Here is a 112,181-nt window from a genome sequence, read left to right as displayed (position 1 = left end):
TCATACGAGGTCAGGGAGCGAGGGGCGGACGTGCCGGAACCGACCATGGTCGCGGGGACCGGGACCGTCGTCGCGGCGGACTACTTCCAGTCCTACTCGGTCGTCGGACTGCTCGCAGTGGTCGGCGTGCTGTTCGTCGCCGTAGCCTTCGGAGCGGGACGTCTGCTGCGGCCTGTCGTCCCGACCCCCGAGAAACTGCTGACATACGAGTGCGGAGTCGACCCCGTAGGCGAGGGCTGGGCGCACACCCAGGTCCGGTACTACGTCTACGCCTTCCTCTACGTGATCTTCGCCGTCGACTCGATCTTCCTCTTCCCCTGGGCGACGGTCTTCGCCGCGCCGGGATACGGCGCGACAACGCTCGTGGAGATGTTCATCTTCCTGGGCTTCCTGGCCGTGGGCCTGCTCTACGCATACAAGAAGGGCGTCCTCACATGGACGTGAACCAGCCCGAGACCGTGTCCGAGCCGGTGCCCGTGCTGCTTCCCGAGCCGAAGAGGCTGGGCGCGCTCGCCCGTCTCGCCCCCGAGCCGATGAAGGTGGTCCTGAACTGGGGCCGCCGCTACAGCCTGTGGGTCTTCAACTTCGGTCTCGCCTGTTGCGCGATCGAGTTCATCGCCGCCTCCATGGCCCGGCACGACTTCATCCGCCTCGGAGTCATCCCCTTCGCACCGGGACCGCGCCAGGCCGACCTCATGGTCGTGTCGGGCACGGTCACGGACAAGATGGCCCCCGCGGTGAAGCGGCTCTACGAGCAGATGCCCGAGCCGAAGTACGTCATCTCCTTCGGCGCCTGCTCCAACTGCGGCGGGCCCTACTGGGACTCGTACTCCGTGACCAAGGGCGTCGACCAGATCATCCCGGTGGATGTCTACGTACCCGGGTGCCCGCCGCGCCCCGAAGCGCTGCTCCAGGGCATCCTCAAGCTCCAGGAGAAGATCGCCCGGGAGTCGCTGGGGGAGCGGTACGGATCCGCGGGCACCACCCGGCCGTCCGCGTCCGCGCTGCGGAGCGGCTTGGTGAAGCCGCCCGTTCCGGCCGCGGGGGAGGGTGAGCGGTGACCATGACCGGCTGGCTGCCCGCCCCTGTGGAGGAGCTCTTCGGTACGGAGGCCACGGCCGAGGAGTCGTACGAGCTCCTGACGGTCGACGTGCCGCCCGCCGCCTGGATCTCCGCGCTGGAGACCGCACGCGGCGAGCTGGGCTGCACGTATTTCGACTGGCTGAGTGCCGTCGACGAGCCCGGCACGGGTTTCCGCGTCTCGGCGCATGTGGTCGCGCTCGCTCCGGTACGCCGTCTCCTCGTCCGTACGACGGTCCCGCACGACGCCCCCGTACTGCCCTCCGCCGTCGGTGTCTACGCGGGCGCCGCCTGGCACGAGCGGGAAACCCACGAGATGTTCGGCGTCGCCTTCGAAGGCCACCCGGGACTGGCGCCGCTGCTCCTTCCCGACGGCTTCGAGGGCCACCCGCTGCGCAAGGACTTCGTCCTGGCCGCCCGCGTCGCCAAAGCCTGGCCCGGCGCGAAGGAGCCCGGGGAGTCCGAGCACGGCGGCCCGAAGCGCCGCCAGATGCTGCCACCGGGCGTCCCCGACCCGAACGAGTGGGGCCCCCTGAAGGGCCAGCTCCCGCCTGCCCCGGCCCGCCCGGCACGAGGAGGCGCAGCCCGAGGCGCGGGCCGAGCGGCCGGTGAACGTCCCGCACGCCGCGCCCGCACGGCGGCCGAGGGCTCGGCGAGCCAGGCCTCGGCGAGCCAGGCCTCGGCGGCGGAGGGCGCGCCCACTGCGGGTGCACCCGCAGCCGGTACGGGTGCCGGGGGTGGCGCTGCCGCTGGTACGGGTGCCGCGGGCACCGCAAACACGCCGGCCCCGAGTGAAGGCTCGGCGTCGCAGCGCGACCCGTCCTCCACTACACCGGCCGGCAGCGAGAAGTCCGGTGGCGAGCAGTCTGGCAGCGAGAAGTCCGGCGGGCAGCAGCCCGGCGGCCAGCAGTCCGGTGGCGACCGGCCCACCCGCCCGGCGCGCAGCGACCGCAGCACGGACGCTCCCTGGCATCACGCGCGCCCCGCCTTCAACGATGCCGAGCAGAAGGACGAACCCAAGGATCCTCCGGCGCCGGAACCCCCCTCGGAAGCTTCCGAGACCTCCGAACCTTCCGAGACGCCCGAACCTTCCGAGACGCCCGAAGCTCGCACCACCGACGACACCACCCCGGCCACGGACGAGAACCCCCCAGGAGGCCCGCAGTGAACGACGTGCTCGACGTCACCCTGCGACTTCTGATCGTCTTCGTCGTGTTCCTCACGTTCCCGCTGATCATCGGTCAGACCGAGCACAAGGTGATGGCCCACATGCAGGGCCGCCTCGGCCCCATGTACGCCGGCGGCTTCCACGGCTGGGCCCAACTCGTCGCGGACGGCGTGAAGTTCGCCCAGAAGGAAGACATCGTCCCGGCGGGCGCGGACCGCCGTATCTTCCAGCTGGCCCCCGCCGTCGCCCTCCTCCCGTACCTCCTCGTCCTCCTCGCCATCCCCATCGGCCCGGGCGAGGGCGCCGTCGGCGAGGTCATAGACGCGGGCGTCTTCTTCGTCCTCGCCGTGATGGGCGTGGGCGTCCTCGGCTCGCTCATGGCGGGCTGGGCCTCGGCCAACAAGTTCTCCCTCCTCGGCGGCCTCCGCACCGCCGCCCAGCTCCTCGCGTACGAGCTGCCCATGCTGCTCACCGCCGCTTCGGTGGCGATGGCGGCGGGCACGGTCTCGCTCCCCGGCATCGTCGACGCCTTCGAGTGGTGGTGGCTGCCCTGGCAGATCGTCGGCGCGATCGTCTTCTTCGTGGCAGGTCTCGCCGAACTCCAGCGCCCTCCCTTCGACATGCCCGTCGCCGACTCGGAGATCATCTTCGGCGCGTACACCGAGTACACCGGCCTGCGCTTCGCCCTCTTCCTCCTCGCCGAGTACGCCGGAATCATCGTCCTGTGCGGCCTGACCACCGTCCTCTTCCTGGGCGGCTGGCACGGCCCGTGGGGTGCCGACGGCCTGGGCTGGGTCTGGACCCTGCTGAAGACCGCGATCCTCGCCTTCGTCGTCATCTGGCTCCGCGTCACCTATCCCCGGCTCCGCGAGGACCAGCTCCAGAAGTTCTCCTGGACCCTCCTCGTGCCCCTGTCCCTCGCCCAGATCGCCCTCACCGGCGTCGTCAAGGTGGTGATCCAGTAGCCATGGCTGAGTCCCTCCCGCCCACTCGGTCCCGTATCCCCGGCAGCGGCCTCGCCAAGGGCCTGGCCGTCACCCTGCGCACGATGACGAAGCGCGCGCACACCGCGCAGTACCCGGACGCCCAGCCCGAACTCCCGCCCCGCAGCCGCGGCGTCATCGGCCTCTTCGAGGAGAACTGCACGGTCTGCATGCTGTGCGCCCGCGAGTGCCCGGACTGGTGCATCTACATCGACTCCCACAAGGAGACGGTCCCGCCCGCCGCGCCCGGCGGCCGCGAGCGCAGCCGCAACGTCCTCGACCGCTTCGCAATCGACTTCGCCCTGTGCATGTACTGCGGTATCTGCATCGAGGTGTGTCCTTTCGACGCGCTGTTCTGGTCCCCGGAGTTCGAGTACGCGGAGACCGACATCCACGAACTCACCCACGAACGCGACAGGCTCCGCGAGTGGATGTGGACCGTCCCGGCCCCACCCGCCCTCGACCCCGGCGCCGAGGAGCCCAAGGAGGTCGCCGCCGCCCGCAAGGCCGCCGACAAACTCGCCGCCGAGCAGGCAGCCCAGGCCCAGGCCCAGGCCTCCGCCGAGGCCGAGTCCTCCGCCGAGGCCGAGTCCTCCGCCGAGGCCGACACCGAGGCTTCCGCTTCCGGCGGGTCCGAGCCCGAAGGCTCCGGCCCGACGCAGCCCGAGGGAGGCGCAACGTGAGCCTCGCGGTAGCCACGGCCACCCTCACCGGCAGAGCCGCAGCCACAGCGGCCCAGGCGACGACCACCGCCGCTGACACCCGGGGCTTCCTCTCCCCGACCGGCGTCGAGATCGCCTTCCTCCTCGTCGGCCTCGTCACCCTCGGCGCGGCCGTCGTCACCGTCACGACCAGGCAACTGGTGCACGCCGCCCTGTGGCTGGTCGTGGCGCTCGGCGGCCTCGCCGTCGAATACCTCCTGCTCACCGCCGAGTTCATCGCCTGGGTGCAGGTCCTCATCTACGTCGGTTCCGTCGTCGTACTCCTCCTCTTCGGTCTGATGCTCACCAAGGCCCCCATCGGCCGCTCCCCGGACGCCGACTCCGGCAACCGCTGGGCCGCCCTGACCGTCGCGGTCGCAGCGGCCGCCGCCCTCGTATGGGTGGTCGTCGACGCCTTCCGGACGACGTGGATCGACCTGGACGGCGCCGCCGCCGGCTCCACCGCGGTCACCGGCGCGAGCCTCTTCCAGAGCTGGGTGCTCCCCTTCGAAGCACTCTCGGTCCTGCTGCTCGCCGCCCTGGTCGGCGCGATCGTCCTCTCCCGCAAGGCGGCCGCCGACGAGCAGCCCACGCAGCCCCCGCGCAAGGAACGCAAGGAAGGCGCCCGCTGATGCATCTCGCCTATCCCGCCGTGCTCTCCGCCCTTCTCTTCTGCACGGGCCTGTACGGGGTCCTCGCGCGCCGCAACGCGATCCTGGTCCTGATGTCCGTCGAGCTGATGCTCAACGCCGTCAACCTCAACCTGGTCGCCTTCGACGTCTGGCTCAGCAAGACCGCCCAGGACACCCTGCACTCCGGCCAGGCGCTGACCCTGTTCACCATCGCCATCGCCGCAGCCGAGATCGGCATCGGCCTGGCGATCGTCCTCGCCGTCTACCGCAACCGCGGCACCTCGGACATCGACAAGCTCCGCGACACCGCCGAGACCGACGACGGCCCCGAATCCGCCGCGCCCGCGCAGGCCGAGAAGGCTGAGGCCACCGCGTGACCACCACGACCCTCGCCGTCCTCGTTCCTCTCCTTCCGTTCCTCGGCGCCGCCGCCGGCCTGCTCCTGGGCCGCACGGCCCCCGGGTTCGTACGTCCCCTCGCGGTCCTGCCCTCGGTGACCGCCCTGGCGCTCGCCGTCCTCGTCGCCGTACGCCAGGGCGGCGACCAGGCCGTCGACGCCGCCACCGAGCTCACTCCCACCGGCTCGGTCCCCATCGAACTCGCCCTGCACATCGACGGCTTCGCCGCTCTCGTCGCCGTCCTGGTCGGCGTGGTCGCGTCCTGCGTGCAGATCTACTCGACGGGCTATCTGCGCGACGACCCGCGCTACCCCTCGTACGCCGCTCTCGTCTCCCTCTTCACCTCCGCGATGCTGCTCGTCGTCTACTCCGGCGACCTGATGCTGCTGCTGGTCGGCTGGGAGATCATGGGCATCTGCTCGTACTTCCTCGTCGGCCACTACTGGGAGACCCCCGAGGCCCGTGCCGCCTCCATCAAGGCCTTCCTGGTCACCAAGCTCGGCGACATCCCCTTCCTCATCGGCCTGTTCGCCCTCGCCACCGACGCCGGCTCCTTCCGCATCACGAAGGTCCTGGGCGCGGTCGCGAGCGGCTCACTCGACCACCCGACGCTGATCGCCCTGCTGCTCCTGGCCGGTGTGGCGGGCAAGTCGGCGCAGTTCCCGCTCCACACCTGGCTGCCCGACGCGATGGCCGGCCCCACACCCGTCTCCGCGCTGATCCACGCCGCGACGATGGTCGCCGCCGGTGTCTACTTCATCGCCCGGCTCCTCCCGGTCTTCGCCGCCTCCGCGGCAGCGCTGGTCGTCCTCGCCGTCATGGCCGCGGTCACGATGGCCGGCTCGGGGCTCGCCGCGCTCGCCCAGGACGACATCAAGCGCGTCCTCGCGTACTCGACGATCGGGCAGCTCGGCTACATGACCGGCGCCCTCGCCGTCGGCGACCGCGGCGCCGCCGTCTTCCACCTCCTTGCGCACGGCGCCTTCAAGGCGCTGCTGTTCCTCGCGGCGGGCGTGATCATCCACGCCGCCGGCACCAACTCACTGGCCGCCATGTCCCGCATGAAGGACCTGCGCGCCCGCGTCCCCGACGCCTACTGGACGATGACCGTGGCGCTCCTCGCCCTCGCCGCGATCCCGCCCTTCAGCGGCTTCTTCTCCAAGGAAGCCGTGCTGGGAGTCGCCGAACACGCCGCCACCGGTCACGCCGAGAACGTGCCCAGCTCGGCAGGCTGGATCGTCCTCGTCGCCGGCCTGGTCACCGCCCTGCTCACCGCCGCGTACGCGATGCGCCTGTGGCTGCTCGCCTTCCGCGGCCACGGAGCCGAGGCACCCGACCACGGCAGGCAGCCCCTCGCCATGAACGCCGTGCTGTGGGTGCTCGCCGTCCCGTCGCTCGCCTTCGGGCTCACCACCGGCCTGTTGCCCGACTGGTTCGACGGACACGACCTGACCCCGACGCTCACCACTTCCATGCTCGGCACGGGCATCGCCCTGGTCGGCGGCATCGTCACCTACGGCGCCTGGCGGCACACCACCGCGATGGCCGCCCGCGTACCGCTGGGTGCGGTCGCGGCCCACCCCGAGGGCGACGCGGCACTCGTCGAAGCCGAGGCCATCGCCAGCCACGCACCCGCGTACGGAGACGTGGCGTCCGCGCCCGACCCTTCGGACCCCGGGCGCCTGCTGCTGGGCCCGCTGCACCGCCACGCCGCTGTCGGCTTCCACCTCGACGCCGTCTACGCGGCGCTCTTCGTCCGCCCGGTCCAGGCCGGAGCCACACTCGTCCGGTTCCTCGACCGCGAGGTCGTCGACACCTACGTACGCGGCGCGGGTGAGCTGCCCCGCCTGCTCGGCGCGGCGGTCAGGCGCGCCCAGACCGGCAATGTGCAGACCTATGTGAGCGCACTGCTCGCAGGCACCGTCGTCCTGGCGGTCGCCGCCCTCCTAGTCGCCACGGGAGCGTGAGCGGGCGTGATCGATATCAGCGAGTCCGTGATGCAGTTCCTTCTGGCGTTCGTCGTCGTCGGCCCGCTCCTCGGCGCGGCCGCCGCTCTCCTGCCCGCCCCGCCGGGACTGAAGGGGAAGTCGCCCGAACAAGCAGTGCTGCGGCACGGCGTGACCGTCACCGGCGCCGTGCTCATCGCCGCGATCGTCCTGGCGCTCGGCTTCGACCACGACCAGCCGTCGAGGATGCAGGCCACGACGGACATCAGCTGGATCCCCGCGCTGGACGTGCGGATCCACCTCGGCACCGACGGCATTTCCCTCCCCCTTCTGGTCCTGACCGCGCTGCTGACCTTCCTCTGCGCGCTGTACTCCTACTTCAAAACGCCTGCGGGCCCGACCCCGAAGGCCTTCGTCGCACTGCTGCTTGTCCTCGAGTCCGGCACCCTCGCGACCTTCGCCGTCCTCGACCTTCTGCTCTTCTTCCTCGCGTTCGAGATGGTGCTCATCCCGATGTACTTCCTCATCGCCCGCTGGGGCGGTGAGGAACGGACCCAAGCCGCTTGGAAGTTCATCCTCTACACACTGCTCGGCTCCGTCGTCATGCTGCTGGGCCTGCTCCTCGTCGGGCTCAAGTCCGGCACATTCGACATGGTGGCACTCGCCACTGACAACGGCCGGTCGCTGACCACATCCGTGCAGGTCATCGCTGTTTTGGCGATCGGAATCGGGCTCGCGGTCAAGACGCCGATGTGGCCGTTGCACAGCTGGCTGCCGGACGCGCACACCGCCGCTCCGACCGTCGGTTCCGTCCTGCTGGCCGGTGTTCTGCTGAAGATGGGCACGTACGGGTTCGTGCGCATCCTGCTGCCTGTCGCGCCGGACGGCATGCGGACCTTCGCGCCCTACCTCGCCGCCTTCGCCGTCGTCGGGATCATCTACGGATCCCTCGCCTGTCTGACCCTCGCCAAGCAGGGCGCGAAGGGCGATCTCAAGCGCCTCATCGCCTACTCCTCCGTCGGCCACATGGGCTTCGTACTCCTCGGCATCGCCACGATGACCCCGACCGGCGTGAACGGCGCACTCTTCGCGAACATCGCCCACGGCCTCATCACCGGCCTGCTGTTCTTCCTGGTCGGCGCGCTCAAGGACCGTACGGGCACAACGGACCTCGACACGCTCGCGGAGAAGACCGGCGCCGCCCTCTACGGCAAGGCACCGCGCCTCGGCGGCCTGCTCGCCTTCGGCGCCGTCGCCTCGCTCGGCCTGCCGGGCCTCGCCGGATTCTGGGGCGAAATGCTGGCCCTGTTCGGCGCGTTCGATCCCGCCGACGACCTCAGCCGCCCCACGTTCCTGACCTTCATGGCGATCGCCGCGTTCGGCACCCTGCTCACCGCCGCGTACATGCTCATCGTGGTACGCCGCGTCTGCATGGGCGCGGCCCCGCAGGAGGGTCCGAAGCTCGCGGACGTCCAGATGTACGAGTTCGCCGCCTGGACCCCGCTCGTCGTCCTCACCGTCGTCGCCGGACTCTGGCCCAAGGCCCTCCTCGGGCTGACCGACCCGGCCGTGCAGCAGCTCCTCGCAGGAGGCACCCGATGAGCCCCCTGGCCCAGTCCCTGGTCCAGTCCGTCGACTGGCTCGCGATCGCTCCACCCACCATCGCGGCGGTCGTCGGCCTCGTGGTGCTCGTCGCCGACCTCTTCGTGGGCGATGCCAAGAAGGCCCTGCTCGGCTGGGTCTCCGTCGCGGGACTCGCCGCGTCCACTCTGATGCTGCTGCCGATCCTGGACGGCGACCGCTCCACCTTCTGCCTGCAGGGCGGCGGGGACGTCTGCAGCTACACGGCCGACCGGTTCACGCTCGTCATCCAGTTCCTGGTCCTCGGCGGAGCCCTCCTGGCGGCCCTCCTCTCCGTCACCGCACTCAAGGACGCCAAAAGGGACCTCCCCGAAGGGGAGTTCTGGTTCCTGCTGCTCTCTTCGGCAGCCGGCGCCGCCCTGCTGCCCGCCTCACGCGACCTGGCGACCCTCATCGTCGCCCTGGAAGTCGCCTCACTGCCCGCCTTCGCCCTCGTCGGCATAAAACACGGCGACAGGAAGTCCTCCGAAGCGGCCCTGAAGTTCTTCCTGTCCTCGGTCACCGCGACCGCTGTGAGCCTCATGGGCGTCAGCTTCGTCTACGCGTCCACCGGCACCCTGTACCTCACCGAGATCGCCACCAAGATCCAGGACGTCGACGGACAACTGCACACGCTCGCCCAGGCGGGCGTCGTCCTCACCCTGGTCGGCTTCGCCTTCAAAACGGCCGCCGTGCCCTTCCACTTCTGGGTGCCCGACACCTACGTAGGGGCGCCCCTGCCGGTCGCCGCCTACTTGTCGGTCGTCGGCAAGGCGGTCGGCTTCACCGGGCTGATCCTCGTCACCGTGATCGCCCTCCCGTCGTACGCGGACGTCTGGGGCCCGGCACTCGCCGTCCTCGCCGCGCTCACCATGACGATCGGCAACGCCGCCGCCCTGCGACAGCAGGCCACGCGCGCGTACAGCGCGGTCCGCCTGCTCGCCTGGTCCTCCGTCGGCCAGGCCGGCTACCTCCTGGTGCCGATCGCCGCCGCCGCGTACTCCCAGGACGCCGAGAAAGCCATCGGCTCCACCGTCGCGTACGCCCTGATGTACGCCGCCGTGAACCTCGGTGCCTTCGCCGTGGCCGCCCTGGTGGCCCGCACCAAACCGCTGAACCGCATCAGCGACTACCGCGGCCTGTACGCCTCGCGTCCTCTCTCCGCGCTCGCCCTGGGCTTCTTCCTGCTCTGCCTCGCGGGACTGCCGCCGGGCATCATCGGCCTCTTCGCGAAGGTCACCGTATTCTCGGCGGCCGTGGACGCGGGCCTCGGCTGGCTCGCCGTGGTCATGGCCGTCAACGTCGTGATCGCGCTCTTCTACTACCTCCAATGGACGACGCTCCTGTTCCGCGCTCCCGAAGGCGAGCCCGAGACGCACCGCGTCCCGGCCCCGCTGACCGCCGCGATCGCGCTGACCGCGGTCCTTGGAGTCGCCCTCTCCGGCGCGCCCCAGCTGGTCCTGCGCTTCTCGGACACCGGCCTGTTCTGAGCCGCTGACCGCATCCCGCACGCGCGCGTGGGCACCCGACCCGCACGCGAACCGCACGCGACCCGCACGCGCGTGTACCGGACGATGTCCGGCCTCACCCGGACGGCCCACGCTCGCCGCCGTGCGCACAAGGGAACTGGAGCTCCCCGCCTGGCGTTGACCAGTGAGGGAGGGTCCACTGGACACGTGGAATCACGGGTCAGTGGCAGACATCAGCAAGCGAAGGGTTCCCCTGCCGCACGACTTGGAGGGCGTACCGTGCACCGCCGGCACAACGGGCTCAGGACCGCCGTACTCCTCGGGGGACTGTCCGCACTCATCATCGCCATCGGCAGCTTCTTCGGGCGTACCGGCCTCGTCGTCGCGCTGGTCATCGCGATCGGCACCAACGCTTACGCGTACTGGAACAGCGACAAGCTGGCGCTACGCGCGATGCGCGCCCGCCCGGTGAGCGAGTTCGAGGCCCCGGCTCTGTACAGGATGGTCCGCGAACTCTCCACCCAGGCCCGCCAGCCCATGCCGCGCCTGTACATCTCCCCGACCGAGGCCCCCAACGCGTTCGCGACGGGCCGCAACCCGCGCAACGCGGCCGTGTGCTGCACCGAGGGCATCCTGCGCATCCTGGACGAGCGTGAGCTGCGCGGCGTCATCAGCCACGAGCTGAGCCATGTCTACAACCGCGACATCCTGATCTCGTCGGTCGCCGGAGCCCTCGCTTCCGTGATCATGTTCCTGGTCAACTTCGCCTGGCTCATCCCGATCGGCCGCTCCGACGACGACGACGGCCCCGGCATCCTCGGCATGCTGATGATCATGATCCTGGGTCCGCTCGCCGCATCCCTGATCCAGCTGGCCATCAGCCGCTCCAGGGAGTACGAGGCCGATGCGTCCGGCGCCCAGCTGACCGGCGACCCGCTGGCGCTCGCGAGCGCCCTGCGCAAGCTCGAGGCGGGCACGAAGCAGCTTCCGCTGCCCCCCGAGCCGCGCCTCGAGACCGCAAGCCACATGATGATCGCCAACCCCTTCCGTCCGGGCCAGGGGATGTCCAGGATGTTCTCCACGCATCCACCGATGGCGGAGCGTATTGCCCGGCTCGAACAGATGGCAGGTCGACACCAGTGAAGACAATCCTGAATGTCATATGGCTCTTCCTGAGCGGATTCTGGCTGTTCCTCGGCTACTTGTTCGCGGGCGTGCTGCTCTGCATCACCATCATCGGAATTCCGTTCGGCATCGCGGCGTTCCGTATCGGCGTCTACGCCCTGTGGCCGTTCGGCTATATGACGGTCGAGCGCTCCGATGCGGGCGCGCCCTCCTTCATCGGAAACATCCTGTGGGTGGTCCTCGCGGGCTGGTGGCTCGCTCTCGCCCACATCGTCACCGGCTTCCTCCAGTGCATCACGATCATCGGCATCCCCCTGGGGATCGCCAACTTCAAACTGATCCCGGTCTCGCTGTTCCCCTTGGGGCGCGAAATCGTGCGTACGGACCAGCCGTTCGCGTCACGCTGGTAGAGCGGCGCCGGGGGTGCGGCAGCCGAAGTACGCGTTGGCGGCGTATGACATCGACGCCGAGGAGGACGACGTCTGGGCCCTCTGCGCGGACGCCGAGAACCTCTTCGGCGATCCGCGGCCCCCAACGCGCGGGACGTACGAGCTGCTCGGCTGCGCGCCCGAAGGCGGGTTGAGTACCGCCGTCACACGCGCGCGTGCCGCGGGTTCGGCGCCCCTCGGCTTCCTCGCCCTGGAGATCCTCGACAAGAAGGGCGAGCGCGTCGAAGAGTGGTACCTGGAGGACGTACGCGTCCTCGGGGACCGCCCGTGCGCGCGTGATCTGTCGCTGCGCGACATCACGATCGAAGCCCGCGAGTCCCCGCACAACGCGTTCGACTATCCGCAGTGCCCGCCGCTCTCCCCGGGCTACCGGCTGCTGGGCGCGCGGAACGAGCCGAGCGGCAGCTGCCGGGACTTGGCGTTCGTCCAGGACCAGCCGGACCTCGTCGAACCGTCCGTACGGCTGCTCGGCTGTTCCCCGCGCGGAGCCCTGCGCACGGCGCTGGAAGCGGGGGAGGAGGACCTCGGCCACGCCAAGCTGGTACGCCTCGACGCGACCGGCCGCACCGTTCAGTCCGCCGTCGAGGGCGAGCTCATCGCATGGATCCCGTCCGGCCGTGGCCGCGGCCTGGTGGACCTCACGCTGGAACCCTGGTCCGAGCGGCCACCGGCCGCGGCCCAGGAAGTCTGGGAGCTGTGGGACGAGGGGCGCCCGTCCGAGCCCAACCTGTGGGCGCGGTGCGGCGAGGCGGGCCGCGCCTTCTGGCTCGACACCGCTCGGGAGAACCGGGACGCCTCCGCACCCGATGCGCCGCCCGGCACCACGTACCACCTCGACGGGCGGCACATCACCGACCAGGCCGGCTTCTTCTGTGCGCTCGGCGAAGCCGTCAACGGCCCCGGTGGGTACTTCGGCTGGGGCCTCAGCGCCCTCGACGACTGCCTCCGCGGCCGCTGGGGTGCCAGGCGGCCCTTCAGCCTGCTCTGGCACGAGGCGCAGGTCGCCCGCCTCTGCCTCGGCCTCATTCCGCGCACCGACGACCGTCCGGCGACCTTCGAGGAGTTGCTCGCATTCCTTGCGGGCGGCGGCATCGACGTCCGGCTCGCCTGAGCGCCGGCGCGGTGTCCACGCCACTGATCAGTGCAACCGGCCGACGCCGCCACGGCGTCCTTCCCAACGACAGCAAGTACGAACAGGCAAGAACCGCGGCACAGACACAGCCACGCAGCGGCACCAGAGCGGCAAGAACAAAGCCTGACGAGAGCAAGATCACAGCACGGGCACAGCACAGAGGGGCAGGTTTACGGCATGGGCATCATCAGCTGGATCATTCTGGGGCTGCTGGCCGGAGCCATCGCCAAGTTCCTGCTGCCGGGCCGTGACCCCGGCGGCTTCATCGGCACGACCCTCATCGGCATCGCGGGCGCGTTCATCGGCGGCTGGATATCCGCCCGCTGGCTGGACCACCCGATCACCAAGGAGTTCTACGACGGCGCGACCTGGGCCGCCGCGATCGGCGGCTCGCTCGCCCTCCTGATCGTCTACCGCCTCCTGTTCGGCAACTCGCGCAACTGAGCGCACCCCTGGGACCGCAGCCAGCAGGCAGGAAGGGTGGGCACCGTCGGGTGCCCACCCTTCCTGGTACGCGCAAACAAGCGCGAGATCACCGGTAGTTGACGAACTGCAGGGCGAAGTCGAAGTCCTTGCCCTTCAGCAGGGAGATCACGGTCTGCAGGTCGTCGCGGCTCTTCGAGCTGACCCGCAGCTCCTCGCCCTGCACCTGGGCCTTCACGCCCTTCGGGCCCTCGTCGCGAATGATCTTCGCGACCTTCTTCGCGTTCTCCTGGGAGATTCCCTCCTCGATCGAGGCGAAGATCTTGTACTCCTTGCCGGAGAGCTGCGGCTCGCCCGCGTCCAGCGCCTTGAGGGAGATGCCGCGCTTGATCAGCTTGGACTGGAAGACGTCGAGGATGGCCTTGACCCGATCCTCCGAGTTCGCCTCCATCAGGATCTTCTCGCCGGACCAGGAGATGGAGGCGCCCACGTTCTTGAAGTCGTAGCGCTGCGAGATCTCCTTGGCGGCCTGGTTGAGGGCGTTGTCGACCTCCTGCCGCTCGACCTTCGAGACGATGTCGAAACTGGAGTCGGCCATGTCCTGTGGCTCCTTGTATCGGGGTGCGTATCGGGTGCGTGTCGGCGTGCGTGGGGTGGCCGCCGAGCCCGGCGCAATGCCCGGGCCGCATCCGCATAAGCCTAGCCACCCAGCACCCCCCGAGCGCCGATCAACCGGGTGGCGAAGCACCCCGGGGCATCGGGTATCGTTTACGTCGTTGCCACGGAGCACCGCCGCAAGGCGGTTCGACGGGCAGCGACCCCGGCGGTGTGCCCGAGCGGCCAAAGGGAGCAGACTGTAAATCTGCCGGCTCAGCCTTCCCAGGTTCGAATCCTGGCGCCGCCACGCTGAGAGAGACCCTCTCTGATCTGCGAGAACGCAGACCGGAGGGGGTTTCTTCGTATGCGCGTGGATTCCGTTCGTGTGGGGACGGCGATCGGGACGGCCGGCGGTACGGGACGCGGTGCGCGGGAGCGTGGACGTGCTGCGGACCGAGCGGACCGCGAAGGCGAAGGCGAGGGAGCCGAGTCGTGCGCTCGCTGCCGTCCTGGCTTCGTACGCTGAGGTGTATGTCGTCACGTCGCAGGAACTGCCCCGAGTGCCGTCGCGAGATCGCCGTCGTCGCCGGGCGGTTCGCGCGGCACGATCCGCCTGGCACGCGTGAGAGCGGGGAGCTCGTGTCATGTCCGGGATCGCGCAGGCAGGCGCCGCTCGGGGCGGCCCAGCCCGCGCTGGACGGGTACGCCGTACCGGAGTTCCCCGGCCAGCTCCCCCTCTTCTGATCACGAGGACACGAGGTCACGTGGTCACGTGGTCACGTGGTCACGAGGGCGGGCGTACGTCCATCCGGCTCACCAAACCGTCCGCGCCGAACCGGTACACATGCTCGACCGGCTCCTCCGCCCAGTGATCGCCCGCCTCGTCCCGCAGCCCCGGACGTACCGTGGCGATCACGCGGTGCCCGTCCTCGTCCAGGCGCAGCCCCTCCAGCCGTACGAGAGGGTGCATGGTCTCGAACTGCGCCGCCCAGTAGGCGCGTACCTCGGCGTGGCCGTGCAACCGCACCCCGTCGGCGACGTTCGGCCAGTCCACGTCCGGGGCCAGGCAGTACGGGACGAACGCGTCGCGTTCATCGGTGCTGAAGATCTCGTACATCTTCAGCAGCAGGGACTCCTGCGCGGCGGGAACCTCGACGGACACGACAACAACTCCTCGGCTCGGGCCGGCGGCCGTCTCCTCAGTTTCCCGCCACCGATTTCACCGCCACGGAAACCGGCACCGACCCGCTGATCAGCTCCAGTGTCAGCCCGGCCGTCGCGGATGTGTCCACCAGCTCGGCGAGGACGGCCGCGACGTCGTCGCGCGGGATGGGGCCGCGCCCCGTGGAGGCCTCCAGGCGTACGAGACCGGTGCCGGCGTCGTTCGTCAGCATTCCGGGGCGCAGGATCGTCCAGTCCAGGCTCTTGAACCCGCGGATGTACGCATCGGCCTGGCCCTTGGCGCGCAAGTACACGTCGAAGACGTCGTCCCCGGGGTGCGAGGGGTCCGCGCCCATCGACGACACCACCACATACCGGCGCACCCCGGTCCGCACCGCGGCATCCGCGAAGAGGACCGCGGCACCCCGGTCCACGGTGTCCTTGCGGGCCGCGCCGCTGCCCGGGCCCGCGCCCGCCGCGAAGACCGCGGCGTCCGCGCCCTGCAGATGCGCGGCGACCTCCTCGACCGAGGCCGACTCCAGATCGCACAGGATCGGCTCGGCTCCGGCCGCCCGCAGATCGTCGCCCTGCTCGGGCCGGCGGATGATTCCCGCTACCTCGTCACCGCGCGCGGCGAGCAGTCGCTCCAGCCGCAGCGCGATCTGACCATGACCTCCAGCGATAACAATGCGCATGTTTCCGACCGTACGCCCGGACGCCCACACGTGCCGCACAACCCTGTGGATAACTCATGAGTCTCCTGATCGATCGATGAGGTACCAGAACGATCACTCAGTCACGAGGGCGACGCCGCGCTGCGTCCGAAGGAGACCGTCATCACCGCCATGACCCCTGCCATGACCGCCCTACGCAAGCCACTCACCGCGGTCGGCTGCACCGCTGTCCTGTTCGCCGGAGCGGCCGCCTGCGGCACGGTCGAGAACCTCACCGCCGGGCAGAAGGTCGACCACGCCGTCGAGGCACTCGGCGAAAAGAAGTCGCTCTCCTTCGAGTTGGCGCTCGACGCCGAACCATCCGCGCTCACGAAGCTGGCCGGGGAGGCTGATCCGGGTGAGGAACTGCCGCCCGAGCTCGCGAAGTTCCTCACGGGGATGCGGGTCACGGTGTCCGTCGAGTCGAAGAAGCCGCTCGCCGACTCGGGCGAGAAGGACCTCGTGGGTACGGGCATGCGGATCTCCGGGGCCGACGGCGTCCTGGTCGAGTACCGGGCTGTCGGCGACTTCACGTACTACCGCGCCGACATGAAGGCGCTCAGCGACGTGATGGGCTTCCCGTTCCCCACGGCCGATGAACTCCCCGAGGGCGAGAAGGAGTTCAAGAGGATTCTCGAGGGCAAGTGGGTCAAGGTCGACAACAACGAGCTCGAGACGTCGGGGAAGGGCGCCTCGGGATCCGGCGAGATCGACACCAAGACCCAGCAGAAGATCCTGAAGGCCGTACGCGGTGTCTTCGCGCGTGAGGTCACCTTCAGCAGCAAGGAAGGCAGCGACGGCACCGAACGGATCATCGCCAAGGCCTCGTTCCGCCACCTGCTCACGGGTGTCTTCGACAAGCTCCGGCCGCTGGCCGACGACCTCCCGGCGGGCACCGAACTGCCCACCGGCAAGGACCTCAAGGACGCCCCGGACAAGAAGATAGCCGTCGACTTCTCCTTGAAGAACGGCGACCTGACCCGCGTCTCCGTCGACCTCGCCGCCCTCGCGGAGGACGCGAAGGGCGCAAGGCTCCCGCTGGTGCTCACGTTCGGCGAGGCCGCCGACGTCAGCGCCCCCTCCGACGCCACCGAGGTGCCCGCGGGGGAGTTCGCGGGCCCCGGCAACCCGTTCACGGGCGGGATGCTGCCCGGCGGTTTCTGACGGCAGGAAACACAGGAAACAGTCACCGTCGGTGACAGCTGAAAGCCCCGGCGCGCGCGCGTGGATGCCTAAAACCCCCGAAGGCCTCCACGCGCGCGTGGGCCCTGAAAACCCCCACACGCGCGCGTGCCCCGGCCCAAAGCCCCCAGGACGGCCCTTCAAGATGGCCTTCAGGACGGCCCCTCAAGATGGTCCCCGGCCCGCCCCTGCCGAGGCAGGTCCAACGCCACAGCCGCAGCCGACCCGCAGTACTCGCGCACCGCGCTCGTCCGCGCCACCACCCGACCCCGGTGCACCACGATCCGGCTGTACGCCAGTGCCAGCGCCCCCGAGAGCCGGTCGCCGCGTACGGCGAGCAGCTCGGCCGGGAAACCCGCCTCCACACGCACCTCGGGCAGCCCCAGCAACGCCCGTGCCGACGAGCTGACCGCGGTGTAGGCGTGCTCGGGGCGCAGCCCGTAGCGCGAGGCCAGCAGGTACGCCGCTTCCAGCGGATCTCCGCGCCCCACAGGATTCGACAGGTCCCTCATCGCCCCGCTGCCCGCCGCGACACGCACCCCGGCCGCCTGCAGCAGTCGTACGGGAGCCGTCCCGCGCCGGTCGACTCCCGAGCAGCCGCCCTGCGGCAGGCAGACCACGGTCACTCCGGCCGCGGCGAGCTGATCCGCCGCCCGCGTCACCGTCTCGAAGGGCAGCCGGCCGAGAGCGCCGCACGGACCGAGCGTCACCCCCGGTCGCAGCCCGCCCGCCATGGCCGCGAACCGCGTGAGCCGCGCCGGATCGTCACCGTCCGTATGCAGATCGACCGGGCAGCCGTGCTCCGACGCGACCTCCAGGACCGCCTCCACGTACCCCGTCGGGTCGGGGTCGAGATCCGGACAGCCGCCCACCACGGAGGCGCCCATTTTCATCGCGTCCCGCAGTATCGCCAGCCCTTCGGCCCCGGCGAGCCCGGTCAGTACCCGCGGCATCGCCACCGCCGTCAGCTCGACGAGGCCCCGCAGCGCCCGCCGCGCCCGGAGCACCGCCGTCAGCGCGCCGAGCCCCTGCACATCGCCCACGTGCACATGTGAGCGCAACGCCGTGGCCCCGTGTCCGAGTTGCAGCAGCGCGGCCTCGGTCGTACGGCGCTGGACGTCCTGACCGTCGTACGAGACCGGACCGTCGCCGTCGGCCGACAGGGCCGTGTCGCTGTGGGCGTGCGCCTCCGCGGGGGCCGGAAGGAGCAGATAGCCGGCGAGGTCCACGCGCGCGGCGTGCGCGTGGAGGCTGCCGGCGGTACCGACCGCCTCGATGCGCCCGCCGCCCAGCCGCACGTCCACGGTCCGGCCGTCGGTCAGCCGCGCACCGCACAGCAGCAGTGCGGAGCCCTCGCCTGGGCCCGGCGAGGGGGACGAGGGAGGGGGCTGCGGCGGCTGACTGTCGGGCATCGCGCTCCTGGGGCTCGGCGGCTGCGGAGAGGGACACCTGATCACGCAGCGTGAGTCGAGCCTAGGATGGCGATCGGCGCGCTTCGAGGAGGAGCGGAATAGTAGTACCGGTGTGGTCCGCTGGGTGTGAGGAGCGGATGGAACTCCTGGGAAGCGCAGGGGAACGTCCTGGAACGGGGTGGGGCAGGTGCCGCGAAACGGATTTGGGCGATCGGTGGCCGAGCGTGTAATGTCTTCATCGCTCGCCCCAATAGCTCAGTCGGCAGAGCGTCTCCATGGTAAGGAGAAGGTCTACGGTTCGATTCCGTATTGGGGCTCTGGTGCGAGAGGTTCCCGCCGCGAGGCGGGGCCCGATCGCATCGCAGCGGTGTAGCTCAGTCGGTAGAGCAAGCGGCTCATAATCGCTGTGTCACCGGTTCAAGTCCGGTCACCGCTACTGACAGTAGCCGATTGTGGGGTCGGTCCTTCGATCGGCTACTCTTTTATGTCTGTGCGTTAAACCCTGTCCCATCCGTTCGTCAAGGAGCACTCACGTGGCTGCCACCGACGTCCGCCCGAAGATCACGCTGGCCTGCGTGGAGTGCAAGGAGCGGAACTACATCACCAAGAAGAACCGGCGTAACAACCCGGACCGTCTTGAGATGAAGAAGCACTGCCCGCGTTGCAACGCGCACACCGCGCACCGCGAAACGCGATAAATCAGGCTCGTACGCGAGGCCGTCCCCAGCAGAATGGGGGCGGCCTCGCGTCGTTGTCGGCCGACCGGGCCGGCCAGAACGAACGCTCAGTTCGGGCAATCACAGCGAACACAGGAGGTACCGAGCCCATGGCGCTCGACCAGTCCTTCGTGGGGCGGTCCTACCCGCCCACCGACCCCTATGAGGTCGGCCGGGAGAAGATCCGCGAGTTCGCGGAAGCGGTGGGAGACCCCAACCCCGCGTACACGGACGCCGAAGCCGCCAAGGCGTTCGGCCACTCCGACGTGATCGCCCCGCCCACGTTTGTGTTCACGATCACCTTCAAGGCCGCGGGGCAGGTCATCCAGGACCCTCAACTGGGCCTCGACTACAGCCGCGTGGTGCACGGCGACCAGAAGTTCGCCTATACGCGCCCGGTGCGCGCGGGCGACCGGCTCACGGTCACCTCGACCATTGAGGCGATCAAGTCCCTCGCGGGCAACGACATCCTGGACATCCGCGGCGAGGTCCACGACGAGGCGGGCGAGCATGTGGTGACCGCCTGGACCAAGCTCGTGGCCCGCGCGGCAGAGGAGGGCTGACACGTATGACGGCGAAGATCGCGTACGAGGATGTGGAGGTCGGCACCGAACTGCCGGCCCAGGCCTTTCCGGTGACCCGAGCCACGCTCGTGCAGTACGCGGGTGCCTCCGGGGACTTCAATCCGATCCACTGGAACGAGAAGTTCGCGGTGGAGGTCGGCCTCCCCGATGTCATCGCGCACGGCATGTTCACGATGGCCGAGGCGATCCGGGTGGTCACCGACTGGGTGGGCGATCCGGGTGCCGTCGTCGAGTACGGCGTGCGCTTCACCAAGCCCGTCGTCGTCCCGAACGACGACACGGGAGCCACGATCGACGTCAGCGCCAAGGTCGGGGCCAAGCTGGACGACAACACCGTGCGCGTCGACCTCACGGCGATGAGCGCGGGCCAGAAGGTCCTGGGGATGTCGCGGGCGGTCGTACGACTGGCCTGAGGGTAGCGCTTGGGCCGTCGGAGCCCGCAAGCTCTTGAGTAAGGGGCACCCTCTATGGAGGCGTGCCCCTTACTTCAAGAGACCTCCTCAGCCGGGAGACCTCCCACCGATGAGCTCTCGCCACTCATGACCGATGATTTCTCCCCGTCCATGAGCTCTGTACGGGCCCACGCCATCCATCGGCTCTGTAGGGGCCGCGCCACCACTTGACTTAGGTAGTGATTGGCCACTAACTTAGTCCCATGGTCAGGATGAGCGCGGAAGAGAGGCGTGAGAGCGTCATTCGCGCGGCGATGAGCGAGTTCGCCCGGGGTGGCTACTACGGCACGTCCACCGAGGCGATCGCCAAGCGTGTGGGCGTCTCGCAGCCGTATCTCTTCCGCCTCTTCCCGGGCAAGAAGGCGATCTTCCTCGCGGCGGCGGAGCGCTGCACGGAGGATATTCGCCGAACCTTCGAGGAGGCGGCCAAGGGCCTGGAGGGCGAAGAGGCCCTGCATGCCATGGCGGACGCGTACACCAAAGTCATCGCGGAGCAGCCGGAGCGGCTGCTGATGCAGATGCAGGTGTACGTCGCGGTGGGCGCCGCCGAGGAGGCCGGTGACCATGAGCTCGGCGAGGCGGCGCGGGCGGGCTGGATGCGCCTGTGGGACACCGTCCATCTGTCGCTCGGCGCCGACCTCGGCGAGACCACGACCTTCATGGCTCACGGGATGCTCATCAACTCCCTGGTGTCCATGGGCTTTCCGCCCGAACACCGGGTGTGGGAAGGGCTCTATCCCTCGGCTGGGGCCAAGGGCCGGCTCGAGAAAGGCTGAAGCGGGGACGGTGCGGATCGGTGCATTTTCACGATCATGAAAGTTAGTCATCAATAACTAATCAACCTTCTGGGGGAGCGATGTCACAGGAGACAGCACGTCGCGGGGGCACAGCCTGGGCACTCGTCATCACCAGCGTCGCCGGGTTCATGGCGGCGCTCGACAACCTCGTCGTCACCACCGCACTGCCCTCGATCCGAGAGGACCTCGGGGGAGGGCTCGACGACCTGGAATGGACCGTGAGCGCGTACACGCTCACCTTCGCCGTCCTGCTGATGTTCGGCGCGGCCCTGGGCGACCGGTACGGCCGCCGTCGGCTCTTCCTCGCCGGAATCGCGATCTTCACCGGGGCCTCGGCCGCCGCTGCCATGGCGCCCGGCATCGACTCGCTGATCGCCGCCCGCGCGGTGCAGGGCGTCGGTGCGGCGATCATGATGCCGCTGACGCTGACCCTGCTGACGGCAGCCGTTCCCGCCGCCAAGCGCGGTATGGCCTACGGGATCTGGGGTGCCGTCAACGGTCTCGCGGTCGCTTCCGGGCCACTCATCGGCGGCAGCCTCACCGAACACGTCTCCTGGGGCTGGATCTTCTGGCTGAACGTGCCGCTCGGCCTGGCCCTGCTGCCGCTCGCCCGGCTCCGCCTCTCGGAGTCGTACGGCTCGGGCGCTCCGCTCGACATCCGCGGCACCCTGCTGGCCAGCGGCGGGCTGTTCGGCATCGTGTACGGCCTGGTCCGCGCGCCCATCGTCGGCTGGACCGACGAACTGGTGATCCTGGGCCTGTTCGCGGGCACGGCTCTGCTTGTCGGCTTCGTGCTGCACGGCAGCCGTGCCCGGCACGCGATGCTGCCGATGCGGCTGTTCCGCAGCCGCGCCTTCGCCGGGATCAACGCGGCCAGCCTGCTGATGTTCCTCGGCATGTTCGGCTCGATCTTCCTGCTCAGCCAGTACATGCAGGGCGTTCTCGGCTACTCGCCCACCGAGGCGGGACTGCGGATGCTGCCCTGGACCGGCATGCCGATGATCGTCGCGCCCATCGCCGGCTATCTGTCCGACCGGATCGGCGGCCGCCCGGTCGTCGCCGTGGGCCTGTTCCTGCAGGCCGTCGGACTGGGCTGGTTCGCCTCCATCGTCGCGACCGACACCTCGTTCGCCGCGCAACTGCCCGCCCTGATCATCAGCGGCATCGGAATGTCCCTCTTCTTCGCCCCGGCCTCCAGCCTGGTCATGTCCAGCGTCAAGGGGCATGAGCAGGGAATCGCGTCCGGCGCCAACAACGCGCTGCGCGAGGTCGGTGGCGCGCTCGGTATCGCGGTGATGGCCTCGATCTTCTCCGCCCAGGGCGGCTACGAGAGCGGCCAGACCTTCGTGGACGGCATCCGGCCGGCGCTGTGGGTCGGCGCCTCCGCGGTGGCCCTGGCGGGCGTCGCGGCCCTGTTCATCCCGGCCCGGCGCCGCACTGCCGAGGCCAGGACGCGGGACGCCGCCGAGGCAGACACCGGGGCCGAGACGGCGCCCGCGCCGGTGCTGGAGACCGCCTCGCGCTGAGTCCGGAAAACGAACCTTCTGTTTTCACAGTGGATCCAGAAACCAAACCTGGAAGGAGCACGGCCATGCCCACCCTCCCCTGGACCATGCCGAACATCCCGCCGGACCACGCCGAGGTCCATGTCTTCGCCTCCCGCTTCGAAACCCGCACTCTCTGGGGAGCGCTCAGGTTCCTCGCCAGGACCCCGGGTGTCTGGCGGCAGGTGAGCAGGGCGCCCGGCGCGTACGGTGCCACGCTGAAGGCCGCGCCGCTGCGGCGCACCTTCTGGACCCTGTCCGCCTGGGAGTCGCCCGCGGCGCTCAAGGCCTTCGCGCACGGCGGCGTTCACGCGCCGACCGCCCGGGGCCTCGCTCCTCAGATGCGGGACGCGAAGTTCGCCACCTGGACGGTGACGACGGACGACCTCCCGCTGGACTGGGCGGACGCGCTCCGACGCCTGTGACCGAGCCCCGCGGAGAACGGCCCCGCCCTGCCCGGCGGGGCCGTTCTCGTACCCTTGTGCACGTGCAGGAACTCCACGACGCCCCACTGGCCCCACTGACCACATTCCGGCTCGGCGGCCCCGCCAAGCGCCTGATCACCGCGACGACCGACGCCGAGGTGATCGCCGCCGTCCGCGAGGCCGATGACACGGGTACTCCGCTGCTGCTCATCGGTGGCGGATCCAACCTGGTCATCGGTGACAAGGGCTTCGCGGGAACCGCCCTGCGCATCGCCACGCGCGGCTTCGAACTCGACGGTACGGCGCTGGAGCTGGCCGCCGGCGAGGTGTGGACCGACGCGGTCGCCCGCACCGTCGAGGCCGGCCTCGCGGGCGTCGAGTGTCTCGCCGGCATCCCCGGCTCGGCGGGTGCGACGCCGATCCAGAACGTAGGCGCGTACGGCCAGGAAGTGTCGTCGACGATCACCGAGGTGATCGCCTACGACCGGAAGACCCGCGAGACGGTCACCGTTGCGAACGCCGAGTGCGCCTTCTCGTACCGCCACAGCCGGTTCAAGGCCGACCCCGAGCGCTTCGTCGTCCTGCGGGTCCGCTTCGCGCTGGAGGACGCGGCCGGGCTCTCCGCGCCGATCAAGTACGCCGAGACGGCCCGCGCCCTCGGTGTCGAGCCCGGCGACCGCGTGCCCCTCGCGGCCGCTCGCGAGACCGTTCTGAAGCTGCGCTCCGGCAAGGGCATGGTCCTCGATCCCGAGGACCACGACACGTGGTCGGCGGGGTCGTTCTTCACCAACCCGATCCTCACGGACGAGGAGTTCGCCGCGTTCCACGCGCGCGTGGAGGCGCGTTTGGGTGCCGGCGTCACCCCGCCCGCGTACTCGGCGGGGGACGGGCACACCAAGACCTCCGCGGCCTGGCTGATCGACAAGTCGGGCTTCACCAAGGGCTACGGCACCGGCCCGGCGCGCATCTCCACCAAGCACACCCTTGCCCTCACCAACCGGGGCGGGGCCACCACGGAGGACCTGCTCGCACTGGCCCGCGAGGTCGTCGCCGGAGTCCACGACGCCTTCGGGATCACGCTGGTCAACGAACCCGTGACGGTGGGCGTCAGCCTGTGACCGCGGCTCATGCGAGCCAGTCGTCGACCCCGGACAGCAGCTTCTCCTTGACGTCCTCCGGCGCCGCCGACCCCCGGATCGACTGCCGTGCCAGCTCGGCCAGTTCGGCGTCAGTGAAGCCGTGATGGCGTCGCGCGATCTCGTACTGGGCGGCCAGCCGCGACCCGAAGAGCAGCGGGTCGTCCGCGCCGAGCGCCAAAGGGACCCCGGCCTCGAAGAGCGTGCGCAGGGGGACGTCCTCCGGCTTTTCGTACACCCCTAGGGCGACGTTCGACGCCGGGCACACCTCGCAGGTCACCCCACGGTCCGCGAGCCGCTTCAGCAGACGCGGGTCCTCGGCGGCCCGCACCCCGTGCCCGATCCGCGTGGCGTCCAGGTCGTCCAGGCAGTCGCGCACCGACGAGGGACCCGTCAGCTCGCCGCCGTGCGGGGCCGACAGCAGCCCGCCCTCGCGCGCGATGGCGAAGGCCCGGTCGAAGTCCCGTGCCATACCGCGTCGTTCGTCGTTGGAGAGGCCGAAGCCGACGATGCCCCGGTCCGCGTACCGCACGGCGAGGCGGGCCAGCGTGCGGGCGTCCAGCGGGTGCTTCATACGGTTCGCGGCCACGAGGACCCGCATCCCGAGTCCGGTCTCGCGCACGGCCGAGTCCACCGCGTCCAGGATGACCTCCAGGGCCGGAATCAGCCCGCCCAGACGAGGCGCGTACGACGTCGGGTCGACCTGGATCTCCAACCAGCCGGAGCCGTCCTTGACGTCCTCTTCGGCGGCCTCGCGCACCAGCCGCTGAATGTCCTCGGGCTCTCTGAGGCACGACCGTGCCGCGTCGTACAGCCGCTGGAAACGGAACCAGCCACGCTCGTCCGTGGCCCGCAGCTTCGGCGGCTCCCCGCTGGTCAGCGCGTCGGGCAGCCGTACGCCGTACTTGTCGGCCAGCTCCAGCAGGGTGGAGGACCGCATGGACCCGGTGAAGTGCAGGTGCAGATGAGCTTTCGGTAGTTCAGAGACATCACGTACGTGCTCCATCCCAAGATCCTGCCGCACGTCCTTGTCGTGCCGGTACCGCTTTCCCCGATAGTGGTCTTGCTCGCACTGAAAAGCGGGCCGCCGACCTACTCACCGTGAGTAGGTCGGCGGCCCGCACGCGCGCGCAGAGCACGAAAAACGTCAGTCCCGCGCCTCTGCCAGCAGCTTCTGGATCCGCGAGACACCCTCGACGAGATCCTCGTCACCCAGGGCGTACGACAGCCGCAGGTAGCCCGGCGTGCCGAAGGCCTCGCCCGGGACGACCGCGACCTCGGCCTCCTCCAGGATCAGGGCGGCCAGCTCGACCGTGTCCTTCGGGCGCTTGCCGCGGATCTCCTTGCCGATGAGGGCCTTCACGGAGGGGTACGCGTAGAAGGCGCCCTCGGGCTCGGGGCAGACCACGCCGTCGATCTCGCTGAGCATGCGCACGATGGTCTTGCGGCGGCGGTCGAAGGCCTCACGCATCTTGGCGACGGCGTCCAGCTCGCCCGAGACGGCGGCGAGCGCGGCGACCTGCGCCACGTTCGACACATTGGACGTGGCGTGCGACTGGAGGTTCGTCGCTGCCTTCACCACGTCCTTCGGGCCGATGATCCAGCCCACGCGCCAGCCCGTCATCGCGTAGGTCTTGGCCACGCCGTTGACCACGACGCACTTGTCGCGCAGCTCGGGCAGGAGGGCCGGCAGCGACACGGAGGCCGCGTCCCCGTAGACGAGGTGCTCGTAGATCTCGTCCGTCATCACCCACAGGCCGTGCTCGACGGCCCACTGGCCGATGGCCCTGGTGTCGGCCTCGCTGTAGACCGCGCCGGTCGGATTGGAGGGGGACACGAAGAGGACGACCTTGGTCTTCTCCGTGCGGGCCGCCTCCAGCTGCTCGACCGAGACCCGGTAGCCGGTGGTCTCGTCGGCGACGACCTCGACCGGGACACCGCCGGCGAGACGGATCGACTCGGGGTACGTCGTCCAGTACGGAGCCGGAACGATCACCTCGTCACCGGGGTCGAGGATCGCGGCGAACGCCTCGTAGATCGCCTGCTTGCCACCGTTGGTCACCAGGATCTGCGAGACGTCGGGCTCGTAGCCGGAGTCGCGCAGGGTCTTCGCGGCGATCGCGGCCTTCAGCTCGGGCAGGCCGCCGGCCGGCGTGTAGCGGTGGTACTTCGGGTTCTTGCACGCCTCTACGGCGGCCTCGACGATGTAGTCCGGCGTCGGGAAGTCGGGCTCGCCGGCGCCGAAGCCGATCACCGGTCGCCCGGCGGCCTTGAGGGCCTTGGCCTTGGCGTCCACGGCGAGGGTGGCGGACTCGGAGATCGCGCCGACTCGGGCGGAGACCCGGCGCTCGGTGGGAGGGGTTGCTGGGCTCATGGGCCCCATCGTTCCAGACCCGAAACGTCCGTGGCACATGGGTTTCACAGACTGAACAGGCCCTGCCAAAGCCCGTACGGACGCTTCCTGTTCGACGACCGGCCGCCGACCACGTACACTCTCACCTCGTTGGCCTTCACCGGCCCGCACTCACCCGGTGCACACCGAGCACTCGGGCCGATGCGGTACGTTGATGGGGAAACAAAGGGTCGTAGCTCAATTGGTAGAGCACTGGTCTCCAAAACCAGCGGTTGGGGGTTCAAGTCCCTCCGGCCCTGCTACACACTCCTTCGCCAGGAAGTGTGCGCATGTACGTACTGCAATGCACCCGCCGTGCGGCTCAACCGGGCGCGGCACGGCCACGACCCGGAATCAGGTGAGGACGAGTGACGGACGCCGTGGGCTCCATCGACATGCCTGATGCCCAGGATGAGGCGCCGGAGTCCAAGAAGAAGGGCCGCAAGGGCGGCAAACGTGCCAAGAAGGGTCCGTTGAAGCGCCTCGCCCTCTTCTACCGCCAGATCATCGCGGAACTCCGCAAGGTCGTCTGGCCGACTCGCAGTCAGCTGACGACATACACCACTGTGGTGATTGTCTTCGTTGTCATCATGATCGGTCTGGTGACTGTGATTGACTTTGGACTCGACAAGGCAGCCAAGTACGTCTTCGGCTGAGCAAAGCGCGAAGGGCGCCGTACTCGGCGCCCCATTTCGCGTGTTCCACCCCCATGATCCAGGAAGAAGCAGCCACCGTGTCTGACCCGAACCTGAACGACGCCGGCGAGTCGGTCGAGTCCGTTGACGACGAGCTCGACATCGTCGAGGGCGCGGACGCCAAGGACGAGTTCGAGGCTGCCGACGCCGAAGCCGGCGAGGCCGCCGAAGAGGCTGCCCTGAACCTCGAGGACGAGTCCGGCGAGGACCGCGAGGGCGACGTGGACGCCGCGGACCTGGCCGTCTCCGACGAGACCGAGGAAGCCGAGGAAGAGGCCGAGCCGGTCGACCCGATCGCCGCCCTTCGCGAGGAACTCCGCACGCTGCCCGGCGAGTGGTACGTCATCCACACCTACGCCGGTTACGAGAACCGCGTGAAGACCAACCTCGAGCAGCGAGCCGTCTCGCTGAACGTCGAGGACTTCATCTTCCAGGCCGAGGTGCCGCAGGAAGAGGTCGCGCAGATCAAGAACGGCGAGCGCAAGACCGTCCGCCAGAACAAGCTCCCCGGCTATGTGCTGGTGCGCATGGACCTGACGAACGAGTCCTGGGGCGTCGTCCGTAACACGCCCGGTGTCACCGGCTTCGTGGGCAACGCCTACGACCCGTACCCGCTGACGCTGGACGAGATCGTCAAGATGCTCGCCCCGGAGGCCGAGGAGAAGGCCGCCCGCGAGGCCGCCGAAGCCGAGGGCAAGCCGGCTCCGGCCCGCAAGGTCGAGGTCCAGGTGCTCGACTTCGAGGTCGGCGACTCGGTCACCGTCACCGACGGCCCGTTCGCGACGCTGCAGGCGACCATCAACGAGATCAACGCCGACTCGAAGAAGGTCAAGGGCCTTGTCGAGATCTTCGGCCGCGAGACCCCGGTCGAGCTGTCCTTCGACCAGATCCAGAAGAACTAGCAACCGCTGGAACAGCCGCTTCCGACCAGGTCAGGCGATCGCTCGAGCGTCCGCCTGACCTGCTCGGTTTTTGGCCGCACATGGATACCCGTTATCGTTGTGCGGTATGCCTCCATCCGGATGATCCGGTTCGGACGGCTGGAAACTCTCACTAGGACCCGGAGAGAGCAATGCCTCCCAAGAAGAAGAAGGTCACGGGGCTCATCAAGCTCCAGATCCAGGCCGGCGCCGCCAACCCGGCTCCGCCGGTCGGCCCCGCGCTGGGCCAGCACGGCGTCAACATCATGGAGTTCTGCAAGGCGTACAACGCCGCGACCGAGTCGCAGCGTGGCTGGGTGATCCCGGTGGAGATCACGGTCTACGAGGACCGCTCCTTCACCTTCATCACCAAGACGCCGCCGGCCGCCAAGATGATCCTCAAGGCCGCGGGCGTGGAGAAGGGCTCCGGCGAGCCGCACAAGACCAAGGTCGCCAAGATCACCGAGGCGCAGGTCCGCGAGATCGCCACCACCAAGATGCCCGACCTCAACGCGAACGACCTGGACGCCGCGTCGAAGATCATCGCCGGTACCGCCCGCTCCATGGGCATCACCGTCGAGGGCTGATCACACCCCGTAGACCTCTGTGGTAGGGCCAGCGCTGGTCCGCACCACGAACTCCATACCTGAACTCAGGAGTAGAAGTGAAGCGCAGCAAGTCTCTCCGCGCTGCGGACGCCAAGATCGACCGGGAGAAGCAGTACGCCCCGCTCGAGGCCGTGCGTCTCGCCAAGGAGACCTCCACGACGAAGTTCGACGGCACCGTCGAGGTCGCCTTCCGCCTGGGCGTTGACCCGCGCAAGGCCGACCAGATGGTCCGTGGCACCGTGAACCTCCCGCACGGCACCGGTAAGACCGCCCGGGTCCTGGTCTTCGCGACCGGTGACCGTGCCGAGGCCGCGCTCGCCGCGGGCGCCGACATCGTCGGCTCCGACGAGCTCATCGACGAGGTGTCGAAGGGCCGTCTCGACTTCGACGCCGTCGTCGCCACCCCGGACCTCATGGGCAAGGTCGGCCGCCTCGGCCGTGTCCTCGGCCCGCGTGGTCTGATGCCGAACCCGAAGACCGGCACCGTGACCCCGGACGTGGCCAAGGCCGTGACCGAGATCAAGGGCGGCAAGATCGAGTTCCGCGTCGACAAGCACTCGAACCTGCACTTCATCATCGGCAAGGTGTCCTTCGACGACACCAAGCTGGTGGAGAACTACGGCGCCGCGCTGGAGGAGATCCTCCGTCTGAAGCCGTCGGCCGCCAAGGGTCGCTACATCAAGAAGGCCGCCATCACCACCACGATGGGCCCCGGCATTCCGATCGACCCGAACCGCACGCGCAACCTCCTCGTCGAGGAGGACCCGGCCGCCGTCTGATCCGACGGCAGCCGCGAGCCGCAGGCCGGCACGCGTAGGTGTTCTCAGCGGGCCCCGCAACCTTTCGAGGTGCGGGGCCCGTCCCTTTTTGGTGAATGCGGATTTTTCGGATCCGTGTCAGTGGCCTGCGCTAGCGTGCGGGGCACAGGTATCGCATAGGGGTGGGACAAATGAAGAGCACGACCGTGCGTCGCGTGGCCCTGTCGATCGCGGTGACCGCCGCGCTGACGGGGGTGGCGGCCTGCAGCGGCTCGGACTCCCCCAAGGGCTCCAGGGGAGGCGACAAGGCGGCCGATGACAAGGCCGGTGACGGTACGAACAAGGCCGGCCCGATAGCGGCCCTGCGCTCCGTGGAGAAGAACACCGACAACGCCGACTCCGCCAAGGTCGAGTCCACGACGACCATGGGCACGATGATGTCCATGAAGGCGGACGGCGCCCTTGGCTGGGACGACGGCATCACCGGCACCGTGACGATCACCTACACGGGCGGCACGATGTCGGACACGATGCGCCAGCTGGGCTCCACGTCGATGGAGGCCCGCTATCTGCCCGACGCCTACTACGCGAAGATGGGCGACAAGTTCGCCGAGCAGTCGGGCGGCAAGCACTGGATCAGGTACGCGTACGACGACCTGACGGACCTCGCCGGGGGCTCGGGCGCGTATCTGAGGGACCAGATGCAGAACACCACCCCGAACCAGTCGGTGAAGCTCCTGCTGGCGTCTGGCGACGTGAAGAAGGTCGGCGAGGAGAAGGTGCGCGGCCAGAACACCACGCACTACTCGGGCACGGTGGACGTCGCGGATCTCGCCGGGCGGAACTCGAACCTCACCAAGGACCAACTGGCCGACATGAAGCGCCAGTTGGAGCACGCCGGAGTGACGACCGAGACGGTCGACATCTGGGTCAACGACGACGACCTGCTGGTCAAGAAGACCGAGAAGGGCGAGCTGGCGACCGGCTCGATGTCCTCGACGGCGTACTACAGCGACTACGGGGTGGAAGTCTCCGCCGAGGAGCCGCCGGCGAGCGACACCGCCGACTTCAAGGACCTGATGCGGAATCAGCCCGCAGCGTGAGGCCGCGAGTTGCTGGGACTCGTAAACCGGGCCGCCGAAATGGTGCGACTGGGATAAAGTCGCGCTCTGCTCACTGATCGGTCAGATGTTCCTGGGGGGACTCATGATGTTTTCCGTACGCGGCTCCGTACGGCACAGAGCGGCCGGTGCCGTTCTTGCCGCCGCGTTCCTGTCTGTCGGCGCGACCGCATGCGGGTCCTCGGGGAAGGGGAGCTCGGAGGGGGACTCTCCGCGTATGACGCCCGCCGCGGCCGTGGCCAAGGCGGCGAAGAACACGGAGGACATCACCTCCTTCCGGTACCGGATGACCGGGCGGACCCCGGAGGAAGGCCGCATCAAGGCCGAGGCCGGCATGCGGACGAAGCCCACGGTGGCCATGAGCATGAAGGTGACGGCGCTCGACCAGGGGGCGGACGGGACGGCCGAGATCCGTCTCGTCGACAAGGTGATGTACATCGGGGGCGGCGCCGCGGCCGCCGAAATGCTGGACGGCAAGAGCTGGATGAAGATCGACATGTCCTCGCTGGGCGCCGAGAAGGGGATCGGCAACAGCCCGCTGGGCGGCCAGGCCAAGAAGAACCCCGCCGACCAGTCCACGTTCCTGACTGGCTCCAAGGACGTGAAGGAGATCGGCACCGAGACCGTCGACGGTGTGGAGACGACCCATTACAAGGGGACGGTCACGATGATGGAGCTCCGGAAGTCACTGCAGGACGAGGACGACGCCACCTTGGAGCGGCGCTTCGACCAGTTCATGGACCTGGGCGTCGACAAGCTCACGATGGACATGTGGATCGACGGCGAGGACCACACGAAGCAGTTCCGCATGCGGGGCGACGCCGACAAGGGGCCGCTCGACATGACCATCACCTTCCTCGACTACAACAAGCCGGTGACGGTCGAGGCGCCGCCCGCCAAGGACACCGTCGACCTGGCCGAGATGATGGCCGACGCCCAGAGCTGACGGCCGGGAAAAAGAGCTGAGCATCCGCCCGGACGGTCCCCGTCCGGGCGGATTTGCTTGGTACTCGACCGGTCGCGTATTCTTCCCGGGAAGCCAAAGACCGCTGGTCGTTGCTGTGTGCTCGTACGAGGGCACAGCGGCCGAAGGATCCGCTGAACTGCGGACGACCCGCGTAGGTGACTGTGGAAGTGCTCCCGCCTCCCGTAAGGGATGTCCGGTCGAGTTCACGCCCCGTGCGCCTGCGCCGGGGCGTTTCGTTTTGAAGTCGAGCCCCTTCCTCGCGTGCCTGATTCAGGCGGTCCGGCTACGTGCGGCTGATCGAGAGGTCAGTCGAGGATCATCACCCCGGAAGGAGGCCGAGGCTCATGGCGACGTCCGACAAGGTCGCAGCCGTCGAAGAGATCACCAGGAAGCTGCGTGACTCCAACGCCGCTGTTGTCACTTCTTACACCGGACTGACCGTGGCGCAGCTCAAGGAGCTCCGCCGTTCTCTCGGCGAGAACGCTCAGTACCGAGTGGTGAAGAACACGCTGACCCAGATCGCGGCCAAGGAGGCCGGGGTCCAGCTGGACGAGCACCTCAAGGGCTCGACCGCTGTTGCCTTCGTGACCGGTGACCCGGTCGTGGCGGCGAAGGGTCTGCGTGACTTCGCCAAGGACAACCCCGCTCTCGTCATCAAGGGCGGTGTCCTTGACGGCAAGGCGCTGTCCGCCGACGAGATCAAGAAGCTTGCGGACCTCGAGTCCCGCGAGGTTCTGCTCGCCAAGCTGGCGGGCGCCATGAAGGGCAAGCAGTCCCAGGCTGCCGCGCTCTTCCAGGCGCTTCCCTCGAAGTTCGTCCGCACCGCGGAAGCGCTTCGTGCCAAGAAGGCCGAGCAGGGCGGTGCCGAGTAATTCGGCTCGCACATTGACCGCGGCCTGAGGCAGCGCGCCTGAGGCGGACGGTCGAAGCGGGCCCAACGTACGCCCGCCGACATGTACATCCGGCACCAGCCGAATTAGTGGAAGGATCGCCCATCATGGCGAAGCTCAGCCAGGAAGACCTGCTCGCGCAGTTCGAGGAGATGACCCTCATCGAGCTCTCCGAGTTCGTGAAGGCGTTCGAGGACAAGTTCGACGTCACCGCTGCCGCTCCGGCCGCCGTTGCCGTCCAGGGCGGCCCCGTCGCCCCGGCCGAGGCCGAGGCCGAGCAGGACGAGTTCGACGTCATCCTCACCGGCGCCGGCGACAAGAAGATCCAGGTCATCAAGGTCGTGCGTGAGCTGACCTCCCTGGGTCTGAAGGAGGCCAAGGACCTCGTGGACGGCGCTCCGAAGCCGGTCCTCGAGAAGGTCGCCAAGGACGCCGCCGAGAAGGCCGCCGAGTCCCTCAAGGGCGCCGGCGCCTCCGTCGAGGTCAAGTAAGTCTCCCTGTGCGGCCCACGGGCCCACAGCGACTGCCGTGACCACGGCTCTCCCGTAGGGCTGTAACGCGGACGCACTGAAGAGCGATCACCCATCTGGGTGGTCGCTCTTCGCGTTCGAGGGGGCGCGGTGGCGGCTCCCTTGCACTGTCGGTCGCGACGAGTATGGTGATCTTCGTTGTGCCCGACTCTCCCCGTGACGGGCAGCAAGACGGGTAGCAAGACGGGTTGCAAGTGACGATGGCAGCACCCGGTTAGGGCTTGGGGGCCTTGACGAACCGCACGCAGCGCGCAATTCTCAGGACGCGTCGTCACAACGATCCGGATCCGAGGCATGGATCGGCGGCGAAGAGGGCAGTATCGATGTGCATCGAGGGCGTGGCTTGCAGCAGGTGTTGAGAACAACGAGGGTCTCCAAAAACCCGCACTGGACATCAGTGGGCCGAGTGGCTACACTGACCCTTTGCGCTGCCTGTTAGCTGCCTCCTGCCCGTCACCAGGGGCATGCCCTCGCTTGAGCATGGTGAAAAGAAATAGCCCTGACTTGGGATTTCTTTCTCTGTGCCCGGCTAGGGACCGGTACGCGCGTAGTGAGTCCGAGCCCTCGGAAGGACCCCCTCTTGGCCGCCTCGCGCACTGCCTCGACCGCGAATACGAACAACGGCGCCAGCACCGCCCCGCTGCGCATCTCCTTTGCAAAGATCAAGGAGCCCCTCGAGGTTCCGAACCTTCTTGCGCTGCAAACCGAGAGCTTCGACTGGCTGCTCGGTAATGACGCGTGGAAGGCTCGTGTCGAGGCGGCTCTGGACAGTGGACAGGACGTCCCCACCAAGTCCGGCCTGGAGGAGATCTTCGAGGAGATCTCCCCGATCGAGGACTTCTCCGGGTCGATGTCGCTGACCTTCCGCGACCACCGTTTCGAGCCCCCGAAGAACTCCATCGACGAGTGCAAGGAGCGCGACTTCACGTACGCCGCCCCGCTCTTCGTCACGGCCGAGTTCACGAACAACGAGACCGGCGAGATCAAGTCCCAGACCGTCTTCATGGGCGACTTCCCGCTCATGACGAACAAGGGCACCTTCGTCATCAACGGCACCGAGCGTGTCGTGGTGTCCCAGCTGGTCCGTTCGCCGGGTGTCTACTTCGACTCCTCCATCGACAAGACGTCCGACAAGGACATCTTCTCCGCGAAGGTCATCCCGTCCCGGGGTGCCTGGCTGGAGATGGAGATCGACAAGCGCGACATGGTCGGTGTGCGCATCGACCGCAAGCGCAAGCAGTCCGTCACCGTCCTGCTCAAGGCGCTCGGCTGGACGACCGAGCAGATCCTCGAGGAGTTCGGCGAGTACGAGTCCATGCGCGCCACCCTGGAGAAGGACCACACCCAGGGCCAGGACGACGCGCTGCTCGACATCTACCGCAAGCTGCGTCCGGGCGAGCCTCCGACCCGCGAGGCCGCGCAGACGCTGCTCGAGAACCTCTACTTCAACCCGAAGCGCTACGACCTCGCGAAGGTCGGCCGCTACAAGGTCAACAAGAAGCTGGGCGGCGACGCCCCGCTGGACGCCGGGATCCTGACCGTCGAGGACATCATCTCGACGATCAAGTACCTGGTGAAGCTGCATGCCGGTGAGACCGAGACCGTCATGGGCGACGCCGGCACCTCGATCGTCGTCGAGACCGACGACATCGACCACTTCGGCAACCGTCGTCTGCGCAACGTCGGCGAGCTCATCCAGAACCAGGTCCGTACGGGTCTGGCTCGTATGGAGCGCGTCGTGCGTGAGCGCATGACGACTCAGGACGTCGAGGCGATCACGCCGCAGACCCTGATCAACATCCGGCCGGTCGTCGCCTCCATCAAGGAGTTCTTCGGCACCAGCCAGCTGTCCCAGTTCATGGACCAGAACAACCCGCTGTCCGGTCTCACCCACAAGCGCCGTCTGTCGGCTCTTGGCCCGGGTGGTCTCTCCCGTGAGCGGGCCGGCTTCGAGGTCCGTGACGTGCACCCCTCGCACTACGGCCGCATGTGCCCGATCGAGACCCCTGAAGGCCCGAACATCGGCCTGATCGGCTCGCTCGCCTCGTACGGCCGGGTCAACGCGTTCGGCTTCGTCGAGACGCCCTACCGCCGGGTCACCGACGGTTTCGTCACCGACGAGGTCGACTACCTGACCGCCGACGAGGAAGACCGCTTCGTCATCGCCCAGGCCAACGCGCCGCTGTCGGACGACATGCGGTTCGAAGAGGCGCGCGTGCTCGTCCGCCGCCGTGGCGGCGAGGTCGACTACGTCGCCGGTGACGACGTGGACTACATGGACGTCTCCCCGCGCCAGATGGTGTCGGTCGCGACCGCCATGATCCCGTTCCTCGAGCACGACGACGCCAACCGTGCCCTCATGGGCGCGAACATGATGCGTCAGGCCGTGCCGCTGATCACCGCCGAGGCCCCCCTCGTCGGTACGGGCATGGAGTACCGCTGCGCCGTCGACGCCGGTGACGTCATCAAGGCCGAGAAGGCGGGTGTGGTCCAGGAGGTCTCCGCGGACTACATCACCGTGGCCAACGACGACGGCACGTACACCACGTACCGCGTGGCCAAGTTCTCCCGCTCCAACCAGGGCACCTCGGTCAACCAGAAGGTTGTCGTCAACGAGGGCGACCGGGTCGTCGAGAGCCAGGTTCTGGCCGACGGTCCGGCCACCCAGGAAGGCGAGATGGCGCTGGGCAAGAACCTGCTCGTCGCCTTCATGCCGTGGGAGGGCCACAACTACGAGGACGCGATCATCCTGTCGCAGCGCCTCGTGCAGGACGACGTCCTCTCCTCGATCCACATCGAGGAGCACGAGGTCGACGCCCGTGACACCAAGCTCGGCCCCGAGGAGATCACCCGGGACATCCCGAACGTCTCCGAGGAGGTCCTCGCCGACCTCGACGAGCGCGGCATCATCCGCATCGGTGCCGAGGTCATCGCCGGCGACATCCTCGTCGGCAAGGTGACCCCCAAGGGTGAGACCGAGCTGACGCCGGAGGAGCGCCTGCTGCGCGCGATCTTCGGTGAGAAGGCCCGTGAGGTCCGCGACACCTCGCTGAAGGTGCCGCACGGCGAGACCGGCAAGGTCATCGGCGTGCGCGTCTTCGACCGCGAGGAGGGCGACGAGCTTCCCCCCGGTGTGAACCAGCTGGTGCGCGTGTACGTGGCGCAGAAGCGCAAGATCACCGACGGTGACAAGCTCGCCGGCCGTCACGGCAACAAGGGCGTCATCTCCAAGATCCTGCCGATCGAGGACATGCCGTTCCTGGAGGACGGCACCCCGGTCGACATCATCCTCAACCCGCTGGGTGTCCCGTCCCGAATGAACCCGGGACAGGTCCTGGAGATCCACCTCGGCTGGCTCGCCAGCCGCGGCTGGGACGTCTCCGGCCTCGCGGACGAGTGGGCGCAGCGCCTGCAGGTCATCGGCGCCGACCAGGTCGACCCGGGCACCAACGTCGCCACCCCCGTCTTCGACGGTGCGCGTGAGGACGAGCTCGCCGGTCTGCTGCAGCACACCATCCCGAACCGCGACGGAGAGCGCATGGTGCTCCCGACCGGTAAGGCGCGTCTGTTCGACGGCCGCTCCGGCGAGCCGTTCCCGGACCCGATCTCCGTCGGGTTCATGTACATCCTCAAGCTCCACCACCTGGTCGACGACAAGCTGCACGCTCGCTCGACCGGGCCGTACTCCATGATCACCCAGCAGCCGCTGGGTGGTAAGGCCCAGTTCGGTGGTCAGCGCTTCGGTGAGATGGAGGTGTGGGCGCTGGAGGCTTATGGCGCCGCGTACGCCCTCCAGGAGCTGCTGACCATCAAGTCCGACGACGTGACCGGCCGCGTGAAGGTCTACGAGGCCATCGTCAAGGGCGAGAACATTCCCGAGCCCGGCATCCCCGAGTCCTTCAAGGTGCTCATCAAGGAGATGCAGTCCCTGTGCCTGAACGTGGAGGTGCTGTCCTCGGACGGTATGTCCATCGAGATGCGCGACACGGATGAGGACGTCTTCCGCGCCGCGGAGGAGCTCGGTATCGACCTGTCCCGGCGCGAGCCGAGCAGCGTCGAAGAGGTCTGACGGGTCTGGCGGAGGGCTTCCACAGAAGTCCCGGAAGCTCTCCGCCGGCCCCCCGACCCGTACAGACCATGATTGAGACACGACCCCGAAAGAGGGATTGACGACAAGTGCTCGACGTCAACTTCTTCGACGAGCTGCGGATCGGCCTGGCGACCGCGGACGACATCCGACAGTGGTCCCACGGCGAGGTCAAGAAGCCGGAGACCATCAACTACCGCACGCTCAAGCCCGAAAAGGACGGACTCTTCTGCGAGAAGATCTTCGGTCCGACCCGGGACTGGGAGTGCTACTGCGGCAAGTACAAGCGTGTCCGCTTCAAGGGCATCATCTGCGAGCGCTGCGGCGTCGAGGTCACTCGCGCCAAGGTGCGTCGTGAGCGGATGGGCCACATTGAGCTGGCCGCTCCCGTCACCCACATCTGGTACTTCAAGGGCGTTCCGTCGCGGCTGGGCTACCTGCTCGACCTCGCCCCGAAGGACCTCGAGAAGGTCATCTACTTCGCCGCGTACATGATCACGTACGTGGACGAGGAGCGCCGTACGCGCGACCTGCCCTCGCTGGAGGCGCACGTCTCCGTCGAGCGTCAGCAGATCGAGAACCGTCGCGACGCCGACCTCGAGGCCCGCGCCAAGAAGCTCGAGACCGACCTGGCCGAGCTCGAGGCCGAGGGCGCCAAGGCCGACGTGCGCCGCAAGGTGCGCGAAGGTGCCGAGCGGGAGATGAAGCAGCTGCGTGACCGCGCGCAGCGCGAGATCGACCGTCTCGACGAGGTGTGGACCCGTTTCAAGAACCTCAAGGTCCAGGACCTGGAGGGCGACGAGCTCCTCTACCGCGAGCTGCGTGACCGCTTCGGCACGTACTTCGACGGTTCGATGGGTGCCGCGGCGCTGCAGAAGCGCCTGGAGTCCTTCGACCTCGACGAGGAGGCCGAGCGCCTCCGCGAGATCATCCGTACCGGCAAGGGGCAGAAGAAGACCCGTGCGCTCAAGCGCCTCAAGGTCGTCTCCGCGTTCCTGCAGACCAGCAACAGCCCCAAGGGCATGGTGCTCGACTGCGTGCCGGTGATCCCGCCGGACCTGCGTCCGATGGTGCAGCTGGACGGTGGCCGCTTCGCGACCTCCGACCTGAACGACCTGTACCGCCGTGTGATCAACCGCAACAACCGTCTGAAGCGGCTTCTCGACCTCGGCGCGCCCGAGATCATCGTGAACAACGAGAAGCGCATGCTCCAGGAGGCCGTCGACGCGCTCTTCGACAACGGCCGTCGTGGTCGCCCGGTCACGGGCCCCGGCAACCGTCCGCTGAAGTCGCTGTCCGACATGCTCAAGGGCAAGCAGGGTCGCTTCCGTCAGAACCTGCTCGGTAAGCGAGTCGACTACTCGGCGCGTTCCGTGATCGTCGTCGGCCCGCAGCTGAAGCTGCACCAGTGCGGTCTGCCGAAGGCGATGGCGCTGGAGCTCTTCAAGCCGTTCGTGATGAAGCGGCTCGTGGACCTCAACCACGCGCAGAACATCAAGAGCGCCAAGCGCATGGTGGAGCGCGGCCGCACCGTCGTGTACGACGTCCTCGAAGAGGTCATCGCCGAGCACCCGGTGCTGCTGAACCGTGCGCCCACCCTGCACCGCCTCGGCATCCAGGCCTTCGAGCCGCAGCTGGTCGAGGGCAAGGCCATTCAGATCCACCCGCTCGTCTGCACCGCGTTCAACGCGGACTTCGACGGTGACCAGATGGCCGTGCACCTGCCGCTGTCCGCGGAGGCGCAGGCCGAGGCCCGCATCCTGATGCTGTCCTCGAACAACATCCTCAAGCCCGCTGACGGCCGTCCGGTGACGATGCCGACCCAGGACATGGTCCTCGGTCTGTTCTTCCTCACCACCGACGGCGAGATGCGGGACGTCAAGGGCGAGGGCCGGTCCTTCGGTTCCGCCGCCGAGGCGATCATGGCCTTCGACGCGGGCGAGCTCTCGCTCCAGTCGAAGATCGACATCCGCTTCCCCGTCGGCACCATCCCGCCGCGTGGCTGGACCCCGCCGGCACGGGAAGAGGGCGAGCCGGAGTGGCAGCAGGGTGACAGCTTCCGGCTGAACACCACGCTGGGCCGTGCGCTCTTCAACGAGCTGCTGCCCGAGGACTACCCGTTCGTCGACTACGAGGTCGGCAAGAAGCAGCTCTCCGAGATCGTCAACGACCTCGCCGAGCGCTACCCCAAGGTCATCGTGGCGGCGACGCTCGACAACCTGAAGGCGGCCGGCTTCTACTGGGCGACCCGTTCCGGCGTCACCGTCGCCATCTCCGACGTCGTCGTTCCCGAGGCGAAGAAGGAGATCGTCAAGGGCTACGAGGCGCAGGACGAGAAGGTCCAGAAGCAGTACGAGCGCGGTCTGATCACCAAGGACGAGCGCACGCAGGAGCTCATCGCGATCTGGACCAAGGCGACCAACGAGGTCGCCGAGGCGATGAACGACAACTTCCCGAAGACCAACCCGATCTTCATGATGGTGAACTCGGGCGCCCGAGGGAACATGATGCAGATGCGTCAGATCGCCGGTATGCGTGGTCTGGTGTCGAACGCCAAGAACGAGACCATCCCGCGGCCCATCAAGGCGTCGTTCCGTGAGGGTCTCTCCGTGCTGGAGTACTTCATCTCCACGCACGGTGCCCGTAAGGGTCTGGCGGACACCGCTCTGCGTACGGCCGACTCGGGTTACCTGACCCGTCGTCTGGTCGACGTCTCCCAGGACGTCATCATCCGCGAGGAGGACTGCGGCACCGACCGTGGCCTCAGGCTGCAGATCGCGGAGCGGGACGCGGCGGGCAACCTGCTCAAGGCGGACAACGTCGAGACCAGCGTGTACGCACGTGCGCTGGCCGAGGACATCGTCGCCGACGGCAAGGTGCTGGCCCCGGCCAACACCGACCTGGGCGACGTGCTCATCGACGAACTGGTCCGCCACGGCGTCGCGGAGGTCAAGACCCGCTCGGTCCTGACCTGTGAGTCCGCCGTCGGTACCTGCGCCATGTGCTACGGCCGTTCGCTGGCCACCGGCAAGCTGGTCGACATCGGTGAGGCGGTCGGCATCATCGCCGCCCAGTCCATCGGTGAGCCCGGCACGCAGCTGACGATGCGTACCTTCCACACCGGTGGTGTGGCCGGTGACGACATCACCCAGGGTCTGCCCCGTGTCGTCGAGCTCTTCGAGGCTCGTACGCCTAAGGGTGTCGCCCCGATCTCCGAGGCCTCCGGCCGCGTCCGGATCGAGGAGACCGAGAAGACCAAGAAGATCGTCGTCACCCCGGACGACGGCAGCGACGAGACGGCGTTCCCGATCTCGAAGCGTGCCCGTCTGCTCGTGGGCGAGGGCGACCACGTCGAGGTGGGCCAGAAGCTCACCGTGGGTGCCACCAACCCGCACGACGTGCTGCGCATCCTCGGTCAGCGGGCCGTTCAGGTCCACCTGGTCGGCGAGGTGCAGAAGGTCTACAACTCGCAGGGTGTGTCGATCCACGACAAGCACATCGAGATCATCATCCGGCAGATGCTCCGCCGCGTGACGATCATCGAGTCCGGCGACGCCGAGCTGCTGCCCGGCGAGCTCGTGGAGCGCTCGAAGTTCGAGACCGAGAACCGTCGTGTGGTCCAGGAAGGCGGCCACCCGGCCTCCGGCCGTCCGCAGCTGATGGGTATCACCAAGGCCTCGCTGGCCACCGAGTCGTGGCTGTCGGCGGCGTCCTTCCAGGAGACGACCAGGGTCCTCACGGACGCGGCGATCAATGCCAAGTCCGACTCCCTGATCGGCCTCAAGGAGAACGTCATCATCGGTAAGCTCATCCCGGCCGGTACGGGCCTGTCCCGCTACCGCAACATCCGGGTCGAGCCGACCGAGGAGGCCAAGGCCGCGATGTACTCGGCCGTCGGCTACGACGACATCGACTACTCGCCGTTCGGCACGGGCTCCGGCCAGGCCGTTCCGCTGGAGGACTACGACTACGGTCCGTACAACCAGTAAGCGAGCGTCTGCTTGAGTTGAAGGGCGGTCACCCCTCGGGGTGGCCGCCCTTCGGCGTTGCCGCTACCGGCGCGGCTGCAGGTACGGCCTCAGACGATGCAGCCGGGTCGGGTAGTCGGGATGCGTCGAGAGCAGCCGGGCGAACAGCCCGGGTTCGGCGGGCCGTGCCCCGGCGGCGGCCAGAGCCTGCCGCTTGGCCTCGGTCTCGGTCGCATGCATGGTCTGCAGCACCTGCGCGAGCATCGGGCCGAAGCCCAGCGCGGCGGCGTGCCGGTCCGCGCGCAGCTCGGCCCGGCGTCCCACGGCCGCGATCAGATACGGGGTCACCAGCAGCACGAGGGGGAGACCGTAGAGCTGTGTGATCGTGGAGTACGTGACGATGCCGATCACGAACACCAGTACCGCGGTCGCCAGCCAGGAGAAGTAGCTGGTGAGCGCCACGGCGAACACGACGACCAGCCGGATGACGTACCACGCGGCGCGACCCGGCAGCGCGTACCAGTAGCCCAGCAGCGAGGTCCACACGTGGCCGCCGGTGTGGTGCCCCAGTTCGTGCGCGAGGACCGCGGCGAGCTGGGAGCTCGACAGGTGGTCCAGGGCGAACCGGGTGACACCCACGATGTGCCCGGCGGCCGCGTACGCGTTGAGGTCCTGGCTGTCCTCGACCCACAGCTCGTACGTCCGGCCGTCGACGCCGGCGCGTGCGGTCACCTCGCGCCAGACGGGATCGAGGCGTGCGTACTCCTCGGGCATGGGGCGTTGCAGCCGCAGGAGGTAGCGGGCGAGGAAGTCCTCGGTGGGGCGGTGGAAGACCAAGGCCCCGGAGGCCAGCCAGATCAGCGGCGGTATCCACAGCGGGACCCCCAGCCAGGCGTCGAGGCCGCCGGATATCAGGAGGAGCACCAGCAGGCTCATCACCGTGCCGGGGAGGTGGAGGACGAGCTGGCCGAAGGCCGTGGCATCGACGCCGCGCTGGTGGGCGGCGAAGTGGAGCCGGCCGCTCTTGTGGCGGTAGTCGAGGTCGTCTCGCGCCTCGTCGGTGTCTTGGGGTTCCGGGTGCGGGGGATCGGTCGGGTACGGCATGGTCAGCCTCCGAGAGGGGGACGTCACTTCGCGGTACGGGGACGTCAGCCGATGAGCAGGGAGCCGGGGAGCAGCACAACGGCGGCGCCGAAGGCGATCAGCCCGGTGCGTATCCACTGGTGTTTGCGCGCGGCGATACGGCTGTTCTCGGTCAGGGCCGCGATCGCGCCGGCCGCCGGGACACTCTCGGTCTCGGCCAGTGCTTGCGCCAAGTGGCCGCTGAGCGCGGCCTGTTGGATGTCACCGAAGTACGACAACGGGGTGCCCGGTGCCCACCTGCGGCTGCCGTAGCGCGGCAGTACGGCCATGAGCAGCGCGAGAAGTGCCAGGGCCAGCGCGAACACGCCTGACCACCACGCCGAACCGCCGAGCGCGGAGAGGTCGGCCGGTGTCCACTCTCGCGTGGCCAGCAGTCCGCTGAAGACGCCCGCGGCCACGCCGAGGGCAGCCACCAGTACGGCTGCTTTGGCGTCCGCGCGGGCGATCTCGGAGCGCAGGTCGGCGAGCAGGTGTTCCGCTGTGCCGAAGCCCGGCGCGGGCACGGCCACGGGGACCGGCGGGGGAACCGGCGCGGGAACGCGAATCCGGGAGTCCGCGCCGGTCATGAGGGGGAGTCCTCTCGCGGCGCCACCTCTGATGACGGTGAGAGGGTACCCGGCGGGGGAGCCGGCGACTGGCCTTGAGGTATCCCCGGAAGGCGCTGGTTGAAGATCTCGTACAAGGCCTCCAGGGCCATCTGCTTGGGTGCTTCCAGCTCGTAGTCCTCGGCGCCGTCGCCGCCCAGCAGCTGTTTCACCAGCTCCATCTTGGATTCGATCAGCCGGAGTTGATCGTCGCGCATGCTGTTGATGACGAGCTTCGAGTCCTCGGGATGCGCGTTGAGATGCATGGCCCAGGCCCGGACGCCGCCTTCTTCCAGGTACTTCTGGTAGTGCTCGATCTTCTCGGCCTCCTCCCGCTGGAGCTCTGTCTGATGACGGATCCGCAGCAGGTCCTGCTCCTGCTGCCACCTCTGTCGCTGGAGCGTGAGCTCCTGGTCCAGCCGGCCGTGATCCATGGCCCGCCCGACCTGGAGTTCGTCCTGGTGGCGGGTGCGCCGGTCGAGCGCGATGTCGTACTCGATACCGCTCTGCTCGGTGCGTATCTGCTCGGCGGAGGCATGCTCGATGGACTGCAGGCGTTGCTGGTGGTCGATCTCCTGCTGATCACGGCGGAGCCGCAGCGTCCAGATCACAGTCAGACCGGCGGTCGCACCGGGCGAGGCCTGCCCGGCAAGGACGCTGAGCAACTCCGCCTCGGCTCTGGCGCTGTCATGAATGGCGAAGCGGCGGGTGAGGGGGCGAGCGGCCTGCTGCAGTTCGCCGAGAAGCAGGACCGGCACGTCCCGGTGGCCGCTCCGCACGAAGGCGGCAGGATCGACCACCTGCCAGGACAGATCGACGGCGGCCGTGAACTCGAAGGCGTCGTTGTCGCTGGGCAGGCAGAGTTCGGCCTGGTGGGGGTGGACGCCCATGTCCACCTCGTACACCGCGGTGTAGCGCTTCGTGGCCACCTCTCCGCGGCTCGGCCGCAGGGGCGGCGGATAGGCCTCGTATCCGCCCTTGGAGGTGGAGAAGACCAGGGCGTGATCGATTCGGGTCAGGGACCGGCGGGAGAACCCGAACCGCGAGAGCTGCCGCACGGTGATGACGGGATCGACCAGGGGTGAGTGCCGGCCGGCGGGTTGCTGCCAGTCCGGCGGCTGGCGGAAGTCAGCCATGACGCTTGCCTCCTTGGCGGGTTCGTACGTCGACGGGGTGGGGCGTGCGGTTCGATGGCTCAACGGCCGTTCAGTGGCGGGCCGAAAGAGTGGTGAGCAGACGGGCCGCGACGTCCGGCGGGGGCGGACTGTCCTCGCCGCGCATGGTGCGCAGCAGATGACTCAGGCGCTGGTGTTCGGCAGCGGTGCCGGCCAGGCTCGGCAGCAGGCGGGCGAGCGCCCTTTCCGCCTCGGGGTCCCGGTCGGCGGTATGGATCCACGCGGTCAGCTCCTCGAGCGCGTCCCGCGTGTGCCGGCGGTCGTCGAGCGCCGCGCGCCAGAGCCGTGCGATGCCCCCGGCCGCGCGGCCGCCGTCCGCCGCCGAGGTGGCGTACCAGTCGAGAACCAGCGGCTGCCCGTGCCGCTCGTCGTCCTTTCGCCGCCGACACGCGCTGAGGAAGCCGCTCAGGGCGAGGTCGTGGACGGCCCGGTCGTCGTCGAGCGTGCGCAGCAGTTCAGTGAGGACCTGGTCACCGGCGGGCGAGAGCAGCAGCAACTCCACCGACTGCGCGAGCTGTTTCACCATGAGATCGTCAACGCCGTCCCCGTCCCCGTCACCGTCCCTGTTGCTGTCGCCGTCGTGCCCCGGTCGTTCGTACTGCTTGCGGATGGCGTTCCGGAGCGCGGCGAGTGTCTGTTCCGGCCGCTCCGCGCCGATCAGCCCGTACGCGCGGATCGCCACCCAGCACATGCCTTCGTCGTCGCTCTCGCACCAGGCGTCGAGGATGCGCGGGATGTTGGGTGCGTCGAGCAGATGCGCGAGTGTCAACGCGTTGACGGCGACGAGGCGTCGGCGGAACAGGCGGGACGTGGCCCATGGTTCGATGACCAGGGCCATGGTGGAGGGCAGGTCCGTGTACGCGAGGACGGCGACGGTCGACGCCGCGCGGGTGCGGACCAGGGGCCTTCCGTCGTCGGCGAGCCGCTGGAGCCAGTGGACCAGGGCGGGCCGGGCCGAGGGGTGGCCGGTCCACACCTCGCGCAGCAGGACGAGCGAGACGCGGTCGTCGCGGAAGGCGGCCTTGGACTGGATGACCGGGCCCCACTCCGTACTCTCCTCCTCCTTGAAGCGCTCGGCGCGCGCGAGTTGCAGGCGCTTGCCGATATGTGTCCCGAAGACGGGGACCCGCGGGCGGACAGCGGAGTTCTCGGTGCCCTGGAGGAAGGCGTAGAGCAGGTCGCTCAGCTCGGCCGTGAGGGCGTACGGGCCTCCGTCGAAGGCGGCCAGCGCGACGAGGAACGCCTTGTCCCGCAAGGGGACCTGCTCCTCGTCCTCCTCGAACCACTCCTGGACCTGGTTTTCGAGGCTGAACAGCGAGAAGTTCCTGACGGCTGCCTCGTCGACCTCCCCGTCCGCGTACCGCTTGAGGGTCTTCGCGAACTCCGCGACTTCGCGCAACTGGTGGTCGCGTCCGAGGAATTCCGCGACAGCGGGCAGCGTCAGCAGCCGGTGTGCCGTGGCCTCGTCGGTCAGCACACGCAGGTGCGCCGTCAGCACGTCGCCGGGGCTCGGCGGCTTCCAGCGGACGGGGGAAATGTCCTCCAGGGCCGCCGTGGGGCCGACGGTGATGACCAAGTAGCCGTCGTCCTTGGACAGTTGATCGCGAGCGGCGAGGAGATGCGGTTCCCGCAGCGGCTGGTCGCGGCGGGTGGTCAGATCGCACAGCACATATCCGCGCGCCGGGTGCTTGTCGTCGCTGAGCTGCTGGACGAGCTGCTCCGGAGTGGTGTCGCGGACCAGGGTGCGGACCGGGGACACACCGAGGCGGTGGAGCAGCATCAGGGCGGCGGTACGCCGGCCGGTGAAGTGGGGGCCGGAGAGTACGACGACACGTTCCGTACGAAGCCGTGTCACAAGGCCCTCGAAGACGCTCTCTTCGGCGACGAAGTACGGGGCGAGACGGTCCAGCGTCGCTGGTGGCACCTCGCCGGAGCCATGGCCGCCCGCGGCGGAGACCCCGAAGTGATAGATCTCCGTCTTGCCGCCCATGATCACGTCTCCGGCGACCAGGCCGCCGGACACGCCGTGCTGGTCTCCGGCGACCAGGCTGCCGCCGAAGCGCGAGTTGGCGCCGACGTGCATGGACTTCGGGCTGTGGTCCACCAGGTCCCGTCGGGCGGACCACGCGTCCTGCGGTCGATCCTGTTCTTCCTCCTTGTTCTCGGCGTGTTCGGTGTTCTTGGTGGTCTCGGCGTTGTCGGCGTGCTCGGTGCTCTCGGAATCCGGGGCTTCGGTCGTCATTCCCGCTCACCCCGTCCGCCGGAGCCGCTGCCTCCGAGGTGCACATCTCCGTGCACGGTTCCGCCGGACACACCGTGCTGGTCGCCGTTCACGAAGCTGCCGCCGAAGGAAGGGGAGCCGCCGAAGAAGTTGACGGAGGCGGGGGCGGAGGCGGGGCTGGAAGACGCGGCCGGTTGGCTCGGCGCGGCGGGTTGATCCTCGGCGCCCTCGGCGACATCGGGAACGTCGGCGACCTCGGCGGCTTTCGCGTCCTCAGGCACCGGCCCGTGCAGCCACGCCCGCAGGGGCCCGTTCTTGCTGGACATCGTGACCGCGTGGAAGTCGTCCCTGGGGATGCCCGGATAGTCGTGCTGGACGATTCCGTGGTGCACGCTCTCCGAGACGCACAGGGCGAAGTCGTCCGGGCGCTCCCTCAGCGCCGTGCGCAGGACGGCGCCGTCGAGCAGCCGGCAGGCGTGGTTGAGGTCGGATCCGACCCAGCCGTCGAGCTCGTCGATCGCGACGTACCCGGTGGCGAGCACGGCTCGCAGCCTGATCTGCGCGGACTTCGACGCCGTGCGGTTCACCGCACGCAGTTCCACAGGCGCCTCGGTCAGCAGGGCGCGGAGCAGCGCGGTCATCGAGGCACCGGCGTCGATCAGCTCCATGACCGAGTCGCCGCGGTCGGCGCGCAGGCGCCGGGTCTCATCGATGCCGGCGCTTTCCAGAACGCGGTCCGTGATGCCGTAGAGCATGCGGCGCAGATACGCCTGCTCCACATCGTCCCGGTCGCTGTACTTCTCAATGTCGAGCAGAAGGATCGTCCTGCTCACGGGGTCGGTCATGGTCACCTCTCGGCCGGGGAAGCTGTGCCGTGCAGCAGCTTGGCGACGAACGGCCCGGAGCCGTGAGGGAGGATGACGCACTCGAACTGTGACCGTGTGCACTGAAGCGCCCGGGCTGAAGCGCCCGGGCTGAAGCGCCCGGGCTGAAGTCCCTGGGCTGAGAGCTCAGAAATCCGGATGCTCGGAGCGGGCGATGCGGCGCAGGATGTCCGGACGGGCGATGAGCAGCGTGCGTCGGCCGGTGGTCACCACCTGGCGCGTGCGCAGCTCTTTCAGCAAGCGCTGGACCATCTCGCGGGACGCGCCGACGGATCCGGCCAGCTCCTGCTTGCTCAGGGGCACGGAGAGCTCGATGCCCTCGGCGGTACGACGGCCATGGGCGCGGGCCAGGTCCAGCAGCAGGACGGCGAATCGTTCCCGCACGCTCATGGACGCGAACTCCAGCCGCCGTCGGTCGGCCGCGCGTGTGCGGTCGGACGTGAGGCCGAGCAGAGCGAACGACACCGCGGGCGAGTGGGTGAGGAAGTCGGTGAAGCGCTCGCGTTCCACTGCGACCGCGCGCACCTGTTCCAGCGCGGTCACCGTCGCCGAGCGCGGTCGCCCGGTCAGCGCGGCGGACTCGCCGATGATGTCGCCGGGACCACGCAGCGCGAGCAGCGCCTCATAACCGTTGGGTGCGGCCGCGGTCACCTTGGACCAGCCCTCGACGACGAGGAGGACATGCGACGACGGTTCGCGCTCATGCAGGATCACGACACGGGGCGAGAAACCCAGCTCGTGTCCCAGTGCCAGCAGCGCCGTGCGCTCCTCGCGCTCCAGCCGGGCCAGAAAGGGCACCTGGTCGTCCAGGCCCCCGCCCGGTAAGTACGCCTCCGTCATACGGCCCCCGATCGTCACGCAGCGGACCGATCAAGGTACTGAATGTGCGTATGGCATGAACACCCAATGCGTGTGCAGGGGCTCACAAACGGAAACACGAGGGGGCGCTTCGGGCGCACTTCGGGTGCATTGGGAGGGCACTCGGGTCGTGATTCGCCGCCGAGAAGTCCGGCGTGTCGCGCTGGACTGCATTTGTTTTGACCGAAGTCCCTGAGGTAGGTACGCTCAGACCTTGTGCCTGGGGTGTGCCCTGGCTCCCGTGCGTGCCTTCAGACCGCAGAGGGAGCCGTCACTGGCCACCGTAATTTTGCGCCCTTTTCGCCTTGCGGCGGGAGTCTGCAGGATTCGACACACCCGACCGCGTGGGTCGGCGACGTTCCAGGTTAGCTTTACGATTCGGCACACAGAAACCGGAGAAGTAGTGCCTACGATCCAGCAGCTGGTCCGGAAGGGCCGGCAGGACAAGGTCGAGAAGAACAAGACGCCCGCACTTGAGGGTTCCCCTCAGCGCCGTGGCGTCTGCACGCGTGTGTTCACGACCACCCCGAAGAAGCCGAACTCGGCCCTGCGTAAGGTCGCGCGTGTGCGTCTGACCAGCGGGATCGAGGTCACCGCTTACATTCCGGGTGAGGGACACAACCTGCAGGAGCACTCCATCGTGCTCGTGCGCGGCGGCCGTGTGAAGGACCTGCCGGGTGTTCGCTACAAGATCATCCGTGGCTCCCTCGACACCCAGGGTGTCAAGAACCGCAAGCAGGCCCGTTCCCGCTACGGCGCCAAGAAGGAGAAGTAAGAATGCCTCGTAAGGGCCCCGCCCCGAAGCGCCCGGTCATCATCGACCCGGTCTACGGTTCTCCTCTTGTCACGTCGCTCATCAACAAGGTGCTGCTGAACGGCAAGCGCTCCACCGCCGAGCGCATCGTCTACGGCGCCATGGAGGGCCTGCGCGAGAAGACCGGCAACGACCCGGTCATCACGCTGAAGCGCGCTCTCGAGAACATCAAGCCGACCCTCGAGGTCAAGTCCCGCCGTGTCGGTGGCGCCACCTACCAGGTGCCGGTCGAGGTCAAGCCCGGCCGCGCCAACACCCTGGCGCTGCGCTGGCTGGTCGGTTACTCCCGCGCCCGTCGCGAGAAGACCATGACCGAGCGTCTGCTCAACGAACTTCTCGACGCCTCGAACGGCCTCGGCGCGGCCGTCAAGAAGCGCGAGGACACCCACAAGATGGCCGAGTCCAACAAGGCCTTCGCGCACTACCGCTGGTAGTCGCTACCCACATCGAGACCGAGAGAAGACTGAAGCCTTATGGCTACCACTTCACTTGACCTGGCCAAGGTCCGCAACATCGGGATCATGGCCCACATCGACGCGGGCAAGACGACCACCACCGAGCGGATCCTGTTCTACACCGGCGTTTCTTACAAGATCGGTGAGGTCCACGACGGCGCTGCCACCATGGACTGGATGGAGCAGGAGCAGGAGCGTGGTATCACCATCACGTCTGCTGCGACCACCTGCCACTGGCCGCTCGAGGACAACGACTACACCATCAACATCATCGACACCCCGGGTCACGTCGACTTCACCGTCGAGGTGGAGCGCTCGCTGCGCGTGCTCGACGGTGCCGTGACGGTGTTCGACGGTGTCGCTGGTGTCGAGCCCCAGTCCGAGACGGTGTGGCGTCAGGCCGACCGTTACGGCGTGCCCCGTATCTGCTTCGTCAACAAGCTGGACCGTACCGGCGCCGAGTTCCACCGCTGCGTGGACATGATCTCGGACCGTCTGGGCGCCCAGCCGCTCGTCATGCAGCTGCCGATCGGTGCCGAGGCCGACTTCAAGGGCGTTGTGGACCTGGTCCGCATGAAGGCGCTCGTGTGGTCCGCCGAGGCGGCGAAGGGCGAGATGTACGACACCGTCGACATCCCGGCCACGCACGCCGAGGCCGCCGAGGAGTGGCGCGGCAAGCTGCTCGAGGCCGTGGCGGAGAACGACGAAGAGATCATGGAGCTGTACCTGGAGGGCGAGGAGCCCACCGAGGAGCAGCTGTACGCCGCGATCCGTCGCATCACCATCGCGTCCGGCAAGTCCAGCGACACCACGGTCACCCCGGTGTTCTGTGGCACCGCGTTCAAGAACAAGGGCGTCCAGCCCCTGCTCGACGCGGTTGTGCGCTACCTGCCCACTCCGCTGGACGTCGAGGCCATCGAGGGCCACGACGTCAAGGACCCGGAGCTGGTCGTCAAGCGCAAGCCGTCCGACGAGGAGCCGCTGTCCGCGCTTGCGTTCAAGATCATGAGCGACCCGCACCTCGGCAAGCTCACCTTCGTCCGGGTCTACTCGGGCCGCCTCCAGTCCGGCACCGCGGTGCTGAACTCGGTCAAGGGCAAGAAGGAGCGCATCGGCAAGATCTACCGCATGCACGCGAACAAGCGTGAGGAGATCGAGTCGGTGGGCGCCGGCGACATCGTCGCCGTCATGGGCCTGAAGCAGACCACCACCGGTGAGACGCTGAGCGACGACAAGAACCCGGTCATCCTGGAGTCCATGGACTTCCCGGCGCCGGTGATCCAGGTCGCGATCGAGCCCAAGTCCAAGGGTGACCAGGAGAAGCTGGGTGTCGCCATCCAGCGTCTCGCGGAGGAGGACCCCTCCTTCCAGGTCCACTCGGACGAGGAGACCGGCCAGACCATCATCGGCGGTATGGGCGAGCTGCACCTCGAGGTGCTGGTCGACCGTATGCGCCGTGAGTTCAAGGTCGAGGCCAACGTCGGCAAGCCGCAGGTCGCCTACCGCGAGACGATCCGCAAGGCCGTCGAGCGCGTCGACTACACGCACAAGAAGCAGACCGGTGGTACCGGTCAGTTCGCCAAGGTGCAGATCGCGATCGAGCCGATCGAGGGCGGCGACGCCTCGTACGAGTTCGTGAACAAGGTGACCGGTGGCCGTATCCCGAAGGAGTACATCCCTTCGGTCGACGCCGGTGCGCAGGAGGCCATGCAGTTCGGCATCCTGGCGGGCTACGAGATGACGGGCGTCCGCGTCACGCTCATCGACGGTGCCTACCACGAGGTCGACTCCTCCGAGCTCGCGTTCAAGATCGCCGGTTCGCAGGCCTTCAAGGAGGCCGCGCGCAAGGCCAGCCCCGTGCTGCTCGAGCCGATGATGGCCGTCGAGGTCACCACGCCCGAGGACTACATGGGCGACGTCATCGGTGACATCAACTCCCGCCGTGGTCAGATTCAGGCCATGGAGGAGCGTGCCGGTGCCCGCGTCGTGAAGGGCCTGGTTCCGCTGTCGGAGATGTTCGGCTACGTCGGCGACCTCCGCAGCAAGACGTCGGGTCGCGCGAGCTACTCGATGCAGTTCGACTCCTACGCCGAGGTTCCGCGGAACGTCGCCGAGGAGATCATCGCGAAGGCCAAGGGCGAGTAACTCACCGAGTCAGACTCAACCGAGTTCACACCTTAGGCTTGACTCCGGAGCCTGCTGGGGCATTCCGCCAGAACCGCGGCGGAATGCCCTGGGCCCCGGCTTTCCAGCAAAGATCACCTGGCGCCGATGAGTAAGGCGTACAGAACCACTCCACAGGAGGACCCCAGTGGCGAAGGCGAAGTTCGAGCGGACTAAGCCGCACGTCAACATCGGCACCATCGGTCACATCGACCACGGTAAGACGACCCTCACGGCCGCCATTACCAAGGTGCTGCACGACGCGTACCCGGACCTGAACGAGGCCTCGGCCTTCGACCAGATCGACAAGGCTCCTGAAGAGCGCCAGCGCGGTATCACCATCTCCATCGCGCACGTCGAGTACCAGACCGAGACGCGTCACTACGCCCACGTCGACTGCCCCGGTCACGCGGACTACATCAAGAACATGATCACGGGTGCGGCGCAGATGGACGGCGCCATCCTCGTTGTCGCCGCCACGGACGGCCCGATGCCGCAGACCAAGGAGCACGTGCTCCTGGCCCGCCAGGTCGGCGTTCCGTACATCGTCGTCGCCCTGAACAAGGCCGACATGGTGGACGACGAGGAGATCCTGGAGCTCGTCGAGCTCGAGGTCCGTGAGCTGCTGTCCGAGTACGAGTTCCCGGGCGACGACCTGCCGGTCATCAAGGTCTCGGCGCTCAAGGCTCTCGAGGGCGACAAGGAGTGGGGCAACTCCGTCCTCGAGCTCATGAACGCCGTCGACACCGCGATCCCGGAGCCGGAGCGCGACGTCGACAAGCCGTTCCTGATGCCGATCGAGGACGTCTTCACGATCACCGGTCGCGGTACGGTCGTCACCGGCCGTATCGAGCGTGGTGTCCTCAAGGTCAACGAGACCGTCGACATCATCGGCATCAAGACCGAGAAGACCACCACCACGGTCACCGGCATCGAGATGTTCCGCAAGCTGCTCGACGAGGGCCAGGCCGGTGAGAACGTCGGTCTGCTGCTCCGTGGCATCAAGCGCGAGGACGTCGAGCGCGGCCAGGTCATCATCAAGCCGGGCTCGGTCACCCCGCACACCGAGTTCGAGGCGCAGGCCTACATCCTGTCCAAGGACGAGGGTGGCCGCCACACGCCGTTCTTCAACAACTACCGTCCGCAGTTCTACTTCCGTACGACTGACGTGACCGGTGTTGTGACCCTCCCCGAGGGCACGGAGATGGTCATGCCGGGCGACAACACTGAGATGAAGGTCGAGCTCATCCAGCCCGTCGCCATGGAGGAGGGCCTGAAGTTCGCCATCCGTGAGGGTGGCCGGACCGTGGGCGCCGGCCAGGTCACCAAGATCAACAAGTAAGTCCGCTTACTTGAAGGTCGCCTGACCTGGTAGCTCCTCGCGAGCTCCTTGAAGGGGCCCGCACGACTTCGGTCGTGCGGGCCCCTTTGCTGTTACGAAACTATTCGACGGTTACGACCCATTCCCCCCAGGCGTCCCTCGCTCCACTATTTGTCATGCCGCTGAGCAAATTGACGTGGAGGGTGTGGTCGTGGAAGGGCGTCTCAGTCGTAGATCCGTGTTAGGGGCAGCCGGCGCCGGGCTCGCCGGTGCCGGCCTCGTCGGCGTGCCCGCGCTGTCAGGGGTCGCGTGGGCGAAGGGGGATGGTGGGACCGGGGGTAGTGCAGAGCGTGGTGCCGAGGTTGGTGCTCCCCGTCCTACGGATCCGGGGGCGTACATCTCCTTCGTTCCGAGGGCGGGCGCCTTTCCTCTCGTAGGAGGCGGGCGTGCTGTTCCGGTCCTGGTCAGCGGTGAGGACCACCCGGGAGTCGTGCGCGTCGCGAAGGACCTGCGGGAGGACATCGAGCGTGTCACGGGCGTACGTCCGGGCGACTCGGCCGCGCGCGAGGTCGTGCTCGTGGGCACCATCGGCCGCAGTCCGCTGGTCGACGGGCTGATCGCCGCCGGAAAGCTCGATGTCACGGGTGTGCGGGGCAGGTGGGAGACCTCCCTGCAGGCCGTCGTCGAACGGCCGATGCCCGGGGTGGAGCGGGCGTTCGTCGTCGCGGGCAGCGATCCGCGGGGGACGATCTTCGGGGCGTACGACGTCTCGTACGGGATCGGGGTCTCGCCCTGGTACTGGTGGGACGACGTGCGGCCGGTGCGTCGCGACGAGGTGTACGCGCTGCCGGGGCGGCACACGCAGGGCACGCCCGCCGTGAAGTACCGGGGCGTCTTCATCAATGACGAGAATCCGGCCCTCGGTACCTGGGCGCCCGCGTACTTCGGGCCCGGCAAGGCGCCGGGCCACGCAGGAGGCTTCAACGCGGACTTCTACGCGAAGGTCTTCGAGGGGCTGCTGCGGCTGAAGGCGAACTACCTGTGGCCGGCGGTGTGGGGGCGGGCCTTCGCCGAGGACGATCCGGAGAACCACGCGCGCGCCAAGGAATATGGGATTGTCATGGGCACGTCTCATGAGGCGCCCATGATGCGGGGCATCGAGGAGTGGAACCGGCATGCGGTGCCCGCGGTGCGCGACAGCTCCGGTGATGTGATCACCCCGGGCCGCGACCCCTACGGCGGCACGGGGGAGTGGTCGTACCGGCGCAACGCCGCTGCCATCAAGGCGTACTGGCGCGACGGCATCCGGCGCATGGTGGACCAGGACTTCGAAGGCGTGGTCACCCTCGGGATGCGCGGCAACGGCGACACCAGCCTGCCGGACGGCGACGGCATCGAGCTCATGCAGGAGATCATCGCGACACAGCGGGAGATCATCGCGGAGGTCACCGGGAAGCCGCTCTCCGAGGTGCCGCAGGTGTGGACGCTCTACAAGGAGGTCCAGCGCTACTGGGACCGAGGGCTCCGGGCGCCGGACGACGTGACGGTCGTCCTGACGGACGACAACTGGGGCAACATCCGCAAGCACCCTGATCCGGCGGAGCCCGCGCGCGGCGGCGGCTACGGGCTCTACTACCACTTCGACTACGTGGGCGTGGGCCGCAACTACAAGTGGGTCGACACCACGTCCTTGCCGAACATGTGGGACCAGCTCCACCAGGCCGTCGAGTACGGCAATCACGGGCTGTGGGTCACGAACGTCGGAGACCTCAAGGGGAACGAACTGCCGACGGAGTTCTTTCTCAACTACGCCTGGGATCCAAAGCGTTGGCCGCTGGAAAGCCTGGGTGAGTGGGAACGGCGGTACGCGCGGCAGAACTTCGGCGCGGCAGAGGCGGCGGAGATGGCGTCGGTGTTGGCCACGTACGCGCAACTCCAGTCGCGCCGCAAGCCCGAGCTGCTCAACCGCCGTATCACGCTGGACGGTTCGGACGGTTCGAAGGTCGTGTACGACGACAAGGCCACGCCTTTCTACTTCGGGCATCGTGAGCTGGAGCGGGTCACCGAGGAGTGGCGGCGGCTGGCGAAGGAGGCGGAACGGATCGGCCGTCGGCTGCCGGCCGAGGATCAGGACGCCTGGTACGAACTCGTCGGGTACGAGGTACGGGCGACGGCCAACGTGTACGAGCTGCGCGAGGCGGAGTTCATGAATCTGCTGTACGCGGCGCAGGGCCGGGCGGCGACGAACGACCTGGCGGCTGCGGCGGAGGCCGGGCTGGAGCGGGACTTCGCGTTCGCGGAACGCTTCAACTCCCAAGTGGCGAACGGGAAATGGCGCGGCTTCCAGACACAGCCGCACATCGGATACGGGGACATCGAGCGCTACGGCCCGAACGCGCCCTGGCAGCAGCCGGAGCGGAACCATGTGGCGCTGCCCGATGAGATCTTTCCGGCGGTGAAGCGGATCGACGTACCGGCGGCGGCGGAGATGGGGGTGGCGGTCGACGGTTCGGAGTCGGGGGAGTGGTGGCCGCAGACCTCGGAGGAGGCTGTACTGCCGGTCTTCAGCCCGTACCAGACCCGGCCGGCTCAGTACATCGAGGTCTTCAACCGGGGCAGGACCGCCTTCGACTACCGGATCACGCCGTCCGTGCCCTGGCTGCGGGTGGACCGTCCGCGCGGCCGGGTGGACAAGCAGGTACGGGTGAGTTTGACCGTGGACTGGGCGAAGGCTCCCCGTGGCCGCACGGAGGCGTCGGTGACCGTGGAGGGAGCGGGCGCCGAGGTGACGGTCAAGGTGGTCGCCGAGCATCCGTCCCCGCGCGGGCTGCGCGGTTTCGTGGAGGCGGGCGGATATGTGGCCGTCGACGCCGACCACTACACGCGCGCGGTCGGCTCCCGGGCCCGGGGCATCCGCTGGCAGCGCATCGACCGGATCGGCCGTACGGGCGCGGGCATGACGCCGTTCCCGGTGACGGCTCCCCGGCAGAGGCCGGGTGGGGGCTCGCCCAGGCTGGAGTACGAGGTGAGCGTGTTCGCCTCCGGCCCGGTGACGGTCTGGGCGTACCTCTCCCCACGGAACCCTGCCCTGCCGACGGGAGGGCTGAGGTACGCGGTCTCGTTCGACGAGGACACCCCGCAGACCGTCGACATCCACGCGGCCACGGGGGCGGACGACGGCCTGATGAACATGCAGTGGGCCCGCAACACGTCGGACAACGTCAACGTGACGTCGACCCGGCACACGATCGGGGCTGCCGGTGTGCACCGGCTGAAGTTCTGGATGGTCGATCCGACGGTGGTGCTGCAGCGCCTGGTGATCGATACGGGTGGGCTGACGCCGACGTATCTCGGGCCGCTGGAGAGCCACCGCGTCCGCTGACCCGTACTCCGTAGTCCGCACTCATCGCCGTACTCACTGGAAGGACCGCACATGAAGCACTTCCGCATGCCCTTTGTGGGCCTGCTCAGCGCGACGCTGCTGTTCACGGGCGTCTCGGGCGTACAGACGGCCTCAGCGCACGAGGCCCCGCTCAGAACGCTCGCCGACCGCGCGGACCTGCGCATCGGCACGGCCGTGGACATGGCCGCGCTGGCCGACGACAGCACGTATCGCAGAAGAACGGCCCGGGAGTTCAACTCCGTCACCGCCGAGAACGTCATGAAGTGGGAGGTCGTCGAGCCCACGCGCGGTACGTACGACTGGTCGGGCGCCGACGCCTTGGTCCGCTTCGCCCGCGATCGGGGCCAGGCGGTCCGCGGCCACACGCTGGTCTGGCACAGCCAGCTGCCCGGCTGGCTGACGTCGGGAGTGGCGGACGGCACGATCGACGCGGCGGAACTGCGAGGGATCCTGCGGAAGCACATCTCCACGGAGGTCAAGCGGTACAAGGGCAAGATCTACCAGTGGGATGTGGTGAACGAGGTCTTCGAGGAGGACGGTTCGCTGCGGAACTCCATCTGGCTGCAGAAGCTCGGCCCGTCCTACATCGCCGACGCCTTCCGCTGGGCCCACGCGGCCGACCCTAAGGCGAAGCTCTTCCTGAACGACTACAACGTGGAAGGGATCAACGCGAAGTCCACCGCGTACTACGACCTGGCGAAGCGGCTGCGGGCGGAGGGCGTTCCGGTGCAGGGCTTCGGTGTCCAGGGGCATCTGGCGATCCAGTACGGCTTCCCGGGCAATGTCGAGGGGAACCTCGCGCGCTTCGCCGCCCTGGGCATGCAGACGGCCTTCACTGAGGTGGACGTCCGCATGATCCTGCCGTCCGATCCGGAGAAGTCGGCGAAGCAGGCGACATACTTCCGAGGCCTGCTGGACGCCTGCCTGGGCACGCGCAGCTGCAAGTCCTTCACCGTCTGGGGCTACACGGACAAGTACTCGTGGGTGCCGGGGGTCTTCGCGGGGCAGGGAGCGGCGACGCTGCTGGACGAGGAGTTCGGGGCGAAGCCGGCGTATGCGGCGGTTCGGGAAGGGCTGGCGGCGGGCCGCTGAACCGATGAGCAGGCGGGCGGTGCCCGTCCCGCCCCTGTCGGCGAATCCGCCGGCGGCGCGCGATCCAGGCATGCAGTCCGCGAAAGCGTGAACACTTTCCCGGAAAGTGTTCACGCTTTTCTCAGTTGGTGCCTTGGCAGGGAGGGAATGGCCGACATCCGGAAAACCCAGCCCAGTTGGCGATGGTCACCTTTGTGGGCGACGCAACCTGGCAGCCCGGAGTCGCGTGCGACGCTGCGGTTCAGAAAGCTTCGGCAGCCCTGACCAACTCGTCCGCTCTTCTCTCAACATCGGCGAGGAAGACAGCGGGAGCGGTGCGGGCGGCTTCCTCCGCGCCGAAGGCGTACTCCCACTTCCAACTCACGCGCGGACGGCTTTCATGGCCTCGTCCAGGACGGCGCTCATCTCCCGCAGGGCTTCCTGCGCGGTGGCCGGGTCCTCATGCTCCAGGTTGCTCTTCGCATCGGTGTAGCGGGCAGACAAGTCGGGGCGGCGGGCTATCTCGATCTCCCTGGCCCAGATCAGGACCCAGCTCTGCACCGGAGTCAGGGACTGCCACTCGACCGCCTTGGCGAAGGCTTCGTCCTTCTCGGCCTGCATCTCCTCCAGACGACTGGGGGCGACGATGGCGAGGGCCGCGCGCAGCGCGTCAGGAGTCTGTTCGGGGCGAGGGATCAGCTCGTGTCCGTCTGGTACTGGTGGTGAGCGCTCATGCTAGGCGGCCTCCAGGAGGTCTGAACGGCAGTCGCGACAGCGGCGGCCGGGTTCGGGGGGCGCGGAAGGCGCGGTCGCAGCCGTCGCAGTTCTGGAGCGGGACCGGGCGTACAGCCACCGGAGCGGCGGGCAGGGGCGGTGGGAGGAGTTCGGTGAGGCGGTGGGCGACGAGGGCGGCCGGGTGGCGCAGGGGCTCCTCGGGGAGGCTCGCCGTCAGGGTGCGGCGTACGGCTTCGGGGGCGGCGCCGCGTTCCAGCCAGGCGGTGACGGCTGGGGCGAGGCGGCATACGTCGCGCTCCGCGAGCAGCAGGCGCGGGTCGTCGCGGTGCAGGCCGGCGAGGAGCGCCATGGCCGTGTGATGGCCGTTCATGTCGTGGGTGCGCGGTTCGGGCAGTGGGTTTCTGGGGCGGTCTGTGGCGGGCGCCGGCGAAACCTCGGGGACAGGCCGTACGGGGGCGGGGGCCGGAACGGGAACGGGAGCTGGCTGGGGAGTAGGCCGGGGCTCCGGGAAGCCGAGCCCTCTCGGCTGGTTGTAGGACACGGTGTGCGTGACGACGCGGCCGCTCGGCAGGCGCTCGCGGGTGCGGGACAGGTAGCCATGTGCCTCCAACTCCCGCAGGGCCGCTGCGATCCTCGTCTCGCCTTCCGGGAAACGGGCGGCGAGCGTCTTGATGTCGACGCGGGCTCCGGCAGGCAGCGACTGGATGTGGGCGGCCAGACCGATCGCGGTGAGGGACAGCTCGCGGTGCTGGGCGAGGTGGTTGCCGATCACCGTGTAGCGGCTGGTGTGGCGGGTGTTGATGTGGGTGATACCCCTCGGATTCGGGGGCTGGGCGCACGGGGGCGCGCTAGGGTTCTGCTTACCCATCGGGAAGGGTCCTGCTTCCTCGGTGGTCAGGCCCTCGATCGGGATGCCAGTCCCGGCCGGGGGCCGTCGCATGTTCTGGAGTTGGCTCTCTGTCGCGGCGAGCATATGCCCGCCAACCGGATGGAAAGCCAGCTGAGTTGGCGATCGTCACCCTTGCGGGTGATGGGCAGCCGCGGGAGGCTGGTGGGGTTGGGTGGGGTTTTTCTCCCGGGGGATCTAAAGACTTGATGTCGTGCCAGGCCGCGTCGCCGTCCACCGGGACGTGACGGGTCGCGTTCCGGTGAACGTGAAGGTCAGCTCGGCCCCGGAATGTTTTCCGCTCACGCGTCACTCGTGCCGACGGTCGCCGGCCGATTCGTCCAAGCCTGACGCAGCGCGCTGCTCAGACGCGTTCCCACGCCTTGGTCGCACGGGCCGGATACCGTGAGCGCTTCCGCCTGGGCAAGAGCGCGGCGGACGACACGCTGGTGCCGACGGTTGGCCCGCAGAACCTCGATCAGTCGCGTGAGGCTGACATCGCTGGTACCGAGGAGGCCACACAGTTGAGTACGAGAACCCCTTCGCCTGGCGACGCCGGCGGCCAGGTCCGCTTCCAGTCGTCCCGCACCTTCCGGATGTGGCGCTACGGAGTAGGCCACTCGTAGCTGTTGCTCCGTGCCACCTCCGACAGCGACGAGCCCCGCTGCATCGACCTGCACTTCGAAGGCGTCGCCGCGGCCCAACTCGGCACCCGGTACGTGGCTCCCGAGGTATGCCTCGGCACCGACGAGGAGCGCGCGGTACTGGAGGCCCTGGCTCAGCCGGGCGCAGGACCGCGCCACATTGCCCTTGCCCTCCGGACCGAGACGGGCACCGGCCTGGTGCTCTGCAGAAGGGTGCGTGTCCTGCGGGGCGGTACGGATCCCTTCGGCGAGCTCGAGGACAGCGATGTGCTGTGGAGCCATCGCGCGTGATGGCACCCTCGTTCCGAGAGGAGGGCCATGGTGAGACCCGCGGTCGGGGCGGCTTTGCGCCGCTGTGCGGAATGCGGCGGGTACGAGTACAGCGGTGCACCTGCCTGTACCTCTTGTCGCGAACTGGTGGACGGCATCGTGGAAGAGGAATGGTCTGCCTTTCTGCGCGACTGGGACGCCGGCGGCGACCAGGAAGTCGCGCTCGCCGAGATGGTGACGGCCGAACCGGACCGTCACGACTGGCGGGTGGTCGACGCCGCGCTCGACAGACTGGTCTGCTCCGCATGTGGTGACCGGCTCAGCCGCGGCCCCGTCGGCTGCTCCGCCTGCGACCTGGCCCACGGCTTCCGCTATGCCGCGATCGAGACGGACCGGCCGGGTGTCCCACCGGGCAATGAACACGCCGTCCGGGTCAACGTCTCGGTCGTGCGCCGGCCGCAGGGCAACTCCGAGAACGAAGTCCTCGTCCGGCGCCTGGTGCTACCGGTGCTCCTGGTGGGTCTCCTGCCGACCACCGAAGAGGCCCAGCGGGTGAGCGCCCTGATCAAGAGAAGCTCCCCGGCACAGAAGCCCGTCCTTATCGAGCAGGCCATCGAGGAAATGCTCCGAGGGTGAGTTCGGCCCAGACCGTCTTGCGCGGCGCCGGCCCGGACGTCACGCCCCAGCGGTCGGCGAGCGCCTCGACGAGCACGAGCCCGCGCCCCGACTCGGCCTCAGGTGAAGGGGGTTGGGGGCGGGGGACCGATCGGTCGCCGCGTGTGTCGGTCACCTCGATACGGAGGGTTCCACCGGTCACGTAGAGCGTGAGCCGGAAGTCACGGCCGAGGACGCGCCCGTGGGCCACCGCGTTGGCCGCCAGCTCGGCCACGATGTGGCTCGCCGCCTCCAACGGGAGTTCCCAGGCACGGAGTTGCTCGGTCGCGAGCAGCCGGGCCAGACGGGCGCCGCGTGGTGTGGGGGACAGCAGCACGCTGAAGTTACGGGCGGCGTGGTCGAGTTGGGACGAGGGCTGGGCGGTTCCTTGATTCATGTCACTCAGCGTGGCGGATGCTGCCTGCTCTGAGCTGCGATGACGCCTGTGCGTACAGGGACTGTCCTGCCGTTGTCCTGATCTGTCTTGGCTGTCCCGGGTGTCGTACGGGTACGGGTGGGCGTTGGAGGTGGGTGGGCATGAGTAGCGAGGGTGTGGACGAGCCCGGGTGGGACGTGAGCCCGGAGGACGAGATCGCGCCGGTGGTAGAGGCGACCGGTCGTCAGGTCAGGCTCTGGCGGGAGGCCGCCGGGATGCGCGTGATCGAGTTCGGGCAGGCCATCGGTTACGGCGAGGACCTGATCCGGAAGGTGGAGCGCGGGGCGCGCATTCCTCGGGCAGAGTTCTTGGACAGGGCTGACGAGGTCCTGAACGCGGGCGGGCACCTCAAGGCGTTCAAGGAGGACATGGAGAAGGCGCGGTACCCGAAGAAGGTGCGCGAGCTGAAGATGCTGGAGGAGCGCGCGGTCGAGCTGGGGGTGTACGAAAGCCACTCCGTCAACGGCCTCTTGCAGACCGAGGGGCACTCGCGAGCCGTGTTCGAAGCGCGGCAACCACCCTATTCGCAGGAAGAGGTGGAACGGGCGGTGGCTGCACGCATGGCCCGGAAGTCCATCTTCGAGCGGTCACCGGCCCCAGCGCTGAGCTTTGTACAGGAGGAGGTGGCGATCCGGCGCCCGATCGGCGGCACAATGGAGTGGCGTCGGCAACTCGAACACCTCCTGGAGATGGCCCAGTTGCGGAACGTCACGCTCCAGGTGATGCCGACCAATCGTGAGGCCCACCCTGGGCTGGACGGCAGGATCCACGTATTGAGGTTCGGGGACGGTACGGCGGTGGGACGCTCCCCCGGAGCGTTCAGCGGGCGTCCGGTCTCCGATCCCCGGCAGCTCCGGATCCTCGAACTGCGGTATGGAATGATCCGGGCCCAGGCCCTCACGCCGGGGGAGTCGCTGGCCTTCATCGAGCAGGTGCTGGGAGAGACATGATCCGCAATACCTCGGCCGTCGACGATTCCAGGCTGACGTGGTTCAAGAGCAGCTACAGCGACAGCGACAGCGGCAACGAGTGCGTTGAGATGGCCATGGAGTGGTTCAAGAGCAGCTACAGCGACAGCAGCAATGGCAATGACTGCGTCGAGATAGCCCCCACCCCCACCACCATCCACATCCGCGACTCCAAGAACACCCAGGGCCCCCACCTGACCTTCGCCCCGACCGCGTGGGTCGACTTCGTGACGTACGCCTCGCACAGCTGATTCAGTTCCGCCCCTCCTGTAAATTCGCTGCTGCGTACGGTTGTTGCCGACGAGGCTGGCGTGACGGGGGTTGCGGGGATGGCGGGGTATCGGCCGACGGACTGGCATGTCCTGGATCTGGAGAAGGATCCGACGCCGGGGGATCCGGACCGGGTGCGGTCGCTGGCGAAGAGTCTGCATGACTTCGCCGACGACGTGCAGGACGCGCTGCGGCTGGTGAAGGGGATGGCGGAGGAGGAGGCCGTCCTGACGTGGGTGGGCAAGACCGCCGAGGTGTTCCAGGACGAGTTCTCCGGGGTTCCGAAGAACCTGAAGAAGCTCAAGAAGTCCTACGACTTGGCCGGTGACGCGCTGGCGGCGTACTGGCCGAAGCTGGAGCGCGCCCAGGCGCTGGCCGACAAGGCGCTGGCCAAGGGCCGTGAGGCGCAGGCCGATCTCTCCTCCGCCAAGTCCCGCCTGTCCACGGCCGATTCATGGGTGAGTCGGGCGACCAAGGAGGCGGACAAGTACGAGGACGACAAGAACGCGGGCAAGGATGTCCCGAAGCCGGACGAGGACAAGGTCCGCGCCGCAACGAGGGACGCGCAGAACGCGGAGTCCGCGCAGAGTTCTGCCCAGTCGGACGTCAACTCGGCCCAAAGCGCTCTGGACGCGGCGAAGAAGATGGCCGCCGACGCCCGCCAGATGCGCGAGGACGCCGCCGGCGAGGCCAAGCGGAAACTCGACGAGGCCTCCGACGCGGGTATTCAGAACCGCAAGTGGTACGAGGAGGTCGGGGACTGGTTCGAGGACAACTGGGACACGATCGTCGCGGTCTGCAAGGTCGTCGTCGCCGTCCTCGGGATCATCGCGCTGATCATCGGCGGTCCGATCCTCGGCGCCATCGTCCTCATCGCCGCGCTCGTCGTGCTCGCCGACACCCTCAACAAATACGCCAAAGGCCAAGCCTCTTTGTGGGATGTGGCGTTCGCCGCGCTGGACTGCATCCCCGGCATGAAGGGCCTGACCAGCCTCCGTGGACTCGCCAAGGGACTGAAATCCCTCGGCAAAATGGGCCTCAAGGGCATGGCCATGGGCCTCAAGGGGCTCGGGCCACGCATGCAGGGTCTCGGGCGCCAGATGAAGAACCTCTTCACCTGCGGCGACCCTATCGACATGGCCACCGGCCAAATGGTGATGTCGATACCGGACGTCTCATTGCCCGGCGTCCTGCCCCTCGTCGTCGAACGCAGCCATCGCACCGGGGTGAAGGCCGGGCGCTGGTTCGGTGCCGGATGGATATCCACCCTGGACCAGCGGCTCCTGATCGACGGCGAGGGCATCCGGCTCATCGCCGACGACGGCACCGTGCTCTACTACGCCATTCCGGAAGCCGACGAGCCGATGCAGCCGATAGTCGGCCCTAGCTGGCCGTTGAGCTGGGACGGCACCCCCGACGGCGAGATCACGGTGTGGCAGCCGGACAACAGCACAACACTGCGGTTCAAGCGGGTACTGAGCGGAGGGACAGCCGAGCTGCCTCTGGTCGGGATCGAAGACCGCAACGGCAACACGATCGACATCCGGTACGCCCGCGACGGCTCCCCAGAAGAGCTGATACACCACTCCGGTTACCGCGTCGGCATCACCACGGCGTCGGACCGCGTCACCGCCCTCACCTTGCTCAGCGCTCCCGACCAGCCCCGTCTCATGGCCTACGAGTACGACGGGCAGGGCCGGCTCACCGGAGTCAGGGACTCGTCCTCGGTACCTCAGCGCTACAGCTACGACGATCGGCAGCGGATCACGGGCTGGCAGAGCAGGGACGGCGACTGGTATCGCTACGCGTACGACGACATCGACCGGTGTGTCCACACAGGCGGTGTCGACGGAGTCCTCGCCTATTCCTACGCGTACGACGACGAGACGCGCACCACGGTCGCGACCGACTCCCTCGGACATTCCATCGCGTACAGCTTCGACGAGGCGTACCGGCCTGTCAGCGAGACCGACCCCCTCGGCCACACCACGACGCGCACCTGGGACGACCGCGGCCGACTGGTCGCCCTCACCGACCCGCTCGGGCGTACGACGCGCTACAGCCATGACGCTGCGGGCAATGTCACGGAAGTCGTCCGCCCTGACGGTGGAGTCGTCTCCACCGAATACAACGAACTCAATCTGATCACCAAGGTGACGCAGCCGGACGGCAGTTCATGGGAGTCGGTTTACGACGAGTGCGGCAACCGCGTGGCCGTCGTCGACCCTATCGGCGCCACGACATCGTTCACGTACGACGAGCGCGGCGGCCTCACCGGCATCACGGACGCGCTCGGCAGCAGGCAGCAGACCATCGTCAACGACGCCGCCGGTCTGGTCGTTGGCACCACAAACGCGTTGGGCGCGAGCAGCTCGTTCGTACGGGACGCCTTCGGCCGGATCACCGAACTCACCGACCCTCTAGGAGCAGTCACCCGCTGCGGATGGACGGTGGAGGGCCAGATCTCCTGGCGGGTGCTGCCGAACGGGACCACCGAGCACTGGACGTACGACGCCGACTGCAATCCCCTCGAATACTCGTCGTCGACGGGCCGCCACACCACGTACCAGAACACTCATTTCGATCTCTGCTCCGTGCGAGAGAACGAGGACGGGACACTCGAGCGCTTCGAGTACGACACCGAACTGCGGCTGCGAAGCGTCACCAACGGATCCGGACAGGTCTGGAGCTACGAGTATGACCCAGTAGGACGATTGACCTCCGAGACGGACTTCAATGGCCGCACACTGACCTACCGCTACGACGCGGTGGGCCAGCTGGTGGAGCGGATCAACGGAGCGGGACAGGCCACGGCGTTCCGCCACGACTCGCTCGGCAACATCGTGGCCATGGACGCCGACGGCGCCACCACGACGTATGCGTACGACCCCCTGGGCAGGCTCGTCCAGGCGCGGAACAGCGACGTCGAGCTCGGCATCGAGCGCAGCGCCACGGGGCGGGTCCTGGCGGAGCGGTGGAACGGGCAGGAGGTCCGCACTGAGTACGACATCACCGGGCGTCGCACTCTTCGTAGGACACCGAGCGGTGCGGTCACGCGCTGGATGTACGCGCCGGCGCGGCGTTCGCTGGTGCAGGGAATCGGGCGGCACGACATCGCCTTCCAGTACGACCTCGCTGGACGCGAGATCGAGCGGGTGCTCGGCGATGCCGCACGTCTGACCCACGATTGGGACTCGGACCGCCTGCGGACGACGCAGCAACTGCGATCGACGGCCTCGGACGAAGTGATGCGGCGCACCTACCAGCACGCCGCCGATGGTGGCCTCATCGGTGTGTCCGACCCTCGCCACGGCGAGCGCTCCTTCGAACTCGACCGGGCCGGGAGGGTGACCGCCGCTCGGGGCGGCTCCGGCTGGGACGAGACATATCGGTACGACGACCTCGGCAATCTCATAGGCTTCGACACGTCGGCGCCACTGCACGGTGAGGAGACAGATCCGGGGGCCCGGACGTATTCAGGCACCCTGATCGATCGGGCGGGCCGTACCTTCTACCGCCACGACGGTCAGGGCCGGGTGGTTCGCCGGGTCACGAAGCTGCTGTCCGGCGGCAGGCGTGAGTGGCGCTATACGTGGAATGCCGAGGACCAACTCACAGACGTCCATACGCCCGACGGCAGCCACTGGCACTACGTCTACGATCCGCTCGGTAGACGTGTGGCGAAGCAACTGCTCGGGGACGACGATGCGACCGTTGTCGAGCAAGTCACTTTCTACTGGGACGGCGACCAACTCGCGGAGCAGACGGACGGCGTTGTCAGCACGGCGTGGGACTGGGCGAGCGGTACGACACCGGTCGGCCAACGGATTCGCAGCAGTGGGCCGGTGGGGCCGGACTCACCACAGGAAGAGATCGACGAGCGCTTCTACGCGATCGTCACCGACCTGATCGGGACACCGACGGAGCTGGTCGACGCGGACGGAGACGTCGTCTGGACGCAGTCGTCGACGCTGTGGGGCGTTCCGGCCGGACCGGTTGGTGGCAACCGCGTCGACTGTCCGCTGCGCTTCCCGGGCCAGTACTTCGACGCGGAAACCGGGCTGCACTACAACCACCACCGCTACTACGAGCCTGGCACGGCCCGTTACTTGAGCCCCGACCCCTTGGGCCGGACACCGGCACCGAATCACCACGCGTATGTGAAGAATCCCCTGCAGTGGTTGGACCCTCTGGGGCTCAAGGCACCGTGCATGGTGGATCTCTATCATGGGACCTTCGGGGGTGCTGCGGACAGCATCGTCAATGACGGAATCAATCTCGCGGTGAGTGATCGTGCGATGGACTTCGGCAGGGGTGGTTTCTACGTGACGAATGATCCCAGGCAGGCGATAACATGGGCCAAGAGGCTGGCCAAGGATAAGGGAGATATCCCTGCTGTATTGCACTTCCGAGTTCCGAAGAGTGAATTGGACAACTTGAACAGCAAGATATTTGATGGTCCGAGTGATGAACTTGCTTCCTTCATGAAGCACCACCGAAACGGGGGTGCTATGCACAACTATGAACTCGTGGAAGGGCCAATGCTGAGAAACCCCGGAAGCTTTAAGCGTGGTAAGGCTGATCCTATATTCTTCGGCCATCAGGTGGCGATCTATTCGGACCGGGCGGCGGAACTCTTCAATAATTCATTCCATCGGAGGCTTGGGCCGGCATCATGAGAACCGAAGAATTTCTTACTCGCCTCGACGATGAGATGCTCGACTATTTCCGGGAAATGGTCGATGTGTTGATGGAGCGTTTCGGCGTATCGCGGGCGGAGGCCGTCGCCAGAATTAACGAGAGGTACGCAGACGAGGATATCAGCGGCATGAATCAGGACCTCATGTGCCACGAGATGCCGGAATTCTGGGCCTACCACCTCTACTTCAAGCCCACGCAGGACGCACGGCCGCTTCCCTCAGGTGACCCGAACGTGGACGGCGACCTCTCGGAGTGGGAGGTCCGCCCGCTGCCGCCCAAGGACTCGCCGGTGTGGACCCTCCAGGACGAGTCGGACGGTTGATGGTGCTGACCTGACAGGGGAGGGCAGGGTGAAGGCACCGTTCCGCTTGCAGTACGAATTCGCCCGTAGGCAGGAGAAGTGATGCGTATCAGCAGCGGAGCTGTTCGGGTCTCTCCCTGGGCGTGCATTCCATAAAATGCCGCGTTCGGACATTGCGATGCAGTTCACCATCACGTCACGGAACGCGGCAACCCTCGACGCCTGGCATGGCGTGTTCGTAGAACACGCAGAGGCGTCTTCCCAGATTGCCCCGTGCCCCGAAAGCACAGTCGACGCCGCTCCGCGTACCTGAATCCTGGACTGGCTGCGGCTCGCGGCTGGCTCCGAAGCATCGATGACCTCGACGAGCGGGATGCTGCATTCGAGCAAGGCGTGCCGCGTCTCGGCGCACCAGCTATCGGACTGCAGGTGATTGCACCATGAGAGACACGATGGTGGTTTTTGTCGGCGTTTCGGACTGAGGTGTGGAGCGGTCGCGGGTCTTGCCGGAGCTGCGGGAGAAAGTCACGGCACCGGCGCCGTAGGGGAAGAGACACATGTCAGGTGTGGCTGCGACGGAGAGCCGGGCGATGGAGTAAGTGGACTCCGCCGTCGTCGGCCAGGGGTACGTACGGCAGGGAGAGAGCTGTCGAAGTGGCGGCCGCCGTTCCCGATGTACCAGTCCCTGGAGCCAGCCGCGAGCACTGCGATATTACGGCGGTGACCTAGAGATGAGTGGCGAACTCCGACCGGTTTGGTCCACCTTGACGGACCAGGTCATGCGGAAGTCCGGGTGGTACCCCGGCCGTTCAGTGCCGACTGTCACGTGGGAAAGCATTCTGCGGGAACACGGTGGATTCGAAATCCATGAGTCGGGGCGGCAGTTCCTCGCTGAATTCGGGGGCCTGGATAACGAGGGGTGGCCGCCGGGACCGATCACGGCGCAGTCGCCGTTCCGGCTCGACCCCCTCACCGCCGAGTGGGACGAGGAGACCTTCGCCAGGCTCAGCGAGGAAGCCGGAGCCGATCTCTACCCCGTCGGCCAGGCAAACCGCCGTACGAGCTATCTGGGCGTGGCAGCGGATGGCGCGGTCTACATCGGCAAGGACAGGGCCCGACTGCTGGCGAGAACCCCCGCTGAAGCACTGGAGCAGCTCGTCGAGACACGATGCACCGACGCTCCCCTGCCGCTCGTGCCGGTGGAACCTCCCCCGGTTCGAAATCTCAGAGGTCATCAGGAATTGAGCACCGACACAGGGCAGCGGTGGTCCGCGGAGACCGGACAGGTGTTGCAGGCGGCTGGGTGGTACCCCGGCCGTTCAGTCCCTACCGCAACATGGGAAAGCATTTTGCGCGAGCACGACGGCTTCGAGATCCACGAGGCTGCGCAGCAGTTTCTGGCTGAGTTTGGGGCGCTGGCGGTCGAACGGGGGCAGAACTGGCCAAAAGCCTGGAGGGAATTCCGGCTCGATCCTCTTTTGGCCAAGTGGGATCACGAGATCTTCGAAGTGCTCAGCGAGGAGGTCGGAGCCGATCTCTACCCACTTGGTATGGCCGACCGCCGTAACCAGTACCTGGGCATGGCTCCCCATGGCAAGGTTTATGTCGGCATGGACTACGTCAGCCTGTTGGCGGACACCGGTGACAAGGCCATCGAGAAGCTCATCGAGGGGAACAAGTAAGCGGGAGGGCGCCGAGGTTGGGGACTGGGCCGGCGGCTGGCCCGGCGTGAGAGTGCGGCACAGAAGATGACTGAAGAATCTTGGCAAGAGGCGAAGCGAAGGTATCCGGTGGGGTCCACTGCTCGGGGAAGGGTCAAGGACCGGTTCGGCTTCGGAGTTTTCCTGGAACTTGAGGGCGCTCCCGAGGTCCATGGCTTCATTGATCTCCTTTCGTACAACCCGGACGGCACGATCAACGATCCTGATGCCGCCCCCGTCCCGCTGCCCCAGGTCGGGGAGTTTGTCGAGGGGGTAGTCGCGATGCATGTCGACCGTGACAGGCAGATCCGGATCCGAGTCGGTCTTCCGTACTGGGAGTTGTGGCCCCGCGAGCCGGAGCAGACGGACTAGGAACCCTCATGGATCTGACCGGTCACGCGACCGACTTCGTCGCGGACTCGACATTCCCCGCGGCCATGCGGCGTTTCGTCCGACGGCGGCACGAGCTGTGGCCGGGACTGTTCCTCCAGGGAGAACTGCTCGTTTCCGGCGCTCTGGCCGCCGACTGGTGTCTGACAGAAGTGGAGGACGGCGACTACTCGGGCGTCGTCACCTTCTCCTCCGGCCAGGAGATGGAGGACTTCTGGGAGGAGAACGGTTACGCGCTCGACGCATCGGGGGAAGGGCCGTACGCGGTCTTCTATCGACTCCAACTGGAGCCGCTGCATGCGAAGACGGTGACCGGAGTCCGCTCCGCGTCCCCGGAGGCCGCAACGGCCGTCGAGGGAACGGGGCTTCTCCTGTCCGAGTACTTCGCGGTCAGTGTGGTCACGCCTGAGGACCCGGCGTCCGATCCGTTCTCCGAGAGTGTCGTGAACGATTTCGTGGCATCGTTCGGTGCCTCGGATCGCCCTGATCGTGGTTGAGGTCGGTTATGTCGTCCGAGTGGGACTGGGAGAGCGGCGAGGGTCTGCTGGGTATCGACGACCCCGGCGAGTGGGATGCTGCGTTCGAGCGTGGCGAGCCGCGTCTCGGTACAGCAGCTATCGGGTTGGCGTTCCAGTGCTCGCTGGAGGAGGCGTCGCCTCGGATTGTCAGGGCGATGCAGTTGCCGAACCGCCATCAGCGGGGGTTCGCGTTCACCGCGGCGGGCACCGCGGCGCGGCTCAACGGTGAGCTGACCCCGGAGCTGTACGGCGCACTGCGTGCGGAAGGTCGTCGTGGCTTCGCCGAGAACGCCATCGACGACACGTTGACGTTCGTGCCGTTCCGGCAGCTGCCGCCGTGGTTCAAGTGGCAGAAGGTCGCGTCAAGGGTGCGGGACAAACTGGAGACCTGGCGGCTGGAGTCCGCGTACGCGGTCAGTGACGCTTGGCAGGCCCTGCGCCGACGCCGCTGACGGAAGGGGATTCGGCTGTGGCGTCCAAGTGGGACTGGAAGTCCGGCGAAGGGGTGTCGCAGGTCGACGACCCTGCCGAGGTGGACGCCGCATTCGAGCGGGGTGAGTGGCCTCTCGGTTCGGCGGTGATCGGGTTGGCCTTCAACTGTTCGCTGGCCGAGGCGTCGCCCCGGATTGTCAGGGCGATGCAGTTGCCGGACCGTGATCAGCGGGGGTTCGCGTTCACCGCGGCGGGTGCCGCGGCGCGGCTCAATGGGGAGTTGACCCCGGAGCTGTATGCGGCCCTGCGTGCCGAAGGGCCCGGCGGTGTCGCCGAGCACCCCATCAGAGACACACTGACGTTCGTGCCATTCCGGAAGCTGCCGCCGTGGTTCAAGCGACGGTGGGTGTTTGTGACTGTGCGGAACAAGCTGGAGGGCTGGTGGCTGCGGTCCGAGGACGCGGTCGCGGATGCCTGGCGGGTCCTGCGCGGACGCCGCTCCTGAGCGGGTCTCACGCCAACAGGCCCGAAGAGGCACAACCATGGCCCGGGGCTGTCTCGCCTCGGTGTGGCCTTCACTCCGAACGTCCGTACCTAGTAACTTCACTTGTGCGTATGTGTGGTTGACAGGGTTTGGCGTGACGGGGGTTGCGTGATGGCGGGGTATCGGCCGACGGATTGGCATGTCCTGGACTTGGAGAAGGATCCGACGCCGGGGGATCCGGACCGGGTGCGGTCTTTGGCGAAGAGTCTGCATGACTTCGCCGATGACGTGCAGGACGCGCTGCGGCTGGTGAAGGGGATGGCGGAGGAGGAGGCCGTCCTGACGTGGGTGGGCAAGACCGCCGAGGTGTTCCAGGACGAGTTCTCCGGGGTTCCGAAGAACCTGAAGAAGCTCAAGAAGTCCTACGACTTGGCCGGTGACGCGCTGGCGGCGTACTGGCCCAAGCTGGAGCGCGCCCAGGCGCTGGCCGACAAGGCGCTGGCCAAGGGCCGTGAGGCGCAGGCCGATCTCTCCTCCGCCAAGTCCCGCCTGTCCACGGCCGATTCATGGGTGAGTCGGGCGACCAAGGAGGCGGACAAGTACGAGGAGGACAAGAAGGCGGGCAAGGATGTCCCGAAGCCGGACGAGGACAAGGTCCGCGCCGCCACTCGGGATGCGCAGAACGCGGAGTCCGCGCAGACGTCCGCGCAGTCGGATGTCAACTCGGCCCAAAGCGCTCTGGACGCGGCGAAGAAGATGGCCGCCGACGCGCGGCAGATGCGCGAGGACGCCGCCGGCGAGGCGAAACGCAAACTCGACGAGGCCTCCGACGCGGGTATTCAGAACCGTAAGTGGTACGAGGAGGTCGGGGACTGGTTCGAGGACAACTGGGACACCATCGTCGCGGTCTGCAAGGTCGTCGTCGCCGTCCTCGGGGTCATCGCGCTGATCATCGGCGGGCCGATCCTCGGCGCGATCGTCCTGGTCGCCGCGCTGGTCGTGCTGGCCGACACCCTCAACAAGTACGCGAAAGGCCAAGCTTCCCTGTGGGATGTGGCGTTCGCCGCGCTGGACTGCATCCCCGGCATGAAGGGTTTGACCAGCCTCCGCGGACTTGCCAAGGGTCTCAAAGGCCTCAAGGGCGGCCTCAAGGGCATGGCGGCCGGCGTACGCGGTCTCGGCAAGGGCGCCCGGAGCATGCTCGCCCGCGGTCAGGACGCTTTCGCACGCAACGCGAAGGCGATCATGGCGAAGCTGACCGACCCGATCGACCTGGCGACCGGGAAGATGTACCTGCCGCAGACGGACATCGAACTGCCGGGCCTGCTGCCGCTGGTGCTCTCCCGCAGGGTGGAATCCGGATACGGCGTCGGCTGGTGGTTCGGCCCCTGCTGGGCCTCAACTCTCGACGAGCATCTGGAGATCGACGCCCAGGGTGTCGTCTACGTCACCGAGGCCGGACAACTCCTGCCGTATCCGCACCCCGAGGGCCCCGACGCACCGATACTGCCGGAGGCGGGCCAGCGCTGGCCACTGCGTCGGCTCGACGACGGTGGCTACGCCGTGTTCCAGACGGACACCGGTCACACCCGATTCTTCACCGCTCCTGAGGGCGGGGTGGCCCGGCTGCGGCAGATCACCGACCGCAACGGGCACTCCATCACGTTCGACCACGACGAGTACGGAGCCCCGACCGCGGTACGGCACTCCGCCGGCTACCACGTCAAGGTCGACACGGAGGACGGTCGGGTCATCGCGCTTCACCTGGTGGGCGCCGCGGCGGACGGCACGGACGTCACGGTGAAGCGGTTCGGCTACACGGACGGCCTGCTCACCGAGGACATCAACTCCTCGGGGCTGCCGCTGCGTTACCGCTACGACGAGCGCGGCCGGGTTATCTCCTGGACCGACCGCAACGACTCCGGATACACATACACGTACGACGAACTGGACCGCTGTATCGCCGAGAGCGGCGAGGGCGGGCACTTCACGCTCACCCTCGACTACGACCAGACGCTGCCCGAATACCCGGGCCACAAGGTCACTGTCCTCACGACCGCCGAAGGCGCGGTATCCCGCTTCGTCGTCAACGACGCCTGCCAGGTGATCGCCGAGATCGATCCGCTCGGCCACACCACACGCACGACCTACGACCGCTACCACCACCTCACGTCCCAGACCGATCCGCTCGGTCATGTCACCGAGTACGTGAACGACGAGGCGGGCCACCCGCTGGTGATCCGCCGTCCCGACGGCCGCGAGACCAGGGCGACGTACAACGAACTCGGTCTGGTCACCGAGACCGTGCTACCGGACGGCCTTCGCTGGGCCCGTACGTACGACGAGCGCGGCAACGGCCTCACCCTGACCGATCCGACGGGAGCCACCAGCCACTTCGCGTACGACGAGCACGGTCGGCTCACGGAGTTCACCGACGCGCTCGGCCGAACCACACACCTCACCTGCGATCAGGCAGGCCTCACTGTGGAGGCGGTCGATCCGCTCGGCGGCCGTACCCGCTTCGAGCGCGACGCCTTCGGTCGGCCGGTCGCCGAGACAGGCCCGATGAACACGATGACCCGCTGGGAGTGGACCACCGAGGGCAACCTGATCCGCCTTGTACGCCCGGACGGGGCCAACGAGTCCTGGACGTACGACGCCGAGGGCAACTGCCTGAGCCACACCGACGCCGGGGGCGCGCAAACGCACTACGAGTACAGCCACTTCGATCTGCTGACCGCTCGGACCGAGCCCGACGGCGCGCGCTACCGCTTCGAGTACAACGCACAGCTCCAGCTGACCCAGGTGACCAACGCGCATGGGCTGACCTGGGACTACACGTACGATGCCGCCGGACAACTGGTCGCCGAGTCGGACTTCGACGGCCGCATCGTCGGCTACGAACGCGACGCGGCGGGACGGCTCATCTCCCGTAGGACCCCTCTCGGGGAGATCATCCGCTACACCCATGACGCGCTGGGACAGTTGACACGCACCGAGGCTGGGGGCCGGGCAACCGACTTCACATACGATCCGGCGGGCCAGCTGGTGCGCGCGCTGTGGCCGGACGGAGAGCTGACCCGCACCTACGATCCGGCAGGGCGGCTGACCGCCGAGACAGTCGACGGACGCACCCTGCACCTGGCCTACGACGCCGTCGGCCAGCTCGTCGAGCGGCGGACGCCCTCCGGGGTGCGCACCGTCTACACCTACGACGCGGCAGGTCAGCGCACGCAACTCGCCACAGCGGGACGAACGCTCGCGTCCGCCTACGACGCCGCGGGCCGCGAAACGAGCCGACGCTGGGGCAACGCGGTGCACATGTACCAGAGCTGGGACGCCGTAGGCCGGCCGCTGAGCCGGCAGCTGACCGCTCCGGGCGGCCCGGTATTGCCCCCGCAGGACCACACCTGGCGCCCGGACGGCGCGCTGACCATGGCCGGCGATCAGCGGTACACGCAGGACCGTGCCGGGCGGGTCACCGAGGTGCGCGGACCCGACTGGACGGAGTCTTACGCCTACGACGAGTCGGGCAACCAAGCCGAGGCCCACTGGCCCTCCGGTCACCCCGGAGCCGAAGCCGTCGGGGCGCGTACGTACGAGGGCACCCGCCTCATGTCGGCCGGAAGCGTCCACTACGAGCACGACGCGGGCGGGCGCCTCACCTCCCGTCGCCGCACCCGTCTGTCGCGCAGGCCAGACGTGTGGCAGTACACCTGGGACGCCCAGGACCGGCTGACCTCGGTCACGGTGCCGGACGGCACCGTCTGGCGCTATCGCTACGACCCGTTCGGGCGCCGTATCGCCAAGCAGCATCTGTCCGCCGACGGCAGCTCGGTGCTGGAGGAGACGCTCTTCACCTGGTACGAGGCGACGCTGGTCGAGCAATCCAGTGCGTCCGTACAGTGGCCGAGTGTGCAGACCCTGACCTGGGAGTTCGACGAGGGCGGGGTGGCACCGGTTGCCCAGACGGACCGCTACACCTCCGCCTCTGCCGCTGCTTCGGCCCCCCAGGACGAGATTGACGCCCGCTTCTACGCCATCGTGACCGACCTCATCGGCACGCCCACCGAACTCCTCGACGAGACGGGCACCGTCGCCTGGCGCAGGTCCTCGACCCTGTGGGGCTCCACGACCTGGAACCCGGACGCCACCGCCTACATCCCGCTGCGTTTCCCCGGCCAGTACCACGACCTGGAGACTGGCCACCACTACAACGTGCACCGGCACTACGACCCTGAGACCGGGAGGTACCTCAGTGCCGATCCGCTCGGCCTGCTCCCGGCCCCCAACCCCGTCGCCTACGTCCACAATCCGCTGACGTGGGCCGACCCTCTCGGGCTTTCCCCGTACGCGCCGATTCGGATCAAGCCCGGCCAACAGCTGAGCGGGGCTTACAAGTTGAGCCCGCCGGAGATGGAGTTCGTGAAGGCGCTGATGGCGCGGAAACCGAATCTGCACGTGTACCGGACACATGGTGAGAAGTTCCAAGGCGACTTCATGGCTGTGGACATGTCGGACCCCAAGAACCTCGTGGCATTCGTCGTCGACCATAAAATGGGTGGCGGAAACGCCGGACAGCAGCTCAAGAATGCGATGGAAGCCGCACGGCACGTCAACATCACGGATCCCAGCAGGGTCATCACGGGGTCGGGTGACACTCCCAAGCTGTTGGAGCTCATGAGCCGCGGCCGAGGGGAATGGAACAGATAATGATCGTCTTGCCGTCCAGGCTCAACGACCTGTTGGGCGACGTGGATGACACCAGGGCGGCGACGCTGGCCCTGGACTTCGCGGAGCACGCGGTCGAACTCCAGGCGGACGCACTCGACCCCAAGATGCGGAGCGCGTACGCCGAGTACGTTGCCGCCGCCCGCGAGGCGATCGCGCTCGGGCGGGCGAACGACCGGCTCGTCCGGGCATACGACGTCTTCTTCGAGGTCGGCTGGGAATTCCCCGGGCACTCCGATGTGACAGGTGTCGCGGATTCCGCCATCCGGCTCGGCTGCCAGCAGATGCTCATGGACGTCGGCGCGATGAACGAGGCGGGCAGGACCAATCCGACCTGCCAGTACATCGCCCGCCGGGCCCAGTCGGACGTAGGCCGCTGGTACGCCCAGCTGGCGTCGGCCGATGCCGACCGCCGTCAGGCGGACCGTGCCGCCCGCTGGGAGGAGGCCCGTTGGCAACTGCTCCATGTGATCACCACGGAGCCGAATCCGCATGCCGCGGACGCCGGATAAGCGATGGCGCGTGACTGGTACCGAGGCGGCCAGTGGGACCAAGTGCCGGAGTCGGTCCTTGAGATGATCGCCCGGTGCGATGCGGAGCGGCTGGAGGTGGAGCGGTCGCGGGTCGCGCCGGAGCTGCGGGAGAAGATCACGGCCCCCGAGTACTCGGTGGCGGACCGGTTCGCGTCCTGGGAGCGCGTGGTGCGCCGGATGGAGCCGGGCTGGTCGAGTGAGGACTTCTGTCCCGTCAGCGCGTACAGCAACGACCTGGACTCCCGGGACTCGCTGGACGAGGTGATGCACGCACTGCCCACGGAGGCGCGTGAAGGCGCGTTGGGAGGGCTGCTGGCGCGGCTGGACGCGCGCTTCTGTGCCGCGAGCCTCCCGGACCCGGAGCGCTCCCTGCGCCCCTGGGTACGCCCGACGAACCAGAAACCCGAGGCTGAGCTCGCGGAGTGGTGGAAACGCAAGCCGGTTCGCGAGCCCTGGGACTGATGTCTGATGCAGCTGGATGACCTGCATGGTTGGTACGGCCGGTTGCGGGCCGAGTTGGACGTGGCGCGGTTCGAGGTCGGATGGCGGGGACCGGAACCCGGCCGGGCCAAGGCGAGCGCGTGACTGAGCGTCGACGGGCCCGAGCGGTTGGGTGAGCTGGTGGTCTGGGAGACCGGTGAGGCGCAGCTGCAGTTGGGGGATGTGGCCGGCGGGCTGGTCACCGACGAGAGGATGTGGGCTGGCGGACGCGGAGCAGCTTGCGACCGCTGTGGGCAGGATGACCGCATGGGCGGCAGGTGGGGCATGACCCGAGGTCTCGGCGTCCTTGCGGGCGGATAGGAGGACCATGGCGCGTACCACTCCCGAGCGCCCCGTGGACATCGAGGAAGTCATTCCCGAGCTGTCCGGATACCGCGGGCTCGGTACCCGGCTGCACCCACGGCCGGGGGCTCCCCGCCCGGAGCAGAGTTCCGTCGGAGGGCCGTTCCTGTGGCCCGCGGACGAGCCGTGGCCCACGTGTACGGAGCCGCACAGGCGTCGGTTCGGTGAGCGCCTCAGCGATGTCCGTCTGCGTCGGAAGATCCTCGCCGAGGCATGGAGCCGACGACCGGGCCCCGGACAGTCCGAGGGGCCGACGGACGAGGAGTTCGAGCTCCTCCGCTCTCTCCGACGGGGGCGGCACGCCCCCTGGCTGGCCGATACGGACCCGATTCCGCTGATGCCGGTGGCCCAGTTGTACACGCGCGACGTGCCGGGCCTGAGTCTGCCGGGCGATGCGGATGTGCTGCAGGTCTTCTGGTGTCCATTCAATGCGCACGGAGAGGAGCGGGGTGTCGCCGTGCACATGCACTGGCGAAAGACTTCCGACATCTCCGCGGTGCAGGCCGAGCAGCCGGAGCTGGAAGTCGTGGGGCGGGAAGAGTACGTACCGGACCCCTGCGTGCTGCACCCTGAGCAGGTCACGGAGCACCAGTGGGGAGACCTGCTGCCTTTCTCGATCCGTTCCCGCCTCGACGAGTGGGAGGACTGGGAGGACGAGGAAGCGGTCAGCTACCAGTTCGACCTCTCCGTCCCCCCGGGCTGGAAGGTTGGCGGATACGCCCCGTGGCCTCTCACCGGACCTCAGGAAATGGTGTGCGGGTGCGGGCGGCAGATGGAACTCCTGCTGACGATCGACAGCAGGGAATGGGACAAGGGAACCCGCAGCTGGATCCCGCTCGAGGACCGCGATGTGGCCGACACGGAGGCGAACACTCCGACGCAGATCGTCGTGGGGCGCGGCGGCCGTCTCATGGTCTTCGTATGCTCTTCCGACTGGTCGCATCCGCACCGGGTCGTCCTGCAGTAGGGCAGTAAGGCAGGCCTCACGGGCTGCGTAGCCGGTGTCACTCCCCGTTGCCGTCGACGGGTCAGGGCAGAGGCGCCAGAGCGCCGCGCGGCCCGCGTTTGACCCAGGTAACCCCCGGGGTACCCTCTACGGCTCGATTGGCCAGCTCCATGCCCCGTATGGCAGACTATCGGGGTTGCTCGGTTGAGTGCCGATGCTGCGCGCCTCCCGCCGGGAGGACCGGAAGCGAGTCCCACAGTACTCGTCGTTCCAACTGTCCCAAGGGCTGTAAGGGCCCCCACGGCAGCGCTGGGGCGGACGTACGGGAATCTTCCGGGAAGTGTCAGCGGGGTACCGGCCAGGCGCCCGGTGGGTGTTTCACCCTCGGTTCCGCGGTCGACGATCGCACCCCCTGGAAGGGATATCCCGTGTGGATATCTGTGTCAGCGAGGGAGCGACACGCCCGACCGCGTGGGTCGGAGGCAAGGCGCGAACCCCCGGGGTCGCCAGAGCGTTTTATTGAGAGACAGGACTACGGAGTAGCCATGGCGGGACAGAAGATCCGCATCCGGCTCAAGGCCTACGACCACGAGGTCATCGACTCTTCGGCGAAGAAGATCGTCGAGACGGTGACGCGCACTGGTGCGTCGGTCGCAGGCCCGGTGCCGCTGCCCACTGAGAAGAACGTGTACTGCGTCATCAAGTCGCCGCACAAGTACAAGGACTCGCGCGAGCACTTCGAGATGCGCACGCACAAGCGCCTGATCGACATCCTCGACCCGACCCCGAAGACCGTTGACTCCCTGATGCGACTCGACCTCCCGGCCGGTGTCGACATCGAGATCAAGCTCTGAGGCCGGTGATCTGAGAATGGCTAAGCAGATCAAGGGCATCCTGGGCGAGAAGCTCGGCATGACGCAGGTGTGGGACGAGAACAACCGTGTTGTTCCGGTCACCGTCGTCAAGGCCGGCCCGAACGTCGTGACCCAGGTCCGTACGAACGACGCCGACGGCTACGAGTCGGTCCAGATCGCCTTCGGCGAGATCGACCCGCGCAAGGTGAACAAGCCCCTCAAGGGCCACTTCGCCAAGGCCGACGTGACCCCCCGCCGTCACCTCGTTGAGATCCGCACGTCGGACGCCAGCGAGTACACGCTCGGGCAGGAGATCACCGCCGAAACCTTCGAGGCCGGCGTGAAGGTCGACGTCACCGGCAAAAGCAAGGGCAAGGGCTTCGCCGGTGTCATGAAGCGCCACAACTTCCGTGGCCTCGGCGCCGGACACGGCACCCAGCGCAAGCACCGCTCTCCCGGCTCCATCGGTGGCTGCGCCACCCCGGGCCGTGTGTTCAAGGGCCTCCGCATGGCGGGTCGCATGGGCAACGAGCGGGTCACCACCCAGAACCTGACCGTCCACGCCGTTGACGCGGAGAAGGGTCTGCTGCTCATCAAGGGCGCGGTTCCCGGTCCGAACGGCGGCCTCGTCCTGGTCCGCACCGCGGCCAAGGGGGCCTGAGGTAACCGATGAGCACTGTTGACATCCTTTCGCCGGCAGGCGACAAGGCCGGCACCGTCGAGCTCCCCGCGGAGATCTTCGACGTTGAGAAGGTCAGCATCCCGCTGATCCACCAGGTCGTCGTCGCACAGCTGGCCGCTGCCCGCCAGGGCACGCACAAGACCAAGACCCGCGGCGAGGTTCGTGGTGGCGGTAAGAAGCCTTACCGTCAGAAGGGCACCGGCCGCGCGCGCCAGGGCTCGACCCGCGCCCCGCAGTTCGCCGGTGGTGGCGTCGTGCACGGTCCCGTGCCGCGTGACTACTCGCAGCGGACCCCGAAGAAGATGAAGGCCGCGGCCCTGCGCCACGCCCTCACCGACCGGGCCCGCAACAACCGCGTCCACGTCGTCTCCGGCGTGATCGAGGGCGAGGCCCCGTCCACCAAGGCCGCCAAGACCCTGTTCGGCAAGATCAGCGAGCGCAAGAACCTGCTCCTGGTCGTCGACCGGGCCGACGAGGCCGCGTGGCTCTCCGCCCGCAACCTGCCCCAGGTGCACATCCTGGAGCCGGGCCAGCTGAACACGTACGACGTTCTCGTCTCGGACGACGTGGTCTTCACCCAGGCCGCTCTCGAGTCCTTCGTGTCCGGCCCGAAGGCCACTGACACCGAAGGGAGCGAGGCCTGATGGCTACCCGTCACCCCGCTATCGCCTCGAAGGCCGCCAAGGCCGCCAAGGCCGCGCGCGTCGCCAAGGCGAAGCGCATCGCGACCCAGGGCAAGTTCGACGTCGAGCCGACCCCGCTGAGCAAGAGCTACACGGACCCCCGTGACGTCCTGCTCAAGCCGGTCGTCTCCGAGAAGAGCTACGCGCTCCTCGACGAGGGCAAGTACACGTTCATCGTCGACCCGCGGGCCAACAAGACCCAGATCAAGGAGGCCGTCCAGGCGGTCTTCTCGGTCAAGGTCACCGGGGTCAACACGATCAACCGCCAGGGCAAGCGCAAGCGGACCCGTACGGGCTTCGGCCAGCGTGCGTCCACCAAGCGCGCGATCGTGACCCTCGCTGAGGGCGACCGTATCGACATCTTCGGCGGTCCGACCGCCTAAGGGCGGTCCGGATCGTCCGATATCGGACGAGGACTGAGAAATGGGAATCCGCAAGTACAAGCCGACTACGCCGGGCCGTCGTGGCTCCAGCGTCGCCGACTTCGTCGAGGTCACGCGGTCCACGCCGGAGAAGTCGCTGGTCCGCCCGCTGCACAGCAAGGGCGGCCGTAACAACGCCGGTCGTGTGACCGTTCGCCACCAGGGTGGCGGACACAAGCGCGCCTTCCGTGTGATCGACTTCCGTCGTCACGACAAGGACGGCGTGCCGGCGAAGGTCGCGCACATCGAGTACGACCCCAACCGCACCGCGCGCATCGCGCTGCTGCACTACGCCGACGGCGAGAAGCGCTACATCCTCGCCCCGCGCAACCTGCAGCAGGGCGACCGCGTCGAGAACGGTCCCGGGGCCGACATCAAGCCGGGCAACAACCTGGCGCTCCGCAACATCCCGGTCGGTACCACGATCCACGCGATCGAGCTCCGTCCGGGTGGCGGCGCCAAGTTCGCCCGCTCCGCCGGTGCCTCCGTGCAGCTGCTCGCGAAGGAGGGCCAGATGGCCCACCTCCGTATGCCGTCCGGTGAGATCCGCCTGGTCGACGTGCGCTGCCGCGCCACCGTCGGCGAGGTCGGCAACGCCGAGCAGAGCAACATCAACTGGGGCAAGGCCGGCCGTAAGCGCTGGAAGGGCGTTCGCCCGACCGTTCGCGGTGTGGCGATGAACCCGGTTGACCACCCCCACGGTGGTGGTGAGGGCAAGACCTCCGGTGGTCGCCACCCGGTCAGCCCCTGGGGCCAGAAGGAAGGGCGTACTCGTTCGCCGAAGAAGGCCTCGAACAAGTACATCGTCCGCCGCCGCAAGACGAACAAGAAGCGCTAGGAGCGGGTTTAGATGCCGCGCAGTCTCAAGAAGGGACCCTTCGTCGACGACCACCTGATCAAGAAGGTGGACGCCCAGAACGAAGCTGGTTCCAAGAACGTCATCAAGACCTGGTCCCGTCGCTCCATGATCATCCCGGCGATGCTCGGGCACACGATCGCGGTGCACAACGGCAAGACCCACATCCCGGTGTTTGTCACCGAGTCCATGGTCGGCCACAAGCTCGGCGAGTTCTCGCCGACGCGCACCTTCCGGGGTCACGTCAAGGACGACCGGAAGTCGAAGCGCCGCTAAGCGCGGGGTGAATGACCATGACAGACACTGAAGGGACAACCATGGAAGCCAGGGCCCAGGCGCGGTACATCCGCGTCACGCCCATGAAGGCCCGCCGAGTGGTGGACCTCATCCGTGGCATGGACGCCACGGAGGCTCAGGCGGTCCTGCGTTTCGCCCCGCAGGCCGCGAGCGAGCCGGTCGGCAAGGTGCTGGACAGCGCCATTGCCAACGCCGCGCACAACTACGACCACACCGACGCCGACAGCCTTTACATCTCCGAGGCGTACGTCGACGAGGGCCCGACCCTGAAGCGGTTCCGTCCGCGTGCCCAGGGCCGCGCCTACCGGATCCGCAAGCGGACCAGCCACATCACCGTGGTCGTCAGCAGCAAGGAAGGAACCCGGTAATGGGCCAGAAGGTTAACCCGCATGGGTTCCGGCTCGGTGTCACGACCGACTTCAAGTCGCGTTGGTACGCCGACAAGCTGTACAAGGACTACGTCAAGGAAGACGTCGCCATCCGTCGGATGATGACGTCCGGCATGGAGCGCGCCGGTATCTCGAAGGTGGAGATCGAGCGCACCCGTGACCGCGTGCGGGTGGACATCCACACCGCTCGTCCCGGCATCGTCATCGGCCGCCGTGGCGCCGAGGCCGACCGCATCCGCGGTGACCTCGAGAAGCTCACGGGCAAGCAGGTCCAGCTGAACATCCTCGAGGTCAAGAACCCCGAGACCGACGCTCAGCTGGTGGCCCAGGCCGTTGCCGAGCAGCTGTCCTCGCGTGTCTCCTTCCGCCGCGCCATGCGTAAGAGCATGCAGTCGGCGATGAAGGCGGGCGCCAAGGGCATCAAGATCCAGTGTGGTGGCCGTCTCGGCGGCGCCGAGATGTCCCGCTCGGAGTTCTACCGCGAGGGCCGCGTGCCCCTGCACACGCTCCGCGCGAACGTCGACTACGGCTTCTTCGAGGCCAAGACGACCTTCGGCCGCATCGGTGTGAAGGTCTGGATCTACAAGGGCGACGTCAAGAACATCGCCGAGGTCCGCGCCGAGAACGCCGCTGCCCGCGCCGGCAACCGCCCGGCCCGTGGTGGCGCTGACCGCCCGGCCCGTGGTGGCCGCGGTGGCGAGCGTGGCGGTCGCGGTCGCAAGCCGCAGCAGCAGTCCGCGCCGGCTGCCGAGGCCCCCAAGGCCGAGGCTCCCGCCGCCGCTGCCGCTCCGGCTGAGAGCACTGGAACGGAGGCCTGACCGACATGCTGATCCCTCGTAGGGTCAAGCACCGCAAGCAGCACCACCCCAAGCGCAGTGGTATGGCCAAGGGTGGTACTGAGGTCGCATTCGGCGAGTACGGCATCCAGGCGATCACCCCGGCGTACGTGACGAACCGTCAGATCGAGGCCGCTCGTATCGCGATGACCCGTCACATCAAGCGTGGCGGCAAGGTCTGGATCAACATCTACCCGGACCGCCCCCTCACGAAGAAGCCCGCCGAGACCCGCATGGGTTCCGGTAAGGGCTCCCCCGAGTGGTGGGTCGCGAACGTCAAGCCCGGTCGGGTGATGTTCGAGCTGTCCTACCCGAACGAGAAGATTGCGCGTGAGGCGCTTACCCGCGCTGCTCACAAGCTTCCGATGAAGTGCCGCATTGTCCGGCGCGAGGCAGGTGAAGCGTGATGTCGGCCGGTACCAAGGCGTCCGAGCTGCGCGAGCTGGGCAACGAGGAGCTTCTGGCGAAGCTTCGCGAGGCCAAGGAAGAGCTGTTCAACCTCCGCTTCCAGGCGGCGACCGGTCAGCTCGAGAACCACGGCCGTCTGAAGGCGGTCCGTAAGGACATCGCGCGGATCTACACCCTGATGCGTGAGCGCGAGCTGGGCATCGAGACGGTGGAGAGCGCCTGATGAGCGAGAGCAACGTGACTGAAGAGACGAAGGCCGGGCGCGGCTTCCGCAAGACCCGTGAGGGTCTGGTCGTCAGCGACAAGATGGACAAGACCGTCGTCGTCGCCGTCGAGGACCGCGTCAAGCACGCGCTGTACGGCAAGGTCATCCGCCGTACGAACAAGCTCAAGGCGCACGACGAGCAGAACGCCGCCGGTGTCGGCGACCGTGTCCTCCTCATGGAGACCCGGCCGCTCTCCGCGACGAAGCGCTGGCGCGTCGTCGAGATCCTCGAGAAGGCGAAGTAATCAAGCGGGGGTTTTGCCCCCGCTGCCCCTCGCTGGGGGCTCTGCCCCCAGCGCAGGTTTTCCGTCTCAAGAGGCCAAGTAATTCCTGCGGGAGCAACCCGCAGGACGGTTCCGCCAGGCTCGCAGGTTCGGCCCGAAGAGGTCCCTGCGGGAACCGGCAGACAAACAGGAGATAGACGTGATCCAGCAGGAGTCGCGGCTGCGTGTCGCCGACAACACTGGTGCGAAGGAGATCCTTTGCATCCGTGTGCTCGGTGGCTCCGGTCGCCGCTACGCGGGTATCGGTGACGTCATCGTCGCCACCGTCAAGGACGCGATCCCCGGTGGCAACGTGAAGAAGGGTGACGTCGTCAAGGCGGTCATCGTTCGCACCGTCAAGGAGCGCCGCCGTCCGGACGGCTCGTACATCCGCTTCGACGAGAACGCCGCCGTCATTCTGAAGAACGACGGCGACCCTCGCGGCACCCGTATCTTCGGCCCGGTAGGCCGTGAGCTGCGCGAGAAGAAGTTCATGAAGATCATCTCGCTCGCGCCGGAGGTGCTGTAAGCATGAAGATCAAGAAGGGCGACCTGGTCCAGGTCATCACCGGTAAGGACAAGGGCAAGCAGGGCAAGGTCATTGCCGCTTACCCGCGCGACGAGCGTGTCCTGGTCGAGGGTGTCAACCGGGTCAAGAAGCACACCAAGGCCGGTCCGACGGCTCGCGGTTCGCAGGCCGGCGGCATCGTCACCACCGAGGCGCCGATCCACGTCTCCAACGTCCAGCTGGTCGTGGAGAAGGACGGCAACAAGGTCGTGACCCGCGTCGGTTACCGCTTCGACGACGAAGGCAACAAGATCCGCGTTGCCAAGCGGACGGGTGAGGACATCTGATGACGACCACCACCAGCCCGCGTCTGAAGCAGAAGTACCGTGAGGAGATCGCGGGAAAGCTGCGTGACGAGTTCAAGTACGAGAACGTCATGCAGATCCCCGGTCTCGTCAAGATCGTGGTCAACATGGGTGTGGGCGACGCCGCCCGCGACTCCAAGCTGATCGAGGGCGCCATCCGCGACCTCACCACGATCACCGGTCAGAAGCCGGCCGTCACCAAGGCCCGCAAGTCCATCGCGCAGTTCAAGCTGCGTGAGGGCCAGCCGATCGGTGCCCACGTCACGCTCCGTGGCGACCGCATGTGGGAGTTCCTGGACCGCACCCTGTCGCTCGCGCTGCCGCGCATCCGCGACTTCCGTGGTCTGTCCCCCAAGCAGTTCGACGGCCGTGGCAACTACACCTTCGGTCTCACGGAGCAGGTCATGTTCCACGAGATCGACCAGGACAAGATCGACCGCGTCCGGGGTATGGACATCACCGTGGTCACCACGGCGACCAACGACGCTGAGGGCCGCGCGCTCCTTCGTCACCTCGGCTTCCCCTTCAAGGAGGCGTGAGCGAGATGGCGAAGAAGGCTCTGATCGCGAAGGCTGCTCGCAAGCCCAAGTTCGGCGTGCGTGGCTACACGCGCTGCCAGCGTTGCGGCCGTCCCCACTCCGTGTACCGCAAGTTCGGCCTGTGCCGCGTGTGCCTTCGTGAGATGGCTCACCGTGGCGAGCTGCCGGGCGTGACCAAGAGCTCCTGGTAATCCCCTCAATCAGGGATTTCAGAGGCTCTCGGTAAGTAAAGGGTTCGGTCAGGAGCCCACCCTTCCATGGCTTAGGCTTGGAGGGTTGGGCGCCTGACGCCCGTACGACTTACTACGCCGTAGGTCCACCGCGCCGCACCCGTCCCGTCTCGGATCGGGGAGAGGGATGGCGCACCAGGAAACCCCGGCGAGAGAGGCCGAAGGCCAATTTATGACCATGACTGATCCGATCGCAGACATGCTGACGCGTCTGCGTAACGCGAACTCGGCGTACCACGACTCCGTGGCCATGCCGCACAGCAAGATCAAGTCGCACATCGCGGAGATCCTCCAGCAGGAGGGCTTCATCACGGGCTGGAAGGTCGAGGACGCCGAGGTCGGCAAGAACCTCGTCCTGGAGCTGAAGTTCGGCCCCAACCGTGAGCGCTCCATCGCGGGCATCAAGCGGATCTCCAAGCCCGGTCTCCGGGTGTACGCGAAGTCCACCAACCTGCCGAAGGTGCTCGGCGGCCTGGGCGTGGCGATCATCTCCACGTCCCACGGGCTCCTCACCGACAAGCAGGCCGGCAAGAAGGGCGTAGGCGGAGAAGTCCTCGCCTACGTCTGGTAGCGGAAGGGAACGGAGGAAACAGCTATGTCGCGCATTGGCAAGCTCCCTATCGCGGTTCCCGCCGGCGTGGACGTCACCATCGATGGCCGTACGGTCGAGGTGAAGGGCCCCAAGGGCACCCTGTCCCACACCGTTGCCGCGCCGATCGAGGTCGTTAAGGGTGAGGACGGCGTTCTCAGCGTCACCCGCCCCAACGACGAGCGTCAGAACAAGGCCCTGCACGGCCTGTCCCGCACGCTGGTGGCGAACATGATCACCGGCGTGACCCAGGGTTACGTGAAGAAGCTCGAGATCAGCGGTGTCGGTTACCGCGTGCTGGCGAAGGGCTCCAACCTGGAGTTCTCGCTCGGCTACAGCCACCCGATCCTGGTCGAGGCCCCCGAGGGCATCACCTTCAAGGTCGAGGCTCCCACCCGTTTCTCGGTCGAGGGCATCGACAAGCAGAAGGTCGGCGAGGTCGCGGCCAACATCCGCAAGCTCCGCAAGCCCGACCCGTACAAGGCCAAGGGTGTCAAGTACGAGGGCGAAGTCATCCGCCGCAAGGTCGGAAAGGCGGGTAAGTAAGCCATGGCATACGGTACGAAGATCGCTAAGGGCGACGCTTACAAGCGTGCCGCCATCAAGCGCCGCCACATCCGGATCCGTAAGAAGGTCTCGGGTTCGGCGACGCGTCCTCGTCTGGTCGTGACGCGCTCGAACCGCCACATCGTGGCCCAGGTCATCGACGACATCAAGGGTCACACCCTGGCGTCGGCGTCGACCCTGGACACCACGATCCGCAGCGGCGAGGGCGACAAGTCCGCGCAGGCCAAGCAGGTCGGCGCCCTGGTCGCCGAGCGTGCCAAGGCTGCCGGTGTCGAGGCCGTCGTGTTCGACCGTGGTGGCAACCAGTACGCCGGGCGCATCGCCGCCCTGGCGGACGCCGCCCGCGAAGCCGGGCTCAAGTTCTGAGCCTGCCGTAGAGCTAGCGGAAACAGAGAGAGGTAATTCCAATGGCTGGACCCCAGCGCCGCGGTGGCGGTGCCGGTGGCGGCGAGCGGCGGGACCGGAAGGGCCGTGACGGCGGCGCAGCTGCCGCCGAGAAGACCGCATACGTTGAGCGCGTTGTCGCGATCAACCGCGTCGCCAAGGTTGTGAAGGGTGGTCGTCGCTTCAGCTTCACCGCGCTGGTCGTGGTGGGCGACGGTGACGGCACCGTGGGTGTCGGTTACGGCAAGGCCAAGGAGGTGCCGGCCGCCATCGCCAAGGGTGTTGAGGAGGCCAAGAAGCACTTCTTCAAGGTCCCCCGTATCCAGGGCACCATCCCGCACCCGATCACGGGCGAGAAGGCCGCGGGCGTCGTCCTGCTCAAGCCTGCTTCCCCCGGTACCGGCGTTATCGCCGGTGGCCCGGTGCGTGCTGTGCTCGAGTGCGCCGGCGTTCACGACATCCTGTCGAAGTCGCTCGGCTCGTCCAACGCGATCAACATCGTGCACGCGACCGTGGAGGCCCTGAAGGGTCTGCAGCGTCCCGAGGAGATCGCGGCCCGCCGCGGTCTGCCCCTCGAGGACGTCGCTCCCGCGGCTCTGCTGCGTGCGCGTGCCGGGGCTGGTGCTGCGTAATGGCTCAGCTCAAGATCACGCAGACGAAGTCGTACATCGGCAGCAAGCAGAACCACCGCGACACCCTGCGTTCGCTTGGCCTGAAGCGGGTCAACGACGTGGTCGTCAAGGAGGACCGCCCCGAGTTCCGCGGCATGGTGCACACCGTCCGCCACCTCGTGACGGTCGAGGAGGTCGACTGATCATGGCGGAGAACAACCCGCTCAAGATCCACAACCTCCGTCCCGCCCCGGGCGCCAAGACCGCCAAGACCCGTGTCGGTCGTGGTGAGGCGTCGAAGGGTAAGACGGCCGGTCGTGGTACCAAGGGCACGAAGGCCCGTTACCAGGTTCCGGAGCGCTTCGAGGGCGGGCAGATGCCCCTCCACATGCGTCTCCCGAAGCTGAAGGGCTTCAAGAACCCGTTCAAGACCGAGTACCAGGTCGTGAACCTCGACAAGCTGGCCGCTCTCTACCCCGAGGGTGGCGAGGTCACGGTGGCCGATCTGGTCGCCAAGGGCGCTGTTCGCAAGAACAGCCTCGTCAAGGTCCTCGGCCAGGGCGAGCTCTCCGTGGCGCTGCAGGTGACGGTCGACGCCGTCTCCGGCTCCGCCAAGGAGAAGATCACCGCCGCCGGCGGTACCGTCACCGAGCTCGTCTGAATACTCCGGACGTCTCGATGACTTGAGCGATCCCGACCGGGGATGCCCCACAAATGGGGCATCCCCGGTTGGTCGTTCCAAGGTGCCCCTTCTCGCCGGTATGGTGGCGAGCACTGTTGCTCTGTTCCATGCGGGGCTCCGCCCCGGGGCCGGCCGGCGTACCCACGGGGGAACTCTGGACGGCTTTTGGCTGTTAGTTAGCTGTCCGTTACTTATTCGTCGAACCTCAAGACCGTCACCTCTGACGCAGTTGCGCGGGGGTCGCAGGAGGCACCGTGCTCACCGCGTTCGCCCGGGCGTTCAAGACGCCCGACCTGCGCAAGAAGCTGCTCTTCACGCTCGGCATCATCGTGGTCTACCGGATCGGTACGCATATCCCGATCCCGGGCGTCGACTACAAGAACGTCCAGACCTGTATCGACAACGCCAACGCGAGCCAGGGCCTGCTGGGCCTGGTCAACATGTTCAGTGGTGGCGCGCTGCTGCAGATCACGGTCTTCGCGCTCGGCATCATGCCGTACATCACGGCGAGCATCATTCTGCAGCTGCTGACCGTGGTGATCCCGCGTCTGGAAGCCCTCAAGAAGGAGGGCCAGGCCGGTACGGCGAAGATCACGCAGTACACCCGTTACCTGACGGTGGCGTTGGCCATCCTCCAGGGCACCGGCCTGGTGGCCACCGCTCGCAGCGGCGCGCTGTTCCAGGGCTGCCCGGTCGCCACCCAGATCGTGCCTGACCAGTCGATCTTCGTGACGATCACGATGGTCATCACGATGACGTCGGGTACCGCTCTCGTGATGTGGCTCGGTGAGCTCATCACCGACCGCGGCATCGGCAACGGCATGTCGATCCTGATGTTCATCTCGATCGCCGCCACCTTCCCGTCCGCGCTGTGGGCCATCAAGCAGCAGGGCGACCTCGCGGACGGCTGGATCGAGTTCGGCACCGTGATCGCGGTCGGCCTCGTGATGGTCGGCCTGGTGGTCTTCGTCGAGCAGGCACAGCGCCGCATCCCGGTCCAGTACGCGAAGCGGATGATCGGCCGCCGCTCCTACGGCGGCACGTCCACGTACATTCCGCTGAAGGTCAACCAGGCGGGCATCATCCCTGTGATCTTCGCCTCGTCGCTGCTCTACATCCCGGCGCTGATCGCGCAGTTCGCGGGTGGGAACTCCGGCTGGAAGACCTGGATCGAGCAGAATCTCACCAAGGGTGACCATCCGATTTACATCAGCACGTACTTCGTACTGATCGTGTTCTTCGCCTTCTTCTACGTGGCCATCTCGTTCAACCCCGAGGAAGTCGCGGACAACATGAAGAAGTATGGTGGCTTCATCCCGGGCATCCGGGCTGGCCGGCCGACCGCTGAGTACTTGGGATACGTACTCAACCGGATCACCTGGCCGGGTTCGCTGTACTTGGGTCTGATCGCTCTCGTGCCGACGATGGCGTTGGTCGGTTTCGGAGCAAACCAGAACTTCCCGTTCGGTGGAACCAGCATCCTCATCATCGTGGGTGTGGGTCTGGAGACGGTGAAGCAGATCGAGAGCCAGCTCCAGCAGCGCAATTACGAAGGGTTCCTCCGCTGATGCGAATCGTCCTCGTCGGGCCGCCCGGTGCCGGCAAGGGAACGCAGGCTGCGTTTCTTGCCAAGAACCTGTCGATCCCGCACATCTCCACGGGCGACCTCTTCCGGTCCAACATCAACCAGAAGACGGAACTCGGCAAACTTGCCAAGTCCTACATGGACGCGGGGAACCTGGTACCGGACGAGGTCACGATCGGCATGGCCCGGGACCGTATGGAGCAGCCGGACGCCGCGAACGGCTTCCTGCTGGACGGCTTCCCGCGCAATGTCTCGCAGGCCGAGTCGCTGGACCAGGCGCTGAAGGCCGACGGGGTGGAGCTGGACGCGGTCCTGGACCTGGAGGTCCCCGAGGGCGAGGTGGTCAAGCGCATCGCCGGCCGCCGCATCTGCCGCAAGGACTCGAGCCACGTCTTCCACGAGTCGTACAGCCCGCCGAAGAAGAAGGGCGTCTGTGACGTCTGTGGCGGCGAGCTGTACCAGCGGGACGACGACACCGAGGAGACCGTCCGTAAGCGGCTGGAGGTCTACCACACGCAGACCGAGCCGATCATCGACTACTACCGGGCGCAGGGTCTGGTCGTGACGATCTCGGCGCTCGGCAAGGTGGACGAGGTCACCAAGCGTGCGATGGAAGCGCTCCAGCGCAAGGATGACGAGGACGACCGGGACGACGCCTAGGGCCTTGCGGCCCGGTTGTCCCGCTGTTCGGCCGCGGTGCCCGTGACGGGTGCCGCGGCCGTACTGTTGTGTACGTAGCTTTGTACGCGACGCTTTGTACACGACCGAGTTGTTGACGTAGCCGAACCTTCGGCTGAGAACCCGCCGGGCTTCGGCAGAAAAGACGGAGAGCGCAGGCCCTCATGGTGCAGATAAAGTCCCCCGAGCAGATCGCCAAGATGCGTGAGGCGGGCCTTGTCGTCGCCGCCATCCACAAGGCGACGCGGGAAGCGGCGGTGCCGGGGGCCACGACCAAGGACCTGGACGAGGTCGCCCGCAAGGTGCTGGACGAGCACGGGGCGAAGTCGAACTTCCTGGGGTACGGAGGCTTTCCCGCCACGATCTGCACCTCCGCGAACGAGGTCGTCGTGCACGGCATCCCGAGCGAGGACGTCGTCCTCAAGGACGGCGACATCATCTCCATCGACGCGGGCGCCATCGTGGACGGGTGGCACGGTGACGCCGCGTACACCGCGTTCGTGGGCAGCGGCCACGCCCCGGAGCTGATCGAGCTCTCCCGGGTGACCGAGGAGTCGATGTGGGCGGGCATCGCGGCGATGAAGCAGGGCAACCGGCTGGTCGACGTGTCGCGTGCCATCGAGACGTACATCCGCCGCCAGCCCAAGCAGGGCGGCGGCCGGTACGGGATCATCGAGGACTACGGCGGCCACGGCATCGGCACGGAGATGCACATGGACCCGCACCTGCTGAACTACGTCGAGCGGCGGCGGGGTAAGGGGCCGAAGCTGGTGCCCGGCTTCTGCCTGGCCATCGAGCCCATGGTGTCCCTGGGCACCCCGAAGACCGAGGTCCTCTCGGACGACTGGACGGTCATCACCACGGACGGTTCGTGGTCGTCCCACTGGGAGCACTCGGTGGCGCTGACGGAGGCCGGTCCCCTGGTACTGACGGCTCCGGACGGCGGCAAGGCCAAGCTCGCGGAGTACGGGGTCACGGCCGCGCCGGACCCACTGGCCTGACGGTGGCCGGGGCGGCGACGGCTGGTCGGAGGCCGGCGTAGCTGTTCGAAGCTTGTGGGGCGCTCTGGGCGCCGAGCCCGCGAGGGCGGCGTCGGGGTTGGTCTGCGCAGCTTTTCGAGGCTTGTGTGGCGCCCTGGGCGCCGGCCCGCGATGGCGGGTGTCGAGGGCTGGTCGGGTGCCGGACGGGGGCAAGGTCAAGTTGGCCGAGTGTGGGCTGTCCGTCGGGTGCCGGTTTCGGTGCGCCGCATGATGATCTCCGATGCGGGGCAGTCTTTCTCGATTCGTCTTTCCGAGGGCCCTGACGTAGACTGACTCGTCGACTCTCGTGTATTCGCATGTCTGCATGCGGTAACGCTGAGTCGCTCAAGGTAGTCGATTCGAAGGGCGAAGCGTGGCCAAGAAGCAAGGTGCCATCGAGATCGAGGGCACTGTCGTCGAGTCTCTTCCGAACGCCATGTTCAAGGTCGAGCTCCAGAACGGCCACCAGGTCCTGGCACATATCAGCGGCAAGATGCGCATGCACTACATCCGCATCCTCCCTGACGACCGGGTCGTGGTGGAGTTGTCTCCGTACGACCTGACGCGTGGCCGGATCGTCTACCGATACAAGTAGATCTTGCCCGCACTCCGCTTCGGCGGGGTGGTGGCACTGACCCGGAGAACCTCACCCAATGAAGGTCAAGCCGAGCGTCAAGAAGATCTGCGACAAGTGCAGGGTGATCCGCCGTCACGGCCGGGTCATGGTCATCTGCGACAACCCGCGCCACAAGCAGCGCCAGGGCTGACGCACGACCCACCTTCTGCATCCGCAGATTCTTCGCGCGACGCAAGCAGTACATGTTCATACGCAGAGCCCGGATCCACTGTTCACAGGGATCCGACACCCCCGGTCGGAGGCCGGGGACCCAGTTCGTACCTCATACGGCGGCTGGGAGCCGGTTCTGCGGAAGACCTCCGAACGACAACTGGAGCCATTGAATGGCACGCGTTTCCGGTGTTGACATCCCGCGCGAGAAGCGCGTGGAGGTCGCCCTCACCTATGTGTTCGGCATCGGCCGGACTCTCTCGCAGAAGACGCTGGCCGAGACCGGCGTCAACCCGAACACCCGCGTTCGCGACCTCTCCGAGGAGGAGCTGGTCAAGATCCGCGAGTACGTGGACAACAACATCAAGACCGAGGGTGACCTCCGTCGTGAGGTTCAGGCCGACATCCGCCGCAAGGTGGAGATCGGCTGCTACCAGGGCCTGCGTCACCGTCGTGGCCTGCCCGTCCACGGTCAGCGCACCAGCACCAACGCCCGCACCCGCAAGGGCCCGCGTCGCGCCATCGCCGGTAAGAAGAAGCCGGGCAAGAAGTAGTCCGCAGCGGACCACGCTTCATCAGCGGTCTTCGCTGTAGGACCGACCACCTCCCTGTAGGAGTAAAGACATGCCCCCCAAGGGTCGTCAGGGCGCTACCAAGAAGGTGCGCCGCAAGGAAAAGAAGAACGTCGCTCACGGCCACGCGCACATCAAGAGCACGTTCAACAACACCATCGTTTCGATCACGGACCCGACCGGCAACGTGATCTCCTGGGCCTCCGCCGGCCACGTCGGCTTCAAGGGCTCGCGCAAGTCCACCCCCTTCGCCGCGCAGATGGCTGCCGAGTCGGCTGCCCGTCGCGCGCAGGAGCACGGCATGCGCAAGGTCGACGTCTTCGTGAAGGGCCCGGGCTCGGGTCGCGAGACGGCCATCCGTTCGCTGCAGGCGACCGGTCTCGAGGTCGGCTCCATCCAGGACGTCACGCCCACCCCGCACAACGGCTGCCGTCCGCCCAAGCGCCGTCGCGTCTGACGTACGGACGCTTGGTTTGAGGTTTTCGGGCGGTACGGCTCTTTATATGAGCCGTATCGCCCGTACCCTTGCAGTACCCCGCCGGGTGACCGTGCGGGTTCCGTCGGGCGTCAAATAGCGGGCGCCCACGAATGAAGGATCTGATCCACACATGCTGATCGCTCAGCGTCCCTCGTTGACCGAAGAGGTCGTCGACGAGTTCCGCTCCCGGTTCGTGATCGAGCCGCTGGAGCCGGGCTTCGGTTACACCCTCGGCAACTCCCTGCGTCGTACGCTCCTCTCCTCGATTCCGGGTGCGGCGGTCACGTCCATCCGCATCGACGGCGTTCTGCACGAGTTCACCACCGTGCCGGGCGTCAAGGAGGACGTCACCGACCTGATCCTCAACATCAAGCAGCTCGTCGTGAGCAGTGAGCACGACGAGCCTGTCGTGATGTACCTGCGCAAGCAGGGGCCGGGTCTCGTCACCGCCGCCGACATCGCGCCGCCGGCCGGTGTCGAGGTGCACAACCCCGACCTCGTCCTCGCCACGCTCAACGGCAAGGGCAAGCTGGAGATGGAGCTGACGGTCGAGCGCGGCCGCGGTTACGTCTCCGCGGTGCAGAACAAGCAGGTGGGCCAGGAGATCGGGCGTATCCCGGTCGACTCCATCTACTCGCCGGTGCTCAAGGTCACGTACAAGGTCGAGGCCACGCGTGTCGAGCAGCGCACCGACTTCGACAAGCTGATCGTCGACGTCGAGACCAAGCAGGCCATGCGTCCGCGTGACGCCATGGCTTCCGCCGGTAAGACGCTGGTCGAGCTGTTCGGGCTCGCCCGCGAGCTCAACATCGACGCCGAGGGCATCGACATGGGTCCGTCCCCGACGGACGCCGCGCTCGCTGCCGATCTGGCGCTTCCGATCGAGGAGCTCGAGCTCACCGTTCGGTCGTACAACTGCCTCAAGCGTGAGGGCATCCACTCCGTGGGTGAGCTCGTGGCTCGCTCTGAGGCCGACCTGCTCGACATTCGTAACTTCGGTGCGAAGTCGATCGACGAGGTCAAGGCGAAGCTGGCCGGTATGGGCCTGGCCCTGAAGGACAGCCCGCCCGGATTCGACCCGACCGCGGCGGCCGACGCCTTTGGCGCGGACGACGACGCGGACGCCGGGTTCGTCGAGACCGAGCAGTACTAAGAGCTCGGGACCGACGCCGGTTCTTGGCTGCGGGACCGTTGTGGCTGGTCGCGCAGTTCCCCGCGCCCCTATGGGGCGCGGGGTCTCCGACAGGCGACCGCCTGCTCGGATACTGACCCCGGTACCTGATACGGCCGGGGCAGACACCTAGGAGAAACACCATGCCGAAGCCCACCAAGGGTGCCCGTCTGGGCGGCAGCGCCGCGCACGAGAAGCTGCTCCTCGCGAACCTCGCGAAGGCGCTGTTCGAGCACGGCCGTATCACCACCACCGAGGCGAAGGCCCGCCGTCTGCGGCCGTACGCCGAGCGTCTGGTCACCAAGGCGAAGAAGGGCGACCTTCACAACCGCCGTCAGGTGCTCCAGGTCATCACGGACAAGAGCGTCGTCCACACGCTCTTCACCGAGATCGGCCCGCGGTACGAGAACCGTCCGGGCGGCTACACCCGTATCACCAAGATCGGTAACCGTCGGGGCGACAACGCGCCCATGGCGGTCATCGAGCTGGTGGAGGCGCTGACCGTGGCGCAGCAGGCCACGGGTGAGGCCGAGGCTGCGACCAAGCGTGCCGTGAAGGAGGACGCCCTCAAGAAGGAGGACGTGCTCACGAAGGACGCTCCGGAGGCCACCGAGGCTGCCGAAGAGGTCGAGGACGCGAAGCCGGCCGACGCCGAGGGCGAGTCCAAGGACGCCTGAGGTTTCGCCTTGCGTTGAGCGGGTCCGCCCTTCGGGGCGGGCCCGCTTTCGTGTCCCCGAGTCCTGAGAGGATCTAGGTGTGAGTGACGAAGTGCAGCCCGGGTTCGTACGGGTGCGGCTCGATCTTTCGTATGACGGGAGCGAGTTCTCCGGGTGGGCCAAGCAGGCCGGGGGGCGGCGGACCGTACAGGGGGAAGTCGAGGACGCCCTGCGTACGGTGACGCGGTCGAGGGACACCACGTACGAGCTGACCGTTGCCGGGCGGACCGATGCCGGGGTGCATGCCCGGGGGCAGGTCGCGCACGTCGATCTGCCTCAGGGGCTGTGGGCGGAGCACCGGGGGAAGCTGCTCAAACGGCTGGCCGGGCGGCTGCCCAAGGACGTACGGGTGTGGGCCCTGAGGGAGGCACCCAGCGGGTTCAACGCGCGGTTCTCCGCGATCTGGCGGCGATACGCCTACCGCGTCACCGACAACCCGGGCGGCGTCGACCCTCTCCTGCGGGGCCACGTCCTCTGGCACGACTGGCCCCTCGACGTCGACGCCATGAACGAGGCGGCCCAAGCCCTCGTCGGGGAGCACGACTTCGCGGCCTACTGCAAGAAGCGGGAGGGCGCGACGACGATTCGTACGCTGCAGGAGCTGAGCCTGAGCAAGGGTGCCGACGGGATCATCACCGCCACGGTGCGCGCCGATGCGTTCTGCCACAACATGGTGCGGTCGCTGATCGGGGCGCTGTTGTTCGTGGGGGACGGGCATCGGGCCCCCGACTGGCCCGGGAAGGTGCTGGCCGTCGGCGTCCGGGACTCCGCCGTGCATGTCGTACGGCCGCACGGGCTGACGTTGGAGGAGGTCGGCTACCCGCCGGACGAGTTGCTGGCCGCGCGGAACAAGGAGGCACGGAACAAGCGGACGCTGCCGCCCACGGGCTGCTGCTGAGACTTCTGCTGACAGGCTCTGCCCGGCGCAGCCGCTCTCGGCCGCTGTGCGCCCGCTGTGCGCGGCGGACGGTTACCGCTGCAGCTGGTGCGCGCCCGCCGCGATGGCCAGGGAGGCCGCGGCGAACAGCGGGACCGCCGTGATCGGCCGCCAGTCGCGCGCTCGGCTCCGCTCAAGGGTGTAGTGCATGATCATCGCGGCCAGCCAGGTGAGTCCGGTACCCAGGATGAACAGCGCGTAGGGCTTGAGGTCGGGGGAGAGCATCAACAGCAGCCAGTACACCGGCAGGTGCAACAGGTACATGCTGTACGAGATCTGGCCGATCTCCATCAGCGGCTTCATCTGGAGCACTCGGGCCAGCGGGCCGCGGTCCGTGCTGAGGCAGGCGGCCGTCAGCGCGATCAGGAAGGCGATGACCGCCAGTCCGCCCTTGTAGAGCCGGGGGTCGTGGTAGGTGCTCACCTCGACGCTGAGGTAGATCACCCCGGCCAGGGACGCGATCGCGGTGAGCGAGGCGAGGTGGTACGCGAAGCCGCCCTTGGCCTGGCGCCGCCCGCTCCGGTGCGCCCGCCGCTGCACCAGGTACACGACGAACGCGGCCGCCGCGCCCGCCATGAAGGCCACGGCGCGGGTGTGCGTCGCCAGGTACAGGTAGTCGGCGTCGTGGACGCCGCGCCTCCACAGCACCGGCGCGACCAGTGCCGAGGCGCCGCAGATCAGCACCGTGAGCACCGCGACCGGCAGCACGTGTCTGCGGAAGACGGCGAAGGACACGACGAGGACCAGCGGCCACACCACATAGAACTGCTCGGTCAGGCTCAGCGACCACAGGGCGGACAGCGGCTGTACGGTCCCGACGTGGTGGTCCGAGTACGCGTCACCGCGGGCGATCTGGGCCCAGTTGCCGACCTGAAGGAGCGCCCCGAGCGCCTGCTCCGAGATGACGCGGGCCTCCTTCGGCGGGCTGGTGAGACGGGAGACCGCCACGACCAGGGCGAGGGTCACCAGCAGGCCCGGCAGCAGCCGCTTGAAACGGCGGCGGTAGAAGCGGCCGATGCGGATACGGCCGGTGCGCTCCACCTCGCGGGTGAGGACGAGCGTGGTGAGAAAGCCGGAGAGGACGAAGAAGGCGTCCACGCCGAACAGACCGCTGCTGAACCAGTTGGTGTGGTAGAGCAGCACGGAGAGGATGGCGAGTCCGCGCAGGCCGTCGACGGCCCCGAAGCGGGTCCGCATGGGTGCGGGCTCCGGAGGCGGTTCCGGTCTTGGTGCCGGTGCCGGTGCCGGTTCCGGTTCCGGTTCCGGCCTTCGGACACGGCCCGGGATACCGCCGTCGATGGGCTCGGGGGCGTACGGCTCGTAGGGGTGGTGCTGGGGCTGCCTCGGGGCGATCTGGCCGACGTACTGCTGCGGCACGGGCGGACGGCTGTACTGCTGCTGTCCGTAGCCTTGCTGCCGGTACGGCTGTTGGGGGTAGCCCTGCTGCTGTGCGTAGCCCTGCTGCCCGTAACTGTGCTGTCCGTACGGCTGTTGCGGGTACGGCTGTTGCTGGTAGCCGTGCTGCCCGTACTGTCCCTGCCCGTACTGTTCCTGCCCGTACTGTTCCTGCCCGTACTGTTCCTGCCCGTACTGTTCCTGCCCCTCGTGCGGCTCCGCGTACGTCTCCCCATACGTCTCCCCATACGTCTGCACGTACGGCTGCTGCCCATGGCCGTCGGGGCCCGGGTGGTCAGCGGGCGGCCGGCGACGCATGGGGTGCTCCGGAGTGCGCGAGGTCCTGCGCTGTGCAGGGCCGCGGTGATGCCGATATCCGGACGCCGTGGGCGGGCAGGACGGCGCCGCAGGCGATGCGCAGGCCGGCGGGGAGTTCGTTGCCCTCCGCCACCTCGGCGTGGTCGCCGACGACCACGGCGTCCAGGACACTGCCCTCACCGATGCGGGCGTGCCGTCCCACGACGGAGGCATGCACGCTGGCCCGGGCGGCGATCACGGCGCCGGCCAGCACCACGCTGCCCTCGACGACCGCTCCTTCGCCGACCACTGCCCCGTCGGCCACGACCGTGCCCCCGCTGAGCAGGGCGTCGCGGTGCACCTGGGCACCGGGCAGTACCAGGGCGTCGCCCACCGGGCCGGGCAGCGCCGGGGAGGTGACCCGGCCGCGCACGAGGTCGGCCGAGCCCTGGACGAACGCGGCGGGAGTGCCCAGGTCGAGCCAGTAGCTGTCGTCGACGACTCCGCGCAGATGCGCGCCCGACGCCAGCAGTTCGGGGAAGGTCTCGCGCTCCACGGAGACGACTCGGCCGGCCGGGATACGGTCGAGCACGGATCGGGTGAAGACGTAGCAGCCCGCGTTGATCTGGTCGGTGATGATCTCTTCGGGGGTCTGGGGCTTCTCCAGGAACGCCTGGACGCGGCCCTCGGCGTCGGTGGGGACCAGGCCGAACGCACGGGGATCGGCCACCCGCTTCAGATGCAGGGTGACATCCGCTCCCGAGGCGCGGTGACCGTCCCGCAGGGCGGCGATGTCCACGCCGGAGAGGATGTCGCCGTTGAACACCAGCACCGGCTCGTCGGGGCCGCTGCGCAGCCGCTCGGCGGCGTTCCGGATGGCTCCGCCGGTGCCGAGTGCCGTCTCCTCGGTGACGTACTCCAGTTCCAGGCCGAGACCGGCGCCGTCCCCGAACTCCTCCTCGAAGAGTTCCGCCAGGTAGGAGGTCGCGAAAACGATCCGGGTGACCCCTGCGGCCGCCGCGCGGGCCAGTTGGTGCGTGAGGAACGGCACCCCGGCCACCGGCAGCAGCGGCTTGGGCGTGTGACTGGTCAGGGGCCGCAGCCGGGTGCCCTGACCGCCGACGAGAAGGATCGCTTCAGTCATTGTCGTGTCCGCCTTGTGTCGCGGGACTAGATGGAGAGTGGCGCGTGGGGGTGCTCCATCGCTCGGGTGGGTGGTGTGGGGGAGGGGAACTGCGTCAGAGGAACTGCGTCAGGGGGATCAGGGAAACTGCGTCAGGGCGAGGCCGCGTTGCCCGGCCCGGCGTAGTTTGAGGTGAAACAGGCCTTGACGGCCTTCTCCGTCTTGGGCCGTCCGGCGAAGTCGAGCCGGGACTGCTTCTTGTCGTTGGGCTTGGTGTTCGGGTTGTCGTCGAAGTAGATCGACCACCAGTACACGCCGGACATCTTTCGCTCCCGGACGACCCGGCAGACAGCGGTGTACCAGTTCGCCTGCACCTGCGGGTTGACGGTCCGCTTGGTGTAGAAGTCGCCGGGAGCGTCGTACGCGCCGTTCATCGCGCCGATGCCGGCCTCGGCGAGGGTGATCTTCGGCAGCGGACCGGTGGCCTTCCGGTCCAGCCACTTCTGCCATCCCTTGACGAGGGTGTCCACCGACGCGTCGTCGTCGGCCTCGACCGGGAAGTAGGCATCGACACCGAGGTGGTTGACGGGCATGTTGACGGGGCCCTGGACGTACGCGTCCCAGTTCGAGTCGTACGCGACCTCGCCGCCGAAGAGCTTCTCGGCATCGTCCACGAGCCCGTCCCAGTGGGCGTCTCCCTCCATGGAGTTCAGCTCGGTGCCGATGACGAAGGTGGTCGCCTTCTCGTTCTCCGCGACCTTCAGATACGGGGTCAGGAACTTCTGGTAGGAGGCGAACCACGCGCCCCGGCCTGCGGGTTTGATGTTTCCGCGCCAGCCGGTCGGAGGGTCGAGGGACTTCTCGTCCATGAGGGGCCGGACGGTGGTGCGCAGCCCGGCCTCGTGGAAGATCCGCAGCACATGGCCGAGGCGCTCGGGGGTCGGGGTCTTGTCGCCGTGGGCGATCTTCGTCGAGGAGCGGTTGCCCGTGTAGAACGGGAAGGTCACGCTGACGGAGTTGGCGTGGAGGCCGACCAGGTAGTCGGCGTGCAGCCGGGCCTGCTTCTCGACGTACTTCAGGGAGTGGTCGGGGTTGTCCTCCCAGTACACCTGCACGCCCCACTGCGGCATGCCCTTCTTCCACTCCTTGTCCACCTTGTCGACCTTGGCGGTGCCCGTGGTGGGTGACGACGATCCGCCCGACGCGGTCGTGCCGTCGCGCTCCGGTGAGCCGGCGGACGGCCCGCCGTCATCGCCGTTGAGTACGAGACGCGGGATGGCCGAGCCTGATTCCCAGCGCAGCGGGTGGTCGCCGACGACGAAGGGAACGGCGACCACGGAGGAGATGACGACAACGGGGAACACGGCGAGCAGAGGAAGTCGGGCGCGTTTCATGGGAGTCGGGATCTCTTCCGGGTCAGGCGGGCTTGGCGATGACGACGAACTTGTTCTCCTCGCGGCGCAGGAACTTCAGGAAGCCCTTGAATCCGCCGAGTCCTTCGAGGAGGGAGAACAGCGGCAGCATGAGGAGGACCGCGAACGGCTCCCACCACTTGCGCCTGCCGTTCGCCGAGGCGATCGCGTTGAGCCGCAGTCCTTCCCAGTACGCCCAGATGACGTACGCGAAGCTGATGGACCACAGCACGACGACGGACTGGGTCACGGGAGAGGTGTTGAGGTCGCCGATGAGCCACCCCATGATCAGGATGGCGCCGACGTGCTGCAGGGGTCCCAGGATCCAGCTGGTGACGCAGATCGTGAGGAACCAGCGGTAGCGCAGCGGCACCTTGCGGTTGAAGCAGAGGGCGACCAGGCCCCAGGCCCAGCGTTCGCGCTGCTTGATGAAGTCCTTGGCGTTGGCCGGTGAGGCGCCGTAGCAGCGGCCGTTGAACCAGTCGCTGCGGCCCGGGTAGCGGCGGCAGAAGGTCAGCGCGAGCCGGGCGTCCTCGACGATCTCCTTGGGGCCGAAGTCCCACCCGATCTCGGCCTCGATGGAGGCCCGCAGCACCAGCAGCTCACCGTGCACGCCCGCGGCGGGGGTGCCGAGGCCGGTGAAGGCGCGGAAGCGCGCGATGTCGTCGGCGGGACGAATGGCGTCGGCGAACCAGGTGAACAGGCTCACCGCGTTCTCCCGCGGGTAGGTGAGGATGCCCTGGGCCATGTGCTTGACCTCGTCGGGGGTCGCGCGGCGCTGGCGGTTGATGAACTGGGAGAGGGACGCGGCGGTGTCGGGGCCGACACCGGTGTCGTCGTCCATGTGCAGCACCCAGACGTTCTCCAGGGCCTCGCCCTCGTCGATGCGCAGCTCGTGGGCGTAGTTGTTGGCGCGGGCCTTGAAGCGGGTGCCGTTCTTGGTCTGGTAGGCCTTCGGGACCGTGACCACGCGGATCAGCGGGTGACTGGCGGCCAGCGTGTCGATCCGCTCGGTGGCCTCGCAGCCCTCCTCGGTGAGGACGTCCACGCGCATGTACGGGAACCACTTCGGGAGGTGCTCCACGTACGAGAGGACGGACCGCTCCAGGGCGGGATAGGTGTCGTGCCGGCCGATGGTGGGGACGAGCACGATCAGGAAGTCCTGCTCCACCGGGGCGGGCGGGGTCATCAGGTGGGTCTTGCGGGCCCGGCGGCGGATCAGGATGAAGCCCTGCACGGAGACGAGCACGCCGGGCACCGGCAGGGCCCAGGCGATGGTGATCAGCCAGGCGAGCGGCGAGTCGGTGGGCGTGTAGGACCACAGGCTGAAGAAGAGCAGGATCACCAACGGAATCAGGAACGGCAGGATCCCTGGCCTCCATGCCGCGGTGCGCTTCGCGAGCTTCGCGTTGTGCCGGGAGTGTGAGGCACCCCCGTCGACCAGTGTCGATGCCATGTCGGCTACAGGCTCTTCCGTGAGATCGGCGGCGCCGAGCGGCAAGCCGTGCACGGAAGTTGGGAAACGCGACATGACGTCGCGTCGAACGACTGCCCCACCCCGGGCCTTGCGGATTGCCCCTCGACGTCTTCTTCGGCGTCACGGCCAGCTCAGATGCCCCCCCGGGCGTCTTTCAACCCCGGCCGTACAGGTAGACGAATCCTGCCACGGTTGTGTGCGCGAACAAACAGTTGTGAGCAAGTTGTGTTTGAAAGGTAACCACGTCAGGTCTTGTTTAGTGATCGCCAGTCAAATCCCGACTTACCGCCGTCGCTACCCGTGATGACCTGCGGAGAGCTGTATGTCCGCTTCATGTCGGCAGGGGTGTTCTTGCCGCGCGGCGAAGAGATGTTGTCGTATGTGAGTGATTGACCCCACACCGTCCACAGGACCCAGGGCGTCTTGGAAAGTGTTCGCTTTTGATCGGAATTAAGTGGTACGTGGAAGGACTCGGCCATGACGCGGGGCTTCCTGTACTGCTCCAGGCCGCGGTACCAGAACTCGGTCCAGCGCTCGCCGCGGAAGGGGCGGGAGGGGGTGTCGCTGTAGTCGTCGACGCCCACGATGTCGACGTACCGCTCGCCGGGGTAGTACTTCCACGGCTCCAGTCCGAAGTGGCCGTCCCAGGAGTTGGGTGTCCAGACGAAGATCAGGTTGTGCAGGCCACGGCTGCCGACGAGGTAGTCGTAGGTGATCCGCCAGAGCTTCCGGTACGCCGCCGGGTCCTGCGCCGCCCACCAGAAACCGTCCTTGTCGGCGGCCGTGTTCATCTCGTGGTACGGGCGCAGCAGTACCGGCACTCCGCGCTCGGAGAGGTACTGGAGGTGGTCGGCGAGATAGCCGAGGTCGTACAGCAGGTCCTTGTGCTCGGCGCTGCCCTGGGTGACCACGCGGGCGAACCAGCCGGAGTCCTGCGCGCCCGGCGAGTTGTGGCGCAGCGTCTGTTCGTAGCCCTTGACGGGGCTGCCCGGGTAGGGCTGGTGGAAGGAGAAGCCGACGATGCCCGCCGGTCCGCCGCCGTTGTGCGGCAGGCTCACTTCCGTGCCCGACGAGCAGTCCTGGCGGGTGCCGGAGGGGTTGTACGAGCCGTCCTCCGGGCGCGGCAGCCCCGCCCACACTCCGACGGCCAGGTCCACCGCGTCATCGGCGTACCCCCAGTGCGGGCGGCAGCCCGGCCACGACGAGCGCGAGTACGAGCGCGTCTCGCCCACCGCCCAGCCCTGCTCGTGGTAGCCGGGGCCGAGGTCCACCTCCACGAAACCGGGGAGATGGCCGGTGATGTCGCGGGCCTTGCCGTAGTAGTAGCCGGGCTGCTTGGTGCCCCGGTAGTCGCCGTACTCCGGGTTGTACCGCTCGTTGTGCAGTTCGACGTGCTGGCCGATCACGGTGCGGGTCGCCCTGCCGCGGCGCGCGTCGTTCTCGAGGCCGGCCAGCATCGCGTACACCCGGCGCGCGGCGGGCGTCGCCTCTGGGTCCCGCTCGCCCAGGTCCGTCGGGACGAGCCGGGATTTCAGCCTGGCGTCCCCGGACCGGGTCGCCCACAGCGTGAGCGGGGCGAGCAGGGCGCCGGAGACTCCGGCCCCTATGAGCTGGACTCGCCCTCGCATACGCATTCTTTTCCGCCCCTGCTAGACATCCCCTGCCGAGATTCTGCCTGCTCGAACAGCCGACTCGGGGACCAGATCCACGCGGCCTCGGCGAGAGGCCGCGCGACGGCCGAGGCGGGGAGGGGCGGGCGGTCGCCTGTCGGGTGCAGCGTCTGGGGGGTGGAGCCTGCGGGTTGCAGCGCCCATGGCCCGCCCGTGGGGTGCACCCGCCTGTGGGGTGCACCGCCTACTGGTTCGCCGCTGCTGACGCCTGGGCCTCGCCGCGGCGGCGGATCTGGCGGAAGGTGAACTCGCCGAGGTCGTCACCCGTGGTGAAGACCTTGGAGTCCTTCGGTACGACGTCCTTGCCGTCGGTGAAGCCGGCGACCGTGAAGTAGGCGTAGCGCCCGTACGAGTTGGTCGTCGAGCGGCAGATCGCCGAGCGGCAGAAGTCGGGGACGCCGGACCCCGACAGCGACTGGACGACGCTCTTGTTGTCGGCGTCGTTCTTCGCCTTGGTCGCCTTGGCCTCGGTCTCGAAGACGGCCACGCCGACCGTCACCGCCACGCCGTCCAGGGAGTAGGTGACGCGCATGAGGCGGTCGCAGTCGTTCTTGGTGAGAACCGCCCCGAGCGTGCCCTGGGCAGCCGACGCGCAGTTCTTCGTGGACGCGACCGCGCCCTTCTTGTAGACGGTCTCGCCCATCGTCAGCCGCGTACCGGGGAAGAGGGTCTCCGGGCTGAGCGGAGCCGTGTCCTTCTTCGCGCTGGAGACGAAGTCCTTCGGGTCCAGCGGGGGAGGCGCCGAGGTCTCCGCGAACGACGGGCCGGGGCCCGTGGTGTCCGGCGGGATGTCCGTGCTCGCGGGGAGGTCGGAGGCAGGCTTGTTCGACGCCTGGCCGTTCCCGTCGGCCGAGACCACGGCCACGGCGACGGCCGCGCCGATCGCGACCGTGGCGAGCGCGCCGCCGCCGACCAGCAGCAGCCTGCGGCGCCGGTTGCGCGACTCGGACGCCTCGGCGAGCGCCGCCCAGTCCGGGGTCTGGCGTCCCCACTGCGGCGGCTGAGAACCCGATCCCCCGGGACCCCACTGGGGTCCCCCCTGCCCAAAGCTCATGGGGCGCATCTTAGTCGGGACAACACGTGTAATCGTCCGCCTCGCGCACCACTTGAGCCCCAGGCGTGACATGAGGACGCGAGCGCCGCCCCGTTCCCAGCCCGGCAGAGGGCTCCACCGTCACCCCCCGTCGGCCCTGCTGTCAGCCGTTTTGACCCGTACAGGGCTCCGAAGCTATTGTTGCTGTTCGTTATGTGTATTGGCTTGCTCATTCTCACGTGAGGGGCCCTTACACCGGTCCACCGGGACCGATGACCAGCGATCTGCATGCGGTTGCGTCGCCGCCGTGCGGTCAGGGCTGTCGTGATCGTCCGTGGTGGCCTTGTCAGGACCCATTCACTGCAGAAGCGAAGGCTACGAACCGTGCGTACGTACAGCCCCAAGCCCGGCGACATCACTCGCCAGTGGCACGTCATCGATGCCCGGGACGTCGTTCTCGGGCGTCTGGCGACCACCGCCGCCACCCTTCTGCGGGGCAAGCACAAGCCGATCTACGCCCCGCACGTCGACGCTGGTGACTTCGTCATCATCATCAACGCGGACAAGGTGCACCTGTCCGGCAACAAGCGGACCCAGAAGATGGCCTACCGCCACTCCGGGTACCCGGGTGGTCTGCGCTCCGTCCGCTACGACGAGCTGCTGGACAAGAACCCCGAGAAAGCGGTCGAGAAGGCCGTCAAGGGCATGCTCCCGAAGAACTCCCTGGGCCGTCAGATGCTCTCGAAGCTGAAGGTGTACGCGGGCGAGAACCACCCGCACGCCGCTCAGCAGCCGGTCCCGTTCGAGATCACCCAGGTCGCGCAGTAAGTCCGGCCACCCCTAAGACCAGAAGAGAATCTGAGGAGAATCGTGGCCGAGACCACCGCTGAGCAGCCGGTCGAAGAGACTGAGCTGGTCGACATCGAGCAGTACACCACCGAGTCCGAGGTCCCCGTCGAGGGCGAGTACACCTCGGAGTCCCTTGCCTCCCGCTTCGGTGAGCCGCAGCCGGCCGCCGGACTGGGCCGTCGCAAGAACGCCATCGCCCGCGTCCGGATCGTCCCGGGCACCGGCAAGTGGAAGATCAACGGTCGCACCCTTGAGGACTACTTCCCCAACAAGGTGCACCAGCAGGAAGTCAACGAGCCCTTCAAGGTGCTCGAGCTCGAGGGCCGCTACGACGTCGTCGCCCGCATCGCGGGTGGCGGTGTCTCCGGCCAGGCCGGCGCCCTGCGCCTCGGTGTGGCCCGCGCCCTGAACGAGGCGGACGTGGACAACAACCGCGGCGCCCTGAAGAAGGCCGGCTTCCTCCGTCGCGACGACCGTGCGGTCGAGCGCAAGAAGGCCGGTCTGAAGAAGGCCCGCAAGGCCCCGCAGTACAGCAAGCGCTAACGCTCCGCTCGGAGGCCGGTTATCCACTGCGGGTCCGTTGTGGCTGGTCGCGCAGTTCCCCGCGCCCCTTCGGGGCGCGGTACCGTACCGGACTTCGACGAGTGCGCTTAGTTGCTCTCGCTGCCTGTACGCAGCATCGCCCCGGCGGCACATCCCTGTGCCGCCGGGGCGTTCGTTTACGGCGGGTGGCACTTATCAGGGCCTTACGCCACCGATTCACGGTCTTATGCCACCGATTCGCATGATTTCGACAGTCTGGGAATGAGGCCCGGGGGATATACCTGGCTGAGGCACACCTGGACACTCGGCATGAGCCGCAATTTCTGAACATGTTCGGAGGACACCAGTGGGACGACTCTTCGGCACGGACGGCGTGCGCGGTGTCGCCAACGCGGACCTGACGGCTGAGCTGGCGCTCGGCCTGTCCGTCGCGGCGGCGCACGTACTGGCCGAGGCGGGCACCTTCGAGGGTCACCGGCCCACGGCGGTGGTCGGGCGGGACCCGCGGGCGTCCGGGGAGTTCCTGGAGGCCGCCGTGGTCGCCGGCCTCGCCAGCGCGGGCGTGGACGTCCTGCGCGTCGGCGTGCTGCCGACGCCCGCCGTGGCGTACCTCACCGGCGCGCTCGGCGCCGACCTCGGCGTGATGCTCTCCGCCAGCCACAACGCCATGCCCGACAACGGCATCAAGTTCTTCGCGCGCGGCGGCCACAAGCTCGCGGACGAACTGGAGAACAAGATCGAGGGCGTGTACGAGGAGCACCGCACCGGAGCTCCCTGGGACCGCCCGACGGGTGGCGGGGTCGGCCGCGTGCGGTCCTACGACGAGGGCGCCGACCAGTACGTCGCGCATCTGACCGGTGTGCTGCCGAACCGCCTCGACGGGATCAAGGTCGTCCTCGACGAGGCGCACGGCGCGGCCGCCCGGGTCTCGCCCGAGGCCTTCGAACGGGCGGGCGCCCAGGTCGTCACCATCGGTGCCGAGCCGGACGGCCTGAACATCAACGACGGGTGCGGCTCCACGCACCTGGACCTGCTGAAGGCCGCCGTCGTCGAGCACGGCGCCGACCTGGGCATCGCGCACGACGGCGACGCCGACCGCTGCCTCGCCGTGGACCACACGGGCACCGAGGTCGACGGGGACCAGATCCTGGCCGTCCTCGCGCTGGCGATGCGGGAGCGCTCCGCGCTGCGCTCCGACACCGTCGTCGCGACCGTCATGTCCAACCTGGGCTTCAAGCTGGCCATGGAGCGCGAGGGGCTGTCGCTGGTCCAGACGGCGGTCGGCGACCGTTACGTGCTGGAGGAGATGAAGGAGCACGACTACGCGCTCGGCGGCGAGCAGTCCGGGCACGTGATCATCCTCGACCACGCGACCACCGGCGACGGCACGCTGACCGGCCTGCTCCTTGCGGCGCGGGTCGCCCAGACGGGGCGTACGCTCCAGGACCTCGCGTCCGTCATGGAGCGGCTGCCGCAGGTGCTGATCAACGTGCCCGACGTCGACCGGTCGCGAGTGAAGACCTCCACCGAGCTGGCGGCCGCGGTCGCCGAGGCCGAGCGCGAACTCGGTTCCACGGGGCGGGTGTTGCTGCGCCCGTCGGGCACCGAGCCGCTGGTGCGCGTGATGGTCGAGGCCGCGGACCTCGACCAGGCGAGGTCGGTCGCCGGGCGGCTGGCGGACGTGGTGAAGTCCGCGCTGGGCTAGGCCCCGCGGACCTGGCTCCTACACCTTGAGTTTCTTGGCGGTGCGTTCACGCTGCTTGGCCCAGTGCAGCTTCTGGGCGAGCAGGGTGAGCGTGCCGGCGAGGACGATGCCCAGCAAGTTCAGGAGCAGTTGCTCGGTGGAGCCCCAGGTCTGTTTCGTGTCGCCGTAGCTCAGGGCCACCGCCGCGTTGGCGGCTGCCGGGACGGTCGTCACGGAGATCGCGACCCCGACCAGCGCACCCGATTTGGCCGACGTCAGCGAGAGCGTGCCGGCGATGCCCGCGAGGGCGGCCACGATGAAGGAGAACCAGTCGGGGGCGTAGATGAAGGCCGTGTTGGGCCGATCGCCGTTCAGCAGATCCTGGCTGAAGAGGTCGATCGAGTCCATGAAGAGGCTGAAGACGACCGTCACCGCCATGGCGATGGCGAAGCCCACCAGCAGCGCCGTCAGCGAGCGCAGCGCCAGCCGCGGGGCGCGCCGCACCAGTGCCGTGCATATCCCGGCCAGCGGACCGAACTCCGGGCCGACCGCCATCGCGCCCACGATCAGGATCGCGTTGTCGAGGACCACGCCGCAGGCCGCGATCATCGTGGCGAGCGTGAGGAACGCGACGTACGTGATGGAGAGCGTCGACTCCTCGTGGGTCGCGTCCGCCAGCTGCTCCCACAGCACCGCGTCCGCGCCTTCGCCCGGCGCGTCCTCCTTCGCCTTCTCGGCGCGCTTCGACAGCGACAGGTCGATGTTCTCGACAGCGATCGATCCGCCCTCGCCGAGGCCCAGCGCCCTGAGTTCGGCGAGCAGTTCGTCGCCCGCCTCGCGTGCGACGTCGCACATCACCACGTCACCCGGTGGGTTGTGGGCCGCGCCCGGCAGCACCACGAGGTGGGCGGTGCCGACCGTCTTCTCGATCAGGCGCACCACCTCGTCCGTCGTGTCGGCCGGGGTGATCAGACGTAGGTGGAGCACAGCTGTCTCTCTTCTGTCTTCTACAGCTTGCGCAGGCTCAGGCGCTGCACTTTGTGGTCGGGGCCCTTGCGCAGGACAAGGGCGGCGCGCCCGCGCGTGGGGGCCACGTTCTCCAGGAGGTTGGGCTTGTTGATGGTGCGCCAGGTCGTGCGGGCGTAGTCGAGCGCCTCCTCCTCGGAGACCTGGGTGTACTTGCGGAAGTACGAGGACGGGTTCTGGAAGGCCGTCTCGCGGAGTTTGCGGAAACGATTCAGGTACCAGCGCTCGATGTCCTCAGGCCGGGCGTCGACGTACACGCTGAAGTCGAAGTAGTCGGCGAGGCCGACGCGGGTGCGGCCGTCCTTGCCCGGGAGGGCGGGCTGCAGGACGTTCAGGCCCTCGACGATCAGGATGTCGGGGCGGCGCACGGTGAGCAGTTGGCCCGGCACGATGTCGTAGATGAGGTGCGAGTAGACGGGCGCGGTCACCTCGTCCTTGCCGGCCTTGATGTCCGCGACGAAGCGGGTCAGGGCCCGCCGGTCGTACGACTCGGGGAAGCCCTTGCGGGACAGCAGGCCGCGGTCCTGGAGCTCCTTGGTGGGCAGCAGGAAGCCGTCCGTGGTGACCAGCTCCACGCGCGGGTGCTCGGGCCAGCGGGACAGCAGTGCCTGCAGGAGACGGGCGACGGTCGACTTGCCGACCGCCACGGAACCCGCGACCCCTATGACGAACGGGGTGCCGGACTGGGAGCCCTGCTCGCCCAGGAACGTGTTGAGGGCGCTCCGGAGGCCGTCGGTGGCCCCGACGTACAGATTCAGCAGCCGGGACAGCGGCAGGTAGATGTCCCGTACCTCGTCGAGGTCGATGACATCCCCCAGGCCGCGCAGCTTCTCGACCTCCTCGGCGGTCAGCGGGAGCGGCGTCTTCTCGCGCAGCGCGCTCCACTCGGCACGGGTGAGGTCGACGTAGGGAGTCGCCTCCGGCCTGGACCGGTGGGCGCTCCGCGGCAACGAGGAGACCGAAGAGATCACAGTCCATTGTTACGGGAGTACCGCGGAGGCGACGGGTGGGGTCCGTCACGTCTGTGCGTTCTACACGCGTCCCGAGGTCTAGACCTGGAGGTCAGGCGGGGATAGCGTCCCTCCCGCCATCCGGGAGCGAGCCGCCTCCTGGAGCGTTGGGGGTTGGGAGTGGCCATGTCCGTTCGTTCCCGTATGCGTGGATTTGTGGGCAGACACAGACCCGGGGTGAGGATCGGGGCCCGAGCCCGAGCCCGTGCCGTGGCCGGAGCCGGGGGGCAGGTCGGGGTCGGGGTCGGGGTCGGAGGCCCGGCGGTGGATGTGGAGGGCCGTGTGTGCAGCGAACTGGCCGCCGATCTGCCGGACGAGGACCTGGGGGAGTACCTCTACGACTGCATCGACCTGTACGAGATGGGCAGCAAACCGCGCTGCGAGGAAGTGGAGTACCTGGAGCTCGTACAGGAGGCGATCGAGCGCGTCGAGCGGGGGCGCTAGAGGCTGAGGGCCGGCTGGGGCTCCAGGGTCAGAAGTGCGGCGCTGGGGGCAGAGGTACGGGGGCGGAGGGCTGAGGAGCGAGTGCGGGTGAGGGGCGGACGGCGAGGGTGCGCCGTAGGCTGCCCGCATGTGCGGAATCGTGGGTTACGTGGGGGCGCAGGCGGCGCTCGACGTGGTGATGGCCGGACTGAAACGGCTGGAGTACCGGGGGTACGACTCGGCCGGCGTCGCGATCCTGGCCGACGGAGGGATGGCCGCGGCGAAGAAGGCCGGGAAGCTGGCCAACCTGGAGAAGGAGCTGGGCGACCGGCCGTTGCCGACCGGGACCACCGGGATCGGGCACACGCGGTGGGCCACGCACGGCGGGCCGACCGACGCCAACGCGCATCCGCATCTCGACAACGCGGGGCGCGTGGCCGTCGTGCACAACGGGATCATCGAGAACTTCGCCTGTCTGCGAGCCGAGTTGGCGGAGCGGGGGCACACGCTCGCCTCCGAGACGGACACCGAGGTCGTCGCGCATCTGCTGGCCGAGGAGTACTCGGCGTGCGCCGATCCGGCCGAGGCGATGCGGCTGGTGTGCCGGCGGCTGGAGGGGGCCTTCACGCTGGTGGCCGTACACGCCGATGAGCCGGATGTGGTGGTGGGGGCGCGGCGGAACTCGCCGCTGGTGGTGGGCGTGGGAGACGGCGAGTCCTTTCTCGCCTCGGACGTCGCCGCGTTCATCGCGCACACGCGGTCGGCGATCGAGCTGGGGCAGGACCAGGTGGTGGAGTTGCGCCGGGACGGCGTGACGGTCACCGGCTTCGACGGGCGGCCGGCCGAGGTGCGGTCGTACCACGTCGACTGGGACGCCTCGGCGGCCGAAATGGGCGGCTATGACTACTTCATGCTCAAGGAGATCGCCGAGCAGCCCAAGGCCGTCGCCGATACGTTGCTCGGGCGGATCGATCCGGCCGGGTCACTGACGCTCGATGAGGTGCGGATTCCTCCCGGAGTGCTGCGGGAGGTCGACAAGGTCGTCGTCGTGGCGTGCGGGACGGCCTTTCACGCCGGGCTGATCGCCAAGTACGCGATCGAGCACTGGACGCGGATTCCGTGCGAGGTGGAGCTGGCGAGCGAGTTCCGGTACCGGGATCCGATTCTGGATCCGCGGTCGCTGGTGATCGCCATCTCGCAGTCCGGCGAGACCATGGACACGCTGATGGCGTTGCGGCACGCACGAGAGCAGGGCTCCAGGGTGCTGGCGATCTGCAACACCAACGGTTCGACGATTCCACGCGAGTCGGACGCGGTGCTCTACACGCGTGCGGGGCCCGAGGTCGCGGTGGCCTCCACCAAGGCGTTTCTGACACAGCTCGTGGCCTGCTACCTGGTGGCCCTGTATCTGGGCCAGGTGCGGGGCACCAAGTGGGGGGACGAGATCAGGGCCGTCGTCCGGGACCTGGCGGAGATCTCCGGTGCGGTCCAGCGGGTGCTGGAGACGATGGAGCCGGTGCGGGAGCTGGCGCGGTCGCTCGCCGGCAAGGGCACGGTGCTGTTCCTGGGGCGGCACGTGGGGTATCCGGTCGCGCTGGAGGGCGCGCTGAAGCTCAAGGAACTCGCGTACATGCACGCCGAGGGGTTCGCGGCGGGGGAGTTGAAGCACGGGCCGATCGCGTTGATCGAGGAGGATCTGCCGGTGGTCGTCGTCGTGCCGTCGCCGCGGGGGAGGTCGGTGCTGCACGACAAGATCGTGTCGAACATTCAGGAGATCCGGGCGCGGGGAGCCAGGACGATCGTGATCGCGGAGGAGGGCGACGAGACGGTCGTTCCGTACGCGGACCATCTGATCCGTGTTCCCGCGACGCCGACGCTTCTTCAGCCCCTGGTGACCACCGTGCCGTTGCAGGTCTTCGCCTGCGAGCTGGCCACGGCTCGGGGGAACGAGGTGGATCAGCCGCGGAATCTGGCGAAGTCGGTGACGGTGGAGTGACCTGGTGACGGTGGAGTGACCTGGTGACTGGTGGAGTGAGAGTGGCCTTGTGATCATTGGGGTGGGGATCGACGTTGCCGAGATCGATCGGTTCCGGGCGTCGCTGGAGCGGACACCCGGACTGGCCGAACGGCTTTTCCTGGAGCGCGAGTTGCTGCTGCCCAGCGGGGAGCGGCGCGGATTCGCCTCGCTCGCGGCCCGGTTCGCCGCGAAGGAGGCGGTGGCCAAGGCGCTCGGGGCGCCTGGTGGGCTGCACTGGACCGACGCGGAGGTGTACGTCGAGGACAGTGGGCAGCCGCGGTTGCGCGTACGCGGGACGGTGGCGGCGCGGGCTGCCGAGCTGGGGGTGCGGTCGTGGCATGTGTCGCTGAGCCATGACGCGGGGGTGGCTTCGGCGGTGGTGGTGGCAGAGGGCTAGTCGCTCCGCGTTGTCGCTGCCGCTGGGTGGGGTGGTGGGGTGGTGGGGTGGTGTGTGGGTCGGGGTCGTGTGCCGGTGCGTCCGCCCGTCGCCGCGGGGGCGTACGGCCCGGTGTTGGTACAGCGTGCGGGTTTCCT

The 112,181-nt window shown here is 67.9% G+C and carries 112 protein-coding genes, 4 tRNA genes and 2 pseudogenes; 95 read left to right on the top strand and 23 right to left on the bottom strand.

What is annotated here, in order from left to right; translation table 11 throughout:
• The first annotated feature begins 30 nt into the window (after positions 1-30).
• From FGD71_RS24420 to FGD71_RS24355, 14 genes are all read left to right on the top strand, one after another.
• A complete protein-coding gene (locus tag FGD71_RS24420) occupies positions 31-444 on the top strand; it encodes an NADH-quinone oxidoreductase subunit A (protein WP_420878340.1) in 414 nt (137 codons plus the stop codon).
• Positions 435-1,061 (top strand): NADH-quinone oxidoreductase subunit B, encoded by a 627-nt coding sequence (locus FGD71_RS24415; protein ID WP_119102644.1) that lies wholly within the window; start codon positions 435-437, stop codon positions 1,059-1,061. The genes FGD71_RS24420 and FGD71_RS24415 overlap by 10 nt, the downstream gene beginning before the upstream one ends.
• A complete protein-coding gene (locus FGD71_RS24410) occupies positions 1,058-2,248 on the top strand; it encodes an NADH-quinone oxidoreductase subunit C (protein ID WP_119102643.1) in 1,191 nt (396 codons plus the stop codon). The genes FGD71_RS24415 and FGD71_RS24410 overlap by 4 nt, the downstream gene beginning before the upstream one ends.
• Entirely contained in the window at positions 2,245-3,213 is a 969-nt protein-coding gene (locus FGD71_RS24405; RefSeq protein WP_119102642.1) for a complex I subunit 1/NuoH family protein, read from the top strand. Before FGD71_RS24410 ends, FGD71_RS24405 begins: the two co-directional genes overlap by 4 nt.
• Before the next feature lie 2 nt (positions 3,214-3,215).
• Complete coding sequence (locus tag FGD71_RS24400; RefSeq protein ID WP_119102641.1) at positions 3,216-3,914, top strand: NuoI/complex I 23 kDa subunit family protein; 699 nt, start codon at positions 3,216-3,218, stop codon at positions 3,912-3,914.
• Positions 3,911-4,564 carry an NADH-quinone oxidoreductase subunit J family protein gene (locus tag FGD71_RS24395; RefSeq protein ID WP_119102640.1) on the top strand — a complete coding sequence of 218 codons (654 nt, stop codon included), beginning with the start codon at positions 3,911-3,913 and terminating at the stop codon, positions 4,562-4,564. The genes FGD71_RS24400 and FGD71_RS24395 overlap by 4 nt, the downstream gene beginning before the upstream one ends.
• Positions 4,564-4,941, top strand: coding sequence for an NADH-quinone oxidoreductase subunit NuoK (gene nuoK, locus FGD71_RS24390; protein WP_119102639.1), 378 nt, complete (start codon positions 4,564-4,566; stop codon positions 4,939-4,941). Before FGD71_RS24395 ends, nuoK begins: the two co-directional genes overlap by 1 nt.
• On the top strand, positions 4,938-6,929 hold the full coding sequence (locus tag FGD71_RS24385) for an NADH-quinone oxidoreductase subunit 5 family protein (RefSeq protein WP_119102638.1): 1,992 nt from the start codon (positions 4,938-4,940) through the stop codon (positions 6,927-6,929). The genes nuoK and FGD71_RS24385 overlap by 4 nt, the downstream gene beginning before the upstream one ends.
• Positions 6,930-6,935: 6 nt before the next feature.
• On the top strand, positions 6,936-8,510 hold the full coding sequence (locus FGD71_RS24380; protein WP_119102637.1) for an NADH-quinone oxidoreductase subunit M: 1,575 nt from the start codon (positions 6,936-6,938) through the stop codon (positions 8,508-8,510).
• On the top strand, positions 8,507-10,018 hold the full coding sequence (locus FGD71_RS24375) for an NADH-quinone oxidoreductase subunit N (protein ID WP_119102636.1): 1,512 nt from the start codon (positions 8,507-8,509) through the stop codon (positions 10,016-10,018). The genes FGD71_RS24380 and FGD71_RS24375 overlap by 4 nt, the downstream gene beginning before the upstream one ends.
• A gap of 258 nt (positions 10,019-10,276) precedes the next feature.
• A complete protein-coding gene (htpX, locus tag FGD71_RS24370) occupies positions 10,277-11,140 on the top strand; it encodes a zinc metalloprotease HtpX (RefSeq protein ID WP_119102635.1) in 864 nt (287 codons plus the stop codon).
• The gene (locus FGD71_RS24365; RefSeq protein ID WP_119102634.1) at positions 11,137-11,532 is read left to right on the top strand and encodes a YccF domain-containing protein; all 396 of its coding nucleotides are present in this window, start codon (positions 11,137-11,139) and stop codon (positions 11,530-11,532) included. Before htpX ends, FGD71_RS24365 begins: the two co-directional genes overlap by 4 nt.
• Positions 11,533-11,545: 13 nt before the next feature.
• Entirely contained in the window at positions 11,546-12,682 is a 1,137-nt protein-coding gene (locus tag FGD71_RS24360) for a barstar family protein (protein WP_119102633.1), read from the top strand.
• Between the two features lie 198 nt (positions 12,683-12,880).
• Positions 12,881-13,147: a GlsB/YeaQ/YmgE family stress response membrane protein gene (locus tag FGD71_RS24355; RefSeq protein WP_119102632.1), complete on the top strand. Its 267-nt coding sequence runs from the start codon at positions 12,881-12,883 to the stop codon at positions 13,145-13,147.
• Positions 13,148-13,235: 88 nt separating this feature from the next.
• Here the strand turns inward: FGD71_RS24355 and FGD71_RS24350 are convergent, their stop codons facing one another.
• Positions 13,236-13,724, bottom strand: coding sequence for a YajQ family cyclic di-GMP-binding protein (locus tag FGD71_RS24350; protein ID WP_119102631.1), 489 nt, complete (start codon positions 13,722-13,724; stop codon positions 13,236-13,238).
• Between the two features lie 224 nt (positions 13,725-13,948).
• Between FGD71_RS24350 and FGD71_RS24345 the strand changes: the two genes are divergently transcribed.
• Positions 13,949-14,030, top strand: a tRNA-Tyr gene (locus tag FGD71_RS24345).
• Positions 14,031-14,254: 224 nt separating this feature from the next.
• On the top strand, positions 14,255-14,467 hold the full coding sequence (locus FGD71_RS24340; RefSeq protein WP_119102630.1) for a hypothetical protein: 213 nt from the start codon (positions 14,255-14,257) through the stop codon (positions 14,465-14,467).
• Between the two features lie 40 nt (positions 14,468-14,507).
• On the opposite strand, the gene FGD71_RS24335 is transcribed toward FGD71_RS24340, so the two are convergent.
• Together FGD71_RS24335 and FGD71_RS24330 are read right to left on the bottom strand one after the other, a co-directional pair.
• Complete coding sequence (locus tag FGD71_RS24335) at positions 14,508-14,885, bottom strand: nuclear transport factor 2 family protein (protein WP_240436734.1); 378 nt, start codon at positions 14,883-14,885, stop codon at positions 14,508-14,510.
• A gap of 37 nt (positions 14,886-14,922) precedes the next feature.
• A complete protein-coding gene (locus FGD71_RS24330; protein WP_119102660.1) occupies positions 14,923-15,579 on the bottom strand; it encodes an SDR family oxidoreductase in 657 nt (218 codons plus the stop codon).
• Between the two features lie 162 nt (positions 15,580-15,741).
• On the opposite strand from FGD71_RS24330, the gene FGD71_RS24325 reads away from it, so the two are divergent.
• Positions 15,742-16,761, top strand: coding sequence for a hypothetical protein (locus FGD71_RS24325; protein WP_240436733.1), 1,020 nt, complete (start codon positions 15,742-15,744; stop codon positions 16,759-16,761).
• 170 nt (positions 16,762-16,931) lie between these two features.
• Here FGD71_RS24325 and FGD71_RS24320 read toward each other — a convergent pair whose 3' ends face one another.
• Positions 16,932-18,191, bottom strand: a complete 1,260-nt coding sequence (locus FGD71_RS24320; RefSeq protein ID WP_119102628.1) for an amidohydrolase family protein — start codon at positions 18,189-18,191, stop codon at positions 16,932-16,934.
• A gap of 244 nt (positions 18,192-18,435) precedes the next feature.
• Between FGD71_RS24320 and FGD71_RS24315 the strand changes: the two genes are divergently transcribed.
• The 9 genes from FGD71_RS24315 to FGD71_RS24275 all read left to right on the top strand — a co-directional run bounded on the left by FGD71_RS24315 (position 18,436) and on the right by FGD71_RS24275 (position 23,827).
• Positions 18,436-18,508, top strand: a tRNA-Thr gene (locus FGD71_RS24315).
• 46 nt (positions 18,509-18,554) lie between these two features.
• Positions 18,555-18,627, top strand: a tRNA-Met gene (locus tag FGD71_RS24310).
• A gap of 97 nt (positions 18,628-18,724) precedes the next feature.
• Positions 18,725-18,889 carry a 50S ribosomal protein L33 gene (gene rpmG / locus FGD71_RS24305; protein ID WP_003948671.1) on the top strand — a complete coding sequence of 55 codons (165 nt, stop codon included), beginning with the start codon at positions 18,725-18,727 and terminating at the stop codon, positions 18,887-18,889.
• Positions 18,890-19,017: 128 nt separating this feature from the next.
• The gene (locus FGD71_RS24300; RefSeq protein ID WP_119102627.1) at positions 19,018-19,470 is read left to right on the top strand and encodes a MaoC family dehydratase N-terminal domain-containing protein; all 453 of its coding nucleotides are present in this window, start codon (positions 19,018-19,020) and stop codon (positions 19,468-19,470) included.
• Between the two features lie 5 nt (positions 19,471-19,475).
• A complete protein-coding gene (locus FGD71_RS24295) occupies positions 19,476-19,904 on the top strand; it encodes a MaoC family dehydratase (protein WP_119102626.1) in 429 nt (142 codons plus the stop codon).
• Between the two features lie 242 nt (positions 19,905-20,146).
• Positions 20,147-20,719 carry a TetR/AcrR family transcriptional regulator gene (locus FGD71_RS24290; RefSeq protein ID WP_181359262.1) on the top strand — a complete coding sequence of 191 codons (573 nt, stop codon included), beginning with the start codon at positions 20,147-20,149 and terminating at the stop codon, positions 20,717-20,719.
• A gap of 80 nt (positions 20,720-20,799) precedes the next feature.
• Entirely contained in the window at positions 20,800-22,266 is a 1,467-nt protein-coding gene (locus FGD71_RS24285; protein ID WP_119102625.1) for a DHA2 family efflux MFS transporter permease subunit, read from the top strand.
• A 65-nt stretch (positions 22,267-22,331) separates the two neighbouring features.
• Positions 22,332-22,709: a DUF3291 domain-containing protein gene (locus FGD71_RS24280; protein WP_119102624.1), complete on the top strand. Its 378-nt coding sequence runs from the start codon at positions 22,332-22,334 to the stop codon at positions 22,707-22,709.
• A gap of 62 nt (positions 22,710-22,771) precedes the next feature.
• Complete coding sequence (locus FGD71_RS24275) at positions 22,772-23,827, top strand: UDP-N-acetylmuramate dehydrogenase (RefSeq protein ID WP_240436732.1); 1,056 nt, start codon at positions 22,772-22,774, stop codon at positions 23,825-23,827.
• Between the two features lie 7 nt (positions 23,828-23,834).
• Here the strand turns inward: FGD71_RS24275 and FGD71_RS24270 are convergent, their stop codons facing one another.
• Complete coding sequence (locus tag FGD71_RS24270) at positions 23,835-24,851, bottom strand: adenosine deaminase (RefSeq protein ID WP_119102622.1); 1,017 nt, start codon at positions 24,849-24,851, stop codon at positions 23,835-23,837.
• A 141-nt stretch (positions 24,852-24,992) separates the two neighbouring features.
• On the bottom strand, positions 24,993-26,219 hold the full coding sequence (locus FGD71_RS24265; protein WP_119102621.1) for a pyridoxal phosphate-dependent aminotransferase: 1,227 nt from the start codon (positions 26,217-26,219) through the stop codon (positions 24,993-24,995).
• Positions 26,220-26,424: 205 nt separating this feature from the next.
• On the opposite strand from FGD71_RS24265, the gene FGD71_RS24260 reads away from it, so the two are divergent.
• The 11 genes from FGD71_RS24260 to FGD71_RS24205 all read left to right on the top strand — a co-directional run bounded on the left by FGD71_RS24260 (position 26,425) and on the right by FGD71_RS24205 (position 40,802).
• Positions 26,425-26,497, top strand: a tRNA-Trp gene (locus FGD71_RS24260).
• A 108-nt stretch (positions 26,498-26,605) separates the two neighbouring features.
• Positions 26,606-26,893: a preprotein translocase subunit SecE gene (gene secE, locus FGD71_RS24255; protein ID WP_119102620.1), complete on the top strand. Its 288-nt coding sequence runs from the start codon at positions 26,606-26,608 to the stop codon at positions 26,891-26,893.
• 77 nt (positions 26,894-26,970) lie between these two features.
• A complete protein-coding gene (gene nusG / locus FGD71_RS24250; protein WP_119102619.1) occupies positions 26,971-27,834 on the top strand; it encodes a transcription termination/antitermination protein NusG in 864 nt (287 codons plus the stop codon).
• Between the two features lie 170 nt (positions 27,835-28,004).
• A complete protein-coding gene (gene rplK, locus FGD71_RS24245) occupies positions 28,005-28,439 on the top strand; it encodes a 50S ribosomal protein L11 (RefSeq protein WP_016645192.1) in 435 nt (144 codons plus the stop codon).
• 77 nt (positions 28,440-28,516) lie between these two features.
• Complete coding sequence (gene rplA / locus FGD71_RS24240) at positions 28,517-29,239, top strand: 50S ribosomal protein L1 (RefSeq protein ID WP_119102618.1); 723 nt, start codon at positions 28,517-28,519, stop codon at positions 29,237-29,239.
• A gap of 170 nt (positions 29,240-29,409) precedes the next feature.
• Complete coding sequence (locus tag FGD71_RS24235) at positions 29,410-30,321, top strand: SCO4651 family lipoprotein (RefSeq protein WP_119102617.1); 912 nt, start codon at positions 29,410-29,412, stop codon at positions 30,319-30,321.
• 103 nt (positions 30,322-30,424) lie between these two features.
• A complete protein-coding gene (locus tag FGD71_RS24230) occupies positions 30,425-31,285 on the top strand; it encodes an SCO4651 family lipoprotein (protein ID WP_119102658.1) in 861 nt (286 codons plus the stop codon).
• A 365-nt stretch (positions 31,286-31,650) separates the two neighbouring features.
• The gene (gene rplJ, locus FGD71_RS24225; protein WP_119102616.1) at positions 31,651-32,178 is read left to right on the top strand and encodes a 50S ribosomal protein L10; all 528 of its coding nucleotides are present in this window, start codon (positions 31,651-31,653) and stop codon (positions 32,176-32,178) included.
• Between the two features lie 125 nt (positions 32,179-32,303).
• Positions 32,304-32,687 carry a 50S ribosomal protein L7/L12 gene (rplL, locus tag FGD71_RS24220; protein WP_119102615.1) on the top strand — a complete coding sequence of 128 codons (384 nt, stop codon included), beginning with the start codon at positions 32,304-32,306 and terminating at the stop codon, positions 32,685-32,687.
• 619 nt (positions 32,688-33,306) lie between these two features.
• Positions 33,307-36,795 carry a DNA-directed RNA polymerase subunit beta gene (gene rpoB, locus FGD71_RS24210; protein ID WP_119102614.1) on the top strand — a complete coding sequence of 1,163 codons (3,489 nt, stop codon included), beginning with the start codon at positions 33,307-33,309 and terminating at the stop codon, positions 36,793-36,795.
• A gap of 107 nt (positions 36,796-36,902) precedes the next feature.
• Positions 36,903-40,802: a DNA-directed RNA polymerase subunit beta' gene (locus FGD71_RS24205; RefSeq protein WP_119102613.1), complete on the top strand. Its 3,900-nt coding sequence runs from the start codon at positions 36,903-36,905 to the stop codon at positions 40,800-40,802.
• Between the two features lie 63 nt (positions 40,803-40,865).
• Here the strand turns inward: FGD71_RS24205 and FGD71_RS24200 are convergent, their stop codons facing one another.
• The 6 genes from FGD71_RS24200 to FGD71_RS24175 all read right to left on the bottom strand — a co-directional run bounded on the left by FGD71_RS24200 (position 40,866) and on the right by FGD71_RS24175 (position 47,628).
• Positions 40,866-41,885, bottom strand: a complete 1,020-nt coding sequence (locus tag FGD71_RS24200; protein WP_119102612.1) for a M48 family metalloprotease — start codon at positions 41,883-41,885, stop codon at positions 40,866-40,868.
• A 44-nt stretch (positions 41,886-41,929) separates the two neighbouring features.
• Positions 41,930-42,490, bottom strand: coding sequence for a Pycsar system effector family protein (locus tag FGD71_RS24195; RefSeq protein WP_219925798.1), 561 nt, complete (start codon positions 42,488-42,490; stop codon positions 41,930-41,932).
• The gene (locus FGD71_RS24190; RefSeq protein ID WP_119102611.1) at positions 42,487-43,644 is read right to left on the bottom strand and encodes a hypothetical protein; all 1,158 of its coding nucleotides are present in this window, start codon (positions 43,642-43,644) and stop codon (positions 42,487-42,489) included. The genes FGD71_RS24195 and FGD71_RS24190 overlap by 4 nt, the downstream gene beginning before the upstream one ends.
• Before the next feature lie 70 nt (positions 43,645-43,714).
• Positions 43,715-45,925 (bottom strand): hypothetical protein, encoded by a 2,211-nt coding sequence (locus FGD71_RS24185; protein ID WP_119102610.1) that lies wholly within the window; start codon positions 45,923-45,925, stop codon positions 43,715-43,717.
• Entirely contained in the window at positions 45,922-46,749 is an 828-nt protein-coding gene (locus tag FGD71_RS24180; protein ID WP_119102609.1) for a hypothetical protein, read from the bottom strand. The genes FGD71_RS24185 and FGD71_RS24180 overlap by 4 nt, the downstream gene beginning before the upstream one ends.
• Positions 46,750-46,914: 165 nt before the next feature.
• Entirely contained in the window at positions 46,915-47,628 is a 714-nt protein-coding gene (locus tag FGD71_RS24175; RefSeq protein WP_119102608.1) for a Crp/Fnr family transcriptional regulator, read from the bottom strand.
• A 421-nt stretch (positions 47,629-48,049) separates the two neighbouring features.
• On the opposite strand from FGD71_RS24175, the gene rpsL reads away from it, so the two are divergent.
• The 6 genes from rpsL (at position 48,050) to FGD71_RS24145 (ending at position 56,894) form a co-directional block, all read left to right on the top strand.
• Complete coding sequence (gene rpsL, locus FGD71_RS24170) at positions 48,050-48,421, top strand: 30S ribosomal protein S12 (protein ID WP_003948652.1); 372 nt, start codon at positions 48,050-48,052, stop codon at positions 48,419-48,421.
• Positions 48,422-48,423: 2 nt separating this feature from the next.
• Positions 48,424-48,894 carry a 30S ribosomal protein S7 gene (rpsG, locus tag FGD71_RS24165; protein WP_003998848.1) on the top strand — a complete coding sequence of 157 codons (471 nt, stop codon included), beginning with the start codon at positions 48,424-48,426 and terminating at the stop codon, positions 48,892-48,894.
• 39 nt (positions 48,895-48,933) lie between these two features.
• A complete protein-coding gene (gene fusA, locus FGD71_RS24160) occupies positions 48,934-51,060 on the top strand; it encodes an elongation factor G (protein WP_119102607.1) in 2,127 nt (708 codons plus the stop codon).
• Positions 51,061-51,226: 166 nt separating this feature from the next.
• Positions 51,227-52,420 (top strand): elongation factor Tu, encoded by a 1,194-nt coding sequence (gene tuf / locus FGD71_RS24155; protein ID WP_119102606.1) that lies wholly within the window; start codon positions 51,227-51,229, stop codon positions 52,418-52,420.
• Between the two features lie 217 nt (positions 52,421-52,637).
• Positions 52,638-55,781, top strand: a complete 3,144-nt coding sequence (locus tag FGD71_RS24150) for a glycosyl hydrolase 115 family protein (protein WP_119102605.1) — start codon at positions 52,638-52,640, stop codon at positions 55,779-55,781.
• Positions 55,782-55,832: 51 nt separating this feature from the next.
• A complete protein-coding gene (locus FGD71_RS24145; RefSeq protein ID WP_119102604.1) occupies positions 55,833-56,894 on the top strand; it encodes an endo-1,4-beta-xylanase in 1,062 nt (353 codons plus the stop codon).
• A 360-nt stretch (positions 56,895-57,254) separates the two neighbouring features.
• Here FGD71_RS24145 and FGD71_RS24140 read toward each other — a convergent pair whose 3' ends face one another.
• Positions 57,255-57,572 (bottom strand): hypothetical protein, encoded by a 318-nt coding sequence (locus FGD71_RS24140; protein ID WP_119102603.1) that lies wholly within the window; start codon positions 57,570-57,572, stop codon positions 57,255-57,257.
• A 36-nt stretch (positions 57,573-57,608) separates the two neighbouring features.
• Positions 57,609-58,476: pseudogene (locus FGD71_RS24135) on the bottom strand (helix-turn-helix domain-containing protein).
• 647 nt (positions 58,477-59,123) lie between these two features.
• Here FGD71_RS24135 and FGD71_RS24130 point away from each other — a divergent pair.
• Positions 59,124-59,429 carry a hypothetical protein gene (locus FGD71_RS24130; RefSeq protein ID WP_119102601.1) on the top strand — a complete coding sequence of 102 codons (306 nt, stop codon included), beginning with the start codon at positions 59,124-59,126 and terminating at the stop codon, positions 59,427-59,429.
• Positions 59,430-59,567: 138 nt separating this feature from the next.
• Entirely contained in the window at positions 59,568-60,044 is a 477-nt protein-coding gene (locus tag FGD71_RS24125) for a hypothetical protein (protein ID WP_240436731.1), read from the top strand.
• On the opposite strand, the gene FGD71_RS24120 is transcribed toward FGD71_RS24125, so the two are convergent.
• Complete coding sequence (locus FGD71_RS24120) at positions 60,007-60,459, bottom strand: ATP-binding protein (protein ID WP_119102600.1); 453 nt, start codon at positions 60,457-60,459, stop codon at positions 60,007-60,009. The two genes, FGD71_RS24125 and FGD71_RS24120, sit on opposite strands and share 38 nt — an antisense overlap.
• Positions 60,460-60,599: 140 nt before the next feature.
• Here FGD71_RS24120 and FGD71_RS24115 point away from each other — a divergent pair, with 140 nt between their 5' ends.
• The 44 genes from FGD71_RS24115 (at position 60,600) to truA (ending at position 95,649) form a co-directional block, all read left to right on the top strand.
• On the top strand, positions 60,600-61,448 hold the full coding sequence (locus tag FGD71_RS24115; protein WP_119102599.1) for a helix-turn-helix domain-containing protein: 849 nt from the start codon (positions 60,600-60,602) through the stop codon (positions 61,446-61,448).
• On the top strand, positions 61,445-61,717 hold the full coding sequence (locus FGD71_RS24110; protein ID WP_119102598.1) for a DUF397 domain-containing protein: 273 nt from the start codon (positions 61,445-61,447) through the stop codon (positions 61,715-61,717). The genes FGD71_RS24115 and FGD71_RS24110 overlap by 4 nt, the downstream gene beginning before the upstream one ends.
• A gap of 78 nt (positions 61,718-61,795) precedes the next feature.
• Positions 61,796-66,415 (top strand): RHS repeat-associated core domain-containing protein, encoded by a 4,620-nt coding sequence (locus FGD71_RS24105; RefSeq protein ID WP_119102597.1) that lies wholly within the window; start codon positions 61,796-61,798, stop codon positions 66,413-66,415.
• Entirely contained in the window at positions 66,412-66,759 is a 348-nt protein-coding gene (locus FGD71_RS24100) for a hypothetical protein (RefSeq protein ID WP_119102596.1), read from the top strand. Before FGD71_RS24105 ends, FGD71_RS24100 begins: the two co-directional genes overlap by 4 nt.
• 710 nt (positions 66,760-67,469) lie before the next feature.
• On the top strand, positions 67,470-68,420 hold the full coding sequence (locus FGD71_RS24095; RefSeq protein WP_119102595.1) for an SUKH-3 domain-containing protein: 951 nt from the start codon (positions 67,470-67,472) through the stop codon (positions 68,418-68,420).
• 108 nt (positions 68,421-68,528) lie between these two features.
• On the top strand, positions 68,529-68,810 hold the full coding sequence (locus tag FGD71_RS24090) for an RNA-binding protein (RefSeq protein WP_119102594.1): 282 nt from the start codon (positions 68,529-68,531) through the stop codon (positions 68,808-68,810).
• Positions 68,811-68,818: 8 nt separating this feature from the next.
• The gene (locus FGD71_RS24085) at positions 68,819-69,325 is read left to right on the top strand and encodes a hypothetical protein (protein WP_119102593.1); all 507 of its coding nucleotides are present in this window, start codon (positions 68,819-68,821) and stop codon (positions 69,323-69,325) included.
• A gap of 8 nt (positions 69,326-69,333) precedes the next feature.
• On the top strand, positions 69,334-69,798 hold the full coding sequence (locus FGD71_RS24080) for a hypothetical protein (RefSeq protein ID WP_119102592.1): 465 nt from the start codon (positions 69,334-69,336) through the stop codon (positions 69,796-69,798).
• Positions 69,799-69,815: 17 nt separating this feature from the next.
• Complete coding sequence (locus tag FGD71_RS24075; RefSeq protein ID WP_119102591.1) at positions 69,816-70,283, top strand: hypothetical protein; 468 nt, start codon at positions 69,816-69,818, stop codon at positions 70,281-70,283.
• 150 nt (positions 70,284-70,433) lie between these two features.
• The gene (locus FGD71_RS24070) at positions 70,434-74,975 is read left to right on the top strand and encodes an RHS repeat-associated core domain-containing protein (protein WP_119102590.1); all 4,542 of its coding nucleotides are present in this window, start codon (positions 70,434-70,436) and stop codon (positions 74,973-74,975) included.
• A gap of 8 nt (positions 74,976-74,983) precedes the next feature.
• Entirely contained in the window at positions 74,984-75,505 is a 522-nt protein-coding gene (locus FGD71_RS24065) for a hypothetical protein (protein ID WP_140935937.1), read from the top strand.
• A gap of 3 nt (positions 75,506-75,508) precedes the next feature.
• On the top strand, positions 75,509-75,988 hold the full coding sequence (locus FGD71_RS24060; RefSeq protein WP_119102588.1) for a hypothetical protein: 480 nt from the start codon (positions 75,509-75,511) through the stop codon (positions 75,986-75,988).
• Between the two features lie 346 nt (positions 75,989-76,334).
• Entirely contained in the window at positions 76,335-77,336 is a 1,002-nt protein-coding gene (locus tag FGD71_RS24055; RefSeq protein ID WP_119102586.1) for a hypothetical protein, read from the top strand.
• A 524-nt stretch (positions 77,337-77,860) separates the two neighbouring features.
• Positions 77,861-78,169: a 30S ribosomal protein S10 gene (gene rpsJ / locus FGD71_RS24050; RefSeq protein WP_003948644.1), complete on the top strand. Its 309-nt coding sequence runs from the start codon at positions 77,861-77,863 to the stop codon at positions 78,167-78,169.
• A gap of 16 nt (positions 78,170-78,185) precedes the next feature.
• Positions 78,186-78,830: a 50S ribosomal protein L3 gene (rplC, locus tag FGD71_RS24045; RefSeq protein ID WP_119102585.1), complete on the top strand. Its 645-nt coding sequence runs from the start codon at positions 78,186-78,188 to the stop codon at positions 78,828-78,830.
• An 8-nt stretch (positions 78,831-78,838) separates the two neighbouring features.
• A complete protein-coding gene (gene rplD / locus FGD71_RS24040) occupies positions 78,839-79,495 on the top strand; it encodes a 50S ribosomal protein L4 (RefSeq protein WP_119102584.1) in 657 nt (218 codons plus the stop codon).
• Positions 79,495-79,917, top strand: coding sequence for a 50S ribosomal protein L23 (gene rplW / locus FGD71_RS24035; protein WP_119102583.1), 423 nt, complete (start codon positions 79,495-79,497; stop codon positions 79,915-79,917). The genes rplD and rplW overlap by 1 nt, the downstream gene beginning before the upstream one ends.
• Before the next feature lie 40 nt (positions 79,918-79,957).
• Positions 79,958-80,794 (top strand): 50S ribosomal protein L2, encoded by an 837-nt coding sequence (gene rplB, locus FGD71_RS24030; RefSeq protein ID WP_119102582.1) that lies wholly within the window; start codon positions 79,958-79,960, stop codon positions 80,792-80,794.
• A 12-nt stretch (positions 80,795-80,806) separates the two neighbouring features.
• Positions 80,807-81,088 carry a 30S ribosomal protein S19 gene (gene rpsS, locus FGD71_RS24025; RefSeq protein ID WP_010986346.1) on the top strand — a complete coding sequence of 94 codons (282 nt, stop codon included), beginning with the start codon at positions 80,807-80,809 and terminating at the stop codon, positions 81,086-81,088.
• 41 nt (positions 81,089-81,129) lie between these two features.
• Positions 81,130-81,477 (top strand): 50S ribosomal protein L22, encoded by a 348-nt coding sequence (rplV, locus tag FGD71_RS24020; protein ID WP_119102581.1) that lies wholly within the window; start codon positions 81,130-81,132, stop codon positions 81,475-81,477.
• Positions 81,477-82,316 carry a 30S ribosomal protein S3 gene (rpsC, locus tag FGD71_RS24015; protein ID WP_119102580.1) on the top strand — a complete coding sequence of 280 codons (840 nt, stop codon included), beginning with the start codon at positions 81,477-81,479 and terminating at the stop codon, positions 82,314-82,316. The genes rplV and rpsC overlap by 1 nt, the downstream gene beginning before the upstream one ends.
• A gap of 5 nt (positions 82,317-82,321) precedes the next feature.
• Positions 82,322-82,741 carry a 50S ribosomal protein L16 gene (gene rplP, locus FGD71_RS24010; RefSeq protein ID WP_119102579.1) on the top strand — a complete coding sequence of 140 codons (420 nt, stop codon included), beginning with the start codon at positions 82,322-82,324 and terminating at the stop codon, positions 82,739-82,741.
• Complete coding sequence (gene rpmC / locus FGD71_RS24005; RefSeq protein WP_003974259.1) at positions 82,741-82,965, top strand: 50S ribosomal protein L29; 225 nt, start codon at positions 82,741-82,743, stop codon at positions 82,963-82,965. The genes rplP and rpmC overlap by 1 nt, the downstream gene beginning before the upstream one ends.
• Positions 82,965-83,252: a 30S ribosomal protein S17 gene (rpsQ, locus tag FGD71_RS24000; protein WP_119102578.1), complete on the top strand. Its 288-nt coding sequence runs from the start codon at positions 82,965-82,967 to the stop codon at positions 83,250-83,252. Before rpmC ends, rpsQ begins: the two co-directional genes overlap by 1 nt.
• A gap of 178 nt (positions 83,253-83,430) precedes the next feature.
• Positions 83,431-83,799 (top strand): 50S ribosomal protein L14, encoded by a 369-nt coding sequence (gene rplN / locus FGD71_RS23995; protein ID WP_003998823.1) that lies wholly within the window; start codon positions 83,431-83,433, stop codon positions 83,797-83,799.
• 2 nt (positions 83,800-83,801) lie between these two features.
• The gene (rplX, locus tag FGD71_RS23990; protein WP_053674523.1) at positions 83,802-84,125 is read left to right on the top strand and encodes a 50S ribosomal protein L24; all 324 of its coding nucleotides are present in this window, start codon (positions 83,802-83,804) and stop codon (positions 84,123-84,125) included.
• Positions 84,125-84,682, top strand: coding sequence for a 50S ribosomal protein L5 (gene rplE, locus FGD71_RS23985; protein WP_119102577.1), 558 nt, complete (start codon positions 84,125-84,127; stop codon positions 84,680-84,682). Before rplX ends, rplE begins: the two co-directional genes overlap by 1 nt.
• A 5-nt stretch (positions 84,683-84,687) precedes the next feature.
• Positions 84,688-84,873, top strand: coding sequence for a type Z 30S ribosomal protein S14 (locus FGD71_RS23980; protein WP_003948630.1), 186 nt, complete (start codon positions 84,688-84,690; stop codon positions 84,871-84,873).
• Positions 84,874-85,084: 211 nt separating this feature from the next.
• Complete coding sequence (gene rpsH, locus FGD71_RS23970) at positions 85,085-85,483, top strand: 30S ribosomal protein S8 (RefSeq protein ID WP_004984520.1); 399 nt, start codon at positions 85,085-85,087, stop codon at positions 85,481-85,483.
• A 24-nt stretch (positions 85,484-85,507) separates the two neighbouring features.
• On the top strand, positions 85,508-86,047 hold the full coding sequence (rplF, locus tag FGD71_RS23965) for a 50S ribosomal protein L6 (protein WP_119102575.1): 540 nt from the start codon (positions 85,508-85,510) through the stop codon (positions 86,045-86,047).
• 3 nt (positions 86,048-86,050) lie between these two features.
• Positions 86,051-86,434 carry a 50S ribosomal protein L18 gene (rplR, locus tag FGD71_RS23960; protein ID WP_119102574.1) on the top strand — a complete coding sequence of 128 codons (384 nt, stop codon included), beginning with the start codon at positions 86,051-86,053 and terminating at the stop codon, positions 86,432-86,434.
• A gap of 41 nt (positions 86,435-86,475) precedes the next feature.
• Positions 86,476-87,084: a 30S ribosomal protein S5 gene (rpsE, locus tag FGD71_RS23955; RefSeq protein ID WP_013001409.1), complete on the top strand. Its 609-nt coding sequence runs from the start codon at positions 86,476-86,478 to the stop codon at positions 87,082-87,084.
• A complete protein-coding gene (gene rpmD, locus FGD71_RS23950) occupies positions 87,084-87,266 on the top strand; it encodes a 50S ribosomal protein L30 (RefSeq protein ID WP_119102573.1) in 183 nt (60 codons plus the stop codon). The genes rpsE and rpmD overlap by 1 nt, the downstream gene beginning before the upstream one ends.
• A gap of 2 nt (positions 87,267-87,268) precedes the next feature.
• A complete protein-coding gene (rplO, locus tag FGD71_RS23945) occupies positions 87,269-87,724 on the top strand; it encodes a 50S ribosomal protein L15 (RefSeq protein ID WP_119102572.1) in 456 nt (151 codons plus the stop codon).
• A 275-nt stretch (positions 87,725-87,999) separates the two neighbouring features.
• Positions 88,000-89,313, top strand: a complete 1,314-nt coding sequence (gene secY, locus FGD71_RS23940; protein ID WP_119102571.1) for a preprotein translocase subunit SecY — start codon at positions 88,000-88,002, stop codon at positions 89,311-89,313.
• Entirely contained in the window at positions 89,313-89,990 is a 678-nt protein-coding gene (locus FGD71_RS23935; protein WP_119102570.1) for an adenylate kinase, read from the top strand. Before secY ends, FGD71_RS23935 begins: the two co-directional genes overlap by 1 nt.
• 182 nt (positions 89,991-90,172) lie before the next feature.
• The gene (gene map, locus FGD71_RS23930; protein WP_119102569.1) at positions 90,173-91,009 is read left to right on the top strand and encodes a type I methionyl aminopeptidase; all 837 of its coding nucleotides are present in this window, start codon (positions 90,173-90,175) and stop codon (positions 91,007-91,009) included.
• Between the two features lie 391 nt (positions 91,010-91,400).
• A complete protein-coding gene (gene infA, locus FGD71_RS23925) occupies positions 91,401-91,622 on the top strand; it encodes a translation initiation factor IF-1 (RefSeq protein ID WP_003948620.1) in 222 nt (73 codons plus the stop codon).
• A gap of 58 nt (positions 91,623-91,680) precedes the next feature.
• Complete coding sequence (rpmJ, locus tag FGD71_RS23920) at positions 91,681-91,794, top strand: 50S ribosomal protein L36 (protein ID WP_003974245.1); 114 nt, start codon at positions 91,681-91,683, stop codon at positions 91,792-91,794.
• Between the two features lie 193 nt (positions 91,795-91,987).
• Positions 91,988-92,368, top strand: coding sequence for a 30S ribosomal protein S13 (rpsM, locus tag FGD71_RS23915; RefSeq protein ID WP_119102568.1), 381 nt, complete (start codon positions 91,988-91,990; stop codon positions 92,366-92,368).
• Between the two features lie 70 nt (positions 92,369-92,438).
• Complete coding sequence (rpsK, locus tag FGD71_RS23910) at positions 92,439-92,843, top strand: 30S ribosomal protein S11 (protein WP_007443997.1); 405 nt, start codon at positions 92,439-92,441, stop codon at positions 92,841-92,843.
• A 151-nt stretch (positions 92,844-92,994) separates the two neighbouring features.
• Entirely contained in the window at positions 92,995-94,017 is a 1,023-nt protein-coding gene (locus FGD71_RS23905) for a DNA-directed RNA polymerase subunit alpha (protein WP_003966937.1), read from the top strand.
• Positions 94,018-94,178: 161 nt separating this feature from the next.
• Positions 94,179-94,712, top strand: a complete 534-nt coding sequence (rplQ, locus tag FGD71_RS23900; RefSeq protein WP_119102567.1) for a 50S ribosomal protein L17 — start codon at positions 94,179-94,181, stop codon at positions 94,710-94,712.
• 79 nt (positions 94,713-94,791) lie between these two features.
• Positions 94,792-95,649, top strand: coding sequence for a tRNA pseudouridine(38-40) synthase TruA (gene truA, locus FGD71_RS23895; protein WP_119102566.1), 858 nt, complete (start codon positions 94,792-94,794; stop codon positions 95,647-95,649).
• Between the two features lie 72 nt (positions 95,650-95,721).
• Here the strand turns inward: truA and FGD71_RS23890 are convergent, their stop codons facing one another.
• The 6 genes and pseudogenes from FGD71_RS23890 to FGD71_RS23865 all read right to left on the bottom strand — a co-directional run bounded on the left by FGD71_RS23890 (position 95,722) and on the right by FGD71_RS23865 (position 104,116).
• Positions 95,722-97,401: an acyltransferase family protein gene (locus FGD71_RS23890; RefSeq protein ID WP_119102565.1), complete on the bottom strand. Its 1,680-nt coding sequence runs from the start codon at positions 97,399-97,401 to the stop codon at positions 95,722-95,724.
• Positions 97,402-97,450: 49 nt separating this feature from the next.
• Positions 97,451-98,524, bottom strand: a pseudogene (manB, locus tag FGD71_RS23885) (mannose-1-phosphate guanylyltransferase); the annotation flags it as partial.
• Positions 98,525-98,655: 131 nt separating this feature from the next.
• Positions 98,656-99,897 (bottom strand): glycoside hydrolase family 113, encoded by a 1,242-nt coding sequence (locus tag FGD71_RS23880; RefSeq protein ID WP_119102563.1) that lies wholly within the window; start codon positions 99,895-99,897, stop codon positions 98,656-98,658.
• Between the two features lie 22 nt (positions 99,898-99,919).
• Positions 99,920-101,371 (bottom strand): glycosyltransferase family 2 protein, encoded by a 1,452-nt coding sequence (locus FGD71_RS23875; protein WP_119102562.1) that lies wholly within the window; start codon positions 101,369-101,371, stop codon positions 99,920-99,922.
• A 266-nt stretch (positions 101,372-101,637) separates the two neighbouring features.
• Positions 101,638-103,020 (bottom strand): glycoside hydrolase family 26 protein, encoded by a 1,383-nt coding sequence (locus FGD71_RS23870; protein ID WP_162931212.1) that lies wholly within the window; start codon positions 103,018-103,020, stop codon positions 101,638-101,640.
• 226 nt (positions 103,021-103,246) lie between these two features.
• Positions 103,247-104,116 (bottom strand): hypothetical protein, encoded by an 870-nt coding sequence (locus FGD71_RS23865; RefSeq protein ID WP_119102560.1) that lies wholly within the window; start codon positions 104,114-104,116, stop codon positions 103,247-103,249.
• A 363-nt stretch (positions 104,117-104,479) separates the two neighbouring features.
• On the opposite strand from FGD71_RS23865, the gene rplM reads away from it, so the two are divergent.
• The 3 genes from rplM to glmM all read left to right on the top strand — a co-directional run bounded on the left by rplM (position 104,480) and on the right by glmM (position 107,192).
• The gene (gene rplM / locus FGD71_RS23860) at positions 104,480-104,923 is read left to right on the top strand and encodes a 50S ribosomal protein L13 (protein WP_119102559.1); all 444 of its coding nucleotides are present in this window, start codon (positions 104,480-104,482) and stop codon (positions 104,921-104,923) included.
• 42 nt (positions 104,924-104,965) lie between these two features.
• Positions 104,966-105,487, top strand: coding sequence for a 30S ribosomal protein S9 (gene rpsI / locus FGD71_RS23855; protein ID WP_119102558.1), 522 nt, complete (start codon positions 104,966-104,968; stop codon positions 105,485-105,487).
• Between the two features lie 346 nt (positions 105,488-105,833).
• Complete coding sequence (glmM, locus tag FGD71_RS23850) at positions 105,834-107,192, top strand: phosphoglucosamine mutase (protein ID WP_119102557.1); 1,359 nt, start codon at positions 105,834-105,836, stop codon at positions 107,190-107,192.
• 18 nt (positions 107,193-107,210) lie between these two features.
• Here glmM and FGD71_RS23845 read toward each other — a convergent pair whose 3' ends face one another.
• The gene (locus FGD71_RS23845; protein WP_119102556.1) at positions 107,211-108,158 is read right to left on the bottom strand and encodes a DUF389 domain-containing protein; all 948 of its coding nucleotides are present in this window, start codon (positions 108,156-108,158) and stop codon (positions 107,211-107,213) included.
• 20 nt (positions 108,159-108,178) lie between these two features.
• A complete protein-coding gene (gene coaA / locus FGD71_RS23840; protein ID WP_119102555.1) occupies positions 108,179-109,168 on the bottom strand; it encodes a type I pantothenate kinase in 990 nt (329 codons plus the stop codon).
• A 321-nt stretch (positions 109,169-109,489) separates the two neighbouring features.
• On the opposite strand from coaA, the gene FGD71_RS47490 reads away from it, so the two are divergent.
• The 3 genes from FGD71_RS47490 (at position 109,490) to FGD71_RS23830 (ending at position 112,044) form a co-directional block, all read left to right on the top strand.
• Positions 109,490-109,651 carry a hypothetical protein gene (locus FGD71_RS47490; protein ID WP_162931211.1) on the top strand — a complete coding sequence of 54 codons (162 nt, stop codon included), beginning with the start codon at positions 109,490-109,492 and terminating at the stop codon, positions 109,649-109,651.
• Positions 109,652-109,778: 127 nt separating this feature from the next.
• The gene (gene glmS / locus FGD71_RS23835) at positions 109,779-111,626 is read left to right on the top strand and encodes a glutamine--fructose-6-phosphate transaminase (isomerizing) (RefSeq protein WP_119102553.1); all 1,848 of its coding nucleotides are present in this window, start codon (positions 109,779-109,781) and stop codon (positions 111,624-111,626) included.
• A gap of 49 nt (positions 111,627-111,675) precedes the next feature.
• Positions 111,676-112,044: a holo-ACP synthase gene (locus tag FGD71_RS23830; RefSeq protein WP_119102552.1), complete on the top strand. Its 369-nt coding sequence runs from the start codon at positions 111,676-111,678 to the stop codon at positions 112,042-112,044.
• The last annotated feature ends 137 nt before the right edge of the window (positions 112,045-112,181 follow it).

The organism is Streptomyces sporangiiformans (genome assembly GCF_005768555.2).
Lineage (GTDB): Bacteria > Actinomycetota > Actinomycetes > Streptomycetales > Streptomycetaceae > Streptomyces > Streptomyces sporangiiformans.
The sequence above is the reverse complement of the archived record's forward strand: the minus strand, read 5'-3'. Positions and strand labels throughout refer to the sequence as shown.

What these genes read in the sequence shown, in the direction of transcription:
- FGD71_RS23905 (WP_003966937.1), top strand. Translation starts at nt 92,995, where the DNA reads ATGCTGATCGCTCAGCGTCCCTCGTTGACCGAAGAGGTCGTCGACGAG.
- FGD71_RS24350 (WP_119102631.1), bottom strand. Translation starts at nt 13,724, where the DNA reads ATGGCCGACTCCAGTTTCGACATCGTCTCGAAGGTCGAGCGGCAGGAG.
- rplR (WP_119102574.1), top strand. Translation starts at nt 86,051, where the DNA reads ATGGCATACGGTACGAAGATCGCTAAGGGCGACGCTTACAAGCGTGCC.
- FGD71_RS24325 (WP_240436733.1), top strand. Translation starts at nt 15,742, where the DNA reads ATGACCGCCCTACGCAAGCCACTCACCGCGGTCGGCTGCACCGCTGTC.
- rpsH (WP_004984520.1), top strand. Translation starts at nt 85,085, where the DNA reads ATGACCATGACTGATCCGATCGCAGACATGCTGACGCGTCTGCGTAAC.
- rplD (WP_119102584.1), top strand. Translation starts at nt 78,839, where the DNA reads ATGAGCACTGTTGACATCCTTTCGCCGGCAGGCGACAAGGCCGGCACC.
- glmS (WP_119102553.1), top strand. Translation starts at nt 109,779, where the DNA reads ATGTGCGGAATCGTGGGTTACGTGGGGGCGCAGGCGGCGCTCGACGTG.
- rplE (WP_119102577.1), top strand. Translation starts at nt 84,125, where the DNA reads ATGACGACCACCACCAGCCCGCGTCTGAAGCAGAAGTACCGTGAGGAG.
- FGD71_RS23870 (WP_162931212.1), bottom strand. Translation starts at nt 103,020, where the DNA reads ATGCGAGGGCGAGTCCAGCTCATAGGGGCCGGAGTCTCCGGCGCCCTG.
- FGD71_RS24230 (WP_119102658.1), top strand. Translation starts at nt 30,425, where the DNA reads ATGATGTTTTCCGTACGCGGCTCCGTACGGCACAGAGCGGCCGGTGCC.
- rplC (WP_119102585.1), top strand. Translation starts at nt 78,186, where the DNA reads ATGGCTAAGCAGATCAAGGGCATCCTGGGCGAGAAGCTCGGCATGACG.
- FGD71_RS24175 (WP_119102608.1), bottom strand. Translation starts at nt 47,628, where the DNA reads ATGACGGAGGCGTACTTACCGGGCGGGGGCCTGGACGACCAGGTGCCC.
- rplV (WP_119102581.1), top strand. Translation starts at nt 81,130, where the DNA reads ATGGAAGCCAGGGCCCAGGCGCGGTACATCCGCGTCACGCCCATGAAG.
- FGD71_RS24320 (WP_119102628.1), bottom strand. Translation starts at nt 18,191, where the DNA reads ATGCCCGACAGTCAGCCGCCGCAGCCCCCTCCCTCGTCCCCCTCGCCG.
- FGD71_RS24415 (WP_119102644.1), top strand. Translation starts at nt 435, where the DNA reads ATGGACGTGAACCAGCCCGAGACCGTGTCCGAGCCGGTGCCCGTGCTG.
- rpsK (WP_007443997.1), top strand. Translation starts at nt 92,439, where the DNA reads ATGCCCCCCAAGGGTCGTCAGGGCGCTACCAAGAAGGTGCGCCGCAAG.
- FGD71_RS24270 (WP_119102622.1), bottom strand. Translation starts at nt 24,851, where the DNA reads ATGGAGCACGTACGTGATGTCTCTGAACTACCGAAAGCTCATCTGCAC.
- rplX (WP_053674523.1), top strand. Translation starts at nt 83,802, where the DNA reads ATGAAGATCAAGAAGGGCGACCTGGTCCAGGTCATCACCGGTAAGGAC.
- rplW (WP_119102583.1), top strand. Translation starts at nt 79,495, where the DNA reads ATGGCTACCCGTCACCCCGCTATCGCCTCGAAGGCCGCCAAGGCCGCC.
- FGD71_RS23865 (WP_119102560.1), bottom strand. Translation starts at nt 104,116, where the DNA reads ATGAGCTTTGGGCAGGGGGGACCCCAGTGGGGTCCCGGGGGATCGGGT.
- FGD71_RS24330 (WP_119102660.1), bottom strand. Translation starts at nt 15,579, where the DNA reads ATGCGCATTGTTATCGCTGGAGGTCATGGTCAGATCGCGCTGCGGCTG.
- FGD71_RS24185 (WP_119102610.1), bottom strand. Translation starts at nt 45,925, where the DNA reads ATGACGACCGAAGCCCCGGATTCCGAGAGCACCGAGCACGCCGACAAC.
- FGD71_RS24265 (WP_119102621.1), bottom strand. Translation starts at nt 26,219, where the DNA reads ATGAGCCCAGCAACCCCTCCCACCGAGCGCCGGGTCTCCGCCCGAGTC.
- fusA (WP_119102607.1), top strand. Translation starts at nt 48,934, where the DNA reads ATGGCTACCACTTCACTTGACCTGGCCAAGGTCCGCAACATCGGGATC.
- rpsG (WP_003998848.1), top strand. Translation starts at nt 48,424, where the DNA reads ATGCCTCGTAAGGGCCCCGCCCCGAAGCGCCCGGTCATCATCGACCCG.
- rpsE (WP_013001409.1), top strand. Translation starts at nt 86,476, where the DNA reads ATGGCTGGACCCCAGCGCCGCGGTGGCGGTGCCGGTGGCGGCGAGCGG.
- FGD71_RS24280 (WP_119102624.1), top strand. Translation starts at nt 22,332, where the DNA reads ATGCCCACCCTCCCCTGGACCATGCCGAACATCCCGCCGGACCACGCC.
- FGD71_RS24095 (WP_119102595.1), top strand. Translation starts at nt 67,470, where the DNA reads ATGAGTGGCGAACTCCGACCGGTTTGGTCCACCTTGACGGACCAGGTC.
- map (WP_119102569.1), top strand. Translation starts at nt 90,173, where the DNA reads ATGGTGCAGATAAAGTCCCCCGAGCAGATCGCCAAGATGCGTGAGGCG.
- FGD71_RS24355 (WP_119102632.1), top strand. Translation starts at nt 12,881, where the DNA reads ATGGGCATCATCAGCTGGATCATTCTGGGGCTGCTGGCCGGAGCCATC.
- FGD71_RS24375 (WP_119102636.1), top strand. Translation starts at nt 8,507, where the DNA reads ATGAGCCCCCTGGCCCAGTCCCTGGTCCAGTCCGTCGACTGGCTCGCG.
- FGD71_RS24105 (WP_119102597.1), top strand. Translation starts at nt 61,796, where the DNA reads ATGGCGGGGTATCGGCCGACGGACTGGCATGTCCTGGATCTGGAGAAG.
- rpsQ (WP_119102578.1), top strand. Translation starts at nt 82,965, where the DNA reads ATGAGCGAGAGCAACGTGACTGAAGAGACGAAGGCCGGGCGCGGCTTC.
- FGD71_RS24115 (WP_119102599.1), top strand. Translation starts at nt 60,600, where the DNA reads ATGAGTAGCGAGGGTGTGGACGAGCCCGGGTGGGACGTGAGCCCGGAG.
- FGD71_RS24180 (WP_119102609.1), bottom strand. Translation starts at nt 46,749, where the DNA reads ATGACCGACCCCGTGAGCAGGACGATCCTTCTGCTCGACATTGAGAAG.
- rplJ (WP_119102616.1), top strand. Translation starts at nt 31,651, where the DNA reads ATGGCGACGTCCGACAAGGTCGCAGCCGTCGAAGAGATCACCAGGAAG.
- rpsM (WP_119102568.1), top strand. Translation starts at nt 91,988, where the DNA reads ATGGCACGCGTTTCCGGTGTTGACATCCCGCGCGAGAAGCGCGTGGAG.
- FGD71_RS24400 (WP_119102641.1), top strand. Translation starts at nt 3,216, where the DNA reads ATGGCTGAGTCCCTCCCGCCCACTCGGTCCCGTATCCCCGGCAGCGGC.
- FGD71_RS24100 (WP_119102596.1), top strand. Translation starts at nt 66,412, where the DNA reads ATGAGAACCGAAGAATTTCTTACTCGCCTCGACGATGAGATGCTCGAC.
- rpsS (WP_010986346.1), top strand. Translation starts at nt 80,807, where the DNA reads ATGCCGCGCAGTCTCAAGAAGGGACCCTTCGTCGACGACCACCTGATC.
- FGD71_RS24340 (WP_119102630.1), top strand. Translation starts at nt 14,255, where the DNA reads ATGTCGTCACGTCGCAGGAACTGCCCCGAGTGCCGTCGCGAGATCGCC.
- FGD71_RS24290 (WP_181359262.1), top strand. Translation starts at nt 20,147, where the DNA reads ATGGTCAGGATGAGCGCGGAAGAGAGGCGTGAGAGCGTCATTCGCGCG.
- FGD71_RS24295 (WP_119102626.1), top strand. Translation starts at nt 19,476, where the DNA reads ATGACGGCGAAGATCGCGTACGAGGATGTGGAGGTCGGCACCGAACTG.
- FGD71_RS24060 (WP_119102588.1), top strand. Translation starts at nt 75,509, where the DNA reads ATGGCGCGTGACTGGTACCGAGGCGGCCAGTGGGACCAAGTGCCGGAG.
- rplL (WP_119102615.1), top strand. Translation starts at nt 32,304, where the DNA reads ATGGCGAAGCTCAGCCAGGAAGACCTGCTCGCGCAGTTCGAGGAGATG.
- rplP (WP_119102579.1), top strand. Translation starts at nt 82,322, where the DNA reads ATGCTGATCCCTCGTAGGGTCAAGCACCGCAAGCAGCACCACCCCAAG.
- rpsC (WP_119102580.1), top strand. Translation starts at nt 81,477, where the DNA reads ATGGGCCAGAAGGTTAACCCGCATGGGTTCCGGCTCGGTGTCACGACC.
- rplO (WP_119102572.1), top strand. Translation starts at nt 87,269, where the DNA reads ATGGCGGAGAACAACCCGCTCAAGATCCACAACCTCCGTCCCGCCCCG.
- FGD71_RS24085 (WP_119102593.1), top strand. Translation starts at nt 68,819, where the DNA reads ATGGATCTGACCGGTCACGCGACCGACTTCGTCGCGGACTCGACATTC.
- FGD71_RS24235 (WP_119102617.1), top strand. Translation starts at nt 29,410, where the DNA reads ATGAAGAGCACGACCGTGCGTCGCGTGGCCCTGTCGATCGCGGTGACC.
- rplK (WP_016645192.1), top strand. Translation starts at nt 28,005, where the DNA reads ATGCCTCCCAAGAAGAAGAAGGTCACGGGGCTCATCAAGCTCCAGATC.
- FGD71_RS24300 (WP_119102627.1), top strand. Translation starts at nt 19,018, where the DNA reads ATGGCGCTCGACCAGTCCTTCGTGGGGCGGTCCTACCCGCCCACCGAC.
- FGD71_RS24080 (WP_119102592.1), top strand. Translation starts at nt 69,334, where the DNA reads ATGTCGTCCGAGTGGGACTGGGAGAGCGGCGAGGGTCTGCTGGGTATC.
- rpmJ (WP_003974245.1), top strand. Translation starts at nt 91,681, where the DNA reads ATGAAGGTCAAGCCGAGCGTCAAGAAGATCTGCGACAAGTGCAGGGTG.
- rpmD (WP_119102573.1), top strand. Translation starts at nt 87,084, where the DNA reads ATGGCTCAGCTCAAGATCACGCAGACGAAGTCGTACATCGGCAGCAAG.
- FGD71_RS23880 (WP_119102563.1), bottom strand. Translation starts at nt 99,897, where the DNA reads ATGAAACGCGCCCGACTTCCTCTGCTCGCCGTGTTCCCCGTTGTCGTC.
- rpsJ (WP_003948644.1), top strand. Translation starts at nt 77,861, where the DNA reads ATGGCGGGACAGAAGATCCGCATCCGGCTCAAGGCCTACGACCACGAG.
- FGD71_RS23980 (WP_003948630.1), top strand. Translation starts at nt 84,688, where the DNA reads ATGGCGAAGAAGGCTCTGATCGCGAAGGCTGCTCGCAAGCCCAAGTTC.
- FGD71_RS23875 (WP_119102562.1), bottom strand. Translation starts at nt 101,371, where the DNA reads ATGGCATCGACACTGGTCGACGGGGGTGCCTCACACTCCCGGCACAAC.
- FGD71_RS24110 (WP_119102598.1), top strand. Translation starts at nt 61,445, where the DNA reads ATGATCCGCAATACCTCGGCCGTCGACGATTCCAGGCTGACGTGGTTC.
- FGD71_RS24190 (WP_119102611.1), bottom strand. Translation starts at nt 43,644, where the DNA reads ATGGCTGACTTCCGCCAGCCGCCGGACTGGCAGCAACCCGCCGGCCGG.
- rpmC (WP_003974259.1), top strand. Translation starts at nt 82,741, where the DNA reads ATGTCGGCCGGTACCAAGGCGTCCGAGCTGCGCGAGCTGGGCAACGAG.
- FGD71_RS23935 (WP_119102570.1), top strand. Translation starts at nt 89,313, where the DNA reads ATGCGAATCGTCCTCGTCGGGCCGCCCGGTGCCGGCAAGGGAACGCAG.
- rplQ (WP_119102567.1), top strand. Translation starts at nt 94,179, where the DNA reads ATGCCGAAGCCCACCAAGGGTGCCCGTCTGGGCGGCAGCGCCGCGCAC.
- FGD71_RS24055 (WP_119102586.1), top strand. Translation starts at nt 76,335, where the DNA reads ATGGCGCGTACCACTCCCGAGCGCCCCGTGGACATCGAGGAAGTCATT.
- FGD71_RS24120 (WP_119102600.1), bottom strand. Translation starts at nt 60,459, where the DNA reads ATGAATCAAGGAACCGCCCAGCCCTCGTCCCAACTCGACCACGCCGCC.
- FGD71_RS24145 (WP_119102604.1), top strand. Translation starts at nt 55,833, where the DNA reads ATGAAGCACTTCCGCATGCCCTTTGTGGGCCTGCTCAGCGCGACGCTG.
- FGD71_RS24070 (WP_119102590.1), top strand. Translation starts at nt 70,434, where the DNA reads ATGGCGGGGTATCGGCCGACGGATTGGCATGTCCTGGACTTGGAGAAG.
- FGD71_RS24195 (WP_219925798.1), bottom strand. Translation starts at nt 42,490, where the DNA reads ATGACCGGCGCGGACTCCCGGATTCGCGTTCCCGCGCCGGTTCCCCCG.
- FGD71_RS23890 (WP_119102565.1), bottom strand. Translation starts at nt 97,401, where the DNA reads ATGCGTCGCCGGCCGCCCGCTGACCACCCGGGCCCCGACGGCCATGGG.
- rplB (WP_119102582.1), top strand. Translation starts at nt 79,958, where the DNA reads ATGGGAATCCGCAAGTACAAGCCGACTACGCCGGGCCGTCGTGGCTCC.
- FGD71_RS24285 (WP_119102625.1), top strand. Translation starts at nt 20,800, where the DNA reads ATGTCACAGGAGACAGCACGTCGCGGGGGCACAGCCTGGGCACTCGTC.
- nuoK (WP_119102639.1), top strand. Translation starts at nt 4,564, where the DNA reads ATGCATCTCGCCTATCCCGCCGTGCTCTCCGCCCTTCTCTTCTGCACG.
- rplF (WP_119102575.1), top strand. Translation starts at nt 85,508, where the DNA reads ATGTCGCGCATTGGCAAGCTCCCTATCGCGGTTCCCGCCGGCGTGGAC.
- FGD71_RS24200 (WP_119102612.1), bottom strand. Translation starts at nt 41,885, where the DNA reads ATGCCGTACCCGACCGATCCCCCGCACCCGGAACCCCAAGACACCGAC.